This window comes from Henriciella aquimarina, from assembly GCF_002088975.1.
GTDB classification, from domain to species: Bacteria; Pseudomonadota; Alphaproteobacteria; order Caulobacterales; family Hyphomonadaceae; genus Henriciella; species Henriciella aquimarina.
This window is the reverse complement of record NZ_NCST01000027.1, coordinates 55,037-140,947: the sequence shown is the minus strand read 5'-3', so window position 1 is coordinate 140,947 and position 85,911 is coordinate 55,037. Positions and strand designations below refer to the sequence as shown.

92 protein-coding genes and 2 tRNA genes (1 of these 94 running past the window's edge) are annotated in these 85,911 nt (G+C 63.0%); 51 read left to right on the top strand and 43 right to left on the bottom strand.

What is annotated here, in order from left to right; all coding sequences use genetic code 11:
• The coding region (locus B8784_RS21535) for a hypothetical protein (RefSeq protein WP_158085570.1) at positions 1-308 on the top strand (308 nt) is incomplete at its 5' end.
• 206 nt (positions 309-514) lie between these two features.
• On the opposite strand, the gene B8784_RS04390 is transcribed toward B8784_RS21535, so the two are convergent.
• The 4 genes from B8784_RS04390 to cutA are packed head-to-tail and all read right to left on the bottom strand — an operon-like array spanning position 515 to position 3,945.
• On the bottom strand, positions 515-1,783 hold the full coding sequence (locus tag B8784_RS04390) for a bifunctional folylpolyglutamate synthase/dihydrofolate synthase (RefSeq protein ID WP_084396394.1): 1,269 nt from the start codon (positions 1,781-1,783) through the stop codon (positions 515-517).
• Positions 1,780-2,760 carry an acetyl-CoA carboxylase carboxyltransferase subunit beta gene (locus B8784_RS04385; RefSeq protein WP_084396393.1) on the bottom strand — a complete coding sequence of 327 codons (981 nt, stop codon included), beginning with the start codon at positions 2,758-2,760 and terminating at the stop codon, positions 1,780-1,782. Before B8784_RS04385 ends, B8784_RS04390 begins: the two co-directional genes overlap by 4 nt.
• A gap of 34 nt (positions 2,761-2,794) precedes the next feature.
• Positions 2,795-3,616, bottom strand: a complete 822-nt coding sequence (trpA, locus tag B8784_RS04380) for a tryptophan synthase subunit alpha (protein ID WP_084396392.1) — start codon at positions 3,614-3,616, stop codon at positions 2,795-2,797.
• Positions 3,616-3,945, bottom strand: a complete 330-nt coding sequence (cutA, locus tag B8784_RS04375; RefSeq protein WP_084396391.1) for a divalent-cation tolerance protein CutA — start codon at positions 3,943-3,945, stop codon at positions 3,616-3,618. Before cutA ends, trpA begins: the two co-directional genes overlap by 1 nt.
• Before the next feature lie 183 nt (positions 3,946-4,128).
• Here cutA and B8784_RS04370 point away from each other — a divergent pair, with 183 nt between their 5' ends.
• On the top strand, positions 4,129-5,397 hold the full coding sequence (locus B8784_RS04370; RefSeq protein WP_084396390.1) for an SAM-dependent methyltransferase: 1,269 nt from the start codon (positions 4,129-4,131) through the stop codon (positions 5,395-5,397).
• 6 nt (positions 5,398-5,403) lie between these two features.
• Here the strand turns inward: B8784_RS04370 and B8784_RS04365 are convergent, their stop codons facing one another.
• The 5 genes from B8784_RS04365 to B8784_RS21530 all read right to left on the bottom strand — a co-directional run bounded on the left by B8784_RS04365 (position 5,404) and on the right by B8784_RS21530 (position 8,901).
• Positions 5,404-5,802: a VOC family protein gene (locus B8784_RS04365; protein ID WP_084396389.1), complete on the bottom strand. Its 399-nt coding sequence runs from the start codon at positions 5,800-5,802 to the stop codon at positions 5,404-5,406.
• Positions 5,803-5,805: 3 nt separating this feature from the next.
• Positions 5,806-7,017: a tryptophan synthase subunit beta gene (gene trpB, locus B8784_RS04360; RefSeq protein ID WP_084396388.1), complete on the bottom strand. Its 1,212-nt coding sequence runs from the start codon at positions 7,015-7,017 to the stop codon at positions 5,806-5,808.
• A 12-nt stretch (positions 7,018-7,029) separates the two neighbouring features.
• Entirely contained in the window at positions 7,030-7,656 is a 627-nt protein-coding gene (locus tag B8784_RS04355; RefSeq protein WP_084396387.1) for a phosphoribosylanthranilate isomerase, read from the bottom strand.
• A gap of 77 nt (positions 7,657-7,733) precedes the next feature.
• Positions 7,734-8,672: a homocysteine S-methyltransferase family protein gene (locus B8784_RS04350; protein ID WP_084396386.1), complete on the bottom strand. Its 939-nt coding sequence runs from the start codon at positions 8,670-8,672 to the stop codon at positions 7,734-7,736.
• Between the two features lie 73 nt (positions 8,673-8,745).
• Complete coding sequence (locus B8784_RS21530) at positions 8,746-8,901, bottom strand: hypothetical protein (protein ID WP_158085569.1); 156 nt, start codon at positions 8,899-8,901, stop codon at positions 8,746-8,748.
• A gap of 279 nt (positions 8,902-9,180) precedes the next feature.
• Between B8784_RS21530 and B8784_RS04345 the strand changes: the two genes are divergently transcribed.
• The 3 genes from B8784_RS04345 (at position 9,181) to B8784_RS21815 (ending at position 12,458) form a co-directional block, all read left to right on the top strand.
• Positions 9,181-10,365 (top strand): CaiB/BaiF CoA transferase family protein, encoded by a 1,185-nt coding sequence (locus B8784_RS04345; protein WP_084396385.1) that lies wholly within the window; start codon positions 9,181-9,183, stop codon positions 10,363-10,365.
• A 430-nt stretch (positions 10,366-10,795) separates the two neighbouring features.
• Positions 10,796-11,626, top strand: a complete 831-nt coding sequence (locus B8784_RS21820; protein ID WP_169712604.1) for a glycine/sarcosine N-methyltransferase — start codon at positions 10,796-10,798, stop codon at positions 11,624-11,626.
• Positions 11,616-12,458, top strand: a complete 843-nt coding sequence (locus B8784_RS21815; RefSeq protein WP_169712603.1) for a class I SAM-dependent methyltransferase — start codon at positions 11,616-11,618, stop codon at positions 12,456-12,458. The genes B8784_RS21820 and B8784_RS21815 overlap by 11 nt, the downstream gene beginning before the upstream one ends.
• Positions 12,459-12,486: 28 nt before the next feature.
• Here B8784_RS21815 and B8784_RS04335 read toward each other — a convergent pair whose 3' ends face one another.
• Positions 12,487-14,403: an HAD family hydrolase gene (locus tag B8784_RS04335; RefSeq protein ID WP_143435280.1), complete on the bottom strand. Its 1,917-nt coding sequence runs from the start codon at positions 14,401-14,403 to the stop codon at positions 12,487-12,489.
• A gap of 340 nt (positions 14,404-14,743) precedes the next feature.
• On the opposite strand from B8784_RS04335, the gene B8784_RS04330 reads away from it, so the two are divergent.
• Positions 14,744-16,186 carry a PAS domain S-box protein gene (locus B8784_RS04330; protein WP_084396383.1) on the top strand — a complete coding sequence of 481 codons (1,443 nt, stop codon included), beginning with the start codon at positions 14,744-14,746 and terminating at the stop codon, positions 16,184-16,186.
• Here B8784_RS04330 and B8784_RS04325 read toward each other — a convergent pair.
• Both B8784_RS04325 and B8784_RS04320 read right to left on the bottom strand, forming a co-directional pair.
• A complete protein-coding gene (locus B8784_RS04325) occupies positions 16,170-16,967 on the bottom strand; it encodes a DUF72 domain-containing protein (protein ID WP_084396382.1) in 798 nt (265 codons plus the stop codon). The genes B8784_RS04330 and B8784_RS04325 overlap by 17 nt on opposite strands.
• A 106-nt stretch (positions 16,968-17,073) precedes the next feature.
• Positions 17,074-17,637, bottom strand: a complete 564-nt coding sequence (locus tag B8784_RS04320) for a hypothetical protein (protein WP_143435279.1) — start codon at positions 17,635-17,637, stop codon at positions 17,074-17,076.
• 223 nt (positions 17,638-17,860) lie between these two features.
• Here B8784_RS04320 and B8784_RS04315 point away from each other — a divergent pair, with 223 nt between their 5' ends.
• The gene (locus tag B8784_RS04315) at positions 17,861-18,475 is read left to right on the top strand and encodes a TetR/AcrR family transcriptional regulator (protein WP_084396380.1); all 615 of its coding nucleotides are present in this window, start codon (positions 17,861-17,863) and stop codon (positions 18,473-18,475) included.
• 93 nt (positions 18,476-18,568) lie between these two features.
• Positions 18,569-19,516, top strand: coding sequence for an alpha/beta fold hydrolase (locus tag B8784_RS04310; RefSeq protein ID WP_084396410.1), 948 nt, complete (start codon positions 18,569-18,571; stop codon positions 19,514-19,516).
• 39 nt (positions 19,517-19,555) lie between these two features.
• Here B8784_RS04310 and B8784_RS04305 read toward each other — a convergent pair.
• Positions 19,556-19,646 (bottom strand) — tRNA-Ser (locus tag B8784_RS04305).
• A gap of 111 nt (positions 19,647-19,757) precedes the next feature.
• On the opposite strand from B8784_RS04305, the gene msrA (B8784_RS04300) reads away from it, so the two are divergent.
• From msrA (B8784_RS04300) to B8784_RS04285, 4 genes are read left to right on the top strand one after another with little or no spacing between them, the layout of a single operon-like run.
• The gene (gene msrA, locus B8784_RS04300; RefSeq protein WP_084396379.1) at positions 19,758-20,411 is read left to right on the top strand and encodes a peptide-methionine (S)-S-oxide reductase MsrA; all 654 of its coding nucleotides are present in this window, start codon (positions 19,758-19,760) and stop codon (positions 20,409-20,411) included.
• A 22-nt stretch (positions 20,412-20,433) separates the two neighbouring features.
• Positions 20,434-21,279, top strand: coding sequence for a tRNA glutamyl-Q(34) synthetase GluQRS (gene gluQRS / locus B8784_RS04295; RefSeq protein WP_084396378.1), 846 nt, complete (start codon positions 20,434-20,436; stop codon positions 21,277-21,279).
• Complete coding sequence (locus B8784_RS04290) at positions 21,280-22,224, top strand: DMT family transporter (RefSeq protein ID WP_084396377.1); 945 nt, start codon at positions 21,280-21,282, stop codon at positions 22,222-22,224.
• 32 nt (positions 22,225-22,256) lie between these two features.
• On the top strand, positions 22,257-23,807 hold the full coding sequence (locus B8784_RS04285) for an alkaline phosphatase (RefSeq protein ID WP_084396376.1): 1,551 nt from the start codon (positions 22,257-22,259) through the stop codon (positions 23,805-23,807).
• Here B8784_RS04285 and B8784_RS04280 read toward each other — a convergent pair.
• The 4 genes from B8784_RS04280 to ykgO all read right to left on the bottom strand — a co-directional run bounded on the left by B8784_RS04280 (position 23,789) and on the right by ykgO (position 26,120).
• Positions 23,789-24,754: an alpha/beta fold hydrolase gene (locus tag B8784_RS04280; RefSeq protein ID WP_084396375.1), complete on the bottom strand. Its 966-nt coding sequence runs from the start codon at positions 24,752-24,754 to the stop codon at positions 23,789-23,791. The two genes, B8784_RS04285 and B8784_RS04280, sit on opposite strands and share 19 nt — an antisense overlap.
• The gene (locus B8784_RS04275; protein ID WP_143435278.1) at positions 24,751-25,281 is read right to left on the bottom strand and encodes a tetratricopeptide repeat protein; all 531 of its coding nucleotides are present in this window, start codon (positions 25,279-25,281) and stop codon (positions 24,751-24,753) included. Before B8784_RS04275 ends, B8784_RS04280 begins: the two co-directional genes overlap by 4 nt.
• Before the next feature lie 63 nt (positions 25,282-25,344).
• The gene (locus B8784_RS04270; RefSeq protein ID WP_084396373.1) at positions 25,345-25,953 is read right to left on the bottom strand and encodes an HAD-IA family hydrolase; all 609 of its coding nucleotides are present in this window, start codon (positions 25,951-25,953) and stop codon (positions 25,345-25,347) included.
• Positions 25,954-25,994: 41 nt separating this feature from the next.
• Positions 25,995-26,120, bottom strand: coding sequence for a type B 50S ribosomal protein L36 (gene ykgO, locus B8784_RS04265; protein ID WP_084396372.1), 126 nt, complete (start codon positions 26,118-26,120; stop codon positions 25,995-25,997).
• 109 nt (positions 26,121-26,229) lie between these two features.
• On the opposite strand from ykgO, the gene B8784_RS04260 reads away from it, so the two are divergent.
• Complete coding sequence (locus tag B8784_RS04260) at positions 26,230-27,612, top strand: lytic murein transglycosylase (RefSeq protein ID WP_084396371.1); 1,383 nt, start codon at positions 26,230-26,232, stop codon at positions 27,610-27,612.
• Between the two features lie 3 nt (positions 27,613-27,615).
• Here B8784_RS04260 and B8784_RS04255 read toward each other — a convergent pair whose 3' ends face one another.
• Positions 27,616-28,914 carry an MFS transporter gene (locus B8784_RS04255; protein ID WP_084396370.1) on the bottom strand — a complete coding sequence of 433 codons (1,299 nt, stop codon included), beginning with the start codon at positions 28,912-28,914 and terminating at the stop codon, positions 27,616-27,618.
• Between the two features lie 135 nt (positions 28,915-29,049).
• Here B8784_RS04255 and B8784_RS04250 point away from each other — a divergent pair, with 135 nt between their 5' ends.
• The 3 genes from B8784_RS04250 to B8784_RS04240 all read left to right on the top strand — a co-directional run bounded on the left by B8784_RS04250 (position 29,050) and on the right by B8784_RS04240 (position 32,509).
• Entirely contained in the window at positions 29,050-29,937 is an 888-nt protein-coding gene (locus tag B8784_RS04250; protein WP_084396369.1) for a motility-associated protein, read from the top strand.
• Positions 29,938-30,026: 89 nt separating this feature from the next.
• Positions 30,027-30,551, top strand: coding sequence for a hypothetical protein (locus tag B8784_RS04245; RefSeq protein ID WP_084396368.1), 525 nt, complete (start codon positions 30,027-30,029; stop codon positions 30,549-30,551).
• Between the two features lie 23 nt (positions 30,552-30,574).
• Entirely contained in the window at positions 30,575-32,509 is a 1,935-nt protein-coding gene (locus B8784_RS04240; RefSeq protein WP_084396367.1) for a cation:proton antiporter, read from the top strand.
• Here B8784_RS04240 and B8784_RS04235 read toward each other — a convergent pair.
• Positions 32,506-33,195 (bottom strand): M48 family metallopeptidase, encoded by a 690-nt coding sequence (locus B8784_RS04235; protein WP_233355962.1) that lies wholly within the window; start codon positions 33,193-33,195, stop codon positions 32,506-32,508. The genes B8784_RS04240 and B8784_RS04235 overlap by 4 nt on opposite strands.
• Before the next feature lie 95 nt (positions 33,196-33,290).
• On the opposite strand from B8784_RS04235, the gene B8784_RS04230 reads away from it, so the two are divergent.
• Positions 33,291-34,874, top strand: a complete 1,584-nt coding sequence (locus tag B8784_RS04230; RefSeq protein WP_143435277.1) for a hypothetical protein — start codon at positions 33,291-33,293, stop codon at positions 34,872-34,874.
• A gap of 91 nt (positions 34,875-34,965) precedes the next feature.
• Entirely contained in the window at positions 34,966-35,793 is an 828-nt protein-coding gene (locus B8784_RS04225) for a TIGR00282 family metallophosphoesterase (RefSeq protein WP_084396364.1), read from the top strand.
• On the opposite strand, the gene B8784_RS04220 is transcribed toward B8784_RS04225, so the two are convergent.
• Entirely contained in the window at positions 35,790-36,620 is an 831-nt protein-coding gene (locus B8784_RS04220) for an EAL domain-containing protein (RefSeq protein ID WP_158085568.1), read from the bottom strand. The genes B8784_RS04225 and B8784_RS04220 overlap by 4 nt on opposite strands.
• 155 nt (positions 36,621-36,775) lie before the next feature.
• On the opposite strand from B8784_RS04220, the gene B8784_RS04215 reads away from it, so the two are divergent.
• Together B8784_RS04215 and msrA (B8784_RS04210) are read left to right on the top strand one after the other, a co-directional pair.
• Entirely contained in the window at positions 36,776-37,528 is a 753-nt protein-coding gene (locus B8784_RS04215) for a YebC/PmpR family DNA-binding transcriptional regulator (protein ID WP_084396362.1), read from the top strand.
• A gap of 140 nt (positions 37,529-37,668) precedes the next feature.
• Complete coding sequence (gene msrA / locus B8784_RS04210) at positions 37,669-38,325, top strand: peptide-methionine (S)-S-oxide reductase MsrA (RefSeq protein WP_084396361.1); 657 nt, start codon at positions 37,669-37,671, stop codon at positions 38,323-38,325.
• 81 nt (positions 38,326-38,406) lie between these two features.
• Here the strand turns inward: msrA (B8784_RS04210) and B8784_RS04205 are convergent, their stop codons facing one another.
• The 3 genes from B8784_RS04205 to B8784_RS04195 all read right to left on the bottom strand — a co-directional run bounded on the left by B8784_RS04205 (position 38,407) and on the right by B8784_RS04195 (position 43,266).
• A complete protein-coding gene (locus B8784_RS04205; RefSeq protein WP_084396360.1) occupies positions 38,407-39,201 on the bottom strand; it encodes a LolA family protein in 795 nt (264 codons plus the stop codon).
• Positions 39,202-39,356: 155 nt separating this feature from the next.
• The gene (locus B8784_RS04200) at positions 39,357-41,750 is read right to left on the bottom strand and encodes a DNA translocase FtsK (RefSeq protein ID WP_084396359.1); all 2,394 of its coding nucleotides are present in this window, start codon (positions 41,748-41,750) and stop codon (positions 39,357-39,359) included.
• A gap of 175 nt (positions 41,751-41,925) precedes the next feature.
• Positions 41,926-43,266: an ammonium transporter family protein gene (locus tag B8784_RS04195; protein WP_084396358.1), complete on the bottom strand. Its 1,341-nt coding sequence runs from the start codon at positions 43,264-43,266 to the stop codon at positions 41,926-41,928.
• A 188-nt stretch (positions 43,267-43,454) separates the two neighbouring features.
• Here B8784_RS04195 and B8784_RS04190 point away from each other — a divergent pair, with 188 nt between their 5' ends.
• Positions 43,455-44,681, top strand: coding sequence for an FAD-dependent oxidoreductase (locus tag B8784_RS04190; RefSeq protein ID WP_084396357.1), 1,227 nt, complete (start codon positions 43,455-43,457; stop codon positions 44,679-44,681).
• 6 nt (positions 44,682-44,687) lie between these two features.
• On the opposite strand, the gene B8784_RS04185 is transcribed toward B8784_RS04190, so the two are convergent.
• The 6 genes from B8784_RS04185 to B8784_RS04160 all read right to left on the bottom strand — a co-directional run bounded on the left by B8784_RS04185 (position 44,688) and on the right by B8784_RS04160 (position 47,852).
• Positions 44,688-45,089 carry a hypothetical protein gene (locus B8784_RS04185; RefSeq protein WP_084396356.1) on the bottom strand — a complete coding sequence of 134 codons (402 nt, stop codon included), beginning with the start codon at positions 45,087-45,089 and terminating at the stop codon, positions 44,688-44,690.
• Positions 45,090-45,114: 25 nt separating this feature from the next.
• A complete protein-coding gene (locus tag B8784_RS04180) occupies positions 45,115-45,423 on the bottom strand; it encodes a gamma-butyrobetaine hydroxylase-like domain-containing protein (protein WP_084396355.1) in 309 nt (102 codons plus the stop codon).
• A 3-nt stretch (positions 45,424-45,426) separates the two neighbouring features.
• On the bottom strand, positions 45,427-45,645 hold the full coding sequence (locus B8784_RS04175) for a Trm112 family protein (protein ID WP_084396354.1): 219 nt from the start codon (positions 45,643-45,645) through the stop codon (positions 45,427-45,429).
• Positions 45,642-46,292 carry an LON peptidase substrate-binding domain-containing protein gene (locus B8784_RS04170; protein ID WP_084396353.1) on the bottom strand — a complete coding sequence of 217 codons (651 nt, stop codon included), beginning with the start codon at positions 46,290-46,292 and terminating at the stop codon, positions 45,642-45,644. The genes B8784_RS04175 and B8784_RS04170 overlap by 4 nt, the downstream gene beginning before the upstream one ends.
• A gap of 64 nt (positions 46,293-46,356) precedes the next feature.
• Positions 46,357-47,265 carry a thioredoxin gene (gene trxA, locus B8784_RS04165; RefSeq protein ID WP_084396352.1) on the bottom strand — a complete coding sequence of 303 codons (909 nt, stop codon included), beginning with the start codon at positions 47,263-47,265 and terminating at the stop codon, positions 46,357-46,359.
• 80 nt (positions 47,266-47,345) lie between these two features.
• Positions 47,346-47,852 carry a prolyl-tRNA synthetase associated domain-containing protein gene (locus B8784_RS04160; protein WP_084396351.1) on the bottom strand — a complete coding sequence of 169 codons (507 nt, stop codon included), beginning with the start codon at positions 47,850-47,852 and terminating at the stop codon, positions 47,346-47,348.
• 51 nt (positions 47,853-47,903) lie between these two features.
• Here B8784_RS04160 and B8784_RS04155 point away from each other — a divergent pair, with 51 nt between their 5' ends.
• The 7 genes from B8784_RS04155 (at position 47,904) to B8784_RS04125 (ending at position 52,279) form a co-directional block, all read left to right on the top strand.
• A complete protein-coding gene (locus B8784_RS04155; protein WP_084396350.1) occupies positions 47,904-48,638 on the top strand; it encodes a DUF6065 family protein in 735 nt (244 codons plus the stop codon).
• Positions 48,639-48,756: 118 nt separating this feature from the next.
• Positions 48,757-48,831 (top strand) — tRNA-Gly (locus B8784_RS04150).
• A gap of 87 nt (positions 48,832-48,918) precedes the next feature.
• Complete coding sequence (locus B8784_RS04145) at positions 48,919-49,620, top strand: metallophosphoesterase family protein (RefSeq protein ID WP_084396349.1); 702 nt, start codon at positions 48,919-48,921, stop codon at positions 49,618-49,620.
• Positions 49,621-49,705: 85 nt separating this feature from the next.
• A complete protein-coding gene (gene ruvC / locus B8784_RS04140) occupies positions 49,706-50,194 on the top strand; it encodes a crossover junction endodeoxyribonuclease RuvC (protein WP_084396408.1) in 489 nt (162 codons plus the stop codon).
• Positions 50,191-50,814, top strand: a complete 624-nt coding sequence (gene ruvA, locus B8784_RS04135; RefSeq protein WP_199288575.1) for a Holliday junction branch migration protein RuvA — start codon at positions 50,191-50,193, stop codon at positions 50,812-50,814. The genes ruvC and ruvA overlap by 4 nt, the downstream gene beginning before the upstream one ends.
• Positions 50,811-51,842, top strand: coding sequence for a Holliday junction branch migration DNA helicase RuvB (ruvB, locus tag B8784_RS04130; RefSeq protein ID WP_084396348.1), 1,032 nt, complete (start codon positions 50,811-50,813; stop codon positions 51,840-51,842). Before ruvA ends, ruvB begins: the two co-directional genes overlap by 4 nt.
• 11 nt (positions 51,843-51,853) lie before the next feature.
• Complete coding sequence (locus B8784_RS04125; RefSeq protein ID WP_084396347.1) at positions 51,854-52,279, top strand: hypothetical protein; 426 nt, start codon at positions 51,854-51,856, stop codon at positions 52,277-52,279.
• Here B8784_RS04125 and B8784_RS04120 read toward each other — a convergent pair whose 3' ends face one another.
• Positions 52,280-52,663: a hypothetical protein gene (locus B8784_RS04120; RefSeq protein WP_084396346.1), complete on the bottom strand. Its 384-nt coding sequence runs from the start codon at positions 52,661-52,663 to the stop codon at positions 52,280-52,282.
• A gap of 98 nt (positions 52,664-52,761) precedes the next feature.
• A complete protein-coding gene (locus tag B8784_RS04115) occupies positions 52,762-53,040 on the bottom strand; it encodes a BolA family protein (protein WP_084396345.1) in 279 nt (92 codons plus the stop codon).
• A 42-nt stretch (positions 53,041-53,082) separates the two neighbouring features.
• Between B8784_RS04115 and B8784_RS04110 the strand changes: the two genes are divergently transcribed.
• The 9 genes from B8784_RS04110 to leuB all read left to right on the top strand — a co-directional run bounded on the left by B8784_RS04110 (position 53,083) and on the right by leuB (position 59,835).
• Complete coding sequence (locus tag B8784_RS04110; RefSeq protein ID WP_084396344.1) at positions 53,083-53,703, top strand: J domain-containing protein; 621 nt, start codon at positions 53,083-53,085, stop codon at positions 53,701-53,703.
• 52 nt (positions 53,704-53,755) lie between these two features.
• A complete protein-coding gene (gene trmD, locus B8784_RS04105; RefSeq protein WP_084396343.1) occupies positions 53,756-54,484 on the top strand; it encodes a tRNA (guanosine(37)-N1)-methyltransferase TrmD in 729 nt (242 codons plus the stop codon).
• Positions 54,471-55,028, top strand: a complete 558-nt coding sequence (rplS, locus tag B8784_RS22135) for a 50S ribosomal protein L19 (RefSeq protein ID WP_084396342.1) — start codon at positions 54,471-54,473, stop codon at positions 55,026-55,028. The genes trmD and rplS overlap by 14 nt, the downstream gene beginning before the upstream one ends.
• Positions 55,029-55,360: 332 nt before the next feature.
• Positions 55,361-56,758 (top strand): 3-isopropylmalate dehydratase large subunit, encoded by a 1,398-nt coding sequence (gene leuC, locus B8784_RS04095; RefSeq protein WP_084396341.1) that lies wholly within the window; start codon positions 55,361-55,363, stop codon positions 56,756-56,758.
• A 23-nt stretch (positions 56,759-56,781) separates the two neighbouring features.
• Positions 56,782-57,630 (top strand): VOC family protein, encoded by an 849-nt coding sequence (locus tag B8784_RS04090; RefSeq protein ID WP_233355959.1) that lies wholly within the window; start codon positions 56,782-56,784, stop codon positions 57,628-57,630.
• Between the two features lie 10 nt (positions 57,631-57,640).
• Positions 57,641-58,273 carry a 3-isopropylmalate dehydratase small subunit gene (gene leuD, locus B8784_RS04085; protein ID WP_084396340.1) on the top strand — a complete coding sequence of 211 codons (633 nt, stop codon included), beginning with the start codon at positions 57,641-57,643 and terminating at the stop codon, positions 58,271-58,273.
• Between the two features lie 11 nt (positions 58,274-58,284).
• Positions 58,285-58,434, top strand: a complete 150-nt coding sequence (locus B8784_RS21525) for a YajG family lipoprotein (RefSeq protein ID WP_158085567.1) — start codon at positions 58,285-58,287, stop codon at positions 58,432-58,434.
• The gene (locus tag B8784_RS04080) at positions 58,431-58,727 is read left to right on the top strand and encodes a putative quinol monooxygenase (RefSeq protein ID WP_084396339.1); all 297 of its coding nucleotides are present in this window, start codon (positions 58,431-58,433) and stop codon (positions 58,725-58,727) included. Before B8784_RS21525 ends, B8784_RS04080 begins: the two co-directional genes overlap by 4 nt.
• A gap of 52 nt (positions 58,728-58,779) precedes the next feature.
• Positions 58,780-59,835, top strand: a complete 1,056-nt coding sequence (leuB, locus tag B8784_RS04075; protein WP_084396338.1) for a 3-isopropylmalate dehydrogenase — start codon at positions 58,780-58,782, stop codon at positions 59,833-59,835.
• 2 nt (positions 59,836-59,837) lie between these two features.
• Here leuB and B8784_RS04070 read toward each other — a convergent pair whose 3' ends face one another.
• Positions 59,838-60,254, bottom strand: a complete 417-nt coding sequence (locus B8784_RS04070; protein ID WP_233355958.1) for a nuclear transport factor 2 family protein — start codon at positions 60,252-60,254, stop codon at positions 59,838-59,840.
• A gap of 136 nt (positions 60,255-60,390) precedes the next feature.
• Between B8784_RS04070 and B8784_RS04065 the strand changes: the two genes are divergently transcribed.
• The gene (locus B8784_RS04065; RefSeq protein ID WP_084396405.1) at positions 60,391-61,425 is read left to right on the top strand and encodes an aspartate-semialdehyde dehydrogenase; all 1,035 of its coding nucleotides are present in this window, start codon (positions 60,391-60,393) and stop codon (positions 61,423-61,425) included.
• 142 nt (positions 61,426-61,567) lie between these two features.
• Positions 61,568-62,479 (top strand): EamA family transporter RarD, encoded by a 912-nt coding sequence (rarD, locus tag B8784_RS04060; RefSeq protein WP_084396404.1) that lies wholly within the window; start codon positions 61,568-61,570, stop codon positions 62,477-62,479.
• 187 nt (positions 62,480-62,666) lie between these two features.
• On the opposite strand, the gene B8784_RS04055 is transcribed toward rarD, so the two are convergent.
• A complete protein-coding gene (locus tag B8784_RS04055; RefSeq protein ID WP_084396337.1) occupies positions 62,667-63,785 on the bottom strand; it encodes a serine hydrolase domain-containing protein in 1,119 nt (372 codons plus the stop codon).
• A 137-nt stretch (positions 63,786-63,922) separates the two neighbouring features.
• Between B8784_RS04055 and B8784_RS04050 the strand changes: the two genes are divergently transcribed.
• The 10 genes from B8784_RS04050 to B8784_RS04005 all read left to right on the top strand — a co-directional run bounded on the left by B8784_RS04050 (position 63,923) and on the right by B8784_RS04005 (position 71,812).
• Positions 63,923-64,813 (top strand): HpcH/HpaI aldolase/citrate lyase family protein, encoded by an 891-nt coding sequence (locus B8784_RS04050; protein WP_084396336.1) that lies wholly within the window; start codon positions 63,923-63,925, stop codon positions 64,811-64,813.
• A complete protein-coding gene (locus tag B8784_RS04045; protein ID WP_084396335.1) occupies positions 64,813-65,160 on the top strand; it encodes an ArsC/Spx/MgsR family protein in 348 nt (115 codons plus the stop codon). Before B8784_RS04050 ends, B8784_RS04045 begins: the two co-directional genes overlap by 1 nt.
• Positions 65,161-65,244: 84 nt before the next feature.
• Complete coding sequence (locus B8784_RS04040) at positions 65,245-65,502, top strand: hypothetical protein (protein WP_084396334.1); 258 nt, start codon at positions 65,245-65,247, stop codon at positions 65,500-65,502.
• A 40-nt stretch (positions 65,503-65,542) separates the two neighbouring features.
• Positions 65,543-66,577 carry a MaoC family dehydratase gene (locus B8784_RS04035; RefSeq protein WP_084396333.1) on the top strand — a complete coding sequence of 345 codons (1,035 nt, stop codon included), beginning with the start codon at positions 65,543-65,545 and terminating at the stop codon, positions 66,575-66,577.
• Positions 66,578-66,584: 7 nt separating this feature from the next.
• On the top strand, positions 66,585-66,995 hold the full coding sequence (locus B8784_RS04030; protein WP_084396332.1) for a hypothetical protein: 411 nt from the start codon (positions 66,585-66,587) through the stop codon (positions 66,993-66,995).
• A 45-nt stretch (positions 66,996-67,040) separates the two neighbouring features.
• Positions 67,041-67,850 (top strand): diaminopimelate epimerase, encoded by an 810-nt coding sequence (gene dapF, locus B8784_RS04025; protein WP_084396331.1) that lies wholly within the window; start codon positions 67,041-67,043, stop codon positions 67,848-67,850.
• Between the two features lie 71 nt (positions 67,851-67,921).
• Positions 67,922-68,374, top strand: coding sequence for a DUF3617 domain-containing protein (locus B8784_RS04020; RefSeq protein ID WP_084396330.1), 453 nt, complete (start codon positions 67,922-67,924; stop codon positions 68,372-68,374).
• A 47-nt stretch (positions 68,375-68,421) separates the two neighbouring features.
• Positions 68,422-69,702 (top strand): tRNA (N(6)-L-threonylcarbamoyladenosine(37)-C(2))-methylthiotransferase MtaB, encoded by a 1,281-nt coding sequence (gene mtaB, locus B8784_RS04015; protein WP_084396329.1) that lies wholly within the window; start codon positions 68,422-68,424, stop codon positions 69,700-69,702.
• Complete coding sequence (gene ftsY / locus B8784_RS04010) at positions 69,699-71,156, top strand: signal recognition particle-docking protein FtsY (protein WP_199288573.1); 1,458 nt, start codon at positions 69,699-69,701, stop codon at positions 71,154-71,156. The genes mtaB and ftsY overlap by 4 nt, the downstream gene beginning before the upstream one ends.
• Positions 71,153-71,812: a 5-formyltetrahydrofolate cyclo-ligase gene (locus tag B8784_RS04005; RefSeq protein WP_084396328.1), complete on the top strand. Its 660-nt coding sequence runs from the start codon at positions 71,153-71,155 to the stop codon at positions 71,810-71,812. Before ftsY ends, B8784_RS04005 begins: the two co-directional genes overlap by 4 nt.
• 9 nt (positions 71,813-71,821) lie before the next feature.
• Here the strand turns inward: B8784_RS04005 and B8784_RS04000 are convergent, their stop codons facing one another.
• Genes B8784_RS04000 through argH form a run of 4 tightly spaced genes read right to left on the bottom strand, consistent with a single transcriptional unit; the run spans position 71,822 to position 77,376 of the window.
• A complete protein-coding gene (locus B8784_RS04000) occupies positions 71,822-74,422 on the bottom strand; it encodes a DUF4175 domain-containing protein (RefSeq protein WP_084396327.1) in 2,601 nt (866 codons plus the stop codon).
• Positions 74,410-75,675, bottom strand: coding sequence for a diaminopimelate decarboxylase (gene lysA / locus B8784_RS03995; protein WP_084396402.1), 1,266 nt, complete (start codon positions 75,673-75,675; stop codon positions 74,410-74,412). Before lysA ends, B8784_RS04000 begins: the two co-directional genes overlap by 13 nt.
• 9 nt (positions 75,676-75,684) lie before the next feature.
• Complete coding sequence (lptM, locus tag B8784_RS03990) at positions 75,685-75,963, bottom strand: LPS translocon maturation chaperone LptM (protein WP_084396326.1); 279 nt, start codon at positions 75,961-75,963, stop codon at positions 75,685-75,687.
• Positions 75,964-77,376, bottom strand: a complete 1,413-nt coding sequence (gene argH / locus B8784_RS03985) for an argininosuccinate lyase (RefSeq protein WP_199288572.1) — start codon at positions 77,374-77,376, stop codon at positions 75,964-75,966.
• A 29-nt stretch (positions 77,377-77,405) separates the two neighbouring features.
• Here argH and B8784_RS03980 point away from each other — a divergent pair, with 29 nt between their 5' ends.
• Positions 77,406-77,999 carry a TlpA family protein disulfide reductase gene (locus tag B8784_RS03980; protein ID WP_084396325.1) on the top strand — a complete coding sequence of 198 codons (594 nt, stop codon included), beginning with the start codon at positions 77,406-77,408 and terminating at the stop codon, positions 77,997-77,999.
• Between the two features lie 38 nt (positions 78,000-78,037).
• On the opposite strand, the gene B8784_RS03975 is transcribed toward B8784_RS03980, so the two are convergent.
• Both B8784_RS03975 and B8784_RS03970 read right to left on the bottom strand, forming a co-directional pair.
• Positions 78,038-79,138 (bottom strand): hypothetical protein, encoded by a 1,101-nt coding sequence (locus B8784_RS03975; protein ID WP_084396324.1) that lies wholly within the window; start codon positions 79,136-79,138, stop codon positions 78,038-78,040.
• Between the two features lie 128 nt (positions 79,139-79,266).
• The gene (locus tag B8784_RS03970; RefSeq protein WP_084396323.1) at positions 79,267-80,094 is read right to left on the bottom strand and encodes a hypothetical protein; all 828 of its coding nucleotides are present in this window, start codon (positions 80,092-80,094) and stop codon (positions 79,267-79,269) included.
• An 82-nt stretch (positions 80,095-80,176) separates the two neighbouring features.
• Here B8784_RS03970 and B8784_RS03965 point away from each other — a divergent pair, with 82 nt between their 5' ends.
• Positions 80,177-80,842: a Fe2+-dependent dioxygenase gene (locus B8784_RS03965; RefSeq protein ID WP_084396322.1), complete on the top strand. Its 666-nt coding sequence runs from the start codon at positions 80,177-80,179 to the stop codon at positions 80,840-80,842.
• Here B8784_RS03965 and B8784_RS03960 read toward each other — a convergent pair.
• The 4 genes from B8784_RS03960 to B8784_RS03945 form a co-directional block, all read right to left on the bottom strand.
• The gene (locus B8784_RS03960) at positions 80,839-81,900 is read right to left on the bottom strand and encodes an esterase-like activity of phytase family protein (protein ID WP_084396321.1); all 1,062 of its coding nucleotides are present in this window, start codon (positions 81,898-81,900) and stop codon (positions 80,839-80,841) included. The genes B8784_RS03965 and B8784_RS03960 overlap by 4 nt on opposite strands.
• A 38-nt stretch (positions 81,901-81,938) precedes the next feature.
• Positions 81,939-83,957 (bottom strand): cobaltochelatase subunit CobT, encoded by a 2,019-nt coding sequence (gene cobT, locus B8784_RS03955; RefSeq protein ID WP_084396320.1) that lies wholly within the window; start codon positions 83,955-83,957, stop codon positions 81,939-81,941.
• Between the two features lie 76 nt (positions 83,958-84,033).
• On the bottom strand, positions 84,034-85,017 hold the full coding sequence (cobS, locus tag B8784_RS03950; protein ID WP_084396319.1) for a cobaltochelatase subunit CobS: 984 nt from the start codon (positions 85,015-85,017) through the stop codon (positions 84,034-84,036).
• Between the two features lie 88 nt (positions 85,018-85,105).
• Positions 85,106-85,911 carry the end of an amidohydrolase gene (locus B8784_RS03945; RefSeq protein WP_084396318.1) on the bottom strand. The gene runs 886 nt beyond the window's last position, so the window shows 806 of its 1,692 coding nt (coding positions 887-1,692); its start codon lies off the right edge, out of view — the gene reads right to left on this strand; the stop codon is at positions 85,106-85,108.

Here is an 85,911-nt window from a genome sequence, read left to right as displayed (position 1 = left end):
CACTGCGGACCGATACCGATGCGCTCGACGCGCTCGGCGACCGTCCGCGCAAGGCCGCACCCGGCCCGGTGCGCACCGCCGATTTACTGCACCGTCTGGGTGTACTCCTGAAGCACCTCGACGACCCGGCCCCGCTGGCGGCCCGGATGGCCCGTCATCTCTCGCGATTGCGGCGGTCCGGGGCGCTCAAACCCATCCTCCTGCCAATGGACGGGCTGCACCGCCTTTCCTGGCGCGCCGGCCTCGTCGCCGCCCTCCTGCCGGAGAAGGTCTCGGCCGCTCTGGCAGGCTGGTATGATAGCGGGTGAGGGCTCATCCTGAGCGACGTCGAAGGATGCCGGAGATGCGAGACGCATCTGCGGATAAAGGCATGAGGGTTTTAACAGAGCGCCTCACCACGGCGTGTCCGTGGTGCCCAGCTCCAGAGGGGGCAACGGGATCCGGCGTCCGGAGATGGATCCCACGGATCCTTCGGCTTCGCTCAGGCCCGCGGGAAGGCACCGCCAAAGCCGCCCTAACGCGGCAGCTCTTCGTTCAGCGCCAGCACCTTGCCGGCGAGATAGAGCGAGCCGCAGATGAGGATGCGCTCGGCGCCCGCGGCAACGGCCGCCGCCATGGCGGCCTCGAAGCTCTGATGGGCCTCTGTCCCCGCCCCGCTCTTTCGCGCGGCCTCGGCCAGGGCGTCGGGCGTGAAACTGTTGTCATTGCCCGCAATCGGGCAGGTGAAGACTTTCAGGCCCGGCCGCTTCAGCGCGGCGAAGAAGCCGGCGGCATCCTTGTTGGAGAGCATGGCCGAGACGAGCATGGTGGTCTTGGGCGGCTCTTCGCGGTCGAGCTCGTTCAGCACCTCGCCGAGGGCCCGGGCGGCATGCGGATTGTGCCCGCCATCGAGCCAGACGGGCATATGGTTCGCCATCGCCGTGACGGGGCCCTCGGAAAGCCGCTGCATCCGCGCCGGCCAGGCGGCGGTGGCCGACCCTGAGAGGATCGCCTTGTCGGTAACACCTTGAAGACTGGCGGTTTTCAGGGCTTTCGCGGCAAGCGCGGCATTGGCGAACTGGTGGCGCCCGGAGAGGCCGAGCGGCGGGAAGACTTGGGCAATCTCGGCCTCGGTCACGAAATCGATGCGCGCGCCCACGCGGGCAGCTTCGGCCTCCAGCGCGGCTTTCGCTTCCGCCCCCTGCGGCGCGGAAACCGCCGGGCAGCCGGGCTTCAATATGCCGGCCTTGTCGGTCGCGATCTCGGTGATCGTATCGCCAAGGAAGGCCTGGTGGTCGAGGTCGATCGGGCAGAAGACCGAACAGGCGGCTTCCGTAATGACATTGGAGGCATCATAGCGCCCGCCGAGACCGACCTCGAGGATCAGCAGATCCGCCGGGGTCTCGCTGAAGGCAAGGAAGGCCGCGGCCTGGGCGGCCTCGAAATGGGTGATCTCGCGATGGCCCTGAAGGGCGGTTTCGACCCGCTCCAGGCAGTCGACGAGATAGGCGTCGGAGATGAGCTCCCCGGCCAGCCGGATACGCTCATTGAAGCGGACGAGATGCGGCGATGTCGAGGCATGGACTTTCAGCCCGGCGGCCTCGGCCATCGCCCGGATGAAGGCCACCGTCGAGCCCTTGCCATTCGTCCCGGCGACATGGATCACCGGAGGCAGTTTGAGGTGCGGATTGCCCAGCGTCTCGAGCACGACAAGCAGGCGTCCGAGTTCGAGAGCCCGGTCTGTCGGGTTATACTTCTCGAACCGCTTCAGCGCCGCATCGACGGCGAGCTGGGTGTCGATCAAGCCTTCCGGGCCTTCTTCTTGTCCGGCGCGGGCACATCGGCGGACGGCGCCTTGACCGGGCCGAGATTGGTGCTGTCGGAGGCGCGTTTCGGCAGAAGGTGCTTCAGCACGCGGCCGAGCGTCTCTTTCAGCTCACGCCGGTCGCAGACAATGTCGACCTGGCCCTTCTCGCGCAGGAATTCCGAGCGCTGGAAGCCTTCCGGCAGTTTCTCGCGGATGGTCTGCTCGATCACGCGCGGGCCGGAAAAGGCGATCATCGCGCCGGGCTCGGCAATATGAACGTCGCCGAGCATGGCATAGGAGGCAGACACGCCGCCCGAGGTCGGGTCGGTCAGGACGACGACATAAGGCAGGCCGGCCTCGCGGACCTCGTCAATCGCCAGCGTCGTGCGCGGCATCTGCATGAGAGACAAAGTGCCTTCCTGCATCCGCGCCCCGCCCGAAGCGGTGCAGACGACGAAAGCGGCTTTCCGCGCTACGGCCATCTGGGCAGCGGCGATAAAGGCTTCGCCGGCGGCCATGCCGAGCGAGCCGCCCATGAAGGCGAAATCCTGGACGAGGATGACCGTCGGCTTGCCATTGATCCGGCCAAAGGCGGCCGCCATGCAGTCATCCTGCGCAATCGGCGGAGAACCTTCCGGGCTTTCTTCCTTCTCGCGCGCAGCAATCTTGTGCTTCGCCCCCTTGAGGCGGGACGGATAAGGCTTGTCGTCCTTGAACTTCAGCGGATCCTGGGTGACCGGCGGCAGCGGGATCGGCTCCCAGCGCTCCTCATCGAAGAAGAGCCGGAAGCGGCGGCGCGGCGAAATCCGGAGGTGCGCGCCCGCCGGCGTGACATACCAGCTTTCCTCAAGGTCGGAGCGATAGACGAGTTCGCCGCTCTTCGGGCATTTGACCCAGAGATTATCCGGCGTCTCTTTCTTGGAAGACAGAAAGGTCTTGAGACCCGGCGTGCGGAAATTTGTAAGCCAATTCATTCAGCTGGACTCCCTGATTGGTCCATCCTGTTCATTAAGCTACGCCTTTCAGCGCACCCGACAACTCCCTGGCCAACGCCCCCATTCGCCCGGCTATACTGCCGGTCTCGCCCGACTCAAGAGCCAAGCGCACATGATCCACGAAAGCGGACCCGACGACAACCCCGTCTGATATACGCGCCATGGCGGCCGCCTGTTCCCCTGTGCGCACGCCGAATCCGACGCAAACGGGCAGGCCGGAGACCTTGCGGGCGCGTTCGACCCCTTCTCGGATGTCCTCGGGATCAGCCGATCCTGCCCCGGTCACACCGGCAACAGCGACGTAATAGAGGAAGCCGGAGGCCCCTTCAGCGACCTTTGCGATCCGCTTGTCGGTCGTCGTCGGCGTGGCAAGGCGAATGACGGAAATGCCGTATTTCTGATAGGCATCGCGCAGCTCATGGTCTTCTTCCGGCGGCAGGTCGACCAGGATCGTCCCGTCAATCCCGGCATCCGAGGCCGCATCGGCAAACGCCTCATAGCCCATATGGAAGACCGGATTGGCATAGCCCATCAGGATCAGGGGGGTCTCGTGATCGTCTTCACGGAAGCGTTTTGCGAGCGCGAGAACGTCTTTCAGCGTCGTGCCCGCCTTGAGGCTGCGCTGGCCGGCGCGCTGGATCGCCGGGCCGTCCGCCATCGGATCGGTGAACGGCGCCCCGAGCTCGATGATGTCGGCGCCATTGTCGCGCAGCGCACACAGCGCCTCATAGCTCGTCTCAAGGTCCGGATCGCCGGCCATGATATAGGTCACAAGCGCAGCGCGGTTCTCGGCGCGAACCCTGTCGAACCGGTCGGTAATTCTTTGTGTGGGCATTACTGGGCAGGCGCTTTCGTATTCTCGTCCAGCCAGCTGGCATAAGGGGCAAGGACATGGCTGCATGGCATGGCGACCATGGCCGGGACATCATAGGGATGGACTTCCGTGACGAGCCCTTCGAGCGCGTCCCAGCAGGCGGTCACCGACTTCAGCCACAGCACATGCTCGAAAGCCTGCTCGACCACGCCTTTCCAGAGATAGGTCGAGGAGACCGGCCCCTCAATGTTCGCGCAGGCGGCCAGGCGCTGCTCAACAGAGGCGTCGGCAATCTTCTGGGCGATATCCTTGGAGGGGCAGGTAATGCGAATGAGAAGGGCGTCAGTCATCGAACCGCTTGTGTGTTGCTGGCAATTGCAGGCGTCAGACCCCGATATTGCACAGGGCCGGATTTATCGAAACCCGGATTTGATGGAAACCAAAGTTCAGTTCTGCATTTTACCCACAGATAGGCCTTAGAGCGCCGACAATACATCCGACCGGCGCACCGTCTGATCGAAGGTCGCAGGATCATGAGTATCTGGTCGAAAAGCCTCGAAGCCAAACTGCCGCAACTCATCCGGAAAGGGCGCTTGCGCGTCATCCTGCCCGATGGCCGGTCCATAGAGGCCGGGCCGGACGCGGTCTCGCGCGTGACCGTGCGCCTGCACAGCCAGGCCTGGCTGCGCCGCGTCCTCGTCGATCCGGCCTTGCAGCTGGGCGAGGCCTACATGTTCGGCGGACTGACCGTTGAAGAAGGCGATATGTATGACTTTCTCGACCTCATCTGGAAGAATCTCGACGACTATTCCGCCGCCCGCTGGAGCTTTGGCGAGCGGGTGATGATTGCCGGTCGCCACATGCTGCGCCGGATGAAGCAGTGGAATGACGACCGCAAGGCGCGCAGCAACATCCACCATCACTATGACATCGGCAACGCGCTTTACCGGCTCTTCCTCGATGAGGACATGCAGTATTCCTGCGCCTATTTCCCCGATCCGGCCATCAGCCTCGATGCTGCCCAACAGCTGAAGCGCGAGCATATCACCCGCAAGCTCTGCCTTGAGGAAGATCAGAGCGTGCTCGACATCGGCTGTGGTTGGGGCGGATTGGCCCTGCACATCGCGAGCGAGACCGGCGCCCGGGTCGAGGGCGTCACGCTGGCCGAAGAGCAGCTCCAGCTCGCAAGGGAGCGCGCCGCCAGCGCCGGCCTGCAGAAGCAGGTCGACTTCCGGCTGGAGGATTACCGCCACCTGAACGAGCCTTATGACCGCGTGGTTTCGGTCGGCATGCTGGAACATGTCGGCTCCCCGCAATTCCGCACCTATTTCGAACAGGTTGCCCGGCTGATGAAGAAGGCTGGCGTGGCGCTGATCCATACGATCGGGCGCCCGCACGGGCCAGGCGATACCAACCCCTGGATTGCCAAACGCATCTTCCCGGGCGGCTATATCCCGGCCCTGTCGGAGCTGATGCCGGAGATCGAGCGTGCCGGGCTGACCGTCACCGATATCGAAATCCTGCGCCTGCACTATGCCGAGACGCTGAAGGCCTGGCGCGAGCGTTTTATGGAGAATGCGAAGCGCGCGGAGGTCATGTATGACCGGAATTTCGTGCGCATGTGGGAGTTTTATCTCGCCTGCAGCGAGGTCTCCTTCCGCTATGGCGAGCATGTCGTCTTCCAGATCCAGCTCGCGCACAACCAGCAGGCCGTGCCGCTGACGCGGGATTATCTTTATGACGAGAACACACCTGGCGCCGAGACTCAGGCGAACGCCGACACGGTCAGCCGGTCGGCCTGACCGGCCTCAGTCCGAGACCGCGTCATGGCAGACGATGCAGATCTTGTTGTCGTCGAGGTCCCGGAAATAGGCGCCGTAAAAATTCTCATGATATTGCGGACGCAGGCCGGGCGCTCCTTCATCGGCCGCCCCGCCCTTCATGGCGGCGGCGTAGACTTGGTCGACAATCTCCCGGCTCGGGGCCAGCAGCGCCGTCATCTGGCCATTTCCGAAGGTCGGAGCCTGACCGTCGAACGGGGTCGCCAGGACGAAGAATGGCCGCCCGCCATCCGGCGCCGTCCACATGACGAAGGGGGCAGCCTTCGCCGGATCGCGCAGCGGATTGCCGAGGATCTCCATGATGGGCGTATAGAAAGCCTTGGCCCGGACCTTGTCTTTCGTGCCGATCGTGACGTGGGAATACACCGCCTAGATCTCCATGCCGAGATGCTCGGCCACCGAGAAGACGTCCTTGTCGCCTCGCCCGCAGAGATTCATGATCAGCATCCCGTCCTTGCCGATGGAGTCGCAGACATCGCCGAGCCGCGCGATGGCATGTGCCGGTTCCAACGCCGGAATGATGCCCTCAAGCCGCGTGCAGAGCTGGAAACCGTCGAGGGCTTCCTTGTCTGTGCTGGTGAGGTATTCCGCCCGGCCGGTGTCACGCAGGAAGGCGTGCTCCGGGCCGATGCCGGGATAGTCGAGCCCGGCCGAGATGGAGTGGGCGTCGATGATCTGGCCGTCATCGGTCTGCAGAAGATAGGTCTTGTTGCCATGCAGGATGCCCGGCTGGCCGCCATTCAGGGCAGCCGCGTGCTCGCCGGTCTCGATGCCGTGGCCGGCAGCTTCGACACCGATCAGGCGCACGCCCTCATCCTCGATGAAGGGGTGGAACAGGCCGATTGCATTCGATCCGCCACCAATACAGGCCATGACCGCGTCCGGCAGACGGCCTTCGCGCTCCAGGATCTGGCGGCGGGCTTCCTTGCCGATCACCGACTGGAAGTCACGCACCATCTCCGGATAGGGATGCGGGCCGGCCACAGTGCCGATGACATAGAAAGTGTCGTGGACATTGGTGACCCAGTCACGCAGCGCCTCGTTCATCGCGTCTTTCAGCGTGCCTGTCCCCGAAGAGACCGGCACGATCTCGGCGCCGAGCAGGCGCATCCGGAAGACATTCGGCTTCTGACGCTTCACATCCGTCTCGCCCATGAAGACCGTGCAGGGCAGGCCGAAGCGCGCGCAGGCGGTGGCCGTGGCGACACCGTGCTGGCCGGCGCCGGTCTCGGCGATGATCCGCGTCTTGCCCATGCGCCGGGCCAGCAGGACCTGGCCGAGGCAGTTATTGATCTTGTGCGACCCGGTATGATTGAGCTCGTCGCGCTTGAAGTAGATCTTCGGCCCGCCGAAATGCTCGGTCATCCGCTCTGCATAGTAGAGCGGCGAGGGCCGACCGACATAATGCTCCCAGAAATCGTCCATCTGGGCGGCGAAGGCCGGATCCTTCTTCGCGGCGCGATACTCTTCCTCCAGCTCAAGGATGAGCGGCATCAGCGTTTCGGCGACATAACGTCCGCCAAACTCGCCGAAGCGGCCCTTCTCGTCGGGCCATTGGTCCCATGTGTTGAGCTTATTCATAGCGCATTCCCGTCAGGCGGCTTTTGCAGCAGCAATGAAGCTGCGGATCAAGGTTTCATCCTTTACGCCTCTCTCGCGCTCGACTCCAGAGGAGACATCGACAGCCGCTGCGCCTGTTGCAGAAATGGCGTCGCCGACATTTTCCGGGGTCAGCCCGCCGGAGAGGATCCAGGGCTTGGCCGGCTTCCAGCCGCTCAGCACCGACCAGTCGAAGACATTGCCATGGCCACCCGGCACGCGGCTGCCCTTGGGCGGTTTGGCATCGAGCAGGAATTTGTCGGCCGCCTCGTATTCGTTGAGGGCGCGGAGATCGTCGAAATGGCGAATACCGTGCGCTTTCCAGATTTCGGCGCCGGTGCGTGTCTTCAGCTCGGCCACCCGGGCCGGGCTTTCCTGCCCATGTAGCTGGAGGATGGAGATGCCGGTTTCGAGCACCGCGTCGACCAGCCGGTCATCGGCATTCACCAGAAGCGCGACCGCCGGACAGCAGTCCTTCAGCGGAAGGTCGCAGACCATCTCGGCCGTCACGGCGCGAACCGATTTCTGGAAGAAGACAAAGCCGACCCAATCCGCGCCGGCGTCGCTTGCCACACGCAGCATTGTCTCGTCCCGCAATCCGCAGATCTTTACCTTCGCCATACTGCGCTCGTTGGCGCGCCGGCGCGGTCAAGTCAAGCGCACGGCCCGGCAATCGATCGGCAGGCGTACGCGGTGCTTCAGCACCTCCCCGAGACGCCGAAGTCAAAAGCATGGAGAGGCAGGCCGCCCGCCCCACGCCAGCCGCCGAACACATTGGCCAGTGGCAGCCGCGCCATAAGGGTCTTGTAGTCTTCCGCGAATGCACCCAGCCCCTGTGCCTCGCAGCAGGTCTCACCGTGACCTTTTCGCCGCCGCAGACCCCCGCAGCAAACGCCACCCAGACGGAGCGACCAGGCCCCCGTCTTGAGGACATCCGCGACGTGCGAGGGGTGAAGGCAATTCACCATGAAATAGATCGGCGCCGCACCGGTATGGGCATCGACCTGATCGATGGCCCCTTCGAGGGTCTGACCGCTTGGCAGACGGCCATCTTCCCCGATGGCGAATGAAACGACGGCGGGAATGCGAATGCGCTGCGAGGCCCGTACGAAGCCGACCGCTTCCGGCACATTGGTAAAGGCCATGGCCGTGACCAGGTCCACACCGGCATAGGCCAGCCAGTGGATCTGCTCGGTGTGATAGGCCTCCGCCTCGAAGACCGACGGCCAGTACTCCGTTGCGCACCCGGTGTCACAAGGCCCGACAACACCATTCACGAAAACGGGCATCCACGCACAATCATGATCGTCCCGCAGTCGGCTCGCGAACGCGGCCGCGCGCTCATTGGCTTCCCGCAACACGCTCGGCGATATGGCCTGCACGCCCGCAAGGGCTCTCTGGGCCCGCCAGGTTGGCGTGTCGATGATGAAGCCAGCGCCCAGGCCCGCGGCGTGTTCGAGCTGGGCCGTGAAATGCGCCCTGAGCACGCGCTCCCCTTCGCCAGTCGACAGCAGCGTATGGAAACCAGGTTCAGAGACCTCGAAGCGCTGGGCGAGCATCATGTCGCCCTCCAGACCGCCATCGGTCAGGAAGATGCGGCTCGTATGATGGGGCAGGCAATCAATGGGTCGGGGCATCGCGAATCTACATCCAGGAGCAAGGGGGAAGCGGCGTGCAGAGGCTCCGCACGCCGCTCCGGACAGCAGGCGCCTAAAGGGCCGGCTCGATGGCAGCGATCATGCCCAGTACGGGCGTTGTGAAGATCACCGCGTAAAGCAGCGGAACCGTCAGGTTCAAAGCGTGGGCAAAAAAGGCCGGGGCCGACAGGTGCATGGCATGCCGGGCCGGTTGTGCTGGGAGTTTCATGTCTTTTTCTCTCGTTTGACTGGTTGGAACACCCGCCCACCATGGACGGGTGCGCTGGCCCTGATGCGGAGAGAGATAGCCGCCCATCGTGGTAGCGAGCGTGGAATATGACGTTTAAATGACAGGTCCAGTGCCGTGGAAATGACGAGGGAGCGGCCTGAAACACGAAAGGCCGGCCGGCACCACTGATCGCCCTGCCCCGACGATAGCCACCGGCCGGGCATTTACGAAGCCGCCAGACGCTGCAGAATGGGCCGGCAAGATTTCAGGAGACGTATAATGCCCGCGACCAGCCTGCTTTCAGACATCCGAATTGCCGACATGACGACGGTGATCTTCGGACCCTATTGCACGCAGGCACTGGCGGACATGGGCGCCGACGTCGTGAAGCTGGAGCCGCCAAGGGGCGATGACTTCCGCAATGTCGGAAAGCCGGCGAACAACAAGCGCATGGGCCCGTGTCACCTGACGATTAATCGCGGTAAGCGCTCGGTCGTGTGGGACATGAAATCCGACGAAGGCAAGACCGCCATCCGGAAGCTCATCGAAGCCAGCGACGTCTTCATCCACAATATCCGCCCGGACGCCGTCGCCCGGCTGGGCCTCACCTTCGAGGAGGTGAAGGCGATCAAACCCGATATCGTCTATGTCCACTGCCTCGGCTTCGGCACGCAGGGGCCTTATGCCGGGCGGCCAGCCTATGATGACCTGATCCAGTCGCTCTCCGGGGCGACCAACCTGCTGCCGCAGGTCGACGGAAACGAAGCGCCGCGATTCGTGCCGACCGCCTTTGCCGACAAGGTCTCCGGCCTGCATGCCATGTATGCGACACTCGCCGCCCTGCATCATCGTGACCGCACGGGCGAGGCCGTTCATGTCGAGGTGCCGATGTTCGAGTGCATTGCGAGCTTCCTGCTTGAAGAGCACTTCTACGAGGCCACCTTCGATCCGCCCGTCGGCCCGTATTACTATCAGCGCCAGATCGACCCCTCGCGCCAGCCGGTCCGCACCAAGGATGGCTGGATCACCATCGCGCCCTATGTCGACCATCGCTGGGTGACGCTGTTCAATCTCATCGGGGCGCCGGAAGAGCTCGAGGATGAGCGGATCTCTGACTATAAGGGCCGCTTCTTCAATCACGCCTACATGATGTCGCGCGTGCAGGCGCACTTCGTGAACTTCACCACCCGCGAGCTTCTCAAACTGCTCGGGGACGGCGATATCCCGGCAGCGGTGGTCAATGACATTTCCGACCTGCAGGACGACCCGCACCTGAAGGCGATCAATTTCTTCCAGCGCCGCGACCATCCGAGCGAAGGCGGCTATTGGGAAGTCCAGCCGCCAGTGCGTTTTGTCGGCCAGCCGGAACGGGACATCCAGCCGGCCCCACGTCCGGGCGAGCATACAGAGGCCGTCCTCGCCGAGCTGGGATTGAGCCCGGAAAAGACCCAGGCCGACCGCTGACGCCAGGCGCCCGGATTCGATTGCAGAGGCAACATTTGCTCAAAGTCTGGGCAAAAGTGCTTTGACACGAAAAATTTTTATAGACGCACTGCATACTAGCGAGACACAAGGCCCGTTCCGGTAGCATTCTCGTAACACGCTGTAATAACAGCTCTATTTTTATATCTTCCGAGCGAAAATTCAACAATTCACAACCCTTGCGTGTGCGGCAGCGCAAAAAGATGCCGGATACAGCGGCTAAATACTTTGACCTTTGTACCTATATCTGAGACGTCAGTTGCGCGGCTGAAGCTGCCTGCCCGCGAAGAAAGCGGGCCTTTGACACATCTTGTGAGGCATGCGGCCGGACACTCCGGTTGCCAGGGCGGTTTGTTTGTTTGTGTAGCTGTCCGCCTCACCCCGACAACTTGAATGCGCAGGAGGAGAGACCATGGGATCTGCATCCAGCCCCCAAACTGCTATGGATACCGAACAGGATTACGGCGAGGATCCGCTCGCGGTTCGCGAGACCGATCATTACGTCGAAGAGTATATTGAAGGCTTTGTCGACAAGTGGGACGCCCTGATCGACTGGGATTCCCGCGCGGATGGCGAAGGCCAGTTCTTCGTCGATCTCCTTCGCGGGCGTGGCAAGCACACCGTCCTCGACGTCGCGACGGGCACGGGCTTCCACTCCTGCCGCCTGATGGAAGAAGGCTTTGACGTGACCAGCGTCGATGGCAGCGCGGAAATGCTGGCGAAGGCGTTCGACAACGCCCAGAAGCGCGGCCAGATCCTGAAGACGTGTCAGGCTGACTGGCGCTGGCTCAACAAGGATATCAAGGGCAAGTTCGACGCGATCATCTGCCTCGGCAATTCCTTCACCCACATTCATGACGAGATGGACCGCCGCAAGGCGCTGGCAGAGTTCTATGCCGCGCTGAAGCATGACGGCATCCTCATCCTGGACCAGCGCAATTACGACCTGCTCCTCGGTGAGGACAACACGACCAAGCCGAAGCACAAGTATTATTACTGCGGCAAGGACATCGTGGCCGAGCCGGAATATATCGATGAAGGCCTCGCCCGCTTCCGCTACAGCTTCCCGGACGGCTCGGAATATCACCTGAACATGTTCCCCCTGCGCATGCGCTATGTGCAGAAGCTCCTCAAGGAAGCCGGCTTCGAGAAGATCCACACCTATGGGGACTTCCAGTCGGAGTTCGACGAAAACGAGCCGGACTTCTTCATCCATGTTGCGGAGAAGCGTGATGAAAGCTGAATCGAGAGCTGAAGACGTCGCCGTCGCTGAAGACTATTATGACAGCGACGATGCTGACCGTTTCTATTTCAATATCTGGGGCGGTGAAGACATCCATGTCGGGCTCTACAAGACGCCCGACGAGCCCATTCCGCCGGCCAGCCGCCGCACGGTCGAGACCATGGCAGAGATGATGGGCCCCGCCGGCAAAGGCGGCAGCATCATCGACCTTGGCGCCGGCTATGGCGGTTCGGCACGTTACCTCGTGACCGAAGGCGGCGCGAAGAAAGTGGTCTGCGTCAACATTTCCGAGACCCAGAACCGCATCAATCGCGAGAAGAACAAGGCCGCTGGTCTCGATGACAAGATCGAGGTCCTGCACGGCTCGTTCGACGATGTGCCGGCCAAGGATGAGAGCTTCGATGTGGTCTGGAGCCAGGACAGCTTCCTGCACGGCGCCGACCGTGAGCAGATCATCAAGGAATGCGAACGCGTCCTGAAGCCGGGTGGCCGCGTGATCTTCACCGACATCCTGCAGACCCCGGATGCCCCGGCCGACAAGCTGCAGCCGGTCTATGACCGCATTCACCTGTCCAGCCTCGGCTCGATCGATTTCTACGACCAGGCCGCCGAGAAGGCCGGTCTTGTGCCGGGACCGAAAAAGGAACTCGCCGAAATGCTGCCGCGCCACTATGGCCGCGTGCGCGAGGAACTCATGGCCCGGCGCGAGGAACTCAAGGGAATTGTCTCCGACGAGTATGCCGACCGCATGATCGCAGGCCTCGGCGCCTGGGTCGATGGCGGCAATTCGGGATGGCTTTCCTGGGGTATCCTGACCTACGACAAGCCCTGAGGGGCCTAATGACAAGCGGGCCGGCTGGCTATTTGACCAGCTGGCCCCTTGCCCATCTCACGACATGATAGAATTCCATGCCCGCCTGCAGGACCGCGTAGGTGCGCGGGAAATAACTCACTGCTGACCCCGAGTGCCAGAGCGACTCGCGGATCTGTTTCAGCCGTCCGGTCCGGCTCAATGTGATCGTTTCTTCCTCGACCAGGGACTGACGCCCGAAATCGCGTGATCTCGGCTCAAGCGCGAGCAGCTGGCGCATTCTCGCATCAGGGAAACGCACCGCCTTTGAATAGGCCGACCACGCCTCGTCCATCGCATCCATTATCTCACCCGGCTGAGCGTCTTTCGCCTCATCGAGATAGGCAATGGCGCCCGCCAGGAACGGATCGGCGAAGCTCGAGGCCTTTTCTTCCCAGCCTTCTTCCTGAAGATTGCTGGTGACCCTGTCGCCCCCGCGCTCATAAGCGCGCACGGTCTGAAGGTCGGGTTCGAAGATCGACTCGATCAGCTGCCAGTATCGCAGGATGCTGGAGCGATGGTTGACCGGAGAGTATTCCGAGCCCTGGACCCAGAGCCCCGTCACCTTGCCGAAATGCGGCGCCGGCAAATTCTTGTAATTGGCCTTCGCCAGATGAAGCAGCTCCCAAGACACATCGGGCCGGCCGATCTGCAACATGTACAGCACCGTTCCGAAGAGCCCGGTATCGACGAGCACGACGCGCTCGGCGTCGCCGATGCATTCGTCGATGTGACGGTTGCAGAGCGCGTTCTGCGGCGCGATGGCCGCCTGAAGCCGCTGGCCATCAGGGCCGGAGAGGAAGGCTGTCATGCTGCTGCGGGTGACCGGCTCGTCCCAGCTCTCCGACAGCTCGATGGGCCGCCCGGCAATCGCGATCACCGCTTCGCGGACCGTCGTGTCCTCGAACTCTCTCGACAGTTCGTTGATGACGGCCTCCGGCCGCTTCCCAATAGCCAGGCGCGTCGCCGTGAGACGCGAGATCATGAAGGATTCCAGCGACAATGGCAGGGTTTCACCACGGTTCTGCAGCTGGCGCTCCAGCACCGCCTTCATCAGCAGGCCGCCGCGGGCGCAGAACAAGGCGACACTTTTCTTCCGCTTGCTGCTATTGGTGAGATAAAGGGAGGCCAGACTGGAATACTCCCAGAAGAGCGGGCCGAGCACCGCATGGCCGAAGTCCCATTTCGACCGGCAGGCCGACTCCAGACGCTGGCGAGCCGCCTTGCTCATCGGACCCGATGTGCGAACCGTATCCCTCATGGCCTGCCCGAGCCCGTTTGCCCGGCGGCGCGCGGTAAAGTGCCAGGGGCGCGGCAATTCCCTCGCGGCATAGCCGGCGTCTTCGGCGCGCTCGCGATCGGCAAGCCCGTCATCGCCGGTGTGCAGGAATTCGTCCGGGCGCAGTCCTTCCTTTTCGGCCACCAGGGCAAACAGCCCCCCGGCGCGCTTGGACTTGGCATGGTCCGCGCTGGAATAAACGGTGTGTACCGGAAGACGCCCGAACATCTGCTCCAGCAGCCATTCGACATCGGCACCGCTCAGGATTGTATCGCTGATCGCGACCGTCCGCCGGCCGGCGGCGGCTTGCTGCTCCAGCAAGGCGGCCAGCGCGCGGTTGGGCCTCAGATAGCGAAGCTCCAGAGCGAGCTCGACTTGCCGCATCTCCTCGGCAAAGGCGGCCGGAAGGCCAAGCATGGCGGCCTGCTGGCGAAGCACATCGACAAGACGCACTTCGTCCTCAGCCCCGTAAGCCTCGGCAGACTTGAACCAGAGCGTCTCACATTGCTGGCGCGCATAGGCAAAGTGCTGCGGCCTGAGCCCCAGCTGCGGATGGCTTTCACGCACCCGCTCAGCCAGATGCCGCGCCAGATCCCAACGCCGGCGCCGCTGACTGATAGGTTTTCGCAGCAGAAGTGTATCAAACACGTCTACTGACAGAGCTTTGAAGCGGGTGTCTGCGGCCAGGCTGCGAAAGGCCGCCAATCGGCCCTGTGACCGGGCCCGCTCCGTGTTTGTAGACATCGAGTCTTGTCCCTATGATCTCAATGTTAAGTGTTTTTACCACACTGCGAGAGAACAAACCACTCATTACTGGAAAGTGTTCCGGCAAGTTTTTATGAAATGCCCAAATTTCAGTCAAAGAAGGCGCAAGTTTTATACTCTCCTCTCAGGTTAAAACTACGGAATACTTTCGCGCGGAACCGTTGCGACCAAGCAGCGTTTGAGCCTGTTGTGAGCGTTTAGCACTGCGGATGAGGGAGACGGGGTGGTCAGCAGCACATCTGAACATGATATCGAACTGGAGCGGCTCGCTTCCATTGTGGCCTCCTCCGATGATGCCATCATCAGCAAGTCGCTGGATGGCATTGTGCGCACATGGAATGCCGGCGCGACGAAGATTTTCGGCTACCGGCCTGACGAGATTATCGGTCAGCCGATCACCATGCTCATCCCGCCGGAGCTGCACGGCGAAGAAACCGAAATACTTGCCAAGCTGAGGCGGGGCGAACGGATCGACCACTTCGACACGGTGCGCCTTGCGAAGGACGGGCGCCGGATCGATATCTCGCTCACCGTCTCGCCTTTGCGGAACCGGCACGGCGAGATTGTCGGGGCCTCCAAGGTTGCCCGCGACGTGACCGAGCGCAAGCGCGCCGAAGACCTGCAGAAACTGCTCGTCGACGAGCTCAATCACAGGGTCAAGAACACGCTGGCCATCGTTCAGTCGGTCGCCAGCCAGTCGATGGCCCATTCAAATAGCCCGTCGGACTTCATGGCCACCTTCACGGGCCGCCTTCAGGCCCTGTCGCTGGCGCACGACCTGCTGATCCGCGAGCGCATGCGGGGCATAAGCCTGCGGGAACTGGTCGAGGCCCATCTCACCCCGGATCCGAAGACCCCTGAGCGGATTGTCATCTCCGGCCCCGATGTCACGCTTCGCGGTACGCTGGTGACCCATCTCTCCCTCATCCTGCACGAACTGGCGACAAATGCGCGGAAATATGGCGCCCTCTCCAGACCGGATGGGCGGCTTCGCATTCGCTGGGCGCGCACCGAGGCCTCGGCAGACCGACTGACACTCGACTGGCAGGAAAACGGCGTGGCCGGCCTTGAAGCCCCCGGGTCCAGCGGCTTCGGTACGCAGCTTATCGAAAAGACGCTGAAGGCCAATGGTGGCTCGGCCCGCATGGAATTTGGCAAGGATGGCCTGCAGGCGCGTCTGGACATCGTTCTCGAAACCGGGACCGACATCAGCGAGACGCCTTCGGCCGAACCCGCTCGGCAACCGCGCGAGGAGCCAGCGCCGTCGGCCGATCTGGAAGGGTTGAAGGTTCTCATTGTCGAGGACGAGGCCATTGTCGCCATGGACCTGGAGATGAAGCTGGAACAGCTTGGCTGCGAGATTGCCGGCCTGGCTTCGAGCCTGGAGGAGGCAGACGAGATCCTGCAGCGGACCCATCCGGATATCGCCCTGCTCGATGCGAATCTTCAGGGCCAGCGCGTCGACCGCCTTGCCGAGGCGCTTCACAGCCGGGACATCCCCTTCGCCTTCTCCACCGGCTATGGCCGCGAGGCCCTGCCGGAAGGATTCCAGGACCGGGAGCTGCTCGCCAAACCGTTCGGCGAGGCGCGTTTCATCTCCGTGGTGTCACGCTTGGCAGGCCATGCCCGGCAGACAAAGCAGAGAGCCGTTACCCCACCCGCTTGATCAACTCCATCGCGGCCAGCGGATTGGCGACCTTGTGGCCACCGATCACATAAACGAAGACATCGCGCGCGCCCGGGGCCTGCTGGCCGGAGACCGTTTTCAGGCTGTCCGGCATATGCCCTTCAGAAAGTGACTTTGCCGTGCCGGCCCACGCATCAAGCGCCTTCGGGCCATAGCCGGCCTTGTAGCGCTCTTCGGTGCCCATCAGGCGCAGATAGGCAAAATCGCCCGTCTGATCGCCGATCGACGGATAATCTGAATCGCCGGCCGTGATGATGGCGGCACCGTATTTCCGCGCCAGATCGATGAACTCCGGCGTGCAGAAGCTTTCATGACGCACCTCGACGGCATGGCGCAGCGTCTGGCCATCGGCCTCACCGGGTAGCAGCGACAGGAAAGCCTCGAAATCTTCGGCGTCGAACTTTTTCGTGGCCATGAACTGCCAGTTGATGGGCCCAAGCTTCTTGCCGAGCAGGCCGATCCCGCTGTCGATGAACCGGTCAATCGACTCGCCCGCTTCCGCCAGCACGCGCCGGTTGGTGGCATAACGCGGGCCCTTCAGCGCGAAAACGAAATCGTCAGGCGTTTCGTCATGCCACTTGCGGAAACTCGCCGGCTTCTGCGAGCCGTAATAAGTGCCGTTGACCTCAATGGAGGAGAGCTTTGTGCTGGCATATTCCAGCTCGCGCTTCTGGGTGAGATCGTCCGGGTAGAAAGCCCCGCGCCAGGGCGCATAGGTCCACCCGCCAATGCCGATCCTGATCGTCCCATGCTGCGCCATGACGCCAAGCCTCTGAAGGAAGGCCTCACTCTGGCAAAGTCGGCCGGGTTGCGCCAGTCCCGTCGATGGGCAGGCAGGCCGGGAGCCGGCTTTTCAGACCCTCCGCCTAGTTGATAACCTGGTTCTGCTCGACGATCCGGCGGCGCTTCGGCCCCCAGCGATATTGCTGGGTATGGCGCAGCAGGCCGGAGGCCTTGAGGCTGCCATCCTCGAGATGCAGGCGGAACCCGCGGCGGGCCGCGACGGCCTTGCGGCTCGCGCCATGGATGCCGACGATGGTGATGTAGAAATCGATCTTGCCGTACTTCTGCAGCGGATCCGACGTCATATCGCCATGCTGAGCCGCGACGACCCGGTCCAGAAGGTCCTTGAACGTGCCGAGCTCAAGGCTTTCCCCGTCGGCCAGCGGTCTCTGGAAGGACTGCTCATGATTGTTGGCGACAGGCTCGGTAATGTCGCCGCCAAACCGTTCGCCATCGATCTCGATGTCGCCAGCGACATTCTGAATGTGAAAGCGGCCTTCGCTCATGTTCGAGACGAAACAGGTCGGCGTATTGTCGGTACTGACCGAGCAAGAAATGATCAGGCTGGACCGCCTCTGGCGCAGGATTCCGTTCAACAGCAATTGCAGATAGGTGATCCACACCATCACCATGATGACATTGGCCACGGCACTGATGGCCGACGCGTTTTGGCTTATAAAATCCAATGTGACCCCGTTTTTGTCAGATCGACTTGTCGGCCTGTGTACAGCTTGGGATCGCAACGCATGTGGCTTCGGTCTGTTTCAGATTGAACTGTCAGGCTCTGCGTCTCGGACTCCCGGCATTGAGCAGGCTGCCGCCAGACGCTAGAATCCTTGGGGATAGAGCCCGCGGGCCAGGAAAGACATCATGACAGACACAATGTCGGTCCGCCGGGGCCGCCCCCGCAGTTTCGATCGTGAGATAGCGTTGCGGAAAGCGATGCGGGTTTTCCAGGCCAACGGCTATGAAGGCACCTCCATGATGCAACTGGTCGAGGCGATGGGTATCGGCTCACCCAGTATCTATGCCGCCTTTGGCTCCAAGGAGGCGCTGTTCCGGGAGGCCGTCGAGCTTTACGCGGCTTCGGAGGTCGAACCCGCCTGGCAGGCACTGGACGAGATCCTGGATGCTCGTCTGGCTGTGCGGACAATGCTCCTGAGCTCGATCGACACCTATGTGGCGAACGGGCCCCAGCGCGGGTGTCTCGTCATGTTGGGCGCGAACCATCTCGGCAGTGGTGACGATTCCGTCCGCAGATTTCTTCGCGATCAGCGGCGCCGGTACCATGACCGCCTCGCGGCCCGCCTGAGCCGCGGCATCGAGGATGGCCATATCCCCTCCGACGTCGACCCGGGCACGCTGGCCGAGTGCGTCCTGGCCTTCTTCGGCGGCCTGACCATCGAAGCGGTGGACGGCACCAGGAAAGACACGCTTCATGAAGCCGCCGGCCTCTTTTGCGCACGCATGTTCGGCGACGCATAAAATTATGTAATCATCGACACATAAATCATTGTGTGCGCCCTTCTGCGTATTTATGTGCCGCTTGGCACAAAATTGAATATGGAAGGGCCCCTCATGACTCTCGCACCGTCTGACCGCGTCTCGCCGCTTTCCGGCTTCGGCTCGGTCACGAATGTCCCCCAACTCCCTGAGGGGTTCACCAACACCTTCAAAAGCTATCGTATCGATACCGGCAAGATTGGGCTGCACGCCGTCATCGGCGGCACCGGCGAGCCTCTTCTGCTGCATATTGGCTGGCCCCAGAACTGGTATGCCTGGCGCGATCTGATGCTGCCGCTAAGCGAGCATTATACCGTTATCGCCGTGGACCCGCGGGGCTTCGGTCTTTCCGACCGGCCAGCGGGCGGCTTCGACGTCGACACGCTCGCTGATGACATGTTCGGCCTGATGGATGTGCTCGGTCATGACCGCTTTATCATGGCTGGCCATGATATCGGCCTCATGGTCGGCTATGTCATGGCGGCCAGACAGCCCGATCGGATCCGGCGTATCGCGCTCGGCGAAGGCATGATCCTGGGCGCCTCGCCCTCCCCGCCGCTTATCCCCGAGGACCGGCGCACGAATGACTTCCTCTGGCATATGGGCTTCAACCGCGCGCTGGATATCAATGAGCGTCTGGTTGAAGGGCGCGAAGACCTGTTCTTCAATTATCAGTTCGCGACCAAGGCCGCGTCCCAGGACGCCGTGCCAAAACATGCACGTGAGTTCTATATCGAGGTGATGCGGCGTGTGCCCGGCACACTGAAAGCCAGCTTCGATCATTACCGCGCCCTGGACGAGACGATCCCGCAGCTGCGCGCCTACATCGCGAACAAGATCCCGGTGCCGGTCCCGACCTTTGCGGGCGCACTGGCCTGCGGCGACATGGTAGAGGCCGAATTCCGCACGCTCGCCGACAATGTCGAAGCGCTCGTCATCCCGGACTGCGGCCACTTCCCGTGTGAGGAAAAGCCAGACGAGCTGCTGGGCGCCCTCATGGCGTTTTTCGCGAAGGGAACGTAACTGGCCCGGGAGCGGGAGCGGGACTGGTCGAAGGAAAGCTGGCGGAGAGACAGGGATTCGAACCCTGGAGACGGGGATACCGCCTACACGCGTTCCAGGCGTGCGCCTTCGACCACTCGGCCACCTCTCCGCAGAAGTGCGCGTCTATATCGGAAGGGTGTAGGCTTAAGCAAGCCCGTGATTGTTAATCAGCTGCATACGCCCCATATTCCGGTCCCAAGCGATGAAAGGACGAGGCCCCATGTTCTTCTCCCGAAAGCCCGCCGCCATGCCCCAGAAAGGCAAGGCCCTGCCCGGCCGCGACACCCCGATCCCGACGGCCGACATCCACTTCGTCAATGGCCGCCCGCTCGATGCCGAAGCGCCGGACGGCTATGAGGAAATCGTGCTCGGCATGGGCTGTTTCTGGGGCGTCGAACGCATTTTCTGGCAGATGGACGGCGTGTGGCTGACGCAGGCCGGCTATGCCGGTGGCGAGACGCCGAACCCGACCTATGAAGAAACCTGCACGGGCCTGACCGGCCATACCGAGGTCGTGCGCGTCGTCTATGACCCGTCCAAGGTCTCCACGGGCGAGATTCTCAAGGCGTTCTGGGAAGGCCATGACCCGACGCAGGGCATGCGCCAGGGCAATGATGTCGGCACCCAGTACCGCTCCGCCATCTTCGTCACGACCGACGAACAGCTGGAAGCGGCGAAAGCCACCCGCAAGACCTATGAGAAGGCCCTGAAACAGGCCGGGCGGGACAAGATCACGACAGAGATCGGCAAGCTCGACGCCTTCTACCCGGCCGAGGACTATCACCAGCAATATCTCGCCAAGAATCCCGGCGGTTATTGCGGCATTGGCGGCACCGGCGTGTCCTGCCCGATGCCGACAGGTGTCAGCGCCTGAGCGATTTGCTAAGCGGGTCGGCGTGCCTGACTTCGTCACCCGCTTCGCCCCCTCGCCCACGGGCCTTCTGCATCTTGGCCATGCGGCCTCGGCCTTCCATGTGTGGGAGGCTGCCCGCCAGGCCGGTGGCCGAATGCTGCTGAGGATCGAGGATATCGACCTCGGCCGCTGCAAGCCGGAATATACCGACGCGATTTTCGAGGATCTCGCCTGGCTCGGCTTCGAATGGGAAGAGCTCGTCCGGATTCAGTCGGAGCATTTCGGCGAGTATGAAAAGGTCGTCGAGACGCTGACGGCGATGGGCCTGACCTATCGCTGCTTCCGCACGCGCAGCGAGATCGCCGAGGAACAGGCTCAGGCGGGCCTCGCGCCGGGCATGCCCTTCACTGGCCAGCCCCTGCCCCCGGAAGAGGAAGCCGAGCGCCTTGGCGCGGAGGCACCTTTCACCTGGCGGCTTTCGCTGGAGAAATGCCGGGCCTGGCTCGGACCCCGATATGACCAGCTCGCCTTCGAGCTGCTGAGCCCCGGCGGACACACGGAGACCGTCAAGGCGCGTCCGGACCTCCACGGCGACATCAATCTCACCCGCAAGGATTCCCCAACCGCTTATCATGTCGCGGCGACGCATGACGACGCGCTGCAGGGTATCACTCATGTCATTCGCGGCGAGGACCTTGCCGAGGCGGCCCATATACACGTCCTGCTGCAGGCGCTTATGGACTGGCCACAACCGGTCTACACCCATCACCCGCTCGTCATGGGCCCGGATGGCAAACGGCTCGCCAAGCGCTTCCAGTCAAAAAGCCTTGCGAGTCTCAGGGCCGACGGGCTATCGCCCGATCAGGTTCGCCGCCTGGCCGGAGTATGAATGACCGAGACCGAGCTTCATCTGCCCCCGGCCCGCGCATGGGTCGGCCCGCTCCTGCTGCTGGCAGGCGGTGTGATGATCGGGCTGGCCCCGATCGGGCTGCGTTACGGCCTCGACGCCCTTGGCCCCCAGGCGATTGCCTTCTGGCGCTATCTCTTCGCCATTCCGCTGCTCTTCATCCTGCTGGTCGGGATCGAGCAGCGCCTGCCGAGACAGATCAACCGCTATGTCGTCATGGCCGGGACCTTCTTCGCCCTCGATATCGGCCTGTGGCACTGGGGACTGACGCTGACGACCGTCGCGAACGCCACCTTCATCGTGAACCTCGGCAATATCTGCGTCGGCTTTGTCGCCTGGCTGTTCCTGAAGGAAAAGCCGAAGCCCATCTGGTTCATCGCGGTCCTTGTCGCGGTCGCCGGCGCAGCGGCCCTGTCGCTGGGCGGAGAGGCCGGAGGCAAGACCGACATTCGCGGCGACCTCATGGCGCTCGGCGCGGCCTGTCTCGTGGCCGCCTACATGCTCTGCTCGAAGCTGGCGCGTAACCGGCTCGGCGCGATGGATGTCATCTTCTGGCTGACCGTGGTGGAAGCCGGGGTGGCCGCCCTGCTGGTGCTGGTTTCCGGCGAGGCCTTCCTGCCCGCGACGCTCTCGGGCTTTGCCGCGCCGGCCTTTCTGGCGCTGGCCGCGCAGGTCGGCGGACAAGGGCTGATCATCGCCGGGCTTGGCCGCACGCCTGCTGCCGTGGCCGGCATTGTCGTGCTGATCCAGCCCGTCGTCGCCGCCGCGATTTCCTGGCAGCTGTTCGACGAACCGCTCACGGCCATCCAGGGCAGCGGGGCCGCGCTCATCCTGTTCGGCATCTGGCTGTCGCAAGGCGGCATCAGACGCAAAAGGCCGAAAACTGAAGCGAAACCGTTACAGGAGGCGGTTAAGAGCCCGTCATGACATGTCCAATTCAGAAGGTCCGGGAGGTCCCCATGCGTATCGTTTTCTTCACAATGGCCAGCGCTTTGACCCTTGCAGCCTGCACAGCCACGACAGCTCAGGCGAGGGAAGGCCAGAGCACCGAGCCGACGCTTGAACGCAGCAGCGTCCAGCCGCAGCAGGCCGGCGATTCCTATTACACGTCCGCTGCCGCCAGCGTGGCGAAACGCGCAGGGGCGGATTATGCGCCCAAGGCGAAGAATGTGATTCTGTTCGTGGGAGACGGCATGGGCGTCTCGACGGTCACGGCAGGACGCATCTATGCCGGCCAGCAGAAAGGCCTCGACGGGGAGAGCTACCGGCTCACCATGGAGACCCTGCCCTATTCGGCCTTTTCCAAGACCTATAGCCATGATGCCCAGGTTGCCGACAGCGCCTCGACGGCGACGGCGATGATGTCGGGCGTGAAGACACGCTCGCGCACGCTGGGCCTGAGGCAGGGCGTGGCCTACAGCAATTGCGCGTCTGCAGAGGGCCAGGGCACGGACTCGATCTTCGAGCTTGCTGAGGCTGCCGGCCTGTCGACTGGCATCGTTTCGACCGCCCGCATCACCCACGCCACCCCGGCGGCGACCTATTCCGAAGCGGCCAACCGCGACTGGGAGGACGATACGGAAGTCCAGGATTCCGGCTGCACGGATATCGCCCGCCAGCTGGTCGACTGGGGCAATGGTGACGGCTTCGAAGTCATCCTAGGCGGGGGCCGCGAATCCTTCCTGCCAGCCAGCGTTGCCGACCCGGAAACCGGTGAACCGGCCGGCCGCCGCGCTGACGGCGAGAACCTGATCGACGCCTGGCTCGCAGAGCCCGGGGAGCGGACCTATATCTACGACCAGGCCGGCTTCGACGCGACAGACTTTGCGAGCGACCAGAAGATCATGGGCCTCTTCCAGCCCTCTCATATGCAGTACTCTCTGGACCGGGGAGAAGATATTGCCGGAGAGCCCTCACTGGCGGAGATGACGAAAGCCGCCATCACCCGCCTGTCGCGCAGTGATGAGGGTTATGTCCTGCTCGTCGAAGGCGGGCGGGTCGATCATGGCCACCATGCGACCAATGCCGCCCGTGCGCTGGGCGATACCGCCGCGCTGGACGAAGCCGTCGCTGCCGCCCTCGATATGACCGATGCCGACGAGACACTGGTCATTGTAACGGCCGACCACTCTCACACCATGACGATTGCCGGCTATTCGTCGCGCAATAACGACATCCTCGGCAAGGCAGCCTACGGGCCGGGTGGTCTGGTGCGCGCCGACGATGGCAAGCCCTACACGACGCTCGGCTATGCCAATGGCAATACAGGCTGCAAGCCCGGCGCTGAGACATGCGTGCGCGAGGACATCACCGATGTCGACACGACCGACAAGGACTACCACCAGCAGGCGCTGATCTTTCAGGGCTCGGAGACCCATGCCGGTGAGGATGTGCCGGTCTTCGCGAGCGGGCCCGGCTCAGAGCTTGTGCGCGGGGTGATCGAGCAGAACGAGATCTTCCACGTCATGGGCCGAGCGAGCGGCCTGGTCAGCTACGACGCCGAGGACTGATCCGGCCCCTCGCCCGCCAGCTTGCGAATGGCGTCGGCCACTTCTGCCCCATGATCGTGATGGGGCATGTGGCCGCTATCGGCCAGCGGGACGAGGGTGAAGTCCGCGATCTGGTGTTTGATCTTTCCAGCATGGAGCGTTGGATTGATCACCGTGTCCTGGGCGCCTGAGAACAGGATGACGGGCACCTCGATCTCGGGATAACGCTCTTGCTGGGCGGCCAGTTCGTCGCGCAGCGCATTGACGTCTTCGGCATTGGCCCGGAAGGCGGGCGGACGGAAGAGCAGGCCGAGGCCAGCCTTCTCGTAATAGTTCTCCGGCGCGTCATTCGGATCGAAAACGCCGTCTATGCCGCTTTTGACCTGCGATGGCCCGGCAATCGGCGCCAGTTGTGAGAACAGTGGCCCGACCACGGGCGGGGCGGCAAACTGGTTGTACCAGGCCACACCGCCGCCGCCCCAGTCATGGGTCGTCGGCGCCAGCAGGACGAGTCCCTTTACCAGCTCGGGATGGTCGAGCGCGACCCGAAGCGCGACAGACCCGCCATAGGAATGACCAACCACAACCGCCTTTTCGCCCGGCGCAAGCTTTCTCAGCGCCCCGGCCATCTGGGCGGCCTGCACTGCGAGCCGGTCAGCCGCATTCGGGCGCCCGGAATAGCCATGGCCCGGCCGGCTCGGCATCAGGATGCGGTGGGTCTCCTCAAGCCGCGGGGCGAGGGTAAAGGTGAACTCGCGCGCATTCGCAGACGCGCCATGGATCATCAGGACGACCGGGCCGCTTTCTCCGGCCTCGATCACCTGGACCGGCGCGCCATTGACCTCCACCGTCTCGCCGACGGGCGGCCAGCGCGTCTCCGCACGGCTGGTATAGATGGCGCTATGAAAGCAGCCGCTGACCAGCCCGCCTGCCAGAAGGACAAAGACGACGAGACTGACCAGTTTCAAAGCCCCTGCCCGTTCATCTCTTTCACGAGACGGGCTTCAGCGGACTTTGCGGGACCGAGCGTCGGATGGATCTTCAGCGCTTCACGATAGGCTTCGAGCGCCTCATCCCTGGCGCCAAGCTCCTCGAGCACACGGCCGAGCCCTGTCCAGGCGGCAAAATGGCGGGGCTCGAGCTCCAGCGCCTTGTTCACGTCACGCAGCGCCTCGTCATACTTGTCTTCGCGCAGGAAGACCGACGCGCGCCGGTTATAGGCTTCGGCATATTCCGGCTGGATGGCGATGACGCGGTCATAAAGTTCGCGCGCCAGTTCCAGCTCGCCATTCGATTGCGCGGTGACCGCGCGTTCCATGATGAGATCGGCCGCAGCCGAACCGCTTTCCATCCAGGCCGCCCAGATATCGAGCGCGACGCTGGCGGCCTCTTCCTCGCTCGGGGCCTGCTTCAGCTCTTCGAACATCTCGTCCGACGGCCCATAGCCCTGCCCGGAGAGCATGAGGATCGAGGCGAAGGCGAAGGCTTTGAACATGACACCAAGTATGAGGCGATCAGGGGCTCCGGCAAGGCCCCAATGCGGCAATGTGCGGGCGGCTTACAGGAATCCCCTGGCTGCCAGCGCCTTTTCGAGATCGTCAGCTCCCTGGAAATGGTGCGTATCGAGCCCCAGCGCGCGGGCGGCCTCGACATTTTTCAAGCTGTCATCAATGAAGAAGACATCGCCGGGATCGGGATGTCCCATCCGCTTGAGCGCGATCTCGTAGATGGCCGGGTCGGGCTTCACCACGCCCTCCTCGCCGGACACGACAACGTCGCGCAGGCGGCCAAGAACCGGGAAACGCTCCAGCGTCTCGGGCCAGACTTCGGCAGGCATATTGGACAGGCCGTAGAGCGGATGACCGGCGGCATCGAGCGCTTCGATCAGCGCGTCGGTGCCTGTGACATAGCCGTCGAACATGTCGAACCAGCGCGTGCGCCAGGCATCGATCTCGGCGGCATGGTGCGGGTATTCGGCCTTCAGGCGCGCGGCATTCTCCGCCATCGGCACGCCGCGGTCATGCTCGACATGCCAGGCAAGCGTACAGACTTCGTCGCAGAAGCGGCGAGCCTCTTCCTCTGTCGGGAAAATTTGGCGGTACAGACGGACCGGTTTCCAGTCCACCACAACATTGCCCAAATCAAACAGGACGATGCGCTCAGCCACGGGAGACGAACCTCCCGGCGCTCAGCGCATTCATCTTCTGCTTAACCCTGTTTTGCTTTAAAGCGAGGATCGGTCTTGTTGATGACGTACACACGGCCCCGGCGGCGCACGACCTTGCAATCGCGGTGGCGCGTCTTCAGGGCTTTGAGAGATGATTTGACTTTCATGAGGCTGGCCCTGCGTTTACTGGAAACTTGTAAGGGCGCGGAGATAGCCAAAGGCCCATTGAGAGTCAACGCCGCAGACACACCAGAACGGTAATAGGGATTCGCAGTCATGAATGATCTGAAACTGAAATCGCAACGCTGGGTCTATGCCGCAGCCCTCAGCGCACTGATCGGGGCCTGTGCCGCGACCCCGCAGACAAGCGAGCCCGGCGCCAGCCCGGCTCCCGGTGCACCGGGCGCCGAAGCGCCTCAGCCCCAGGGCCCGGGTGACCCGACCGGGACGAGTGACGGCACTCCCTATGCCGGCCCGACCGGCCCGTTCACCCCGTCCGGCAACCTCTCCATGGACCGCTGGCGCGAGGATTTCGCCAACCGCGCCCGCTCGAAAGGGGAAAACCCGGCGGTCGTTTACGCCATCCTCGAAGGCATCAGCCCGCTGGAGCTTTACCTCAGCGAAGATGTCGGCGTGGCCAGCACCGGGATTGCCGACCAGGCCGAGTTCGCCAAGGCGATCTGGGAGTATCTGCGCACCGCCGTTACCAACAGCCGCTTCGAGACCGGCCAGCAGAAGCTGCGCGAGCTGTCCCCCACCTTCGACACCCTTGAGCAGACCTATGGCGTCAACCGCGAAGCCATTGCCGCCATTTGGGCGATGGAGACCAATTTCGGCTCCTATATCGGCAATTACGATGCCGCCAACACGCTCTCCAACATGGCCGTCGAGGGGCGGCGTCGCAGCTTTGCCGAAAACCAGCTCTATGCCCTGATGGAAATCCTCGAAAAGGGCTTTGCCGACCGCGAGCAGCTGGGCTCCGGCTGGGCCGGGGCGATGGGGCAAACGCAGTTCATGCCGACGACCTATCTCGCCTATGCGCAGGATTATGACCGCGACGGCCATGCCGATATCTGGGCGAATGCCCCGGATGCCCTCGCCTCGGCGGCCAATTACCTCTCTTCCTCGGGCTATGTCTTCGACGAGCCTTGGGGCATCGAGATCCTCGCGCCAGCGAATTTCGACTGGTCCTATGCCGATGGCAATGAGCGCCGCATGGCGACCTGGAAATCGCTCGGCCTCTCACCCATTCGCGGCGGCGGCTTCGACGTCGATGACAACACCTATGCCGAGCTCTGGCTGCCCGCCGGGGCGGAAGGGCCGAAATACCTGCTGTTCAAGAATTTCAACGTCTTCAAGACCTATAACAATGCCGACAGCTATGCTCTAGCCGTTGGCCTGCTGGCAGACGGCATGGAGGGCAAGTACGGCCCGGTCGCGGCCTGGCCGAAACATATCGAGCGGCTGAGCACGCAGGAGGTCATGACGCTTCAGGAGACGCTGAACGATCTCGGCTTCGAGGCCGGACCGGTCGACGGCATTCCCGGGCGCGGCACCAAGGCCGCACTCCAGCGCTTCCAGAAGGCGCAGGGCATGCCGGCGGACGGCTACCCCTCCGGACCGGCGCTCGATGCGGTGCTTGCGGCGGCAGGCAGCTAGCGGTCAGTCGTACATCTCGGGCGGCTCATCCGGGTCATCGGCCACGACCTGGCTGGCCGGGAAGACCTTGCGGGCGAACACCGCCATGACGAGCAGCATGACACCGGCACCGATAAAAGGGGCGAAGGGGTGGACGTTCTGATACGTCCACGGCCCGAAGAGCGGGCTGACGATAAAGCCCATGCCATTGGCAGATATAACCAGGCCGGCGACATTGCCCTGCAGGCTTGAGCCGACCGAGAGCGAGGCCCCGCTCGAGAAGCCGGGCCGGGCGAGCCCCTGGCCGATGCCGACAAAGAACTGCGCGAGGACAAGCACCGCAAACTCCCGCGTCGGCACGATCAGGAAGGCGCCGAGCGACAGGATCAGCGCGCCGGAGACCATGAGTTCACGGTTGGTCATTTTTAGGCGCGGAATGATGACGAGCTGGGAGATCAGCGTACCGGCCGCCCCGACGGTGTAGGCCGGGCCGGTAAACTGCATCGCATCGGCGCCGTCGACATCGATCTTGTCCATGATGGCGAAGGCGAAGGTCTGGGTCAGCACACCGGTGACGATCGACAGCGACACAGCGAAGACGAGATAGGGCAGGACGCGCGGATCGCGCCACAGGCCGTCGCCCTCACGCTTGCCGCTGCGTTTGAAGCCGACCTCACGCTTTGGCGGGGTTTGCTCTGGCAGGCGGGTAAAGATCAGCAGGGAGAGAACCGCGGCGATCGCGCTGATCATGAAGACCGAGGTCAGCAAGCCGAACACAGCCCCGGCGGCGGCGGCAAAGGCCGGTCCCGCAACGGCCCCGAAGCTGAAGCCCGATGTCAGCGAGGCGATCTCTTCCGTGCGTTTGTCCCGGCTTGTCCGGTCGGCGACATAAGCCTGGGCGGCGGGATTCGTGCCCGAGCCGAACAGGCCGAACAGGGTGCGCGAGCAGAGCAGGCAGACAAAGATGACGATTGCGCTCTTGATGTGCCCGGAGATGGCCAGCGCCGCAAAGGTGCCGAAGAGCAGCATGGAAACGGAAAAACCCAGCATGCCGAGCGCGGCGACCCGGCGCCGGCCCCAGTCATTGCTCTTACGGCCCCAGAAGGATGAGGTGATCGCCCACATCGTTGCCGAAAGCGAGAAAATGGCCCCGGCCATCCAGTCCGGCAGACCCAGATCGCGCGACAGGGGCGGCAGGATGGCCGAGACCAGCATCGTATTGCCCGCCCCGACGGCCAGGAGCGCGAAGAAAAGTAGCCGGAAGGCCCCGCGCCGGTCCGGCCTGTCCTGTCCTTGATCGGGGGGAGACGTCGTTGCCACCATGGCCCCTCTTCGGCTGCTGCCGGGAAAAGATCAAGCATGACGTCCCGTCCGCGCCGGGGCGATGGTTATCGCGGAAACCTTATTGAAAGCTCCCCATGCGAGACTGCCGGCTGGTCCTAGTTTCGCGGAGCCTCGATGACACAGCTATTCGGCATTCTGACGGTCTTCATCCTGATCATCGGCGCGCTCATCTTCAGCGGCAGCCCGGCCGTTGTCGAAGCCCTGCCTTTCGAACTGGCACTGATCGGCGGGGCGGCTATCGGCACGCTGCTGATCGGAAACTCGCCCCAGATCGCGCGCGACGCAGCCGGCGGATTCGTGAAGGCGCTGCGCGGGCCGAAATGGACGAAAGCCGACTATGCCGACCTCCTGACCGGCCTGCATGATTTGATGCGCCGGGCGCGCCGGGGCGGTGTGATCGCCATCGAAGCCGATATCGAATCACCGGAAACATCCGCCGTCTTCCGCAATCGCCCGCGTCTTCTGGCCGACCCGGCAGCCTGTTCGCTGATCACCGACAGCTTTCGCATCATGGCGCTCAACCCGGGTGGCAAGTCGCCGGTCGAGGCGCACATGCATGATGCCCTCGCCACGATTGCCGCAGGCCGCCACAAGGCCGTCAACGCGCTGAACACGCTGGCCGACGCCCTGCCCGCGCTTGGGATCGTCGCCGCCGTCCTCGGCATCATCAAGACGATGAGCATGATCGACCAGTCTCCGGATGTGCTGGGGCCGATGATCGCCGCAGCCCTGCTCGGCACCTTTCTCGGCGTCTTCCTCGCCTATGGCCTGATCGGACCGATTGCCGCGCGCTTCGCCCAGGTGGTCGACGAGGAAATGCAGTATCTGGAAACGATCCGCGCGATGCTGTGCGCGCATGATGCCGGGATCGCTCCGGCCACCGCTGTCGAGGTTGCCCGTTCCAGCCTGCCCATGCATTTGCGGCCCAGCCTGTCGGAAATTGACGCCTCGCTTCAGACGGTCGAAAGCCTGCCTGCCAGCCTGAAGCAGCGGACCGCCTGATTCCCCTACAGTTTCGCACCGCACCATCTGGTTTTATGCCAGCCGGTACACTAGGTGTTGTCGAACCATCGCGACCATAGGAGCGCCGGATGACGCGATTTGACGACCTGTTAGCGACGGTCGAGAAATACCAGGCCCTGGCCGCGGAGAATTATGCCCGTGTGCGTCAGCTGGCCGAGGAATTGCGCGCCGGCCTGTGCGATTATCTCGATTCGTCAGGTGGAATCTGTGTCCAGCTGGTCCCGCCGGGCGGTGAGTTCGAACCCCGGAATTATGGCGATCAGGCGTTTTCCGTGGCCCCGAACGGGTTTCGCCCGCTCGGCCCCATCGCTTTCGGGCTGGCTGTCCGGGTCACAAAAGGCACTGACTGGATCCGTGTCACGATGCAGTGCCAGAAGATCGGCGAAAAGGTTGTTCTCGATATCCAGGGCGGAGAGTCCTTCAGCCTCTCGCTCCCGCTGACGGAGGATGACTCCGCGAAATTGTTCGAATATGTCTATAAGCACGTACTAAACTGGTTTCAGTCCAAGATCGATCAATACGAACAAGGGGAATACGGCACACGCGAGATTGGCTTTGACTTCTCGCGCGAAACCGAAAACGCCAAGGCCTGATCCGGCCGAGCGATCTTCTAACCATGCCCGACATGAATATCCTCCTTGCTGCTGCAGGCTCCGATAGCCTGATCTTCGCCTGCGCCCTGATCGGCGCGCTGGGCCTCGGCGCGCAATGGCTGGCCTGGCGGCTCCAGGCCCCGGCCATCGTGCTGATGGCGCTTGCGGGGCTTGCCGCAGGCCCGGTCTGGCAGATCCTTTTCGGCGAACCGCTTCTGGACCCGTCGGCCACATTCAGAGACCTGTTGCGTCCGATTGTGTCCCTGTCGGTGGCCGTGATCCTGTTCGAAGGCGGTCTGATCCTGAAATTCGAGAACTTGCGCGACGCCGGGGCCTCGGTGCGGCGCATGGTCTTCTTCGGTGGGCCGCTGGCCTGGATCCTCGGCTCCCTGGCCGCGCGCTACGCCGCCAACCTCGACTGGGCCAGCGCCGTCGTCTTTGCCGGCATCATGGTGGTGACCGGGCCGACTGTCATCATGCCGCTGATGCGCCAGTCGAAGCTCTCCGGACGGCCCGCCCAGTTCCTGAAATGGGAAGGGATCGTCAACGACCCGATCGGCGCGCTGTTTGCCGTCGCCGCCTATGAAATTGTCCGCGTGGCCTCCCAGGGCGAGTCTACGCTCTGGGCCGGCATGGGCATTCTCGCTGCCGCGGGCATGGGCGTCCTGCTTGGCATCGGGTTCGGGCTGGCCATGTCGCGCGCCTTCCGGGAAGGCTGGACGCCGGAGTATCTGAAAGCCCCGCTGATCTTCGCCTCGATCATCCTCTGTTATGCCATTGCCGAGGAAGTCGAGCACGAAACCGGCCTCGTGGCCGTGACCGCCTATGGCATGACGCTCGCCAATTCACGCCTGGCCGATCTCTCGGAACTCAGAAAGTTCAAGGAAGACATCGCCGTATTGCTGGTCTCTGGCGTGTTCGTCATCCTCACCGCTGACCTCACGCCAAGCATCATCGCCTCGGCGCTGAACATGAACACGCTGCTTTTCCTGCTCTGCATGCTGTTCGTGGTGCGCCCGCTTTCGGTCTGGATTGCCACCGCCGGGACGCTGAGCCGCAAGGAAGCCCTGCTTCTGGGCTGGATCGCGCCGCGCGGGATTGTGGCGGTCGCCGTCTCCGGCCTTTTCGGCTCTCTGCTGGTCGACCTGGATCGGGTCGGGAAATTCAATTTCTCGGGCGCAGACCAGATCGTGCCGCTGGCCTTCGCCATGGTGTTTGTGACCGTCGTGGTTCACGGCTTCACCATCGGCCCGCTCGCCCGCCGGCTCGGCCTGGCACGCTCCGAGAAGCCGGGTGTCCTTCTGGTGGGGGCCAACTCCTGGAGCGTCGAATTCGCCAAGGCCCTGAAGGCCAGCAAGATCGACGTCATCATGGCCGACAGCAATTACCGCCGCCTGCGGCCCGCACGCGAAGCAGGCCTCGACACCTTCCTTGGCGAAGTCCTGTCCGAAGATGCTGAGATCAAGCTCGACCACTCGCGCTTTGCGACGGTGGTGGCCCTATCGACCAACGACTCCCACAATGCGCTGGTGTGTAACCAGTTTGCCCCGGAAGTCGGCCGCCACCGCGTCTATCAGCTTTCGCTGTCGGAAGGCGATGATGTGGACGACAAGTCCGTCGGCTCGTCAGCCCGCGGGCGCACGCTGATCCGGCGGGGACGCACCTATGACGGCCTGATCCGCGACCAGTATCGCGGCTGGACCTTCTCGCGCACGCGGCTGACGGACAAGTACACGCTGGAACAGTTCCTCGCCGAGCGGCCCAAGGGCGACCTGGTCGCCGAAATCCGCCCGGACGGCTCGCTGGTCCTACTGGGGCCCAGCCGCGAGGCCCGCGGCGGAGAAGGCGCGACGATCATCAGCTTTGCGCCGGATCAGCAGCCGACCCAGCAGAACCAGGCCCAGAACGGCGAGAAGGCCGATGCCAAGGACACCAAGAACGAGTCGGCAAAAACCTAGGCTGAGACGGCGTGAAGCCCTGAGCCATGCCGCCTCAGCCAGGCCCGCTCCTGCTTCCAGTGCGGCCGGCAGCGCTCGACATGCGCCCAGAAACGCGGGCTGTGGTTCATCTCCAGCAGGTGCGCGCATTCATGCGCAGCGACATAGTCGAGCACCTCAGGCGGCGCCATGATAAGACGCCAGGAAAAGGCGAGCCGGCCATCCGATGTACACGAGCCCCAGCGCGAGCGGGTGTCCTTCACGGTAACGCGGCGGGCATCGACCTCCAGCGTGGCGCAATACTGGTCGACCGCGCGGGTAAGCTCGCTCTTGGCGAGCGTCCGAAGAAAGCGCTCGGCGCGCCGGCCAATCGTCTCCGGATCGCCAGGCAGGCTCAGCACATGCGGCTCACCTTCATGCAGCACCGCCTTGCGGCCCTCGCCCTCCAGCGTGATGAGGCAGTCACTCCCCTTCAGCAGGAAGCGTTTATTGTGGGCCAGGCGCGCGACCGGCGGCAGTTTCCGCAGCCGCGAGGCCGCCCAGTCCAGACGCTCCTCGGCGAAGCGGGCCGCCGCCGGCACGAACCGTTTTGACGGACAAACAGCAACAGCTTCACGGTTTTGTTCATCAAGCCTTAAAATCAGACGTTTAGCGCGCGGGTTGACTTCGATCCGCACCGGGATTTCCAGACCACAAGCTGAGGTCATGAGGAGTGTCTGGTTTTTATCGGTCATCATGGTAATGCTCGACTCACGGCGCGTTCGAATCTAGCCTTTAGAGACAGTGTAGGGGAACCCAATTCATGAGATATCTACTTTGTGGCGTCGCTGCCGTTGCCATGCTTTCGGCCTGCGGCAAGAGCTCGACGGAGCCGGCAGACCAGCCGCTCGACGAAATCACACTGCGCGACGGGGACCCGGCCGAGGCTGATGCCGTCATCGCCGCCATGTCGCTGACCAATTCCGGCGACGGCCTCGTGGAATACGGCGAAAAGTCGATGGACGGGGCGAAAGCCACGTTCTCGGACGTCACCATTGCCAGTGATGACGGTGGTTCGGTCAAGGCCGGCACGCTGGTCTTCGAAGGCCTCGACATGGTCGAGGACAAGGCCTCCTTCTCCAAGCTGAGCCTTAACGACATTTCCATCGAAGACGAAGAGCTGGAAGACGGCAGCGTCAAGGTCGCCAGCATCGAGGTGCTGAATCCCACGCCTGAACTCGCCGCCTGGCTCGCTTCCTCGCTTGGTCAGGCCGACCCGGCCCCCTTCCCGTCACCCGAGCAGATCGGCTTTGCCGCCTGGTCGATCAATGATGTGACCGCGAACTTCTCCGATTCCGATGGCGACGGCACGTTCAGCCTCGCCAATTTCGAAGTCCGCGACCTGACCGATCAGAAGGCCAAGCGCGCCATGCTGAGCGGGCTCAAATTCGACTTTGTCGAAGCGCAGGACGACATCCCGGTGAAGGTCAATCTCGACTCCCTGTCGGTGTCCGGTCTGGACCTCTCCATCCTCGAAGCCGTCCAGCAGAATATGGACGATGAGGAAGCCATGGGTCAGGCGATCATCAACAAGATCTACGATGAGCCGATGGACCCGGGCTATGACAGCATTTCCATGGATACGTTCTCCGTGGATGCCGCTGGCGCAAGCTTCAAGATGCCGTCTTTCGACGCGACCATCACACGCAATGATGATGGCCAGCCGGTGAAATACGTCACCAAGCCGTTCACCATGACGCTGGATGCCGATCCGGATGGCGGCGAAGCCGGCGCCGGCCTCGCCCAGGCCCTCAGCATGGTCAACTATGAGAAGGTCGAGATGAAAGGCGCCGGGTCGGCTGAGTACGATCCGGAAGAAGACATCGTCTCGATGGATGCCAAGGACAATTATTTCGAGCTGGTCGACGGCGCGAAATTCTCCTTCGGCACCAAGCTCAAAGGCTATTCGGCCTACAGCAAGCAAGCGGCAGAGGCCTTCGACATCGAAGCCATGGAAGCCGGCGAAGAGCCGGACCCGATGGCGTTTCAGAATGCTCTGGGCGAACTCACGCTCTATGACTTCGAGCTGGCGATCGAGGATGACAGCCTCATGAACCGGATCTTCAGTGCAGCCGCCGCGCAATCCGGGCAGGATCCCGAACAGATGCGCAACCAGATGGCCCAGATGGCCCAGATGGCCCCGATGATGGCCCAGGGCTCCGGCGTCGACATGGAGCTTGTCAGCGAGCTGTCGTCGGCGGTGTCCGCCTTCATTACCGATCCTGGCACGCTGACGATCAAGCTTGCTCCGGAAGAGCCGATCTCGGTCGCCACGCTGGAAAGCATGGAAGATCCGAGCATGCTCACCAAGGAGTATCTCGGCTTCTCGGCAAGCCACAAGAAATAGCCCTTGCACGCACCTTTTATCGGGGCGCGCCGGTCGGACTGACTGGCGCGCCTTTTCTTTTGAAGCCTTCAAGCGCATATCAGCAGGCGCTATGAAACTTGCCTATTTCGGAGATGTCGTCGGCAAACCCGGCCGAGCGGCCGTTGTCGACCACCTGCCCGGCCTTCGCCGGCAGCTTGAACTCGACTTCGTTGTCGTGAACGGGGAAAACGCCGCGGGCGGCTTCGGCCTGACCGAGGCGATCGCGAACGATTTCTTCCAGGCCGGCGCCGACTGCCTGACGCTTGGCGACCATGCCTGGGACCAACGCGAAGCCCTGACCTTCATCGAACGCGAACCGCGCCTTCTGCGCCCCTTGAATTATCCCGAAGCCGCCGGTGCGCCCGGCAAGGGCGCGCATGTCTTCGTGCTGCAGGACGGCCGGCGGGTCGGCGTCATGCAGCTGCAGGGCAATGTCTTCATGCGCCAGCAGCTGGAAAACGCCTTCAATCATGCCGATGCCGCGCTTGATTCCATGCCGCTGGGTCTGGCCGTCGATGCGCTGATCGTGGACATGCACTGCGAGGCCACCAGCGAGAAAATGGCGATGGGCCATTATTGCGATGGCCGCGCCAGCCTCGTCGTCGGAAGCCACACCCACGTGCCCACCGCTGACCTGATGATCCTGGAAAACGGCACGGCCTATCAGACCGATGCCGGTATGTGCGGAGACTATGACAGCGTCATCGGCATGAAAAAGGAAAACTCGATCGCCCGGTTTTCCACCCAGCTGCCCGGCGAACGCTACAGCCCGGCGCTCGGCGAGGGGACGCTGTGCGGGGTCTTCGTGGAAACCGATGACTCGACGGGGTTTGCGAAACGCGTCGAGCCGATCCGCATTGGCGGGCGTCTCGCGGAATCCGTTCCCGCAGCGGGCTAGGCGCTCTGCCTGACAGGGACACGGGTCGCCGGCATGGCGACTTTCCGGGCCTGTGTGGCCTGGTTCATATGCGTGGCCTTGCCGAACAGCCAGCCTTGGATGAGCGAGCCGGCGCACTCGCGTGCCCAGTGCAGCTCACGCGGGGTCTCGACGCCCTCGAACAGGAGGTGCGCGCCCGTTTCGTGCAGCTTCAGGATGATCTGGTGGGCAAACTGGCGGGTGTCCTCGCCTTCCATCATCTTGCGAAACCAGCCCGCATCCACCTTGATGATGTCGGGCTTCAACTCATTCACGCGCATCAGGTCGGAGCTGCCGACGCCGAAATCGTCAATGGCGATGCCGAAGCCCAGGCTGCGCAGCTTCTCGACCACAGCCGAAAGCGCTTCCTTGTCGCCATCCTCCTGTTCGGTGATCTCGAAGACGACCTTCGACAGAGACAGGCCCTGGGCCTCAACCTGTTCGGCATAGGCATCGAGGCCGCGGATCATCTGATCGGTAAAGCGGCAGGAGCCGGGATTGAGATTGACGAAGAGATTCGTATTGCCGAGCTGCCAGGCGGCGGTGTTGGCAATATGGAGACAGAGACAGGCCCAGTCCGCCACAAACCGGTCGCGCGCCGAGAGCCGGGAAAAGAAGTCCAGCGGCTCGATCGACTTGCCCTTGTAGAGCGGCCGGGCCAGCGCCTCGACGCCATAGAGCATGCCGGCATTGTTATTGATGGCATAGATGGGCTGGAAGGCCGAGTGGATCTCGAAGAGATCGAAATCGAAGGCGCGATGGCCGCCGTCAAACTCGAAGATCCGGTCGGTCAGGCGTTTCAGATTCATGGCCCACATCCTCCATAGCCTCGCGTTAAGATATGGGCCCTTCGCGTTAACATCTTCCTTGCGGAATCTGTAAGTCTGCATCGATATCTTTTAAATCTTCCAAGGGTCGGCTAGATCGGCCCTGTAAACCTGTAACGCTCCCGGGAGATATAACCATGGCTGGGCATTCCAAATGGGCCAATATCCAGCACCGCAAGGGCGCCCAGGACAAGAAGCGCGCGGCCCTGTTTGCGCGCCTGTCCAAGGAAATCACGATTGCGTCCAAACTCGGCGGTCCCGATCCTGACGCCAATCCGCGCCTCAGGCTCGCCATCAACAATGCGCGCGGCCAGTCCATGCCCAAGGACAATATCAAGCGTGCGGTCGACAAGGGCCAGGGCGGCAATGCCGAGGAATATTTCGAGCTGCGCTATGAAGGCTTCGGCCCCGGCGGCGTCGGCATCATCGTCGAGGCCTCGACCGACAACAAGAACCGGGCCGCCAGCGAAGTCCGCTCCGCCTTCTCCAAGAATGGCGGCAATCTCGGTGAGACGGGCTCGGTGTCCTTCGGCTTCGAACAGGTCGGAGAGATCGAGTATCCGCCGGAAGCCGGCGACGAGATGGACGTCATGGAAGCCGCCATCGAGGCCGGCGCCACCGATGTCGAAAGCGACGAGACCGGCCACTGGATCTTTACCGAGCGGGAAGACCTGATGGACGTCGCCTCCACGCTGGAAGGCAAGTTCGGCGAGGTCGAGGCGAAATCGACCAAGCTCATCTGGAAACCGCAGAACACTGTCCCGATCGAGGGCGACCATGCGGACACGCTGATGAAGCTGCTCGATGTGCTCGACGAGCTGGATGATGTTCAGAACGTCTACGACAATTCCGAATTGTCGGATGCTGAGGTTGAACGCCTCTCCAGCTAGGCGAATAGCGCGACGATCCGTCTATTGGCATGGACCATGCCAGTGGTACACCATTTCGTGAGATATGCGTTTGGGGCCTCCCAATTCAGGGGCTGCGCCCCATATCCGCGCCAACATCACGACCGGACCACGGGCGAAAAATGAAAAAATCACAAGCCAGCTATATCGCCATCATCGCCGGCGTCATTGCGGCTGCCACGGGATTCGTCTGGAGTGCCGTGGCCGACCAGAGCCGGGATGACGCGCCCTCCGAAGCCGCCCGGCTGGAGACCGTTATTCTCGCAGGCGGCTGCTTCTGGTGTGTCGAAGCCGATTTCGACAAGGTTGAAGGCGTCGTCTCGACCATCTCCGGCTATAGCGGCGGCGATGTCGATAACCCGACCTACAAGCAGGTCACTGGCGGCTCGACCGGCCATTATGAGGCGGTGAAGATCAGCTACGATCCGGCAAGGGTCTCCTATGAAGAGCTGGTCCACCACTTCTTCCGCACCATCGACCCGACCGATCCGATGGGCCAGTTCTGCGACAAGGGCTCAAGCTATCGCACAGCCGTCTTCGTCGACAGCGCGGAAGAGCGCGACATCGTCGAGACTGAAATCAGCGACATCGAAGACTCCGGCGTGCTGCCGGGGCGTGTCGTCACCAAGGTCCTGGACGAAACCCAGTTCTGGCCGGCCGAGGACTATCACCAGAACTATTACCGCACGAACCCGGTGAAATACCGCTTCTACCGCAGGGGCTGCGGGCGCGACGAGAAGCTCGAGAAGCTCTGGGGCGACCAGTCCGCCGGCCATTGAAGCCTTGCCCGAACAGCACACAAGAAAACCCCCGCAAGATCGCTCGCGGGGGTTTTTTGATGGCAGCGAAAGGTAAGCGCCCTAGCGCTCGTCCTCTTCATCGTCGGCCGGATCTTCCAGGATGAAGAGCCTTGGGTCGACTTTCACATTGGTCTTCACATCATTCAGCGCGACCAGTGTCGTCTGGCGATTGGCATCCACCGCGCGCCAGCTGAGCAGGTCATAGGTCGAGCGGTCGAAATAGAGCGTCAGCTCACCTTCGGCCTCGCCCGAGCGGTCTTCCAGGGTAATGGCCACCTCGCCATTGCCCCTGCGCACATCCGTCACCCGCGCCTCCGTCTCGAAGCTGAGCTCATCGTCCAGGATCAGCCCCAGCGGGGTGGAGGCAAGCGGGACGCGGTCGACCGTTTCCAGCTCGCTGTCTTCCATCGCCACCGTCGTGCCATCGGAGACGATCAGCACCGGGGTCGGCTCGTCATAATCGAACCGCATGCGGCCCGGGCGGCGCAGGGCAAAGTCACCCTTCGTCACGCTGCCATCGGGGGCGACCTGCGTGAAACGGCCCTTTGCCGTCTTCGCGCTGGCCAGCGCATCGGCTGCCGATTTCAGGATGGCGCGGCGCTCTGTCGCCGAAACCGCATCGGTTTCCGCGGCCGTGGCCTGATCGACGGGCGCCTCTTCAGCGGGCGCGGCCGTCTCGACCGGCGGGGCCTGAATCTCGGGCTCGGCCTCCACATCCTGAGCGGTACCAGCGGCCTGGGCCGTCTGGATGATCGGCGCAGACGCCGGCATTACCCAGGCCGGTTCGGCCTGGAAGGCAAGCGGGGCGCCGCCCATCACGATGAGGGCGGAGAGGGGATGAAGCAGTGACGTCATGATGACCTCCTGTATGGACCCGAAGAGATAATCAAAGCACCGCAGGGAAAACAGGGCTGAAAAAAGGTATTTCCGCCCATTTTCGTTGTTTCGCGTTCAGCCGGCTGCAGAAAAAAGCCTTTTATGAACAGAGGCTAAAGACGCCGCCCCGCCCATCATTCAGACGGTTCGTTGCGCGCCAGGATCTCACGCTTGCCGGCATGGTTGGGCGCGGAGATGACGCCCTCTTCCTCAAGCCGCTCGATCAGCGTCGCCGCCTTGTTGTAGCCGACCTTCAGACGGCGCTGCAGATAGGAGGTCGAGGCCCGCTTGTCGCGCAGCACAATGGCCATGGCCTGGGAATAGAGATCGTCATCGCCCCCGCCGCCATCGACGCCGAGCATCGCATCCATGATCGCGCTGCCCGTGCCGCCTTCTTCAGGCTCCTCGAGGATCTCGGCATTATAATCCGGCTCGCCCTGCTCCTTCAGCCAGTTCACGACAGTCTCGACTTCCTCGTCGGAAACGAAGGGGCCATGCAGGCGCTTCGTCTTCACGCCGGCGGCCTGATAGAGCAAATCGCCCATGCCGAGCAGCTGTTCGGCGCCCTGCTCGCCCAGAATGGTGCGCGAGTCGATCTTGGTCGTCACCATATAGGAGATCCGGGTCGGGAAGTTCGCCTTGATCGTGCCGGTGATGACGTCCACCGACGGGCGCTGGGTGGCTGTGATCAGGTGAATACCGGCGGCCCGCGCCATCTGTGCCAGGCGCTGGATGCAGCCTTCGATCTCTTTGCCCGCCACCATCATCAGGTCGGCCATCTCGTCGATCACGACGACAATGTTCGGGACATGATCAAGCGGCAGGATCTCCGTCTCATGGATCGGCTTGCCACGCTCGTCATAGCCGGTCTGCACCTTGCGGGTCAGCTGTTCGCCCTTGGCACGATACTTCGCAGCCTTCTCGTTGAACCCTGCCAAATTACGCACGCCGGCTTTCGACATCAGCTCGTAGCGGCTTTCCATCTCGCGCACCGCCCATTGCAGCGCGTTCACCGCCTTCTTTGGGTCGGTGACGACCGGCGCGAGCAGGTGCGGGATGCCTTCATAAATGGAGAGTTCCAGCATCTTCGGGTCGATCATGATGAAGCGGCACTGTTCCGGGGTGAGCCGGTAGATCAGCGACAGGATCATCGCGTTCACCCCGACCGACTTACCCGAGCCCGTTGTCCCCGCAATCAGCAGGTGAGGCATCTTGGAGAGGTCAACCACGGTGGGCGTGCCCCCAATATCCTCACCAAGCGCCATCGGCAGCGGGGCCTTCGCACCAGTATAGGCCGTCGATGACAGTAGCGAACGGAAATAGACGGTCTCACGCTCATCGTTGGGCAGCTCGATCCCGATCGCATTCTTGCCCGGGATCACGGCCACACGGGCCGAAACAGCGCTCATCGAACGGGCAATGTCATCGGCAAGCGAGATCACGCGGGCCGACTTCACGCCGGCGGCGGGTTCCAGCTCGAACAGGGTGACGACGGGGCCGGGACGAACTTCCTTGATCCGTCCGCGCACGCCAAATTCACGCAGCACTTCGGCAAGCCGGTTCGCATGTGCCAGCAGGCGGTCCTCGTCGATGGCGCCGCGGCGTTCCGGCGGCACCTGAAGGAGATCCAGCGAGGGCAGGATTTTCTGGCCGCGCTTGGCCTTCTTGCGGATATTGGGACGGCTCGGCTCGGACGCGGGTGTCTTTGCCGGCGTCAGCTTCGGACGCGTGACAGCCGCAGGCAGGTCCTCTTCCTCGTCGCCGGCGTCATCGTCGGTCTCGACCACTTCAGGCTCAGGCTCGGGCTGGCGCCGCGGGGCGACGGCCGTGGGTTCTTCCTCGTCCTGACGGCCGGGCGTCTCCGGATCCTGGTGACGCTTGCGGAAAAGACCGCCGAACATGCGCGTGCCAAGGCCACCGGCCCCGGCAGCCATGCGGCGGCTGGAGCTGGCGGCGGCGGTCTGGAGCAGGCGCGCATCGCCGCGCCGGAAGCCAAGCGCACTGAAGGCCAGCACCAGGGCGATCGCCCCCAGGCAGAGGCCCGCAAGGATATTCGGAACCGGAAGGAGCAGCGCCTTGAAAGGCACGACCGCCAAGCCGAAGATCCAGTCCCCGACAACGCCGCCAAGACCGGCCCAGAAAGGCCAGGAGGCCGGTACCGGGAAGGTGGCGAGGGTAGCCGACAGGACAGGAATGAAGAAAATGCCATAGCCCCAGCGGCGGATGCGCGGGGCGCCGATCAGGACGGCACGCATGGCGCCGCCCACCATAAGCGCGAGGCCCGCCATCCAGGCGGCAAAGCCGAAGCTCTGAAGGGCAAGGTCCGCCACGATCGCGCCTGCCCCGCCGAAGAGGTTCTGTACGGCCATGCCGGTGGCGGCATTCCAGCTTGGATCGGTCGCTTCATAGGATCCGACGCTGCCGCAGACGAAGACGCCGAGCGCGAAGGCCGCCGTGCCTGTCAGGATCCGCCAGACCGGGTCTGAGACATCCCTCATATGCTGCGCTTCTGCAATCGTATTGGCCATTCTACTCACCATCATCGGGATAGGATTTTCCGGTAAATTGCCCGGATCGCCTTAACACCGCGCAAACGCGGCGAGGATGTGGCTGTAATGGTCACAAAAAAATCCCCGGCCAGTTGCCTGGCCGGGGAAGTCTGGGAGGAAACGCTTCCCGAGAGAAAGCGAACCTGTGGAGGCGTTATCCGAATTCCGGATAGGCCTCGAGACCAACTTCGGACTTGTCCATGCCGGCGAGTTCTTCTTCCTCGCTCGGGCGGATGCCGAGTGTTGCTTTCAGGGCGAACCAGATGATCGCCGATGCAATGCTGACAAAGATGCCGCAAGCGAGCACACCGATGAACTGGCCGAGATAGCTAGGCGTGCCACCTTCGAGATCGATGCCGAAGCCACCGCCATGCGACAGCGGAACGATCATTGTGCCCCAGATACCGCAGACGAGGTGGGCCGGGATGGCGCCGACGACGTCGTCGATCTTGAACTTGTCGAGCAGCGGAACCGTCAGCACGACGAGCACACCACCGATCGCACCGATCAGGATGGACAGGCCCATGGACGGCATCAGCGGCTCAGCCGTGATGGAAACGAGACCGCCGATCGCGCCGTTGAAGGCCATCGTGGCGTCCACCTTGCCCTTGTAGAGCACGGCCGTGAGGATCATCGCGGCGATCACACCACCACAGGCAGCCATGTTCGTGTTCGCAAAGATTTGGGCCACGGCATTGATGTCGCCAAAGGTGCCGGCAGCAAGCTGCGAGGCGCCGTTGAAGCCGAACCAGCCGAACCACAGGATGAAGGTACCCAGTGCAGCCAGCGGAATGTTCGAACCCGGCATCGGGTGAACCTCACCATTCACGAACTTGCCGGCACGCGGACCGATGATGATGGCACCGACGAGGGCCGCCCAGCCACCGGTGGAGTGGACCAGCGTCGAACCAGCAAAGTCGGAGAATGCGAATTGTGCGTCGAGCGCACCGCCGCCCCATTCCCAGGAAACAACCGCCGGATAGATGATCGCCGTCAGGACAGCAGTAAAGATCAGGAACGGCCAAAGCTTGATGCGCTCGGCAACCGTACCGGAAACGATAGAGGCCGCGGTGGCCACGAACACCATCTGGAAGAACCAGTCAGACGCCGACGCATAGCCGGTGGCCAGGTCTTCAGACGGCGACCAGATGCCGAAATTGATCGGGAACCAGGCCGCAATCGTCGCGTCGCCCGGATAGGCGAGGTTGTAACCGGTCAGCCAGAACATGATCCCGGCGACCGAAAACAGCGCCACGTTCTTCATGGACTGCATGGCCGCATTCTTCTTGCGCACGAGCCCCGCCTCGAGCATGCAGAAACCGGCCGCCATGAACATGACGATCAGGCCGCCGATCAGGAACAGATAACTATTGTCGACATAGGCGCTCACTTCGGATGCAGACGGTGCATCCTGCGCAGCGGCTCCCAATGCCCCCAAGGCTGCGAGCGGCAACAACGCCGCGCCCCGCAAGGTGCCTTTAACCAAACTACTCATGCCCTTCTCCCAATTGGTTGGTATGACGGCCTCAGCTAAAAGGAGGCGCCCGGGAAACGGCCAGAGACATTAAGCTTGAGTTAGGGTGCGTCCGGCTGAGTGATCAAAAATCGAGCAGACTGCGACCCAATCGCCCGTTTCGGCGTCAGCACTGGACCGGATTGTTCAGGCCTTTTACAAGCAGTCATATGGCCCAGCGGGAAAGCGAGATCGTCATTGTCGGGGCAGGTCCGACCGGAGCTTCGCTGGCCCTTGCGCTGGCGCAGGCAGGCTTTGAGACCGTGCTTCTGGACGCCCGTGACCTGACCGCAACCCCCCCGCAGGACACACGAAATTTCGCAATTGTTACAGGCAGTTGGCGCTTGCTCGACGCAGTCGGCATCACCCCTGCCCTCGAGGGTGAGACGCAACCCCTGCACGGGCTTGAAGCCGTCGATGGCGGCACCCACTGGTTCGGGGCTCCGCGCGTGCTTTTCGGGGATGAAGACGTGCCGGAGCGCGGCGAAGGCGAGACGCTCGGCCACATGGTGGAGGCGCCAAAACTTCAGGCAGCCCTCGATTCCGCCATAAAGGCAACCGGCAAGCTGACCCATCTCTCCCCGGTGCGGTTTGCCGGGTATGAGACACAGCCCGGTAAAGTCATCGTCCGGCTCGAGGATGGCGAGACCATCTCGGCCAGGCTGCTCATCGGCGCCGACGGGGTTAACTCTCCCGTCAGGACCGCCGCCGGCATTCCGACCGAGGGGCGCGATTACGGCAAGTCGGTCTTTGCCGCCAATGTCACCCTGTCGCAGCCGCATGGCGGGGTTGCCCGGCAGCTGTTTACGCCGGAGGGGCCGTTCGCGACCCTGCCGCTCAAGGGCGATCGCGCCAATCTCGCCTGGTACATGAAACGCGGCGCGCCCGAGGCGATGGCCAAGCTTCCGGCCGAAGAGGTCGAAGCCGAACTCAACCACCGTTTCGCGCACTTCGCCGGCGAGATGAAGATTGACGGGCCTATGGGCTCCTACCCCCTGATCCTCAAGATTGCCGAGCGGCTGATCGATGATCGGGTCGCGCTGGTTGGCGACGCGGTCCGCCGGATCAATCCGCTGGCCGGTCAGGGGCTCAATCAGGGCTTCCGTGATGTGGGCGCGCTTTACGACGCCATCATCGAGGCCGACCGCGCCGGGCTCGACATCGGCTCGCCCCAGACGCTGAGCGCCTATCAGGTGTCGCGGCGGTTTGGCGCCAACAGTGCGGCCCTGGCCATGGACGGTATCGACCGGCTCTTCTCGAATGATGCGGCCCTGACCAAGCCCGTACGCGGGCTCGGCCTCATGCTCGCCGACAGGATCCCACCGGTGCGGCGTGCGCTTGCCGGCGTGGCCAGTGCTTCGGGTCATGGCCTGCCCAGCCTGATGCAGCCGCGCTAAAAGCGCCTATCCCCAGAGATAGACGCTCAGCAGGAGCAATAGCGGCAGGACCGACAGGCCGAACGTGTTTCGGGCGAAGACGAACTTGTCGATCCATGCATCCAGGCGGGCATTACCGCTGCTCCGCGTCTTCGTGACCATCTCGACATTGTCGCCTTTGATCTCGGTATCGTCACTGACGATATACCCGGTCAGCGAACCCGCCACGGCAAGGCAGCCGAAATAGAAGACCGCGCTCCAGGCAATGGCACCGAACGCGAAGGCCATTACGGCCCAGCCGATCTGGACGCCCCGAAACTGGCCGAGCTGCCAGAAGGCAAACAGTAAGACGAGCCCACCGGCGAGAACAGAGAGCCCCATGACGATCCGGAGCTTGCCGAAGTCGACCTCCGCAGCGTCCCCGATCATGGCTCCCCCTGTCTAAACCCGGCTGTCAGGCAGCGGTCTCTCCCAGCTCGCGCAGCAGCTTCCAGGTATAAAGCCCGCTTGAATGCCCATCGGAAAAATGGATGCGAACCGCGTAACGCCCGACCGGGTCAGCCTTGACGACCTGGATATCCTCCGGGACCGGCGGCTGCGGCGGGCGGGGCCCCGCCCCGTGGCCGCGCACTTCTGCCGAAGGGCTTTCCTCGCGCAGGCGACGGAAGGGAATATCGAACCGGGCATCATCCTCGAAGCTGACCCGCAGGACGCGGTTCGAGCGCTGGAACTTCAGTTCGGTGGGCCAGGGCATGACGGTCATGGTCTAGGCTCCGTCAAGCGAGCGGGCCTCGCTTTCCAGCATGATCGGCAGGCCGTCGCGGATCGGATAGGCAAGCTTCGCCTTCTTCGAGACAAGCTCCTGTCGTTCCCGGTCATAGCTGAGCGGTGTGCGCGTGACCGGGCAGATCAGCAATTCCAGCAGGCGTGGATCTGTCTTGCCTCCGGTGTCCGGGTCTGTCGGCGAGGTGTCGGTATCAGTCATTGCAAGGTCGATGAATCATCCCCGGAGATATCCATGTCAAGCAGGGCGATAAGCGCGTCGCACCGCCCGCATATGTCAGGCGCCTCGAGCAGGGCCTGTTTTTCCATGGGCGAGAAGGGGCAGCCGGCAGATAGCGCATTCACGAGCGTCTCCAGCGGCGCAGACTCCACAGCCTCCCAGTCGACCTCCATGGCATTCATGGAGACATATTTCTTCAACGCATCGGCCAGATGTGTCCTGTCCGGCAGGCAGGACGTATCCGGCGCCGCCAGGTCCTGGCTGAACGGGGCCCACTCAGGCTTGACCTGCCGGTAAGGCGTCTGGACATCCAGCTCCTGCGAAATATTGAACCGGCAGATGCCCGACAGATTGATCAGATAGCGCCCGTCCTCGGTCTCCGAGTAGGACGTGATCCGGCCTGCACAGCCGACCCCGGCGAGGCCGGGCGTCTGTTTGGTGCCGCCGACAGGCTGGACCATGCCGATCATCCGGCTACCCGACATGGCGTCATCGATCATGTTCAGGTAGCGCGGCTCGAAGATGTTGAGCGGCAGCGACCAGCGCGGAAACAGGAGAGCGCCGCTCAGTGGAAAAACGGCGATCGTGTCCGGTAATTCGGACACCTTCCTGTAGCCATGTCTGGTCATTGGGATTGGTCCTCTCGGCGCCCCTGATACTCAACATGGCCCGCTGGCCTGTAATGTCGAGGGGTCAGGCAAACATCAGCGAGGACAAACGCCTCCGGCCCTCAATCGTTGCAGGGTCTTTCGGCCCGGCCGCCTCGAACAGTTCGAGCAGTTTCGCCTTCGCCTTGCCTTCTTCCCACTCAAGGTCGTCAGCCAGGATCTTGAGCAGGTGATCGGCGGCTTCCTTGTTCTTGCCGCGCGCCATTAGCGCCTCGGCGAGCTCGAAGCGCAACGCATGGTTGCCACGATCCGCCGTCACCTTGTCGATCAGGGCATCCAGCTCATCATCCTTGGGCGCATCGGCCATCAGGTCGATCGCGGTGCGCACACCCTTGATCGCCGGATCGGACTGCTTGTCAGGCCCGGCCATATCGAGGATCTGCGAGGCGCGCTCGACATCGCCATTGCCGAGATAGCAGCGCGCCAACCCTGCAATCGCATCGATATTCTCCGGGTCCGCCTCGACGACAGCACCGTAGATCTGCGCGGCCTGGGCGTGATCGCCGGCCTTCAGAAGCTCGCCGGCGCGCTCGACGGCCTGCTTGATCTGCTGGCCCTGATCGGTGCCGCCCATGATCTTGGAGACGAATTCGCGCAGCTGGCCTTCCGGCAGCGCGCCCTGGAAGGCATCGACGGGCTGGCCCTTGTCGAAGGCGAAGACGGCCGGGATGGAGCGCACGCCGAGCTGGCCGGCAATGCCGGGGTTCTCGTCGATATTGACCTTGACCAGTTTCACCTTGCCCTGCTGGTCGTTCACGACCTTTTCCAGCACCGGGCCGAGAGACTTGCACGGCCCGCACCAGGGGGCCCAGAAGTCCACCAGCACCGGGGTCTCCTTGGAGGCCTCCACGACATCGGTCATGAAGGTCTGGTCGGTGCCATCCTTGATATTGTTACCGGCTGCGCCTGCGGCGCCGAGCGAAAGATCTGACATGGGTCGCGCCTCGTATTCTTTGGTCCTGCGCCTATTTGGGCGGTCAGGGCGTTTCTTACAATCCGTAGGCCGCCATAACGTCAGCCCGTGACGAGGCTTTCAAAATTGACCTCGGTCAGCTCATGACCGGTCAGGCCCACGAATTTGCGGAAATCATCCCGGGAAATCGCCGTCGTGGCGGTGTTTACCAGCGGGTGGAAATTGAGCGGATCGTGCGCTATCAGGGCGGCATCCACGATGAAGCGCACCCGGCCCTCGGTGTCGTTCATCAGCGCGAAGGCGGTAACGGATCCGGGCGTGACGCCCAGGCACTCCTCCATCAGCTCCGCACTGGCGAAGGACAGCCGACGGGTGCCGATCAGCTTGTGCAGCTGGTTCAGCTTCAGCTGGCTGTCGGCATGCGCGGAGATCAGGACGATCGTGTCGTCCTTGTCCTTCATGAACAGGTTCTTGGTGTGCCCGCCCGGCATTTTTGCCTTCAGATCGCGGCCTTCCTCGACCGTGAACGTGGCATCGTGCCAGTGGGTCTCGTGGGCCAGTCCATGCTCATCGAGAAAGGCGAACAGGTCGTCAGGGCTTGCAGGCATGGCATTCTTTCAGGCAATCAGGAGCCGACCGTCAAGCAGGGACCGCAAGAAATGCAGCTTGAATGCTACAAGATCTGGAGTATCGCACCGGAAATCGTGCCGGGCCGCTCGCAACGCGACTGGATGGATGCCTTCCCGGACCGCCACCCCTATCGCTGTCTGCCGCTGACCATGGCGAACTCGACCGGCTGGGAAATCCTCTGCCCGATTGACCTCAAGATCGTCTGGGACGGCGGCCCGATGGAGCACAATATCAAGCTGTTCAGCTCCGCCGGACAGCGCCATGTCGCCTCCTTCGCCGACAGCCACTTCCGGCGCGGCATTGTCACCATGCACACCGGCCACCTGTTCCGCACGCCGCCCGGCTGGGGGCTCTGGGTATCAGGGCCGCCGAACGAGCCGAAGGACGGCATCGCGCCCCTGACGGGCCTGGTCGAGACAGACTGGCTGCCTTTCCCCTTCACCATGAACTGGCAGATGACGCGGCCCGGCGAGGTCACCTTCAAGCAGGGCGAGCCCTTCTGCTTCATCATGCCCTTCGAGCACGGCAAGACCGAACAGATCCAGCCCGAGCGCAAGATGCTCACCTCGAACGAGGATCTCTTCCATGATTACAAGGCCTGGCAGGAAAGCCGCGGCGACTTCAATGCAAAGCTGAAGGCGATGGATTCCGAGACCGTGAAGGCCGGCTGGCAGCGCCATTACATGAAGGGCCAGAAGGTCACCGGCGACAAGGCAGACGCCCACAAGACCAAGCGTCGGCTGAAGCCGCCAATCGATGTTTGAGGCCGTCTGCAGGCGATTACACATTCTGTCTGTGAATCCCCCTTGCAAGGCCCGTCGTTTTGCGCTTAAAGCCGCGGTCTCGCTGGTTGGTTCTCCAACCGGTTACCCCTTATCGGATGCGGGCGTAGCTCAGGGGTAGAGCACAACCTTGCCAAGGTTGGGGTCGTGAGTTCGAATCTCATCGCCCGCTCCAATTTTCTTCACACACTGCAGTGACCGGCGTGCGCGCGCCTTGCGCCTATACGGGCAACGGCACATCTGTGAGGCGCAAGGAGCTGTCATGACTGAACCTGTCACCTACGCGATTGGAGATGTTCACGGCGAGGCCGCCCGCCTGAAGGCGCTGCATGCGGCGATTTTCGCCCAGCATGAGAAGCGCCATGCGGGCGCGCCGCTCCGTCTCGTGCACCTCGGCGATTATGTCGACCGCGGGCCGGACAGTTATGAGGTAATCAAGACCCTTCAGGCGCTGGAAGACCGCGACGATCTCGATGTCATCAATCTGCGCGGCAATCACGAGCAGATGATGATCGACGCCTATGAGGAAGACTCCGACAGCCGGCTCCACTGGCTGATGAATGGCGGCGATGCGACCATCGCGAGCTATGCCAAGCACGGCTATGAGGACCCGCCCCAGGACGATCTGGCCTGGCTGAAGGCCCTGCCGACGCTGCATCTCGACAAGGCGGAGAAAACCGCCTTCGTCCACGCTGGTGTCGACCCGCGCACCTTCCCGAACTGCGATGAGCGCATCCATCTCTGGACCCGCTCACCGCGCTTCTTCAATCCGAACCAATGGGACATTGGCGAACTGGAAGGCTGGCGCGTCGTACATGGCCACACCCCGACCGACGATTTCGAGCCACAGCTCGCCGGCACGCCCGTGCGCCGCTTCAATCTCGACACCGGCGCGGTCTATGGCGGCAAGCTGACGGCGGCCATCTTCGCGCATGACGAACCGGTCGAATTCATCTCCATTTGACCTGCACTCTTGCTAGTGCGAACAAATCAGGAAAATTGGGAGCCTATTAACCGAAACCCGATTGCCTGCGCCTATGACCAACGCGATTCGCATACTCGGCATCGATCCGGGCCTCCGCCACACCGGCTGGGGCGTGATCGAGCAATCCGGCTCCCGGCTCTCTCATATCGCGCATGGCGTGATCCGCATCGATCCGCAAATGGCGCTCTCGGCCCGGCTGGGCGGCATCTACAGGGAAGTCATGGCGCTGGCTAGTGAATTCACTCCGGATTGCGCCGGCATCGAGGAGACGCTGGTGAACGCCAATCCCCGTTCGGCGCTGAAGCTCGGACAGGCGCGCGGTGCGGCGATGGCCGCCCTGCATGGCGCCGGCCTCGATGCGCACGAATACTCCCCGCGCACGATCAAGCTTGCCATTGTCGGCACGGGCGGGGCCGACAAGGCGCAGGTCTCCTTCATGGTCGCCCGGCTGCTCCCGCAGGCCGGCAAGATGGCCTCCGATGCCGCCGACGCGCTGGCCTGCGCGATCTGCACCGCCCACCACGTGACAACATCCGCGCGAGGCGCAGCATGATCATCGGACGTCTGAGAGGCGAGGTCGCGACCGTCGGGACCGACAGTGTGATGATCGACGTCAATGGCGTCGGCTATGTTGCGCTGGCTGGCGGGCGCCTGCTCGGCAAGCTCGAGCCCGGCAAGGAAGCCACGCTGCATATCGAAACCCGCGTCACCGAGAATTCCATCACCCTGTTCGCCTTCGAGAGCGACGAAGCCCGCGCCTGGTTCGTCCGCCTGCAGGATGTGCCGGGTGTTGCCGGCAAGTCGGCCATGGCGATCATGGACGCACTGTCGCCGGCCGAGCTCATGGATGCGCTGGCGCTTGGCGATGCGGCGACGATCACGCGCGCCAAGGGCGTCGGCAAGAAATTCGCCGAGCGCATCATCGGCGAACTGGCCGGAAAACCGCCACCCATGGGCCGCTTCGCCGCGTTCCGCCCGCATACACCGACGAATGGCGACGCCGCCGAGCCGCCACAGGCTGGCGGTGTGCGCAGCGAGACGATCTCCGCGCTCGTTAACCTCGGCTATACCCAGGCCGACGCCGCCCGCGCGGTCGCCACGGCCATCCGAAACGCTCCTGACGCCGACACAGGCACGCTGATCAAGGCGAGCCTGAAGGAGCTGGCACCGTGAGCCGCGAAGGCAGCCTCAACGATCCGGAACGCCAGTCGGGCGACGCGCTCGACCGCGCGCTGCGGCCGCAGAGCTTTGACGACTATGTCGGCCAGGAAGCGCTGAAGGCGAACCTGAAAGTCTATGTCGAGGCCGCCCGCTCGCGCACGGAAGCGCTGGACCATATCCTGCTCTTCGGCCCGCCTGGTCTCGGCAAGACGACACTGGCCCAGATCGTCTCGAAAGAACTCGGGGTCGGTTTCCGCTCCACCTCCGGGCCGGTCATCGCCAAGGCGGGCGACCTTGCCGCCATCCTCACCAATCTCGAGGAGAACGACGTTCTCTTCATTGACGAGATTCACCGCCTGCCCCCGGCCGTCGAGGAGATCCTCTATCCGGCGATGGAGGATTATGCCCTCGACATCGTTATCGGCGAAGGGCCTTCGGCGCGGTCTGTCCGGCTCGATCTTGCCCCCTTTACGCTGGTCGGCGCGACGACGCGGGCCGGCCTGCTCGCCAATCCGCTGCGCGACCGGTTCGGCATTCCGATGCGGCTCAATTTCTATGAGCCGCAGGAACTGTCCCGCATCCTGATGGCGGCGGGCCGCAAGATGGGCGCAGCCATCGAAGAGGAGGGCGCGCTGGAAATTGCAGGCCGCGCGCGAGGCACACCACGGATCGCAATCCGGCTCCTGCGCCGTGTGCGCGATTTCGCCGAAGCCGAAGGCTCCGCCATCGACAAGGCCGCTGCCGGGCGCGCACTGTCCCGGCTTGAAATCGACGCCGACGGCCTCGATGCGCTGGACCGGCGCTACCTCGAGGCCTTGGTGAAGACCTATGCCGGCGGTCCGGTCGGCGCCGACACGCTCGCCGCGGCCCTGTCCGAAGCGCGCGACGCCGTCGAGGACGTCATCGAGCCTTTCCTGATGCAGAAGGGTTATGTGGCACGCACGCCGCGCGGACGCATCGCCGCGCCGCTCGCCTATGAGCGGATGGGCCTGGCCGCACCGGATATAAAGAGCCAACCGGGGCTGTTCACGGAAAAATAGGAGAGGCAAGCATGCTGGACGGATTGAGAGACCTGGCGCAGGCCCTGTCCATTGCTTTCTTCGGCTTTTCCAGCGGCTGTGCCTGGATCGCGGCCATCGTCGCGCCCAATACCTCCTATGACCGCCTCGACCATGGCCGGGCCGACGGGCATGTGCGGCTGCTGCTGACCAATGCCTCCAGTCATATCGCCTTTGTCCTGCTCGCCGCGGCGGCCCTCGCCGTTCTGGGCGGAGCCATGGGTGCCGGGATTGTCGGGGCGCTGGCGGCAGCCGGCTTTTTCACCAATCGCTGGACACTCGCCCCGCGCAAGCGCGGCACCACACCGCCGGGCATGCGTCAGCGCAAGAAGACCCAGCGCGTCGTTGCCGTCAGCCTGACGCTGATCTTCACGCTGGTGGCCGTCATCGCGACGGGACTTGCGATTGCGCGGATCTGACTAGTTCTGGACCAGCCAGAGCACACCGATCGTATGAAGGTAGAGGAAAGACTCGGTCGAGCGCCGGGCGGCCCGCATGGCAACCTCGGCGGCAAACTTCCGGTTCGCGGCAATCATCAGGGCGCAGGCTGCAAGCCCCGGAACGAACAGCCACCATGCCACGACGAAGGAGGCGATGACTGAAGCAATCAGGACGGTATAGGCGACAAAGTCGAGCATCCGCACCCGGAACTCGTTGAGCTTGCCGAACATGTTGAGCAGGCGGGGATTGCGGTGCAGCTGGTCCGCATCGATCGCAAAGGTGCGGTCTTCGTCCTGGCGAAAACGCACGACACGCGCCTGCCGCCCCTCATCATGCGGATTTGGTACTGTTCTCAGAAACATCGCACAGGCCCTCTTCACGAAACCTGAACGTACAATTCAGCACTTAACGCTTATTCCGCTTTGGGCCTGTCAATTTGGCACAGGTGTGCAGCCTTTCCTTAACCAGCCGGCGCGCTGGCCCGGATGTTGAGGGCGTGGAGGCCTGATTCAAATTCGCTTTTAAGGGCATCATTGACGGCCCGCTGCATCGCGACGCGGCTCATGCCATCGAATTTCTTCGAAACGATGCGCACCTTGAAATGCGTTTCTCCCTCCGGGGACGCCCCGGCATGGCCGGCATGGCCGGCATGACGGGCGCTGTCATCGACAACGTCAAGGTCTTCCGGCGCAAAGGCCTGCGTCAATGTGGTGCGAATCCGCTCTGATCTGTTTGTCAATTCTGGCCTCATTAACTGGTGTGCCCTATGTTGCATGACCTCATGGCTGATTCATTCTCATATCGCGTGAAATTCACCGACATAAGGGTGAAGCCGCCCAGGGCGGAGACTGAGCGCAAGAAGGCCCGTGAAACGCGGGCCTGTCACCGCGATGGCTGCGACCTGGCTGGCGAACATCCCTCTCCGAAACCACGTGGGCTCGAAGGCGTCTACTGGTTCTGTCAGAAGCATGCCGGTGAATACAACCGCAATTACGACTATTTCGCCGGGATGTCGGAAGCCGAGCTCGCCGAGTTCAACGAGATGGCGAAGTATGGCTTCAACAAGACCTGGAAGTTCGGCACCGGCCCGATGGGCAAGGGCAAGGCGGCAGCCGCCCACGACCCGCGCCGCTGGCGGGGCAAGGAATTCTTCGAGGAGAATGCCGAGGCCCGCAAGACCCGCCGCAAGGAACAGCAGTCGGCCGGTGTGACCAATCGCGCCCTGCAGGAACTCGACCTGGAGCCAGGCGCATCGGCCACCGAGATCCGCGTGCGCTACAGCGAATATATCCGCAAGTTCCACCCCGACTCGAATGGCGGGGATCGCTCGACCGAGCATATGCTCGCCCGGGTGCTGCGGGCCGGCAAGACGCTCAAGGCGGCGGGCATGATGAAAGGCTAAGGCAGCCTTTCACCCGCCGTTTCATGAAGACCGTAGCAGGACGCCAGGACACATGGCTTTCGACGTCTCGATCATCACCCTGTTTCCGGAGGCGTTTCCGGGACTGCTGGACGTCTCGATCCTGGGGCGCGCCCGCGGTGAGGGCCGTTGGTCGCTCGATGTGACTGACCTGCGCGCGTTCGGCATCGGCAAGCATCGCAAGGTCGATGATCCGCCGGCCGGCGGCGGGGCCGGTCTGGTGATGCGGCCCGATGTGGCCGTGGCCGCCCTCGACAGCCTCGACCGCCGGGGACGCCCGCTGATCTATCTCAGCCCGCGCGGCAAGCCCTTCACCCAGGCCATGGCCCAGGAGTTTGCCGCCGGGCCCGGCCTGATCTGCTTTTGCGGGCGCTTCGAAGGGCTCGACCAGCGTGTCATCGACCGGCGCGGCATGATCGAAGTCTCGCTGGGCGATTTCGTGTTGGCCGGCGGCGAGGCGGCTGCCCAAGCCATCATCGAAAGCACTGTGCGCCTGCTGCCCGGTGTGGCCGGCAATGAAACATCGCTCGAGGAAGAGAGTTTTTCCGACGGCCTGCTGGAATATCCGCAATACACACTGCCGCGGATGTGGGAAAATGAGCCGACCCCGGAGGTCCTGCTATCCGGCGATCACAAGAAAATCGCCGAATGGCGGCTCAACCGCAGTAAACTGTTGACAGAAGCCCGTCGTCCCGATTTATGGGCCGCTTACCTCAACGGGCAAGAGATACGAGCGTCGGAGACGGACGATGAACATGATTGAGCAGCTCGAAGCTGAAGAAGTGGCCCGCGTCACTTCCGGCAAGACCATTCCGGATTTTTCCCCGGGTGACACGGTCTCCGTGAACGTGCGCATCCGCGAAGGCGACCGTGAGCGCGTCCAGCGCTTCGAAGGCGTCTGCATCGCGCGCGCCGGCACCGGCCTCAACGAGAACTTCACCGTTCGCAAGATCTCGTTCGGCGAAGGTGTGGAACGGGTCTTCCCGGTCGTCTCGCCGATGATCGAGAGCATTGAAGTCAAGCGCAAGGGCCATGTCCGCCGCGCCAAGCTTTACTATCTGCGCAATCTGCGCGGCAAGTCGGCCCGGATCGCCGAGCGCGTGTCCGGTCACGGCATGGAGACGACGGAAACCACCATCTCCAAGACCGAGCGCAAGCGTCAGCGCGCCGAACAGAAGGTTGCCCGCAAGGAGCAGGCTGCCAAGGACCGTGCAGAGCGTGAAGAAGCCAAGCGCAAGGAAGCTGAAGCGGCTGCCGCAGAGGCTGAAGCCAATGCCGAAGCTGAAGAAGGCGGCGCCGAAGAATAGGCTGCAGCCATCTGGCACACTTTCAAAAGCCCCGCTGGAAACAGCGGGGCTTTTCTTTTGCAGCCGCCTCGAGACACCGCGCCCGCAATTGGCACGCCACTTGCGATCTCCCTGTCAAAGCAGATTGGGTGGGGGCGTACGGTTCTATCAGGGACACATGCCGTGCGAAGCACCCAAAGGGGATTAGGCGGACTCGACAAGAGTTCACCTATGAAAGGGGCCAGCAGGGGGACGCTGGCCCCTTTTTTCTGTCGCTGCATCAACAGCGAGGCATATCTTGCCTATTGCGCCAAGACATGATGTTTTCGCGCCCAAATAAGGAAATGAGGGCCATGGCAGGCAAGACGCTTTACGACAAGATATGGGATTCGCACACCGTCCACACCGATCAGGCGACGGGCGATGCGCTTCTCTATATCGACCTGCATCTCATCCATGAGGTGACGACACCGCAGGCCTTTGCCGGCCTGAAGACGGAAAAGCGCGCTGTCCGGCGCCCGGAACTCACCCTGGCTGTGGCCGATCACAATACGCCGACCGAAAACCAGGCGCTTGGTCTGGAAGGCGTGAAGGACGAAGCCGCGCGCAACCAGCTTTCCGCGCTCACCCGCAATGTCGCCGAATATGGCATCGAATTCTTCCCGATGGGGGACCCACGCAACGGGATCGTCCATGTCGTCGGCCCCGAACAGGGGCGGACCCAACCCGGCATGACGATCGTCTGCGGCGACAGCCACACATCGACGCATGGCGCGTTCGGCGCGCTCGCCCACGGCATCGGCACCTCAGAAGTCGAGCATGTGCTGGCGACGCAAACGCTGCGCACGCGCAAGTCGAAGAATATGGCCATCGAGGTCAGCGGTGAGCTGCGCGAAGGCGTCACCGCCAAGGATCTCGCCCTGCACCTTATCGCCATTATCGGCACCGCCGGCGGCACGGGCCACGTCATGGAATATCGCGGGTCCGCGATCGAGAAGCTCTCCATGGAAGGGCGGATGACGCTCTGCAATCTCTCCATCGAGGGTGGCGCGCGCGCCGGGCTGATCGCGCCCGACGAGACGACCTTTGATTACATGAAGGGCCGTCCCTCCGCGCCGAAAGGCGCCGCCTGGGAGATGGCGACGCAATACTGGCGCACGCTCAAATCCGACCCGGATGCCCATTGGGATAGCGTCATCGAAATCCGCGGCGAAGATGTCGAGCCGACCGTGACCTGGGGCACCAGCCCGGAGCAGGCTATCCCGGTCTCGGCGACGATCCCCAATCCGGAAACGATGCGTGATCCGGTCAAGAAAGCCGCCGCCGAACGGGCCCTCGAGTATATGGGCCTGGAGGCCGGCGCCCCGATTGCCGGAACGCCCGTGCAGCGTGTGTTTATTGGATCCTGCACGAACTCCCGCATCGAGGATCTGCGCGCAGCCGCGAAAGTTGCTGAAAATTCAAAGGTTGCCGATGGCGTGCGTGCCATGATCGTGCCCGGCTCCGGCCTCGTGCGCGCCCAGGCTGAAGCCGAAGGCCTCGACAAGGTCTTTACCGAGGCCGGTTTCGAATGGCGCGAGCCGGGCTGTTCCATGTGTCTCGGTATGAACCCGGACATACTCGCACCCGGCGAGCGCTGTGCCTCGACCTCGAACCGGAACTTTGAAGGCCGGCAAGGCCGTGGCGGGCGCACACACCTGATGAGCCCGACGCTCGCCGCGCGCGCGGCGATTACGGGCGTCATTGGCTAGACCTTGAACCCCACTGCCTCCCCATGTCTTTGATCACCGGCCTCGACCATATCGTTCTGGTCTGCCCCGACATCGAGGACGGCATGACCGCCTACAGCGCCCTTCTTGGACGCGCGCCCGATTGGCGTGCGAGCGCAAATGGCGCGGCGACAGCCCTTTTCGCCGTGCAGAACACAGCGCTGGAGCTGATGGCCCCGGATGGCGACGGCCCGGTTTCCGACCGCCTGCGCGAGATCACCGCCGAGCGCGGCCCCGGCCTCACCAGCCTCGCCTTCCGGACCGGCAATATCGACCAGACGCATCATGCCTTCGCCCGCCGGGCGCTGATGCCGGGTGACATCACCTATGGGGAAAGCACGAATCTGGACGATTCTGCCGTTCGGCGGTGGAAACGCTTCCGCTGCAACGACGCCCAGGCTGCCGGGATGAAGCTCTTCGTCCTGCAGCCGGAATCCGACCTCGAGTCTGCATCCGCCTCTCCGACGGCTGCCCAGTCGCTCGACCATATTGTCATCAACACGCCCAATCCCGACCGGGCGCTTGCGCTTTATGGCGCGAAACTCGGCCTCGATCTCAGGCTCGACCGCACCGCCGAGCAGTGGAAGACACGCTTTCTCTTCTTCCAAACGGGTGGACTGACCGTGGAAATCATCCACCGGTTGGACGAGGCCCATGATCCGGCCGGACCCGACACGATCTGGGGACTGACCTGGGCGGTCGAAGATCTCCCGCGCGCGCATGCCCGGCTCAGCGAGGCTGGTCTCCAGATTTCGGAGATCCGCCCCGGCCGGAAACCCGGCTCGCACGTCTTTACCGTCCGGGATGGCACGCTCGGCGTGCCGACCCTGTTCATTTCCCACACACCGCGATAGAAACACTTCCATGAAAGCCTTCACGACCCTCACCTCGACCGCTGCGGCCCTGACCCACCACGACCGGCTGATGGCCAATGTCGACACAGACATGATCATTCCGAAGCAGTTCCTCAAAACAACGGAACGCGAGGGGCTGTCGCAGGGTCTGTTCTACGAACTCAAGACCCGGGCCGATGGCAGCCCGGATCCAGACTTCGTGCTGAACAAGCCGGCCTTTCAGTCAGCCGGAATTCTGATCGCGGGCGAGAATTTCGGCTGCGGCTCCTCGCGTGAGCATGCGCCATGGGCCTTGCTGGACCAGGGCATCACCTGCGTGATCGCGCCCTCCTTCGCCGATATCTTCCACAATAACTGCTACAAGAACGGCATCCTGCCCATCGCCCTGCCCTATGAGGTGTGTGCGGCGCTGGCCGAGCAGGCCGGCGGGGCCAATCACAAATTCACTGTCGACCTCGAGCGCCAGATCATCACTTCGCCGGACGGTGAAGAGATCCATTTCGATGTCGATGAAGGCCGCAAGGCAAGCCTGCTTGAGGGGCTGGACGACATCGGCCTGACCCTGACCGCGGAAGAAACGATTGCGACGTTCGAGAAGGGCCGGAAAGCAACGACCCCCTGGCTCGAACCGGCGACCAGCTGAAACGGAGGTTCATGATGAAGGCTGCCCCCCTGCTGCTCACGCTTATGGCCAGCCTGATCCTGGCCGGATGCGCAACAGACCCGTTCTCCACCGAGCCCGAGGTCGATATCGACCCCGACAAGGTGCAGAAATCCCGAACGGCCGATGAGCCGGCACAATGATCGTCATTGAGGGCACGGTCCGCATCGATCCGGCCCGTCTGGACGATGCCCGGCCCGCCATGGAGACCATGGTCCGCGCCAGCCGCGCCGAAGCCGGCTGCATCGACTATGCCTATGCCATCGACATGCTCGACCCTGGCCTGGTCCGCGTCTCGGAACGCTGGCAGGACCGGGACGCCCTGAAAGCGCACTTCGAAAGCGTCCATATGACCGAGTGGCGCGGCGTCATCGCCGGGCTCGGCCTGCGTGACCGGTCTCTGCGGCTCTATGAAGCAGAACCGGAAGAGATTTAAGCCGCCCGACGTATAGACATCGGCGCCTTCCCCCGCCTAAAGCATCTGCGACATGACACAGACACTCCTTCTTCTGCCCGGCGATGGCATCGGTCCCGAAGTCATTGCCCAGGCCCGCCGCGTGGCCGAACAGGTCGCCCCCGACATCACCCTGACAGAGGGCCTTGTTGGCGGCGCCGCCATCGACGCCGGCGGCACCCCGCTCAGCAACGAGACCCTTGAAAAGGCCAGGACCAGCGATGCCGTCCTTCTGGGTGCCGTTGGCGGGCCGAAATGGGCCAATGTAGAGCGCATCCATCGCCCGGAAATGGGCCTGCTGAACCTCCGCAAGGAGCTGGATGTCTTTGCCAATCTCCGTCCGGCCTATTGCTTCGAAGCGCTTGTTGACGCCTCCAGCCTGAAACGCGACCGGGTTGAGGGCCTCGACCTTATGATCGTGCGCGAACTGACCTCAGGGGTCTATTTCGGCGAACCGCGCGGCGTGGACACCGACGAGAACGGCATCCGCCGCGGCTATGACACGTCCATCTACACCGCACCCGAAATCGAGCGCGTCACGCGCATCGCCTTCGAGATCGCGCGTGGACGTGACGGCCGGATCTGCTCGGTCGACAAGTCGAACGTCATGGAAAGCGGCCATTTCTGGCGCACCGAAGTCACCGCCCTGCACGAAGCCGGCGGCAGCGGGGTCGAGCTGACACACATGCTGGCCGATGCCTGCGCGATGGAACTGGTCCGCAATCCGAAACAGTTCGACGTGATCCTGGCAGACAACCTCTTCGGCGACCTTCTCTCCGATGAAGCCGCGATGCTGACCGGCTCGATCGGCATGCTGCCCTCCGCCAGCCTTGGCGGAGAAGGCGTGGCCGGCCTCTTTGAGCCGGTGCATGGCTCGGCGCCGGATATTGCCGGGAAGGGCCTCGCCAACCCGTGCGCGGCCATCCTGTCGCTGGAAATGGCGCTGCGCTGGTCTCTCGGACGCCCGGATGCGGCCGACCGCGTGATGGCCGCTGTCAGCAAGGCCCTGAAGGAAGGCGCGCGCACCAGCGATCTCGGCGGCTCGATGTCGACCCAGGAGATGGCTGACGCGATTATCGCAGGGCTTTAAAGCTAGCTGTAGTCGGCGATCCGGCTCATCAGCTGGCCACGGAATTCGAAGAAGCTTGCGCCGCGGACCTTGATGGTCTCGCCGGCCTTCACGCCGTTTGGCAGGTCGACGGCAGCCTTGCCCTCGAACTCGATCTCGGCGGCCGCCTTGCCCTGGCCGATGACCAGGCTGACCAGTTTCTGGCGGCGATAGGAAAAGGCGTTGCCGGAAAGCTCGGCCACTTCGCCCATCTTCTCACGGCCTTCGAAGGTCATGGTCTGGCCGGAGTTTGAAATGTTCTCGAAAATGACGTCTTCTGTGACACAGTCGAGCATCCCTTCAATGTCGCGGGAATTGTAGCTCTTGATGTACTTCGAGATGATATCTTCGATCAGGATCGTCTCCATCGGTGAGGCGTTTGCAGAAGGTGCACTCAACATTCAGCGAAAGTGCATTACATGCTGTTGAAATCAAGTCTCCGGCTGTGGCGGCTTCCTTGTCACGCGGGCGATTAGCATTTGATTGAGAAGCGCGGCTTTCTTCGCTATGGAGAGCGCCTCGCGAAAGGAAAACATTATGGCACTCAGAGTTGCAGTTGTCGGCGCCACAGGGAATGTGGGCCGCGAACTCCTCAATATCATGGATGAACGCGATTTTCCGGCAGACGACGTCTTTGCCGTGGCCTCGCGCCGGTCTGTCGGCCGCGAAGTCAGCTATGGCGACAAGACGCTCAAATGTCAGGCACTCGACGATTTCGACTTCTCCAAGGTCGACGTCGTTCTGATGTCGGCTGGCGGCACGCTGTCGAAGGAATGGGCCCCCAAGATTGGCGCCCAGGGCGCAATCGTCATCGACAATTCCTCGGCCTGGCGCATGGACCCGGATGTCCCGCTGGTCGTTCCGGAAGTGAATGGCGAAGACGTCCTTGAGTACGGCAAGAAGAATATCATCGCCAATCCGAACTGCTCGACCGCCCAGCTCGTCATGGCGCTCAAGCCGCTGCACGATGCGGCCAATATCAAGCGCGTTGTCGTGTCGACCTACCAGTCCGTCTCGGGCTCGGGCAAAGCCGGCATGGACGAGCTCTGGAACCAGACCAAGGGCATCTTCGTGAACGATCAGCCGGAGCCGGAAGAGTATCCGCGCCAGATCGCCTTCAATGCGATCCCGATGATCGGCTCTTTCCGCGAGGACGGCTTCACCGACGAAGAAGCCAAGATGTGGAACGAGACCCACAAGATGATCGATCCGAACATCAAGCTGACGGTCACCTGCGTGCGTGTACCGGTCTTTGTCAGCCACTCGGAAACGGTCAATATCGAGTTCAATAACCCGATCACGCCGGAACAGGCCCGTGAAGCCCTGCGCAACTTCGATGGCGTTCAGGTCGTCGATAATCCGGATGAAGACCAGTACATCACCCCGGTCGAGGCCGCCGGCGAATGGGCGACCTATGTCTCCCGCGTCCGTGTGGACCCGACCGTTGAAAACGGCCTGGCCCTCTGGGTTGTCTCGGACAATCTCCGCAAGGGTGCCGCACTCAACACGGTCCAGATCGCCGAAGAACTGATCAAGCGCGGTGTGCTGAAGCCGGAATCGGTCAGCGCCTAACCGGCCGCCCAGCAGGAAACACGATCCGGACGCCGCCCTTTTCGGGCGGCGTTCTCTTTTTGCATATCAGCTTTTCTCAACAGACTGCCGAGATCACAGGAAACGGGTGGTCATCGGCGAGGCGGCGCATTATTTGCCGCGAATGACGTCGGAGCTTCGCCTTGGATTCCTGAGCGCCTTCGGCGCCTACCTGCTCTGGGGCGGACTGCCGCTCTATTTCCGCGCGCTCAATCATATCGAACCGCAGGAGATGCTGGCCCACCGCATTCTCTGGGGCCTGCCGACCGCCCTGCTCTTCGTCACCGCCGCGAAGCGGTGGAAGGATATGCGGGCTGCGCTGACCCGCCGGCGGATCTCCTATCTTGCGATTTCCGCAACGCTGATCGCGCTGAACTGGCTGGTCTATATCTGGGCCGTTTCGGCCGAACGGGTGACCGAAGCGAGCCTCGGCTACTACATCAATCCACTGGTGAGCGTGCTCATCGGTATGATCTTCTTCTCCGAGACGCTGCGCCGCGCCCAGTGGGTCGCCATTGCCATTGCCGCGATCGGGGTCGGCGTGCTGACCTGGGAACTCGGGCGGCTGCCGTGGGTCTCGCTGGTGCTCTGCTTCAGCTTTGCCTCATACGGGGCCGTGCGCAAACAGATCCAGGTCGATAGCCGGATCGGATTCGCCGTGGAAACCGCCCTGCTCTTTCCGGTCGCCTTCATCTGGCTTGCCTGGTTCCAGTCGACCGGCCAGGGCGGCTGGGTCGGCGATTATGGCTGGGACTGGCTGGTCCTGCCGCTGGCCGGGCCGATCACAGCCGTCCCACTCATCCTGTTTGCCCTGGCGGCCAAGCGGCTGAAGCTCGCGACGATCGGCATGATGCAATACATGACGCCGACCATTCAGTTCCTGATTGCGGTGCTTCTCTTCCGGGAACCGTTCGGACCGGTCGATGCGGTTGCCTTCGGCCTGATCTGGACAGCGCTGGTCGTGTTCACCACCGACAGTATTCTTGGCGACCGAAAAGCCCGCCGTCTCGCCAGGGCGGCCCGGCCGGCGGAATAGTTATCCAAAAAAATAAGCCCCGGTGTCCTGGGGAGGACGGGAACCGGGGCAGAGACTGCATTTGGTGAAATTGGAGTTCCAAATTCGTCTATGGAGCAGCAAAGCCCACGCCAGCTCGCTTTGCAAGCGAAAATTCTATTTTTGCGTGAGTCCGTCGCGCTCTGCGTCCTGCCCTCAAGGCATCTGGCTACAGGCAGCCATAGAGTGCATCGACAAGCCGCCGGGCCCTCGGGTCCCCCTGCAGGAAGCTTGACTGCCGGTTCATGACATAGGCTGCTGACAAGTGGCGCGCAGGATCTCCAAGCGCCAGCGAGCCACCCCAGCCGGAATGAGCAAGCGTCTCTTCGTTCGGGCCGTAAATGCCCAGATTGTTGCGCATCACTCCGGCGGCAAACTCGGTCACGAAGGGCAGGACGAGATCCTCACCGATCACCTGCCGGCGTGTGAGCGCGGCAAAAGAGTCTTCGGGGACCAGCTGCTTTCCGTCGATACGGCCACCATTCGCATAAGCGCCGTAGAGCCGCGCGACCGATTGCGCCGTGCCGTGGCCATTGGCAGATGGAATCTCGATCTCCCGCCACTGCGCCCCGCCCCTGTCAGGCGCAGCCCATTTCGTGAGGAAAGCGATTTTCTTGAACTCATTGAGTTCTCCAAGCTGCGGCATCTCGCGTGGCCGCATGAGGCCCGCGACACGGTCATGCTCCTCTTCCGGCAGCCCGATATGGAAGTCTATGTCGAGTGGCTCGCAGATGTCTTCCCGCAGGATCGTGCCGAGGCTCCGGCCCGCAATCCTCTGGACGAGCTCTCCGGCGAGATACCCCCAGGTCAGTGGATGATAGCCATGCGCGGTGCCCGGCTCCCAAAGCGGCTCGAGATCGGCCAGCGCCGCCGACAAAGCCGGCGGATCGAGCCAGAGCGCCGGGTCGATGGGCTCGGCGAAGCCCACAAGCCCCGCCTGGTGGGAGAGCATCTCGCCAATCGTGACATCTGCCTTTCCGGCGCTGGCAAATTCCGGCCAGACGGCGCTGACCTTCGTCTCATAGCCTTCATCGAGTGTATCGATGATGCGCGCGATCACGAGGGCGGCGATGCCCTTCGTCGTCGAATAGATCGGCACCAGCGTCCGCTCATCCCAGGCGGTTTCCTTGCCGCGGTCGGCAAAGCCGCCCTGCAGATCGACGATCACCTCGCCGTCCAGGATCGCGGAAAACCCGGCCCCAAGCTCTTCGCCGGCTTCGAATGTCGCCTCGAATACATCGCGCACCGGCTCAAAGCCCGGTGCCACAAACCCGCGGATATCGCTCATGGTGCTCGTCTCCAATTCGGCTGGTGTGCAGCGATACACGACACATCACGGAATGAAAGACCGTGGCAATGACACCACTGGACAGGACCGGGATGAAAAGGCATCGAGAAGCGCGATTTATTCGGGATGGAAACCATATGACGACACAGACGACCCACCGCCCCCGCCGGTCCTGTCTCTACATGCCGGGCGCCAATCCGCGCGCGCTCGAGAAGGCGAAGACCCTCGCGGCCGACACACTCATCCTCGACCTGGAAGATGCTGTCGCGCCGGATGCCAAGGAAGAGGCGCGCAAGACAGTGTGCGACGCGGTCAAGGACGGGGGCTATGGCAAGCGCGAGGTCGTCATCCGCATCAATGGGCTCGATACCGAGTGGGGCCTTGATGATCTGAAAGCCGCTGTGGCCGCCGGGCCGGACGCCATCCTGGCGCCGAAGGTTATCGACGGCGGTGACATCGACCGCCTCGACGACGCCATGTCGCGCGCCGGCGCGCCAAAAGAGATGGGCCTCTGGGTGATGATCGAGATGCCGAAGGCGCTTCTCAACATCAAGGACATTGCCGAAGCCACGGGCCGCACCCGCCTGTCAGCCTTCGTCATGGGCACCAATGACCTCGCCAAGGAGCTTCGCGCGCTTACCGATCCCGCCCGCACGGCCTTCCAGACGACATTCGGCCTGACTCTCGCGGCCGCCCGCGCCTATGACATCGTCGCCATTGATGGCGTCTACAACGATATCTCCAATGCCGAAGGCCTCGAAAGCGAGGTCCGCCAAGGCCGCATGCTCGGCTTTGACGGCAAGACCCTCATTCACCCTTCGCAGATCGAAACCACCAACCGCATCTTCGCCCCGGATGAAGGCGATGTGCAGCAGGCCCATGATGTCATTGCCGCCTTTGCCGCCCCGGAGAATGCCGGCAAGGGGGTCCTGAAGGTCAATGGCAAGATGACGGAACTGCTCCACCTGGAAGAGGCCAGGCGGATTGTTGCCGTCGACGAAGCCATCAAAGCCATGGAGACTGCCTGATGAGCTATACCCTGCTTCACCACACCGGCTGCAGCACCTCGCGCAAGGGCCTCGCCCTGCTGCAGGAAAACGGCGTCGAGCCCGAGATCCGCAAATACATGAATGCCGGAGAAGCCCTCAGCGTGGATGAGCTGAAGGATATCGCAAAAAAGATGGGCAATGCCTCACCGCGTGACTTTCTCCGCGAGAAGGATGCCAAGAAGTTCGACCTGCCTGAAGACCTGGATGACGAGGCGCTTTACAAGGCGATGGTTGAAAACCCGCGCCTGATCCAGCGTCCCATCGGCATCAAGGGTGACAAGGCCGTCCTTGGCCGGCCAATCGAGAAGCTGCTCGATATCAAGTGACAGGTCAGACTTTCCGGGCCGATCGATCAAATTTCACAAACCGCGTAAGCGGGGCGGCAAAGCATCTGTGCGACAAGGCTTTGCATGACGCTTCTGCTTGTTCTCGCCGGCCTGCTCCTGGTCCTGTCTGCCGCCCTGTTCTTCGGGCCGCAGCTGGCCGTCTATGGCATGGATGGCCTGCGCGACGCGCTCAAGCGCCCGGAAGCACAGCTCATTGCCGGTACGCTGGTTTCGATCCTTGCCCTGCTGCTTTTTGCACCCCTGACGGGTTCTGCCTTGATTTCAGGGGGGCAGACAGGTCAGGTGGTAGGCGACAGCATGCAGGGGCTGCGGCTCGCCTGAGACGGGCGATACCGGCTGCCCCGAACGGCAAGAGGGCAGCATGACGAAATCCAATCCGGGCCACTATTTCGAAGACTTCAAACCGGGCATGGAGCTTGTCCATGCCACCCCCCTGACGCTTAGCACCGGGGATATTTCGCTTTACCGGGCGCTGACGGGCAGCCGCCACGCGCTCTATTCCGCCGAAACCTTTGCCCGGGCCAACGGATTTCGCGGCCTGCCGGTCGATCCGCTGCTCGCCTTCCATGTCGTGTTCGGCAAGACGGTGCCCGACATCTCACTGAATGCCGTGGCCAATCTCGGTTATGCCGAGGGGACGTTCGCGAAGACCGTTTATCCCGGCGACACGCTGACAGCGATCTCCGAAGTTATCGGTACCAAGGAAAACTCGAACGGCAAGACCGGTGTCGTCTGGGTGCGCACGCGCGGCGAAAACCAGAGCGGCGAGACCGTGCTGTCCTATGTCCGCTGGGTGATGGTCAACAAGAAGGATCCCGGCAGCCCCGCCCCGGACCCTGTCATCCCCGAGCTGAAGGACGCCGTCCCCGCCTCTGACCTCACAGCCCCAGCCTATGGCAGCTGGGATGCCAGCCTCGCCGGCTCGAAATGGCGCTTCGGGGACTACGCTATCGGCGAAACAATCGACCATGTCGACGGGATGACGGTCGAGGAAGCCGAACACCAGATCGCCACGCGCGCATACCAGAACACCGCCAAGGTTCACTTCGACGCCCATGCGCAGAAAGACAGCCGGTTCGGCAAGCGGCTGATCTATGGCGGGGTCGTGATCTCGATTGCCCGGGCCCTGTCCTTCAACGGCCTGGAGAGCGCGGCCCAGATTCTGGCCATCAATGCCGGCACCCATGCCGGGCCGCTCTTTGCGGGCGACACCGTCTATGCGTGGTCGGAAGTCCTCGACAAGGCAGAGATCAATGAGACGACAGGGGCGCTGCGCCTGCGCCTTGTTGCCACGAAGGACCACCACTGCGCCGACGTCCCGCTGCGTACGGAGGAGGGAAAATATCACCCTGACGTGCTGCTCGACTTCGACTATTGGGCAGCGATCCCCATCTAGCCCCATAATGGTGAATATTCTCGAAGGTCTTGCCCTGTTCGGCGTCTCGATCGCGACCATCCTCATGGCGCTGGCGAGTCTGCTGGGCACGATGACGATGAAACAGGCCGTCGAACTCGGCATGGCCGATGCCCGCGTGCTCTGCGGGCTGACAGGAGTCACCAATCCACGCGAGCTGCAGGATATTTTCGGCCCACCCACCATGGACCGCGCCTGGCACGGGCTAAACCTCGCGACAATCGAGGCCGAGCGCCGGCCTGCCGGGCATCTCATAAGCGACGACCGGGTCGACTGGATCTGTATCGGCGTGGCCGTCGTCGCCCTTTTCTGGCGCCATCCCGTCGCCGATATCCTGCTGATCGTGGCCGCCACGTCACAGCTGGCCGGCTGGATTATGGCGACGCGCCTGCCGCGATAAGTTTGGGCTTTTGCTGAGGCCTCACCTCGCCTACATGACGTTTCCATGAAAGTCTGGAAGATGAATGGTGCCGGCAATGCCTTTGCGATCTTTGACGCAAGGGACCGGAAGTTTGCGCCCGATGCAGCGCGCATCCGTGCGATTGCCGAACAGATGAAGGCCGACCAGGTGATGTCGATCGAACGCGATGGCAGCGCCGATGCCTTCCTGCGCATCTGGAACGCGTCCGGCGAAGAGGTGAATGCCTGCGGGAACGGGACGCGGGCGGTTGCCCATCTCCTGCTTGAGGAAGACGGCAAGGAGCAGGTGCGCATCCGCACCAATGCCGATGTGCTGAAGGGCCGGAAGGCCGGGGACAACCTCGTCACCATCGATATGGGTTCGCCGCTCATGGCCTGGGAAGACATCCCACTGGCGGAGAAGATGGATGTGCGCGGCGTCGATGTCCGCATCGGCCCGATGGACAATCCATACCTCTCCAGGCCCGCCGTCGTGTCCATGGGCAATCCGCATGCGGTCTTCTTCGTCGACGATGTCGACGCCTATGACATCCCCCAGATCGGCCCGCTGGTGGAGTGGCATCCGCTGTTTCCCGAAGGGACCAATGTCGGCTTCGCACAGGTCATCGACCGGGAAACCATCCGCCTGCGCGTCTGGGAACGTGGCGCCGGGCTGACCAAGGCCTGTGGAACGGGCGCCTGCGCCGCGCTGGTGTGTGCGGCGCGTGCCGGAAAGACCGGGCGCAAGGCCAAAATGATCCTCGATGGCGGCGAACTCACCGTCGAGTGGCGCGAATCTGACGATCATGTCCTGATGACCGGGCCGGTCGAGCTCGAAATGTCTTTTGACGTCTGAGAGTGGCCCCAAGGCCGCAGACGCGATAGGCTGCCCTTCGGAGGACGCAATTTCCGAATGGAGGGACAATCATGAAACTGTCGAATATCCTGGGCGCCGCGGCCCTGTCACTCGCCATCACCGGGGCTGCCTCGGCTCAATCGCTGGGCGTCGAGCCGGGCAACTGGGAAACAAGCCACACCTTTACCGGCACGGTGAAGACCCAGGGCATGTCGATGGAGCTGCCAGGGAAAACGAACACCACGACGCAGTGCATCAGCGAAGAGGATGCCACCTTCGACCCCGACGAATTGAGCGGTGATGGCTGCACGGCCTCGAACATCCAGTCCACGGGCAAATCGGTCAGCTTCGACCTCACCTGCGATCAGGGCGGCGCCTCCATGGAGGGCACGATGGAGGCCACGGCCTCCGATGATGGCCGGTCTGTCACCGGCACGATGACGATAACAGGCAGCCAGCCGGGCGGCGGCAGCATCGACATGAAGGGTGACTTTTCCGGCAAGCGTCTCGGCGCCTGCAGCTGATAAGGCTTGAAACCATCGGTCAGACGCGCGATCTGGGCGGATTGACCATGTCCACAGACACCAAGCCTCGTCTCTCGCCGAAAGTGATCACGCTCGGCTGCCGCCTGAACTCTTACGAGTCCGAGGTGATGCGCGGGCATGCCGAAAAAGCAGGCCTGGACAATACGGTCATCATCAACACCTGCGCGGTCACGGCAGAGGCCGTGCGCTCGGCCCGCCAGACCATCCGCCGCGCGAAGAAGGACGATCCAGACGTGAAGATCGTCGTCACCGGCTGTGCCGCCCAGATTGATCCGGACGCCTTTGCCGCGATGCCGGAAGTCACCCGTGTCATCGGCAATCAGGAAAAGATGGAGGCCGGCACGTGGGCCTCGTCTGCACTGCGCCATGGCGAAGAGAAGGTGCTCGTCAACGACATCATGTCGGTAAAGGAGACCGCCGGTCACCTGATAGACGGCATGGAAGGCCGAGCGCGGGCTTATGTTCAGGTCCAGAACGGCTGCGACCACCGCTGCACCTTCTGCATCATCCCCTATGGCCGCGGCAATTCCCGCTCGGTTCCGGCTGGCGAAGTCGTCCAGATGATCCGCCGCCTGGTCGAGACGGGCCATTATGAAATCGTGCTGACGGGTGTCGACCTGACAAGCTGGGGCGCTGACCTTCCGGGCGCGCCGCAGCTCGGCAATCTCGTGCAGCGTATCCTGAAGCTTGTGCCGGCGCTGAAGCAGCTGCGCATCTCTTCGATCGACGCCATAGAAATGGACGACGCCCTGTTCGAGGCAATGGCCGATCCGCGCATGGCGCCCTTCATGCACCTGTCGCTACAACACGGCGACAATCTCATGCTGAAGCGGATGAAGCGCCGCCACTCTCGGGAAGATGCCATCGAGCTGGCCGGCAAGCTGCGCCAGATCCGGCCTGACATTGCCCTTGGCGCGGACATCATTGCCGGTTTCCCGACAGAGAGCGAAGCCGCCTTCGAGAATTCGGTAAAGCTGGTCGAGGATTGCGGCCTGGCTTTCCTGCACGTCTTTCCCTACAGCCCGCGCCCGGGCACCCCGGCAGCGCGCATGCCACAGCTGGAAAAGGCCGTCATTAAAGCCCGTGCCGCCCGTCTGCGCGAGACCGGCGCAGCCGCCTTGTCCCGTCACCTCGACACCCATGTCGGTCAGACCCGCGAGGTTCTGGTGGAACAGGAGACAAGCGGGCGGCTCGGCGACTTCTCGCAAGTGTCGCTCGAAGACTTTCAGGGGCTTGAAGCCGGGCGACCAGTTGCGGCAAGGATAGTCCGGCATGACGGACGTAAACTGATCGGTGAGCCTGCATGATCCTCTGGTTCGGAAAAAAGAAGAAAAAGAAGGAACTCGAAGAGGCCGGCGCCGCGATGACGGCGCCGGAGCTGTCGGCTGAAGAGGTTGCCGCCAAAGAGGCCGCCGAGAAGGAAGAAGCCGAACGCAAGGCGGCCGAGCAGGCCGAGATCGACCGAAAGGTCGTTGAAGCCAACCGCGCCTGGGAAGAGCGCCAGCAGCGCGAACGCGAAGCCGCTGAAGCAGAAGAAACTCGCCGCAAGGAAGAGGAAGCCCGGCAAGCCGAAGAAGCACAAGAGGCCGCTCGCCATGCAGCTGAAGACGCGGAGCGCAAGGCCGCCGCCGAGGAAGCCGCGCGAAAGGCCGAAGCAGACGCCGCCGAAGCCCGCCGTGCCGCAGAAGAGGCCGAACGTCTTCGCCAGGAAAGGGAAGAGGCTGAGCGCGAGGAGGCCCAACGCAAAGCCGAAGAAGCCGCCAAGGCTGCGGAAACAGCTGATACGGCTGAGGAGCCCTCAGAACCGGATCCTTATGCCGAGGTGAAGTCTCCGGGTTTCTTCAAGAAGCTGACCAGCGGCCTGTCGAAGTCCTCCTCCAAACTTGGCGCGAGCCTGACCGGCGCCTTCACCAAGCGCAAGCTTGACGACGAGGCGCTGGAAGAGCTGGAAGACCTGCTCATCGCGTCGGATATGGGTGCGCGGGTGGCGGCCAAGGTCACGGCCAATCTCGCCAAGAACCGCTTCGACAAGGATGTCACCGACGACGAGATCAAGGCGGCGCTCGCCGAGGAAATCGAGGCCATCATGAAGCCGCGCGAACGGCTCGTCGATTTCTCCGACGGGCCGACCCCGCGCATCGTGCTCTTCGTCGGCGTCAACGGCTCCGGCAAGACGACCACGATCGGCAAGATCGCCTCAAAGCTGAAAGAGCAGGGCGCCAGCGCGCTTCTCGTGGCCGGCGACACCTTCCGCGCAGCGGCCATCGAACAGCTCACCGTCTGGGGCGAGCGGGCCGGAATCCCGGTCATGTCGAAACCTACAGGCGCGGACGCCGCCGGCCTGGTCTATGAGGCGGTCGAAAAGGCAAAGGCGGAAAATCTCGACCTTGTCCTGGTCGACACGGCCGGCCGGCTTCAGAACAAGGCCGAGCTGATGTCGGAGCTCGCCAAGATCGTCCGCGTCACGCGCAAGCTCGACCCGGAGGCTCCGCATGACGTGATCCTGGTTCTCGATGCGACGGTCGGCCAGAATGCGCTGAGCCAAGTGGAGGCCTTCCGCCACACCGCCGAGGTTTCGGGGATCGTGATGACCAAACTCGACGGCACAGCCAAAGGGGGCGTCCTTGTCGCTATTGCCGAGGCCCATGACCTGCCGATCCACTTCATCGGCGTCGGCGAGAAAGCCGAAGATTTGCAACCGTTCAGTGCCGAGGCCTATGCCAAGGCGCTGGTCGGCATGGACGAAAAGGCGCCGGCGTGAGCGCTGACGCGAAGACCACCCTGCGCGCCGAGCTGAAGGAATTGCGTGACGAGCTGCACGCCCGCGATCCCGATGCCGGCATTACGCTCGCGGAGAAATTCCCGCTGAAACTCCTGGAGCGCTACGGCCCTGTCGTTGCCGGCTACTGGCCGATTGGCAGCGAAGTCGACCCGCGCCCGCTCATGGCACGTCTGGCCGAAGCCGGCGCCCAACTCGCCCTGCCGCGGCTTGACGAGGACGGGACAATGTCCTTCCGGCTCTGGAGCGACGGGGAAGAGCTTGAGCGCCGCCCCTTCGGCCTCAGCGAGCCTCTGGAAACCGCGCCGCACGTCGACCCGACCCTGGTGCTGTTGCCGCTGCTTGCCTTTGACAAGGTCGGCAATCGCATCGGCTACGGGAAAGGCCATTATGACCGCGCCCTCAGTGCGCTGCGAAATGAGGGCCGCGTCTTTGCCTGCGGACTCGGCTTCTATGCCCAGATGCTGGACGATCTGCCGGCCGAACCTCACGACCAGCCGCTTGACTGGGCGATGACCGAGCGCGGATCGGTACCGATCTTCATGATGCGGACCTTCGCCCAGGACGGTGATGCTGGTGACGATGTCGCGGATGACGAGGATGGGAATGGCGACGATCCCGGACCGGGCGCCGCCTGAGGCCAAACCCTAGAAGCGGTCGAGCAGCCGCTCCAGATAATCACGCTCTTCCTCGTCCGGCGTCGTGCCGTAGCGGCGGCGCAACTCGTCCAGGATATCCTTGGCACGCTGGCGCTCGGCCTCGTCGGGAATGTTCACATCCCGCCCATCAGCAACGCCGCCCATGGGACGCCCGAACGGGTCGGTATCCTCCGAGCCGTATTCATCGCCAAGCCGCTCCTTGCGTAATTCGTCCAACTGGCCGGCCAGCCCCTGCGCAAGATCGCGCAGCCGGTCGGTCGCTTCTTCCTGATTGCGCTGGGCACGGAGGCCATTGCCGTCCCGCAGGGCTTCCGCGGCGCGGCGCTGGGCGCGCTCGATGGCCTGAAGCGTCTCTTCATCCATCTCCTCGCCGCCACCGCCGGCGCCTTCTTCGCCATCTTCGTCTTCCGACCCGGCTGAACCGTCCCGCCCACGCTCGCCGAGATTGCGCAGGCCATCACCCAGCTCGTCCTGCCGGTCGGCCAGCGAATTGTTGCCACGATTGCCCTCAGCGCCGGACTGCTGGCCGTTGGGTTGCTGTCCCTCACCGCGCTGTTCGGCCATCGTGTCGTCATTCAGTTCACGTTGCTCGCGCAGAAGGTCCGAAAGGTTCTGAAGCGTTTCGGAAAGCTCGCGCTCTTCCTGGGGGACGTCTTCGTCATTCTCGCCCTGCTGCTGGCCGGGCATGCCGGGGAAACCGTCGCCGCTATTATTGCCCTGCTGGAATTGCAGGTTCTCGAGCATGTTGGTGATGTCGGAGAGCAGCTGGCGGGCCTGATCAGTCGCCCCAGTCTCCGTCAGGTCGCCAAGCGCGTCGAGCATGTCGGAGAAGTCCGATCCGCCAAGGCTCTGGCCGCCGCCGTTCTGGGCACTGTCAGTGTCGTTCGGGGGCGCGTCGAGGCCGTTCGCCATAGCTTCGGCCATGCGGGCGGCGAGATAATTCTGGGCCGCTTCCTTGAAGGCTTCCAGGCGGCGTTTGATCTCGGCTTCCGAGGCGCCGTCGCGCAGCGCTTCCTCAAGCGCCTTGCGGGCCGCCTGCAGGGCTCTCAGCGCATCAGCCGCGCTACCATACTCCGCCCGCAGCGCGAGCGACCAGAGAAGCGGCTCCGTGGTATCGGCCTCGTCGGTAGAAGAGGCCGCCTGCAGCACGCCCGCAACATGGCGCAGACCCATATAGATGCTGATATCCTCGAAATAGCGGGGCGCCTCGAAGGTGACCCCCTCGATCATGCGGCCGGCGCGCTGAATGCCCGGCGGGGCATGCGCGATGCGCTGGGTCGCGGCGGTGTAGACGGCGCCATCCTGCAACGCCTCGGCATTATCCGGAAGGTCCTCATAGGCCCCATCCTCGCGCAGAATGGTGACACGGATGTCCTGAATCGCACGGGCGAGCGGCTGGAGGAGCAGCTTTTCCGGAATGGTGAACGTGACGGGCTCGCTCAGCCCAGCCTGTCCGGCGCCATCGGTGGCGCGCAGGCGGGCCTCGACCTCAAGCCCGGCCCAGCGGTGCCGCGTCAGGTCTATCGCCGTCGTTTCTTCAGCCTCTTTCGGCGAAATGGCCGGCAGCTGGACAGCGACGGCGTCTTCCTTGGTCTCGCCCTCTTTCGTCGTCAGCGTAAAAACCATCTCCAGCGAATCGACCCCGTAATCGTCGGAGACTTTCCAGCCGAACTCCGTCTTGTCATTGGGCAGCAATTCCGGCTCCGACACCCATTCAACGGCAGGCGCCTCATCCGGTGAAGCAAGGATCGTCCAGGCTGCGCGCTTGCCCCACCAGGTCACGCGGATCTCACTGTCCTCAGTAATGGTGCCGGTCGCTTCATAAGCGCCTTCGGGGGTGACGGAGAAGCGGGCCTTCGAACGGCTGTCAGTGCCGTCGATCACGAGATGCGGCGCGGAGGGTGCCTGCGCACGGACGGTCACTTCGGAGCCGGCGGGCACGCGCACGCCGTCCTGGGCGTCCTGCAGGAAGATGGGCGGGCGGCCCGTATGGCTCGGCGGGGTGATCCACGCTTCGATGCGGATCGATTCCGCACCGAAAAGGCTGCCGATATCCGGAGCGAAGGCCCGTTGCAGCCGGTCTCCGCCAGCCGGCCAGGCCACAACGAAGGCGGCGATCAGAAGCGCCGGAAGCGCATAACGCAGATAGAACGGGTCCAGCTTCTTCCAGTCGGCTGAAAGGCTCGGAATGTTCAGCCGGCGGGCAGCATCTGTCAGCCGGGTCTCATGCGCACGCCATAGCGCGACACCGTCGGCTTCCGGATGGGCGGGCCGGTCGCCCAGCGTCGCCAGCGGCCGCAGGTCGGACTGCCGGTCGAGGCGTTTTACGGCTTTGGTCCGGTCCGGCGGTCGGAAGCGGGCCCAGCCGAGGACGCCTACAATGGCAAGCCCGCCGACAAAAATGATCAACGACAGCGATGCGAGCTTCTCGCTGGCCGCATCCAGCATGCCGGTCACGGCAAACAGGGCAAAGAGCGCCACCAGGACAAAGGAGGGCCAGAAGGCACGCGCAGCCGCAAGCCGCCACAGAGCGCCACGTGTGCGCGCAATTTTCGGCTCGATGCCCGGAATGCGCTTCAGGTCAGCCAATCAGGGAACGTCTCCAATGCCACCATCTCTTCAAAACTGGGCCGCCGACGGACAACAGCAAACTGGTCGCCATCGACGAGGACTTCTGCTGCCAATGGTCTCGCATTGTATTGCGACGAAAGCGCGGCACCATAGGCTCCGGCCGACATCATCGCGAGCCGGTCTCCCGGTTCCATGACGGGAAGCTCGCGTTCGGCGGCAAACTTGTCGGTCGATTCACAGATCGGTCCGACAACATCATACCGCATTCTAGGCGCATCCGCAGCCCGTTCCTTCAGGGGCAGGAAATCATGGTGGGCCTGATAGAGCGCGGGGCGCATCAGGTCATTCATCCCCGCATCCACGATCAGGAATTCGCGTTTCGGCGCGGGTTTCCTGTAAAGGGCCTCAGTGACCAGCACGCCGGCATTCCCGGCGATCACGCGGCCTGGCTCAAGGATGACCTGCAGCCCCATGCCTTCGGTCACTTCGCGGATCATATTGGCATAGTCGGCCGGCGGTGGCGGATCGTCGGTCTCGCGATAGGGAATGCCCAGACCCCCACCGAGATCGACCCGGCTGATGGCATGACCTTTCTCGCGCAGGCCCCTGACCAGCGTCATCACGCGCTCAAAGGCGGCGCGCATCGGGGCAATCTCGTCAATCTGCGAGCCGATATGCACATCGACCCCGACGGCCTCGACCCCCTCCAGCCTGGCGATCTTGTCGTAAAGCGCGTCGGCATCCTCCCACGGCACACCGAACTTGTCGCCGGCCTTGCCGGTCGAAATGTTCGGGTGGCCACCGGCCGCGACGTCCGGATTGACGCGCACGGCGACCGAGGCCGTGGCGCCCATTTTGGAGGCCACCTCGGCGAGAACCTCAAGCTCGGCTTCGCTCTCGACATTGAACTGGTGGATGCTTTCCGAGAGGGCGAGGCGCATTTCATCGCGCGTCTTGCCGACCCCGGAGAACACGATCTGTGAGGCGGGAATGCCAGCCGCGCGGGCTCGCTTCAGCTCACCGCCACTGACGACATCGGCGCCACAGCCTTCAGCCGCCAGGGTCTTCAGCACACCGAGATTGCCATTTGCCTTCACGGAATAGGCGATCAGGCAGTCCATCCCCTCAAAGGCGGCCGCGATGACGCGGGCATGGCGCCTCAGCGTTGCCGAGGAATAGACGTAAACGGGCGTGCCGACCGCATCCGCGATGGCATCAAGCGAGACGTCCTCGCAGTGGAGGCGTCCATTGACGTAATGAAAGTGATGCACGTGTCCGGCTCAGTCCGATGGTCCGACTTCACCCATGCCGCTTTCGTCGACATTGGCTTCCGGATCGGGCTTGGGGATCTCCCCACCCAGCTCGTTGTAATAGGCCTCGTCCTCGGAGCGTTCCGGGGCCAGCGCAAATTCGACCGGCACATCGACCGGCGTTTGCGCTTCCTCGCTTGGCGGGTCGGAAAAGATCGGCGGCGGGCGTTCGAGGTCTCCGCGGATGCCGCACCCGGCGAGAAAGGCACACACGCTCACGCCAATACTCAGTTTCAAAACACGTTTCATTCAGCTCTTGGCCTCCAGGCCCAGTCGTTTCTTCCAGAGGTCCACCTGTTCGGCGACCCTGACCGGCGATGTGCCGCCATAGCTCTGGCGGCTGGCTGCCGACGCTTCCACGCTTAGCACGGAAAAGATGTCCTCGGTAAGGCGCGGTTCAACGGTCTGCATGCTTTGTAATGGCAACGCAGCCAGGTCGACGCCGTCAGCCTCGGCGAGCGCCACGATCCGCCCGGTGACGTGGTGGGCGTCGCGGAACGGCATCTTCAGTTCGCGGACCAGATAATCGGCCAGGTCGGTTGCCGTAGAGAAGCCTTTTGCAGCGGCAGCCCGCATGGCGACCGTCTCGAAGTGGATCGTGTCGATCATGCCTGCCATGGCACGCGCACACAGGCCGAACGTGTCGAACGCCTCGAAGGTGAGACGCTTGTCGTCCTGCAAATCCTTGGCATAGGCCAGTGGCAGGGCCTTCACCGCGCCCTGCAGGCTTGTGAAGTGACCGGTGATCAGCGCGGCCTTGGCCCGGATCAGTTCGGCCGCATCCGGATTGCGCTTCTGCGGCATGATGGACGAGCCGGTCGACCATTCATCCGACAATTGCGCAAAACCGAATTGCGCGCTGGTCCACAGCACGATCTCCTCGGCCAGGCGCGACAGGTGCGTAGCGGCAATGGAAAGGGCGGCGAGCGCTTCCAGTGCAAAGTCCCGCGCCGAAACCGCATCCAGCGAGTTCGCCATCGGCCGGTCGAAGCCGAGGGATTCGGCGGTGATGTCCCGGTCGATGGGAAAGCCGGTCCCGGCCAGGGCGGCCGCACCGAGCGGGGATTCGTTCAGGCGCAGGGCGGCGTCGTAGATCCGGCCCCGGTCCCGCTCCGCCATCTCGACATAGGCGAGCAGGTGATGACCAAGCGTCACGGGCTGGGCGGTTTGCAGGTGGGTGAAGCCCGGCATGATCGATTCGACATGCTCTTCAGCCCGCTTCAGCAGGGCTTTCTGCAGGCCGGCAAGGGCCGACTGCGCTTCTGTCAGGGCGCCACGCACCCAGAGGCGGAAATCCGTCACCACCTGGTCATTGCGCGAGCGCGCGGTGTGCAGGCGACCGGCCGGCTCGCCGATCAGCTCTTTCAGGCGCGCCTCGACATTCATGTGAATGTCTTCCAGCTCAACCCGGTACGGGAAATTGCCGGCCTTCACCTCATCCAGAATGCGGTCAAGGCCGCCCTGGATGGCTTCATTATCTTCTTCGGAGATGATGCCGCAGTCGGCCAGCATGTCCGCATGGGCGCGGCTGCCGGCGATATCCTGCAGAACCATGCGCCGGTCGACATCGATGGAGGCATTGATCGATTGCATGATGTCGGATGGTTGCGCGGCAAAGCGTCCCCCCCACATCTGCTGGCCTTTGCCGTTCTTGTCCGCCATATCACAAGTCCTGAAAATTGGAGACAGCTATGTCCCGTGTGCTCAAATTTGCGATCCCGGCCCTCATCGCCGGTCTGGTGCTCGCTGTGTCTTATGCATTGCTGAGCGCGACTTCCAAGGGTGGAAATACCGACCCGATCGGAAAACTTGCCACAGGCTCGCTTGAAAAGCTCGACGTCTCAAACCGCGGCGAACCTGTGACCGAGGCGACCTTCGAAGGCCCCGACGGCCAGGAGATGACGCTGGGCGACTTCAAGGGACAGACAATCCTCGTCAACTTCTGGGCCACCTGGTGCAGCCCGTGCGAGCGCGAGATGCCCTCCCTGGGCTCGCTTGAAGCCCAGAAGGGCAGTGACGACTTCAAGGTCATCGCCATCAGCGTCGATGCCAGCGAGGACAAGGACTATGCCCGCGAGCGTCTTGGCGAGCTTAGCGGCGGCGTCCTCGACTTCTATTTCGCCCCGCCGGAAAACTGGGACATCGTCTACGACGCCGGCGCCAAGGGCTTCCCCACGAGCGTCATCTATGACGAGACAGGCGCGGAGATTGCGCGCCTCTCCGGAGAAGCCGAGTGGGACAGTTATGAGGCCGCCGCCCTCGTGGACGCCATCACGGCCGACTAGGCCCGTCTGGGTAAAGCGCCTACGCTTTTTCCAGTCACCTAAAGCGTGTCGAACTTCTCACCGCTCCTGGCCTCATCGGAATAGAGCTCTCGGGGCAAGATGTTCGGATAAGCGTGCCATTGCCGCACTGACAGGACGCCCCGGCCGCCGGTCAGGGTTTTGACTGTCCCGTCATTGAAGGTGAATGTCCCCTCCACCGTATCGAAAGTCAGGGTCGCAACCGGATAGTCGGGAACCTTGAACGTCGCGCCCCAGACCGTCGCGTTGCCGACATGCGCCCTGACGTCATAGACGCCGTCGGCAACCTCGATCCTGATCTTGTACACGGTCGGAATAAAGCCATCCAGTTCACGCATGAAGGCCCAGTCTTCATGGGTGATGGCCATCTCGCCTTCCGGATAGTATTTGCGCGTCTCAAGGTCGTAGATCGAGAAATCCTTCATGCCGAGGCGCATGTCATACAGGGATGAATGGATTTCGTTGAACGCGACAAAGCCCCAGTCCTCCCAGCCGCCAAGCTCGGCTGCGGAAGAATCCACGGCGACATAGCGCTCCCGAATGCCGAACCCTTTCACCTTGATGGGCTGTCCTTTCAGATGAATCGTGCCTTCCACGTCCCCTGCCCAGTTGTAGCCATAGGTGATGGAGTGCTGGGTGAGATAGGACGGCGTGTCCCGGCCGTACCAGAGCGGAAAGCCGTGCGGCCGGTGATAGAGATCGGCCCTGTATTCCCCGTCGAGGGAATCGATCGTCAGATGCCAGGAATTGTCCGCGAAACATTCGACGCGATACTCATCCCCGCATGTCACGACGACGCTTTCGGTGCCTTTCTCGATTTTGAGGGCACCATGCGGTTTCCTGAGCAACCGTTCGAACTGCATCCCGGGATATCGAGCAATCTTGTAGACCGAACCGGGAAGCTGCTCGACATGGCCCGTGCCCTTGGCGCAGTTGATGGACACGACGTCCAGTTTCTCGAGAGCGAGGGACAGAATGGACCCGCCGACGGAGTAGAGTTCTCCGTCATCGCCGGTCACTGAAAACTGGAACAGCCAGTCCAGGAACCCGGAGCGGACATCTTCCTCGACGCCGGCCCTCGCCTCATCGGCCAGCGTAACTTTGGGGTTTTCTATCTTCATGAGACCTGTGGATGTTTCGTGAGCGTAGAAGCCACTTATCGAAAGGCGTCTAGATCCGCCAGAAAAACCATCGAAGCGAAATGCTTCTTGCGCTGAATTATCTACAGGCGCGTCTTTGGCGAGACGACCTAGCGAACCGCCGACAGCTCCAGCTGGACCCGCGAAATCTGCGAGGCGATCTCATCGACCGGGGTCGGCTCGGAATCGGCAAGCGGCGCCTCCGGCCACATCGCCTGCAGGGCCTCGAGTTCGGTGCGCACAGCTTCACCCGCATCGCCTTCGAGATCGCCGACATAGTCCTGGGCGACGACAACGAAGCCGAAGGCATCCTGATATTCCCCGGCATTGACGATCTCGCCGTCGACAACGCCGATCCGGTATTCGGCAAGAGTCGTGTCGAGGAGATAATTGAGGATGTCAGCCGTATCGCCGCCGACCGTATCGGCCATCATGGCGAGGTTTTCCTCAGCCTCGCTGAGCTGGCCCTCGATTTCGGAGGAAGCGGTGCCCTCTTCGAGCGCGTCGGAAATGCCGACGAAGAGATCGCCCTTGAACCCGATATCGTCGAGGCCTTCACGCTCAGCCGCGTGGGTTTCAGACACAGGGTGCAGCAGGTGTGGGGCAGCCTGTTCGGGCGCGCCGGCGCGGTAGAGCGCCAGACCGGCCTCGACATGGCCGCGCATGAAGGCCAGACGCTTCTCGATGGGAAGCTCACCGGTCGACATCGCGCCCATTTCGCCGCCTTCGCCCTCACCGCCTTCACCTTCGCCGGCAAAGGCCGGTTCGGTCGATGTGGACGCCGGGCTTGTTTCCTCCGACTGGTCGCCGCTGACAGCACTACTTTCACTGTCTGCGGGGGCGGTGTTGTTTTCATTGCCGCACGCGGCCACCGAGGTGGAGCCAAGCAGGGCTGCCGTCAGGCCAAGGCGCATGAGATCACGAGGGGTAAAGGGCATGGTATGCTCCGCTCATATTCGATAATGACAAGCTTTACATACCGCAGTAGTGCAAATCATTCTCATGCTCAACGGCCAATGAATGTTCTTTTCAATTTCCAATGTTCTGACACCCGAGGACGCCGCCCGGATCCGCGACAAGGCCGGCAAGCTCGACTGGGCCGACGGCAAGGCCACAGCGGGCCGGAGCGCCCGGACCGTCAAAGCCAATCTGCAGGCTGACCTCACGAGCGGGCTTGGCCAGGGCGTGCACGACTTTTTGATGAAAGCGATTTCCGGTCACAAGACGGTGCGCGCGCTCGCCCGTCCGCGGCAGTTCTCGCGGCTCCTGCTCAGCCGTACCGAGGATAGCGGGCATTACGGCTTCCATGTCGATAATGCGATCATGGGCTCTCAGGGCAAGCAGATCCGCACCGATCTCTCTTTCACCCTCTTCCTCGCAGAGCCTGACACCTATGAAGGCGGGGAGCTTTGTCTGTCGACGGCCGCCGGCGAGTTCAATGCCAAGCCGGCCGCCGGGACGCTGATCATCTACCCCTCGGGCGCGATTCACCAGGTCAGGCCTGTTACCTCAGGCTCGCGGCTGGCTTGCGTCGGCTGGATCGAAAGCCGCATCCAGCGTGCCGATCAGCGGGAAGTCCTGTTCGATCTGGAAAGCGTACGTGCCAGCCTGCCCAAAGCCTCGACAGAGGAGCGCCTGGTCCTCGACAAGACGATCTCGAACCTGATCCGGATGTGGGCGTCCTAGCCCGTCACCTCGAAGGCAAAGAGCAAGGTCTGCTGATCGTCGCTGAAATTGTCATCGGCGATGAGGAAGAGCCGGGTGGAGCCATCCGGGCGCTGCGACACGGCAATCCCCTCGAAATTATCGACCGTCAGCGGGCGGCTGAGGCGGGCAAGGGTGACCGGTTCCTCGTCCGGCGCATGCTTCGTGACCAGGAGCGAGTTGCCCGTCAGCGGATTCCAGGCCCGATGAAGGGCATAGACCACACCATCAAGCGCATCGAAGCCGACCAGCGGCAGCCGCTCTCCCTGATACCAGTCGAGCGCCGCAAATTGCGGGACGCCGGCCTCGTCGACCACCGCGACGGGGCTGCGCCCGTCCACCACCGTCTCCAGCCCGGCAACAAGCTGCCCGTCGCGCAACATCAGCGCTTCTGGTCCGGAATTGCCGGGAATGGAAAGGGCGGGCGTCTCCGGCCGGTCTGCAAAGCTGCTGACCGGAACCGCGCGGGCATTGCTGCCGCAAACGCCATAGGCGAAAGCCGCGATGCGATGATCGCGCTCAAAGCTGACAAGCGCGATGCCGTCGGCATAGTCGAGCCCCTCGGAATCGGCTTCCGCCTTGCCGGTCAGCATCTCGCCATTGCCCCCCCGCAGGAAGGAGAGCGTTGCCTCCCCGGTCGGCTGGACTGCTGTCTGGTCGAAACCAAGCTCGACCAGCGCGCCAGCATCCGATACCGCCAGAAGATCGCCGGACGGCATGACTTTCAGCCCCGAGAGCCCTCCAAAGGAGGCCGGCGTGGCCGACAGCGCCCATCCGCCGAGATAGGACAGACCGGTGACGGTCTTCTCGATCCTGTCCGGAGCGCCAAGCGCGACAGCATCCGCCGCGACAAGAAAGGAGAGCTGGAAGCCTTCGCCCACCTCATCCGGGCAGGAGGCATCGACCAGCTCGCTGCGGACCGCCGCAAGGTCCCAGGCCTCTTCCCCGGGAAGCGGCGAAACCGTTTCAGGCGCAGCGCCCTTGCAGGCCGCCACCAGGATGGCCAGACCGGAAAGAAGGCCGAAAGCCAGGCTCCTCATGACGCATCCTTTCCGGCTATATCCTCAGGGTCATCGGCTCAGGACTTCGACCGCTTGCGGGCGACATCCTGGAAACTCGTGGTCCGGACGTCGCGTCCGCCTGTTGTTTTGGTCCCATAGCGTGGGCCGCCCGAACTGGTTGCGGACACCCCGCTGGAGGAGGAATAGCTCCGCTTCTCGCCACGCAGCGGCGGCACAGCCATGGCAACCGGGCTCGGCGGATCACCATCCTCATCGAACAGGCTGGCGAGCTGTTCCGTCATCGCCCCGCCCAACTGCTCGGCGTCCACAATGGTCACGGCGCGGCGGTAATACCGTGTCACATCGTGGCCGATGCCGATCGCGATCAGTTCCACCGGGCTCTTGTTCTCGATCTCGGCGATGACCTGACGCAGGTGACGTTCGAGATAATTGCCGACATTGACGCTCAGCGTGGAATCGTCGACCGGCGCACCATCGGAGATCACCATAAGGATCTTGCGCTGCTCGGCCCGGCCCAGCAGGCGTTCATGCGCCCAGAGCAGGGCTTCACCATCGATATTTTCCTTCAGGAGCCCTTCGCGCATCATCAGGCCAAGGTTGCGGCGCGCCCGGCGCCATGGCGCATCGGCGGACTTGTAGACGATATGGCGCAGGTCATTCAGCCGGCCCGGCCCGGCCGGCTTGTTCGCCTTGACCCAGTCTTCCCGTGAGAGCCCGCCTTTCCAGGCTTTCGTGGTAAAGCCGAGGATCTCGACCTTCACACCGCACCGCTCGAGCGTGCGGGCGAGGATGTCGGCACAGAGCGCGGCGACCATGATGGGGCGCCCACGCATCGAGCCGGAATTATCCAGCAGCAGCGTCACGACGGTGTCGCGGAATTCGCTGTCATCTTCCTGCTTGAAGGAAAGCGGCGCGGTCGGGTCGGTAATGACACGGGTCAGGCGCGCTGTATCGAGCACCCCCTCTTCAAGGTCGAACGACCAGGAGCGATTCTGCTGCGCCATGAGGCGGCGCTGAAGCTTGTTGGCCAGCTTCGAGACCGCGCCCTGCAGCGACTGCAGCTGATGGTCGAGATAAGAGCGCAGCCGCGCCAGCTCTTCCGGGTCGCAGAGGTCAGGCGCATGGGCGATCTCGTCATGCGCCTTCGTGAAGACCCGGTAGACAAAGTCCGGCTTGTCGTCGCCTTCCTGGAAGTTCGGGCGGAGCGGCTTGGAGCCATCATCGCTCTCATCGACCTCGTCGTCGCCTTCGCTCTCAGCCTCGGCATCGACCTGGACATTGGTCTCTTCACCTTCGACATCGTCGCTGTCGCCGGCCTCCATTTCTTCCATGGAGCTGCCTTCGGCATCTTCGCCGGACTCGGGATCGTCGCTGGCGCTCTCTTCCTGTTCGGACTCGCCTTCTTCCTCGGATTCGTTGTCGTCCTGCGTCTCGTCGTCGGACTCTTCGCCCTCGGTCAGGTCCTTGATCAGTTTCTGGACCGTCTTCGCGAAAGCGCGCTGGTCGTTCAACTGCTCGATCAGCTGGTCGAGCGAATCCCCGCCACGCTCGGTGATCTCTTCACGCCAGATCGACGCGATGCCCTCGGCCTCCGGCGGCAGGGGTTTTCCGGTGAGTTTCTCGCGCAGCAGGAATTCCAGCGCCGGGGCAATCGGCGCCTCGGTGCGATCCTGCATCCGGGTGTAGCCGGCCTTTTCGCAGCGCGCAGCAAGGGCGGCATCGAGATTGGCGGCAGTCCCGTCCATGGCGCGCGAGCCGATCGACTCGATGCGCGCCCGCTCGGCGGCTTCATAGACCTGACGCGCCACTTCACCACTCGGGCGTTCGGCATTGTGCGCGGCCGCGTCATGGTGAGCCAGACGCAGCGACAGGGCGTCGGCTTCCCCGCGTGCCCGCGCGGCCTGTTGCTCGCTCAGTTCGCGCGGCGGCGTCTGCAGGACCAGTTTCTCGCCCTCGGCTCGTCCAGCCTCGGCGCCGAAGGAGGTCTCGACATCGCGCTTCTGACTCATCGCCTTCGCAGTGGCAGCGAGCGCCTGCTTGAACAGTTCGAATGGCGTATCGTCGGTCTTGGCCATGAGACTCACATAGCGACTCTCTTCGCATATGCGAAGTGGGATCGCAGGGTTAGGCGCCCGGGTCGGACGTCACCTTCTAGGCAACGCGCACCATGAGCGCGCTTTCGGGCAGATCCTCGTTGAAGCAGCGCTGATACATCTCCGCGACCAAGGGCCGCTCAAGCTCATCGCACTTGTTGAGGAAGGTCATCCGGAAGGAGTGGCCCAGATCGCCGAAGATCTTGTAGTTCTCCGCCCAAGTGATGACAGTCCGCGGGCTCATCACCGTGGAAATGTCGCCATTCATGAAGGCATTCCGGGTCAGGTCCGCCAGGCGCACCATCCGGGAAAGAAGATCCTTGTCGAGATCGGCCGCCTTGGTTGCGACAATCTCAACCTCGGCATCGTGCTCGAGATAGTTGAGCGTGGTGACGATGCTCCAGCGGTCCATCTGGCCCTGGTTGAGCTGTTGGGTACCGTGATAAAGCCCGGTCGTGTCGCCGAGACCGACCGTGTTCGTCGTCGCGAACAGGCGGAAATAGGGGTTCGGCGAAATCACGCGGTTCTGGTCCAGCAGCGTCAGTCGGCCCGACGCCTCCAGAACGCGCTGGATGACGAACATCACATCCGGACGACCCGCATCGTATTCATCGAACGTGATCGCGACGGAGCGCTGCAGCGCCCAAGGCAGGATACCTTCACGGAATTCGGTGACCTGCTTGCCGTCGCGAAGCACGATTGCATCCTTGCCGACCATGTCGATCCGGCTGACATGGCTGTCGAGGTTGATCCGGATCATCGGCCAGTTCAGGCGCGCGGCCACTTGCTCGATGTGCGTGGACTTGCCGGTGCCGTGATAGCCTTGGACCATCACGCGGCGATTGTGCTCGAAGCCGGCCAGGATCGCCATCGTCGTCTGCGGATCGAAGCGATAGGCCTCGTCCACTTCAGGCACGTATTCGGTCTTATCCTTGAAGCCATGGACAACCATGTCCGTGTCGATGCCGAACACGTCGCGGACCTTGATTTCTTCCGTCGGCTCCATATCGCTCAGAGCATCGGTATCGCTGGTCAGGCTCATGAATATACGTCTCCGAAAACTTGTCTGAAGGCTCAGATGGGCGTTCTAGCACGCGAATGAAATGCGCCTAGTGCGACGCGAGGGAAAGTCATTCTGCCGCACGCCAGACGATTTCGCCCTGAACCACAGTCATCACTGGTTCTGCTTCGAGTATCTCTTTTTCAGCCACGGTCAACAGGTCGCGGTCAAAGACGGAGAAATCCGCAAGCTTGCCGGCCTCGATCGTGCCGAGCTCGTCTTCCATGAAGGCCGCATAGGCTGCCGACGAGGTAAACAGGTCCAAGGCAACGTCCCGGTCCAGCGCCTGTTCCGGATGCCAGCCTTCGCCGCTATAGCCCTTCAGGTCCTTGCGGGCGACGGCGGCATAATACTCGATCAGCGGCGAGCCGACTTCTACCGGGGCATCCGACCCGCCAGCGACCACAGCGCCTGCATCCAGCAGGTCCTGCCAGGCATAGGCGCCATTCAGGCGGGCAAGACCAAGCCGATCCTCGGCAAAGTGCAGGTCCCCGATGGCATGCGAAGGCTGCATCGAGGCGATCAGGCCAAGATCGGCCACACGCGGAATGTCTGTCGGATTGATGATCTGGGCATGCTCGATCCGCCAGCGCTTTTCAGGGCCGTAGCCGCCTCGTTCATAGGCATCGATCAGGCGCCGGTTGCCGAGATCGCCAATGGCATGGACCGCCAGCTGATAGCCGCCTTCATCGGCCGCCGCCATCTGCTTGTCCACATCGTCCGACGACATCAGCGCCAGGCCGCTTGTGTCCGGACGGTCGGAATAGGGCTCGATCAGGAGCGCGCCCCGTGAGCCAAGCGCGCCATCCATGTAGACCTTCACCGCGCGGTTGCGGATCGTGTCGGTCTCGTAGAGGTGCTCGCTCGCAATGTCTT

Excerpts from the sequence above, each read along its gene's own strand:
- B8784_RS04200 (WP_084396359.1), bottom strand. The coding sequence starts at position 41,750 with ATGGCCAATACGATTGCAGAAGCGCAGCATATGAGGGATGTCTCAGAC.
- B8784_RS04080 (WP_084396339.1), top strand. The coding sequence starts at position 58,431 with ATGATCGTCATTGAGGGCACGGTCCGCATCGATCCGGCCCGTCTGGAC.
- B8784_RS03970 (WP_084396323.1), bottom strand. The coding sequence starts at position 80,094 with ATGCCCTTTACCCCTCGTGATCTCATGCGCCTTGGCCTGACGGCAGCC.
- B8784_RS21815 (WP_169712603.1), top strand. The coding sequence starts at position 11,616 with ATGAAAGCTGAATCGAGAGCTGAAGACGTCGCCGTCGCTGAAGACTAT.
- B8784_RS04125 (WP_084396347.1), top strand. The coding sequence starts at position 51,854 with ATGCTGGACGGATTGAGAGACCTGGCGCAGGCCCTGTCCATTGCTTTC.
- B8784_RS04090 (WP_233355959.1), top strand. The coding sequence starts at position 56,782 with ATGTCTTTGATCACCGGCCTCGACCATATCGTTCTGGTCTGCCCCGAC.
- B8784_RS04070 (WP_233355958.1), bottom strand. The coding sequence starts at position 60,254 with ATGTTGAGTGCACCTTCTGCAAACGCCTCACCGATGGAGACGATCCTG.
- B8784_RS04225 (WP_084396364.1), top strand. The coding sequence starts at position 34,966 with ATGAAACTTGCCTATTTCGGAGATGTCGTCGGCAAACCCGGCCGAGCG.
- B8784_RS04215 (WP_084396362.1), top strand. The coding sequence starts at position 36,776 with ATGGCTGGGCATTCCAAATGGGCCAATATCCAGCACCGCAAGGGCGCC.
- B8784_RS04020 (WP_084396330.1), top strand. The coding sequence starts at position 67,922 with ATGAAACTGTCGAATATCCTGGGCGCCGCGGCCCTGTCACTCGCCATC.
- B8784_RS04180 (WP_084396355.1), bottom strand. The coding sequence starts at position 45,423 with ATGACCGTCATGCCCTGGCCCACCGAACTGAAGTTCCAGCGCTCGAAC.
- B8784_RS04240 (WP_084396367.1), top strand. The coding sequence starts at position 30,575 with ATGCCCGACATGAATATCCTCCTTGCTGCTGCAGGCTCCGATAGCCTG.
- cobT (WP_084396320.1), bottom strand. The coding sequence starts at position 83,957 with ATGGCCAAGACCGACGATACGCCATTCGAACTGTTCAAGCAGGCGCTC.
- ykgO (WP_084396372.1), bottom strand. The coding sequence starts at position 26,120 with ATGAAAGTCAAATCATCTCTCAAAGCCCTGAAGACGCGCCACCGCGAT.
- B8784_RS04195 (WP_084396358.1), bottom strand. The coding sequence starts at position 43,266 with ATGAGTAGTTTGGTTAAAGGCACCTTGCGGGGCGCGGCGTTGTTGCCG.
- B8784_RS04245 (WP_084396368.1), top strand. The coding sequence starts at position 30,027 with ATGACGCGATTTGACGACCTGTTAGCGACGGTCGAGAAATACCAGGCC.
- lptM (WP_084396326.1), bottom strand. The coding sequence starts at position 75,963 with ATGAAACGTGTTTTGAAACTGAGTATTGGCGTGAGCGTGTGTGCCTTT.
- B8784_RS04170 (WP_084396353.1), bottom strand. The coding sequence starts at position 46,292 with ATGACCAGACATGGCTACAGGAAGGTGTCCGAATTACCGGACACGATC.
- B8784_RS03965 (WP_084396322.1), top strand. The coding sequence starts at position 80,177 with ATGTTCTTTTCAATTTCCAATGTTCTGACACCCGAGGACGCCGCCCGG.
- B8784_RS21820 (WP_169712604.1), top strand. The coding sequence starts at position 10,796 with ATGGGATCTGCATCCAGCCCCCAAACTGCTATGGATACCGAACAGGAT.
- B8784_RS21530 (WP_158085569.1), bottom strand. The coding sequence starts at position 8,901 with ATGAAACTCCCAGCACAACCGGCCCGGCATGCCATGCACCTGTCGGCC.
- B8784_RS04355 (WP_084396387.1), bottom strand. The coding sequence starts at position 7,656 with ATGGCGAAGGTAAAGATCTGCGGATTGCGGGACGAGACAATGCTGCGT.
- B8784_RS04325 (WP_084396382.1), bottom strand. The coding sequence starts at position 16,967 with ATGGCGCAGCATGGGACGATCAGGATCGGCATTGGCGGGTGGACCTAT.
- trxA (WP_084396352.1), bottom strand. The coding sequence starts at position 47,265 with ATGTCAGATCTTTCGCTCGGCGCCGCAGGCGCAGCCGGTAACAATATC.
- dapF (WP_084396331.1), top strand. The coding sequence starts at position 67,041 with ATGAAAGTCTGGAAGATGAATGGTGCCGGCAATGCCTTTGCGATCTTT.
- B8784_RS04050 (WP_084396336.1), top strand. The coding sequence starts at position 63,923 with ATGACGACACAGACGACCCACCGCCCCCGCCGGTCCTGTCTCTACATG.
- B8784_RS03980 (WP_084396325.1), top strand. The coding sequence starts at position 77,406 with ATGTCCCGTGTGCTCAAATTTGCGATCCCGGCCCTCATCGCCGGTCTG.
- B8784_RS04030 (WP_084396332.1), top strand. The coding sequence starts at position 66,585 with ATGGTGAATATTCTCGAAGGTCTTGCCCTGTTCGGCGTCTCGATCGCG.
- trmD (WP_084396343.1), top strand. The coding sequence starts at position 53,756 with ATGGCTTTCGACGTCTCGATCATCACCCTGTTTCCGGAGGCGTTTCCG.
- B8784_RS04310 (WP_084396410.1), top strand. The coding sequence starts at position 18,569 with ATGACTCTCGCACCGTCTGACCGCGTCTCGCCGCTTTCCGGCTTCGGC.
- B8784_RS04370 (WP_084396390.1), top strand. The coding sequence starts at position 4,129 with ATGAGTATCTGGTCGAAAAGCCTCGAAGCCAAACTGCCGCAACTCATC.
- B8784_RS04185 (WP_084396356.1), bottom strand. The coding sequence starts at position 45,089 with ATGATCGGGGACGCTGCGGAGGTCGACTTCGGCAAGCTCCGGATCGTC.
- trpB (WP_084396388.1), bottom strand. The coding sequence starts at position 7,017 with ATGAATAAGCTCAACACATGGGACCAATGGCCCGACGAGAAGGGCCGC.
- B8784_RS04290 (WP_084396377.1), top strand. The coding sequence starts at position 21,280 with ATGACCGAGACCGAGCTTCATCTGCCCCCGGCCCGCGCATGGGTCGGC.
- leuD (WP_084396340.1), top strand. The coding sequence starts at position 57,641 with ATGAAAGCCTTCACGACCCTCACCTCGACCGCTGCGGCCCTGACCCAC.
- msrA (WP_084396361.1), top strand. The coding sequence starts at position 37,669 with ATGAAAAAATCACAAGCCAGCTATATCGCCATCATCGCCGGCGTCATT.
- B8784_RS04155 (WP_084396350.1), top strand. The coding sequence starts at position 47,904 with ATGCAGCTTGAATGCTACAAGATCTGGAGTATCGCACCGGAAATCGTG.
- B8784_RS04035 (WP_084396333.1), top strand. The coding sequence starts at position 65,543 with ATGACGAAATCCAATCCGGGCCACTATTTCGAAGACTTCAAACCGGGC.
- B8784_RS04160 (WP_084396351.1), bottom strand. The coding sequence starts at position 47,852 with ATGCCTGCAAGCCCTGACGACCTGTTCGCCTTTCTCGATGAGCATGGA.
- leuB (WP_084396338.1), top strand. The coding sequence starts at position 58,780 with ATGACACAGACACTCCTTCTTCTGCCCGGCGATGGCATCGGTCCCGAA.
- B8784_RS04175 (WP_084396354.1), bottom strand. The coding sequence starts at position 45,645 with ATGACTGATACCGACACCTCGCCGACAGACCCGGACACCGGAGGCAAG.
- ruvA (WP_199288575.1), top strand. The coding sequence starts at position 50,191 with ATGATCATCGGACGTCTGAGAGGCGAGGTCGCGACCGTCGGGACCGAC.
- B8784_RS03975 (WP_084396324.1), bottom strand. The coding sequence starts at position 79,138 with ATGAAGATAGAAAACCCCAAAGTTACGCTGGCCGATGAGGCGAGGGCC.
- B8784_RS04385 (WP_084396393.1), bottom strand. The coding sequence starts at position 2,760 with ATGAATTGGCTTACAAATTTCCGCACGCCGGGTCTCAAGACCTTTCTG.
- B8784_RS04255 (WP_084396370.1), bottom strand. The coding sequence starts at position 28,914 with ATGGTGGCAACGACGTCTCCCCCCGATCAAGGACAGGACAGGCCGGAC.
- B8784_RS04205 (WP_084396360.1), bottom strand. The coding sequence starts at position 39,201 with ATGACGTCACTGCTTCATCCCCTCTCCGCCCTCATCGTGATGGGCGGC.
- leuC (WP_084396341.1), top strand. The coding sequence starts at position 55,361 with ATGGCAGGCAAGACGCTTTACGACAAGATATGGGATTCGCACACCGTC.
- cutA (WP_084396391.1), bottom strand. The coding sequence starts at position 3,945 with ATGACTGACGCCCTTCTCATTCGCATTACCTGCCCCTCCAAGGATATC.
- B8784_RS04145 (WP_084396349.1), top strand. The coding sequence starts at position 48,919 with ATGACTGAACCTGTCACCTACGCGATTGGAGATGTTCACGGCGAGGCC.
- B8784_RS04230 (WP_143435277.1), top strand. The coding sequence starts at position 33,291 with ATGAGATATCTACTTTGTGGCGTCGCTGCCGTTGCCATGCTTTCGGCC.
- msrA (WP_084396379.1), top strand. The coding sequence starts at position 19,758 with ATGTTCTTCTCCCGAAAGCCCGCCGCCATGCCCCAGAAAGGCAAGGCC.
- B8784_RS04315 (WP_084396380.1), top strand. The coding sequence starts at position 17,861 with ATGACAGACACAATGTCGGTCCGCCGGGGCCGCCCCCGCAGTTTCGAT.
- B8784_RS04120 (WP_084396346.1), bottom strand. The coding sequence starts at position 52,663 with ATGTTTCTGAGAACAGTACCAAATCCGCATGATGAGGGGCGGCAGGCG.
- B8784_RS04260 (WP_084396371.1), top strand. The coding sequence starts at position 26,230 with ATGAATGATCTGAAACTGAAATCGCAACGCTGGGTCTATGCCGCAGCC.
- trpA (WP_084396392.1), bottom strand. The coding sequence starts at position 3,616 with ATGCCCACACAAAGAATTACCGACCGGTTCGACAGGGTTCGCGCCGAG.
- B8784_RS04345 (WP_084396385.1), top strand. The coding sequence starts at position 9,181 with ATGCCCGCGACCAGCCTGCTTTCAGACATCCGAATTGCCGACATGACG.
- rplS (WP_084396342.1), top strand. The coding sequence starts at position 54,471 with ATGAACATGATTGAGCAGCTCGAAGCTGAAGAAGTGGCCCGCGTCACT.
- B8784_RS21525 (WP_158085567.1), top strand. The coding sequence starts at position 58,285 with ATGATGAAGGCTGCCCCCCTGCTGCTCACGCTTATGGCCAGCCTGATC.
- B8784_RS04220 (WP_158085568.1), bottom strand. The coding sequence starts at position 36,620 with ATGAATCTGAAACGCCTGACCGACCGGATCTTCGAGTTTGACGGCGGC.
- B8784_RS04275 (WP_143435278.1), bottom strand. The coding sequence starts at position 25,281 with ATGTTCAAAGCCTTCGCCTTCGCCTCGATCCTCATGCTCTCCGGGCAG.
- B8784_RS04190 (WP_084396357.1), top strand. The coding sequence starts at position 43,455 with ATGGCCCAGCGGGAAAGCGAGATCGTCATTGTCGGGGCAGGTCCGACC.
- B8784_RS04285 (WP_084396376.1), top strand. The coding sequence starts at position 22,257 with ATGCGTATCGTTTTCTTCACAATGGCCAGCGCTTTGACCCTTGCAGCC.
- mtaB (WP_084396329.1), top strand. The coding sequence starts at position 68,422 with ATGTCCACAGACACCAAGCCTCGTCTCTCGCCGAAAGTGATCACGCTC.
- B8784_RS04250 (WP_084396369.1), top strand. The coding sequence starts at position 29,050 with ATGACACAGCTATTCGGCATTCTGACGGTCTTCATCCTGATCATCGGC.
- rarD (WP_084396404.1), top strand. The coding sequence starts at position 61,568 with ATGACGTCGGAGCTTCGCCTTGGATTCCTGAGCGCCTTCGGCGCCTAC.
- ftsY (WP_199288573.1), top strand. The coding sequence starts at position 69,699 with ATGATCCTCTGGTTCGGAAAAAAGAAGAAAAAGAAGGAACTCGAAGAG.
- B8784_RS04110 (WP_084396344.1), top strand. The coding sequence starts at position 53,083 with ATGGCTGATTCATTCTCATATCGCGTGAAATTCACCGACATAAGGGTG.
- B8784_RS04065 (WP_084396405.1), top strand. The coding sequence starts at position 60,391 with ATGGCACTCAGAGTTGCAGTTGTCGGCGCCACAGGGAATGTGGGCCGC.
- argH (WP_199288572.1), bottom strand. The coding sequence starts at position 77,376 with ATGGCGGACAAGAACGGCAAAGGCCAGCAGATGTGGGGGGGACGCTTT.
- B8784_RS04350 (WP_084396386.1), bottom strand. The coding sequence starts at position 8,672 with ATGCCCCGACCCATTGATTGCCTGCCCCATCATACGAGCCGCATCTTC.
- B8784_RS04040 (WP_084396334.1), top strand. The coding sequence starts at position 65,245 with ATGACGCTTCTGCTTGTTCTCGCCGGCCTGCTCCTGGTCCTGTCTGCC.
- B8784_RS03960 (WP_084396321.1), bottom strand. The coding sequence starts at position 81,900 with ATGAGGAGCCTGGCTTTCGGCCTTCTTTCCGGTCTGGCCATCCTGGTG.
- cobS (WP_084396319.1), bottom strand. The coding sequence starts at position 85,017 with ATGAGCCTGACCAGCGATACCGATGCTCTGAGCGATATGGAGCCGACG.
- B8784_RS04045 (WP_084396335.1), top strand. The coding sequence starts at position 64,813 with ATGAGCTATACCCTGCTTCACCACACCGGCTGCAGCACCTCGCGCAAG.
- B8784_RS04055 (WP_084396337.1), bottom strand. The coding sequence starts at position 63,785 with ATGAGCGATATCCGCGGGTTTGTGGCACCGGGCTTTGAGCCGGTGCGC.
- B8784_RS04235 (WP_233355962.1), bottom strand. The coding sequence starts at position 33,195 with ATGACCTCAGCTTGTGGTCTGGAAATCCCGGTGCGGATCGAAGTCAAC.